Raw genomic sequence first — 115,343 nt, 5'->3', positions numbered from 1 at the left:
CACGATCATCGCTGCAAACTGTGCCCACGCCAAACTTGGCGCAAGACGCTGCCAAGCAATCTGATGACGCATAACACCAATGGTTGGCAATACAACTTGCAAAATTGCCAACACAAAGGCAGCCAGTAAGGCAAAATAACCCAATTCTGTGATTAACATACAATCTAACCCTGTTTACCCTAATACGGTCATAGTTTACTGTGGCGGATTGGGCTCTTATTTATTGAAAAGCACCTATAGTCTACTCATGACAAAATCAAAACAACACAAGCTTTGCCAACCATACCACTGTATGATTAACATGAAGCTTCCTTGTCAAGACAAATTTTGAATGAACTATCTAACTTAGTACTAATTTTCCATATATATTCATTAACCATGGATAATTATAAAATATTTTTATAACAAAATCATTGGTTTACTGCACCGCTGGAAAGAACACTAAAACAAGATGCAACCAACCTGCCAAAAATCCAGTCAAACCACCAAGTACGATCAACGTCATCTCATCTTCACGAAATGCTGGACGTAATAAGTTTTGAAACTCATAAGGCGATAAAGCGCGAATACGATCACGAAACAGACCGAATATTTTGCTCGCGCGACTCTCGTTAAGTTCAGGATCTCGTAGCGGTACCATCGTAGCGGTGATTGATTTATTGATAATGGTATTTTTCAATTGCCCGTACTCACGGCGACCCAGTCCCATACGCAAAGTCGTTCTAACCACTGGCGACTCTAATATCTGGTAAAGGTGCGACTTCATCAGCTCACGCGTTTGCGCCGATCGATCGCCATACATCATCTCATTCATAATATTCTCTAAAGTCACTAAATCGTTGACTACGATTTCAGCAAAAACTTCAGATACTTCTTCTTGGCGCTTCATAAAGCCGCCTTGAAAACGAAACTGCGCGACGTGCGGTAGCCTCAATTTTATAAAAGGAAAACCGTCACAACGCTCAAAAACTTTTATATAAGAGATAAAGCGTGGTTCTACTGGATTAAACACCATCCAGATTGCGATCCAATTGGTCAACAAGCCCCAAATGGCAGCGAAAAATGGCACTGTCCAATGTTGCGGCACCACCAAAAAGATAAACATTTGGATAATACCAAAAATTAATCCAATTAAAGCACTGATATGCCAAATAAAGTTGATCTCGTGTTGACCAACCCTTAAAAACATATTCACCATTAAGCGACGATCACTTTCCATCTTATTGACGATCATTTGACGCATATCGACCAAGTCCTCGACATGGTAGGTCATATCAGTCACCAAAGATTGCATGATGTCTGGCAGCTCTTGATGGGCTTGCGTATAAATACGACGTTTTAGTGCGTATGGCAGACTGCCCCACAATGCACCTGAATGCTCAAGCATAATCTCATCAATCAGTGGTTCAAGGTTTTTATCAACCGTATCAGTGATAAAAGCTGCCATCTGCTCAGGCTCCATCGCCTGAAAAAACTCTTCAAGTGAGCCAAGCTTTGAGAGTGTCTGATCGACAATAACTCCAGAGATTTTCCCCGCTTTACGCGGGACGATACCTTGCCAACCAAGTCCAGGCAGACCAAAAAATGGAAAATTAGGTATACGTAGCCCCCAAAATTTAATGGGGTAAAACAGCATTTTCAATGCCATCCATACATGCAACCAAGTGACAAATGCAGTCACTGGTGGGATGGTCAGCATGGCAAGAAACTCTGGATGCTCAGCAAGCATTTGCCATATTGAGGTTGCGACCATGACTCTTCCTGCCTCTGACGTAACGATTCTCGTTAATCTATAGTCGTTTGTTAGTATTGTTAAAAAACGCTTAATAAAAACAGCACTTTAATGCCAAGTAAACACTACAAAATAAATCGCCCGATTTTAGCATACTTGCTACTCATTAGCACATATACAGCTAAACCAAGTTGCGACTATACATGACAACATCACATGTCTGACTTATATTTGATACTACAAATTGGAGCGATAAAATAGCTTATAAATAGTACTATCAATGACATGTGTGAATTCATCAACAAATAAGCGGACAGGATCAGCGCAGCTTATTACATTCTGTTATAATTTGTCGCACAGCAATAATAGCAATACGCTTTTACGTTCATACTTCAATATTACAGGGTCATTTAATCTATGTGTTTGAAATGTTTGTTTTTATTGTCTGCATTTGCTTAAATACCTTTCACAGCATTCCTTTATCAAAGTAATTTTTGCTTTATCTACTGCGCTCATTGGTACTAACTTTACATGAATAAATCGCTTATCCCAGACACCGAGCAGGTCAACCGCGTTTTTATGCGCCGTATTCTTATTCTTGGTCTATTCATATTTTTGGGTATGAGTGTTTTATTACTGCGTTACGGGTACTTGCAAGTATACGCTCATGATAAATATAAAACTCAGGCTGACAATAACCGTATCAAGCTCATATCTGCACCGCCTAGCCGTGGTTATATTTACGATCGTAATGGCATATTGCTTGCTGATAATCAGCCTGTATTTACCGCCATGCTCAGCCCCGATGAAGTAAAAGATCCAGAACGCACTCTAAGCTTGCTTGCACCTATTTTTGATTTAACAGACACTGATATTACTGACATCTTGGCGAGATTAAGTAAGAGTAAGAACGATCCGGTGACCATTAAAATTGATTTGACAGAAAAGCAGGTCGCACAGTTTAGTGAGCGTAAGCCTTTTTTTAGGGGCGTTACTATCCAGAGTAAATTAACCCGCTCCTACCCCTACGATGAGCTGTTTGCCCATGTTATCGGTTATGTTGGCCGTATCAATGACAAAGAGACCAAGCGTATTGATAAAGATCGTTATGCTGGTACTGACCTCATCGGTAAAATTGGTATTGAAGATTTTTACGAAGATATTTTACTTGGAGAGCCAGGTTATCAGTCGGTGGAGACAGATGTTCATGGCAATATTCTACGGCAGTTAGACACCGAACCGCCCGTTGCTGGCAACGATATTACTTTAAGTTTAGATTATGGCTTACAAACGATTGCTCAACAGCAGCTCGACGGTCGTCGCGGTGCCATTGTGGCGATAGACCCAAAAAATGGTGATGTGTTAGCGTTTGTGAGTAATCCAAGTTACGATCCCAATCCTTTTATCTCAGGCATCTCTTTTAAAGACTACGATGCATTAAGAGAAGATATCGATCAGCCCCTGTATAACCGTGCGCTTCAAGGGATGTATCCACCAGCCTCTACTATCAAACCATTTGAAGGGTTGGGTGGACTACATTACGGTTTGCGAGATTGGGAGACGACTATTTATGACCCAGGTTACTTTAGCTTGCCTGGCGACTCGCATCGTTTTCGTGACTGGAAACGCGGTGGTCACGGCTCAGTGAATCTCAAAAAGTCTATTATGATGTCAGTGGATACGTATTATTATAAACTGGCGTATGAAATGGGGATTCAGCGCTTACATGACTGGATGGTGCGCTTTGGTTTTGGTGAAGATACCGGTATTGATTTGCCGAATGAAAAGTCAGGTATTATGCCTTCTCCAAAATGGAAAAAAGACACTTATGACAAAGGCTGGTTACCAGGCGAGACCATCTCAGTCAGTATCGGTCAAGGATATTTTTTAGCAACGCCACTACAGATTGCCAATGCGACTGCCATGATGGCAAATAAAGGTAATCATATTACCCCGCATCTGCTAAAACGTAGTGATGGCGCTGCAGAAGTGAATGTCATCACCAAATCTGACGGTAAGATTGACTATGATGGCAAACCTTCTGATTGGACACGTATGCATGATGCGATGGAAGACACTGTCAAAGCTGGTACTGCTCGTGGTATCTATACTTCACGCTACCGTATCGCTGGCAAAACAGGTACGGCTCAGGTCAAATCTATCGCTCAAGGCAAAAGTTATAATAAATCAGCAATCGATAAGCGTCATTGGGATCATGCATGGTTTAATGGTTTTGCACCCGTAGAAGACCCACAAATTGCCCTTGCGGTACTGGTTGAAAACGGTGGCGGCGGTAGCGCAGTAGCAGCACCTATTGGACGTGCATTATTTGATTATTGGGTCCTGCAGCGTAAAAGTGACCCTATTACACCTCCCACACCTGATGAGCTAAAAGCTATTAAATACCAAAAAGCATTGGATAAAGCCAAACGTGATGCTATTCGCGATCAAGAACAAGCATTAAAGGAACAGGCAGAAGCCCAAGCAGCAACCACTACAGCGACCGAATAAAGAATAGTCATTATGAAAAGAAACACAAAAACATCGACGTCGCGTGGCCCAAAGCGTGATACAAATCATAAAAAACAAACCACTGCGGGCAAAGTACGTATTATTGGTGGACAATTTAAACGTCGTAGCATCAATTTTATCGATGCTGATGGCTTACGACCGACGCCAGATCGCTTACGAGAAACACTGTTTAACTGGTTGCTTGCCGATATACATGGCGCACGTGTTCTTGATAGCTGTGCAGGCAGCGGTGTATTAGGATTTGAAGCCTTATCTCGGGGAGCTGCACACTGCACCTTTATCGAAACCAATCAATCTCAGTACCAATTGCTATTACAAAGCGCGCAGCAATTAAATGTTGATATTGATAGCTATCAAGTTTTTCATGGCGACGCTGAACAAATCTTATCTCAAAATAGTAATTTCAAACATCCGTTCGATATCGTTTTTATTGATCCACCTTATGCAAAGGATTTATGGCAGCCAATTTTAACGGCTTTAATTAAACAGTCATTAATCACGACAGAAACGCTTATTTATTTGGAAGCTGACAAAGATTTAAATGAGCAATTAAACGAAATGGTTCAGTCTCTAAGCTCAGTCTTTGCAACACAAGGGTTTAGCAGGTTTGAATGCGTCAAACAAACCAAAGTCGGACAAGTTGTGGCTGGACTTTATAGACTAGAATCGTCATAATCATGCAACTTGCATTAATGAATGCTAAAAACCGCTGAAAAACTGGTCCAACGCTGCAGTTTAATGTATATAAGGCGAAAATAAACCCCAATGCAGCTTGCAAGCGTAGGCGCTACTGCTTATAATATGCAGTCTGTTTTTTGAGAGCCCCGTTCCCAGCTAAACTCTCAATGAATTCTAATTTTAAGGTTTTATCATGAAAACACTTAGTGCAAAACCAGCTGAAGTGACCCATGACTGGTATGTCGTAGATGCTGACGGCAAAACCCTTGGTCGCTTAGCCACCCAAATCGCTACTCGCTTACGTGGCAAGCATAAAACTTCTTATACTCCGCACGTAGATACTGGTGACTTTATCGTTGTCATCAACGCAGAAAAAATCGCGGTAACGGGTAAAAAAGCGCAAGATAAAAAGTACTATCGTCATAGTGGCTACCCAGGCGGTATTAAAGAAACCAACTTCACAAAGCTGATTGCACATAAGCCTGAAGATGTTCTACATAAAGCAGTTAAGGGTATGCTTCCAAAAGGTCCTCTTGGCTATGCAATGATTAAGAAGCTAAAGCTATATGCAGGGGAAGAACATCCACATACTGCACAGCAACCTAAAGAACTAGACATCTAAGGAATCACTTATGGAACGCAATTACGGAACTGGTCGCCGCAAGACGTCTACTGCTCGTGTCTTTTTAGCAAAAGGTACTGGTAGTATCGTCGTTAACGGTAAGCCACTTGATGAGTACTTTAGCCGTGAAACTTCACGTATGGTTGTTCGTCAGCCATTAGAACTATTAGATACTCCTAATGACTACGATCTTTATATCACTGTAAAAGGTGGTGGTATTAGTGGTCAAGCAGGTGCTATTCGTCACGGTATCACTCGTGCCCTAATCGAACTTGACGACACCAACAAATCTACGCTAAAAGCCGCTGGTTTTGTTACTCGTGACTCACGTCAAGTTGAACGTAAGAAATTGGGCCTACGTAAAGCACGTAAACGTCCACAATTCTCGAAGCGTTAATAGAAGCTGTTTATCGTTTTACTGTTATGGTTGTCTTTTTCTCAGAGTTATACTAATAGCATCAAGTAAAACGTTAAATTTGCAAAACCTTATAAGCTGGTCACAGCTTATAAGGTTTTTTTATGCTTAAAGCTTAATAGTAGTGATATTAAACGCTAGTGCACTCAATAACCTGACTTTATAAACTGTTAAACACTTTGCTTTTATAGTCAAAACCAACTTGCAAACCAGCTACCGCTACCCCATCATGATAGTAACTTTTCATCATTAGCCTCGACGATATAGCCCAATGCTATAGATGCCACAAACAGTGCTGTAAAAGGACATTATGAAAGCGCCCGAACAATACGATCCAAGTAAAATACCTTCAAAGAACAGTACACCATCGCAGAGCGTACAGCAGTCTGCTAAATCGCCGGCTATTCCTACTGGTACACCAACTATTACGCAGACTCATAAACGCACAGCACAAGCTGATAAAAAGCCTTTTCAGTGGCAATTTTTACTGCCTAGATACTGGGGCATTTGGCTGTTATTTGTGGTATTTTTGCCCATGATTTACCTGCCGTTACGTTGGCAGTTTTGGTTGGGTCGTAAGATTGGTATCTTGATTTATAAAGTTGCAGGCTCACGTAGACAGGATACGCTTATTAACCTTAAGCTGGCTTTTCCTGAAAAGCCAGAAGCTGAGCGAGAACTGATGGCAAAGCAAGTTTTTGTCAATCAAGGTATTGGAGTATTTGAGACGCTTTGTGCTTGGTTTCGCCCTAATGTTTTTACCCGTACGGTTTCTATTTCGGGGCTACAATATCTCATCAATGCCCAAAAAGACAATCGTCCTGTTATCTTATTAGGCGCTCATTACACCATGCTCGATTTGGGCGGGTTATTTTGCGCGCAGTTTTTTGCGTTAGATGCAATGTATCGACCACAAAATAATGCACTTCTTGATTGGTTTATTTATAACGGTCGCACGCGCATCTTTGGAAAGCAAATATCCAGCCGTGATATGCGCAGTTTGGTCAGCTCAATTAAAGCTGGGCATGTAATTTGGTACTCGCCTGATCAAGATTATGGTCTCAAGCAAGGCGTAATGGCACCATTTTTTGGCGTGCCAGCAGCCACTATCACAGCTTCACGGCGCATGGCAAAATTAGGCGACAAGCAACATCCTCCAGCGCTAATGGCTCTGCACACCTATCGGCAAACACCGGATAACCTACCAAGTGGCAAGCGCCCTCATTACCATCTAACCATTACACCAGAGCTGGATAACTATCCTAGTAATGATGAAGTCGCTGACGCCACTCGCATTAATGAAGTCTTAGAAGGACTCATTCGTATTGATCCAACCCAATGGATGTGGTTTCATCGGCGCTTCAAAAACAGCCCAGATGGTCGCACTGAAATCTATAAGTAGGCGTTTATACACAAACAAAGCAGTAGATAAATTTGTTATAATTTGCGCCACTAAATTGAGTCATTGACTTAAGTGTACGATATTAAATTTGCAATAAACTAATAAACCAACTACGGATTTTCCATGAGTAATCAAACTGATGCACCTAAAAAAGAAACCAAACGTATCCTCACAGGCATTAAGCCTACCGGTATTCCGCACTTAGGTAATTACGTTGGTGCTATTCGTCCAGCGATTGAATCTATTCAAAACAGTGACGATGAAGCGTTTTTCTTTTTGGCAGATTATCATGGCATTATTGGTTGTTATGACCCAGCGGTTATTCATGAATCGACTAAAATCATAGCAGCGACTTGGATTGCTTGTGGTCTTGACCCTGAGCGTGTGACCTTCTATCGTCAGTCGGATGTGCCTGAAATTCCCGAGCTTGCTTGGATTTTAAACTGCTCGTGTGCCAAAGGTCTTATGAACCGCGCTCATGCCTATAAAGCAGCCGTCGATATTAATATAGAAAAAGCGGATGTTGATCCAGATCAAGGCATTACTATGGGTCTGTTTGGCTATCCAGTACTCATGGCAGCTGACATTTTGATGTTTAATGCCACTCATGTGCCCGTCGGCCGTGACCAAGTGCAGCATATTGAGATGGCACGTGATATCGCTGGCACTTTCAATCATCGTTACAAGACCCTCTTTACCCTGCCCTCAGCAGTCGTTGATGAAGATATTCCGCTACTGACAGGGCTTGATGGTCGCAAAATGAGTAAGAGCTATAGCAATACTATTCCGCTATTCGGTGATCCTAACCCGCAAGTCAGTCCTGAAAAGCAGATGCATAAAGCTATCATGAAAATTGTGACCAACTCGCAGCTTCCTGACGAGCCAAAAGATCCTGATGATTCTGCTCTCTTTGAAATTTATAAAGCTTTTGCAACGCCTGAAGAAATTACTGATATGCGCGCACGCTATACGTCCGGTATCGGCTGGGGTGATGCCAAACAAGTCCTATTTGACAAAATCAATGATGAAATTGCGCCGTTTCGCGCACGTTATGAAGAGTTGATGGCCAATCCAAAAGAGCTGGAAGCAATCTTACAAATGGGCGCGGACAAAGCCCGTCGTCATAGCCGTAAACAGTTAGATAAAGCTCGCCGTGCTATTGGGATTCGCCCACTTGCTAAGCTTAAGTAATTATTTGGTTTAAATAATCATATGGCTTAAACTACCTTTTTATTATCATAATTTGTCATAATGAAGACGGATATTAAACGTGCAGACTGAGCCAAAAAACAAACGTGTAGCTTTACCAAAACCTGCTTTGTCTGCAATCCCAATTCAAGCCTCTCAAGCTTCTATGTCATCATCTGATAACAACAATTACGATGGCTTAGTCATCAATGACATGTCTTTGCGCATTTATCAAACCCCAATACAGCAGCTACCTGAAGATCTGTACGTACCCCCGCAAGCGTTTGCCATTTGGCTAGAGCAGTTTGCAGGGCCGTTAGATTTTTTATTATATTTGGTTAAAAAAAACAATGTAGATCTGACCAAAATGCCGATATTGCCTATTACGGAGCAGTATTTGGCTTATATTAGTGAGTTAGATACTGAACATTTTGAGCTGGCGGGTGACTATTTACTGATGGCATCGACATTGATTGCGATAAAGACCGAGTTATTGCTACCGATACCTGAGACACTCAATGATGAACGCGACCCAAAGGCTGAGCTGATTGGACGTTTAGAAGAATATGCACAAATCAAAACCGTTAGTCAGCGTTTAGATAGCCTGATTCGTCTTGAGCGCGATGTGTTTTTGGCGATGGTGAGTATGCCTAATCAAGATGTTATGAATGCCGAATTACTCAGCTACTCTCCAAATTTATTAATTGATAGCTTATTTAAAATGCAGCTACAACCTGATTATCAAATGCATACCATTAAGGTCGATGCCGTTCCCCTGTCCGATCGTATTGCCAGTATCAGCCGTCAGCTAAGCACTGATGGCACACGCTCCTTTTGTGAGCTACTAGATAAAGCACAAGGTAAGATAGGTGTCGTGGTCAGCTTTGTCGCAGTACTAGAGCTGATAAAACGGCAACTGGTTGGTATAGTAAGCACTGATTTAGCAGACAGCGCCACGGTTAATAATGAGGTTGCAAAGCACCATCCAATCGAACCATTAACGCTACAATGGCTGGCTTGACAGTCTTAATAGAGAATGTGTAATGACAGATACTAAACATCAGCATCTTGATGAGATAAGTAGACAGATAGAAGTGCTATTACATGCGTCAGAAGCACCTCTTACTGCAAACGCTATCAAGAAACATTTATCTTTATCTGGTAAAGAATTAACGCAGACTTTAGAGTTACTACAGCTGCGCTTAGATACTGGCGTCCTCAGCTTACACGAGACTGCCAGCGGTTATCGCCTACAAATAGCGGATAGCTATAGTGCATTAATACAGCGTGTTTTTCCGCAGCGTCAAGAACGCTTAAGTCAGGCATTACTCGAAACACTAAGTGTCATTGCTTATAAACAACCAGTGACTCGCAGCGACGTAGAGTATGTACGTGGCGTGACGCTATCGAGCAACATACTGCGGCAGCTGTTTGATAAAGGCTGGATCATTGAGGATGGTTATAGAGAAACATTGGGTCGTCCAGCCTTGCTACATACGACGTCGCAGTTCTTAGATGCATTTGGGCTGACCAATTTAGATGAGTTACCACCAATGCCAGATATATCAGCTATTGGTGGAATGTCTTGATTTATAATTTGATTAGTGTGGTAGCTGTTATGGTTGAGATGAGATATTTATCTTATTGAATACCGTATTGATTGCTTCGACCGTTTTATCAATTTCAGCCTCAGTAAGCGTCGGGTGTACTAAAAACATCAAACTTGTCTCCCCAAGCTCTTGTGCAACTGGCATTCTAGTTTCAGGACGCAGTCCTGTGCCATCGAACGCTTTTTCTAGATAGACTTCAGAAGCAGTTCCAGAAAAACAGGGGACATCTAGCTGACTGATTTCTTCAATAATGCGATCACGTGACCAGCCATCAGGTAGATTGTCGGTATTTATATAAACATATAACTTATAATAAGCATGCTTAGAATCGGCAAATTCTGGTGTTTCTTCTAGCTTTGGTGCGTGTACATAGCCTTTATTTTCCCACTGAGTGCATGCTTGCAAGATTGCTTGCGCATTAGCCGTACGCTTGGCCGTCCAATCTGACATTCTCTCAAGCTGAATACGTCCTATCACTGCCTGCATCTCAGTCATGCGCCAGTTAGTACCAAAGCTTTCATGTAACCAACGATAGCCAGGTGGGTGCTCCTTTTCATACACAGCAGCGTAGCTCTTGCCATGGTCTTTATATGACCACATTTTACGCCACAAATCTTCGTCATTAGTAGTGACCATTCCGCCTTCGCCGCCAGTCGTCATAATCTTATCTTGGCAAAAGCTCCATGCGCCAACATGCCCGATACTACCGACACTACGACCTTTATAATGTGCGCCATGTGCCTGTGCACAGTCTTCAATGACATATAGATCATGCTCATCTGCAAGCGCCATTATGCCATCCATATCGCATGGCCAACCTGCTAGATGCACGCACACGATGCCTTTGGTTTTGTCCGTTAGAACGGCAGCAATCGTCTCTGGAGTAATATTACCAGTAGACTCATCAACATCAGCAAACACAGGCGTAGCGCCCGCATTAACCACACTAGAAATACTGGCAATAAAGGTACGTGGCGTAACGATGACTTCATCACCTGCACCGATATCTAACGCCTGCAAAGCCACGTCCAAAGCTAGAGTACCATTGCCCAATGCGATGGCATACTTACTATCTGCCCACTCAGCAAACTCTTGCTCAAATTGACGACATTCTTGTCCTGTCCAATAGTTTACCTTGTTAGACAATAGTACCTTACTGACTGCGTTAGCCTCTTCTTGGGTAAAACTTGGCCACGGTGGAAAAGGAGAATTTAGCATATAGCTTCCTTATTTATTATCGAATTAATGAGTAGTAATACCTCATTTTATTTTAAACTATTTATTTTACGGTTTTATTTCATCGTGCGTTATTTTATATAAGTTATAAAATAATACGAACCAAAACTATTTTTTTAGAAGTTCAGTTATAATGATACGCCTTAGCCATAAAACTTTAGCAGATATAACTATATTCTATTTTATAACATCATCAAGAAAACTTGCTGGATAATCTATACTATTCTTAAGAGATTCAAAAGAAAAACGATCTTCAAGACTACCAACTTCTTTTTCTAATCTTGAGAATTGGACAAACCAATCTTCGAGATAAAAAATATAGTTAAATATTTTTTTACTCATAGACGCATCTAAACTATTATCATTTAATAAAAGGATAAGCTCGTCATATATCTTTTTGTTGGCATGAAAAATATGCAAAGCTTGATGATAAGTCAAACCTTTCTGATAAACTTTATAAGCCGCTTCACAGCGTTTTATATTATTGATAAGTGCATTGTGTATAAGAATCATGACGTTTCCAAGTTTTGATATGTAAATAATTTAATAAAATTTTATATATATTCTATTATCCGAATATAATATAAAAATCTAGTCGTATTCGAATTATATTAAGCAGGTTAATTATATTCTTTATAAATGTATGAGTTAAATTTTGGTAATTATCATCGGTTTACAAAGTAAATCATCAACTTTATAAATCACTTTATTTCAACTATACAAAAAATAAATAACCAATACTATTACATCAAAGCTCTGTCTGAAAATTCCTATGCATTTTCAATACAGTAAAAACCTTTAAAACTACGTGACGCAATCAACCTACTTTATTGTTTTTATACTGTCGATAAGTACGTTGAACAAAGTACGTCAAATGATATAGAGCAGCATAGCTAACACATAGTAAAGTAACTCTTTTTAACAAACTCACTGATACCCCTGCCGCAAACCTGTAGGGACTGCTAGTCAAAGATGGATACCAACTTAAAACTGCCTGCATACCCCATATCAGAGTTAAGGTAACCATTAACGCAATGATTATTGCACTCTGCTTTTTAGAAAAGACCAGCCTGACTATGTTGTCTATTCCTAATCTTTCTTTGACCACGTCTTTGTTGTTAATTTGCCAGTTTTTTGAGCGTGACCAGGCAAACCAAAATAATGCCGCTAAACCTACCATTGAACTTAAATACTGTAATAATCTGGCGATACTCGTTCCTTTAAAAGGATAAAAGTACAGAGGGTATTGTAACCAGTCAATATGACGAGCAATAGAGCCGTCAGCATGAGTAATACCGTCCCAAACTAGATGAGTGGTTGCACCTAAGATCAATCCAAATACTACAGGCAGATAAAAAGACTTTACCTTGTGTATGACTCTTTTTTTAATACCTCTTAAGGACCAATATCTAGCAGCGTAACCAATGATACGTTTTTGTCCTTTATAATAATTATTACCAGGGTTTAAACCTTGCTGATTAAGAGTATTTTCAGTAGAAACCTTTAAAAAGGGTTGAATCAACGCGTAAGTCGCAGGCTTTAATCCCCAATACCATAGTGTAAATATTAAAAAACCCCACGGTAAGTTGTAGGTAAAAATACCTATCCATTCGTGTGACTGACGAGAAAACGATCTGGGTATATTCAGATAATAATGCAAATCTGGCATCATCGTACCGATGAGTAATGCCTCAAAATGCAACCGGCGTTTATCAGGGTAAAATGGCAGAGCTGCAGCCATATGAGCTAATGTAAAAGCCATTTATAAACTACTCTCTTATTTGTATCAAACGACAAGTCAAAAATCTTGTACTTAATCGATTAACATTCTAGCTGAATCCTATACAACTAGAGGTTATACGAACCAAAACTATTACTTTACTTATCGTAATTACTGACCAAAACTTCTGCGTCATAACGTAACATGAGTAAATCACTTTCCCAATCACTAAAATCTGTGACTTCTTTATTCAATAGATATTCTTCAATAACCCATTTTGTATAGTTCGCACCTGACAAATAAGTCAAAGGATAACCACCACCAAATCTTGGATTGATTTCAATACCTTTCATAATATCTTTATTTTTATGTAGAAATACTTGTATAGTTAAACAACCTCTAGCACCTTCTAGTTTAGCAAGCTTCTTTGTAAATTCATTTACAATGATATTTTTCTTGGTAACCCCTTTATTTACCTCGCCAGCTCTCACCAAGATACGCTTACGCGGAACCACACACTTTAAAGTAGAGTTTTTGTCATAATAACAATCTATAGTAAATTCGTCGTATTCTTCGTCGGAAATATATTCCATATACATCAATTTTTTATTATTGGTATGCTCATCTTTGATATCACTCGGTTCAAAAGCTGTAAATATGCCTTCACTTCGACTTCCATCGTATGGTTTTACGAATACAGGAAACTCAAGATTATTTTGATTGAACTGTGTGGGTGTATCTATGCCATACCTTTCAAACAGCTCATTGGTTTTTCTTTTATCACGGCATTTTTTTATGAAAGAGGCATCACTAACCACCACGTGAATACCCTTTTTTTCAAACTCTGAGATATTAGTACTTAAGATATTTAATTCAGTATCTATGGTTGGAATGACTAATTTTATATCATTGTTTAAGCAGCTTTTTATTAAATGACCAATATATTCTTGATCGGTCACTTTTGGTACAGCAAAATATCCATCTGAAATGTGACAAGCTGGTGCTAACATTGGATTAAAATCGGCAGTAAAAACCTTCGCTTTCTTATCAATAGCAGTCAACTCCTTTTGGAAGGATTTAACAAGGGAAACTCTCTGCCCAGCAGAAGTTATCAAAATATTCATCATTACTCTCCAATATTGCCCTTAAATTTGCCCATAATCTTATCACCATCAGCATTAATACCATCTTTTATCAGCACTTTCTTTACTGTTTTGAATAGGATCTTGATATCTAACCATAGCGATTGATTATCGACATACCAGGTATCAAGATTGAATTTCTCATCCCAACCAATTGAGTTGCGGCCATTGACTTGGGCAAATCCAGTGACGCCAGGACGAACTAGGTGGCGACGGGCTTGCTTTTCGTTATAAAGTGGTAAGTATTCCATCAATAGAGGACGGGGGCCAACAAGGCTCATATCACCTTTTACTACATTCCAAAGTTCAGGCAATTCATCCAAACTACTAGCGCGTAGCTTTTTACCGAATGGTGTAAGCCTCTCATTACTAGGTAAAAGGTTACCATCAGTATCTTTAGCATCCTTCATAGAGCGGAATTTAACCATCTCAAAAGGCTCACCATTGATACCAGGACGTATCTGTCGGAACAATACTGGTGAGCCCAGGTTCTTCTTAACTTTATAGGCTGTAACTGCGTATACCGGAGATAAAATCACTAGCGCTGTAGTAGCAGCTGTAATGTCAAAGATTCGTTTAATCATATGTTGTTACTCCAGTTCCATTTCCGAGATCATATGAGCATTTACTTTATGCACATCGTATTTTTCTTCAGCTATTATGCGAGCACGTTGACCCATTTGCGCAATTAATGCCGGCTGTTCAATAAAACGTAGCATCGCTTGTACTAAAGCATCTACATCTTTGACAGGAACTAAGAAACCATTGTCGCCATCTACAACTGTTTCACGGCAACCTGGTGCGTCAGTAGTGATAATTGCACGTCCCATTGCCATCGCTTCTAGTACTGTACGTGGTGTACCTTCACGATAAGATGGCAATACATATACTGAAGATGCTTGAATCGCTGGTCGTACATCTTTTAGACGACCTAAGAAGTTAACAGTACCCGCTTTAATCCATTCATCTAATTCGCCTTGGGTGATACTAGTCGGATTGGCATCAAGACCACCAACTAAATCAAACTGCACTTCAGGATGTAGTTTTTTAACTTGTTGAGCTGCCTGATTGTACTCTCGCACACCCTTATCGCCCAATAATCGAGCAATCAATAAAAAGCGTAATGGCTTTTGTGTATCGAACGGCACAACATCAAACTCCTCCACATCTACGCCTGAGCCGCTGATTACACACGTACGTGTTTTTGAAGACACAATATTCAACTGACGAAACAATGCCTCATCATCATAATTTTGAAAGAATACCACTTGGCAATGACGTAGCGCTGAACGGTATAAACCTTGAGCAACAGCACGTACATGTTTGCGCTTGGTATCATCCTCTGCAGTAAAAGCAAAGCCTAAACCTGTAATTAAAGCAAAACGCTTTGGTACACGAGCAAGCCAAGCAGCAAGCGTTCCGTAAATGACGGGCTTGATAGTGTATCCCATCATATAATCTGGCTCGATTTCTCTCATCAAAGTATAAAGAGAAATTAAAGCTTTTGTATCCGCTATAGGGTTAATGCCTGTACGTTGCATCGAAATACTATGAGGTATAACACCCAATTCCGTTAGCTCTGTAATTACAATTTGGTTATCTAGTAGTTCTGGAGCAGCTACATGAACCTCTAACCCTCTTTCTAATAGCGCAATTATAAGGGGTTTGCGAAAACCAATTAAGGAACTGGCAAAACTAGCTACAAGTAAAAATTTCATAAATAATTCTCGTAAAATATATTAATGTTCAATCGAAAGCTCATTTTCATTACTGTCTTGTACTCTATAACCTAAATAAACCAAAAGAAGAGAATAGATAAACAAATAGTTGAGTACAAAAAAAGTCGAGCTATTTGTAGATAAAGAGAATATTGTTGCGAGTGACATTATTGTAGCAGCTTTAAATCTAGGGATATGTTTGGATGTCATCCATATTAAGGACGAGCAGAATAGAGAAAAAATAAAAGCACCAATAATCCCAAACTTTATTAAAGTTTCTATCAATCCGTTGTGTGTGCCAAGAACATGCCCACTACCACTATCAAATTTAACACCATCAAAACCTAATCCTATTATAGGTTGACTTTCAAACCTTTCGAGCGCCAACTGCATCAAGACATCACGCCCATTATAACCAGTATCTAATAGACGTGAATCAGATGAACTTACCAAACTAGAAAAATTGCCAGATACCCATTCTGCAATTTCTACAGAATAAATAGATATCCCTAATACAGATGCTAACAATACAAATAAGGTAAAAAAATTACTTTTTGGAAATATAGTCACAAAAATGTATGTTAACAAGCCTAGTGAAAATGCCAATACTGAACTTCTAGAAGCAGTAATAGTAGTAATCAAAACTACAATTATTACTGCAAACACTTTATATCTTTTCTGATCCAGCCCTAATAAAATAAAAGGTAATATCATTACAGAAAGATGACTGGTAATATTGGGATTCCTAAACAGCCCAGGCTGTCTGAAATCTGACCAACTATTAAGACTTATAAGAAAAAAAGGTAACAATACAAGTAGAATTTTAGATAGTGTTTTATATTGCTCTTTATGATAAAAGGATTTTCCTTCAGCTAAAGCTATTTGAGAAGTAAAAAATAGAAATAAAACTAAGGCTATTGACTGAACTACTATCAACAAACTACCTTGAAAAATAATATTCTGTATTACAACAAACACTACAAGAAGAGAAATAATAATTAAGCTTTTATTCATTATTAATATTCGATGCTTATACATCACAAGGAAATAAAATAAGGTAAAGTGCACAACTATCAAAGGCGCTCTCAAACTGGCAAAGTTTGAGAAACTTATAATAAAAATTATAAGTATTGAAGTCAGTACGAATGAGTTTAAACTAATAAAACTAGGAACTTTTATATTCATATTATTCACTACAGTATCTTGTATTAACTTTTATTTTTTAATATAAACTGTGGAACTTGTCTATGATTACTTTCATAGAGTATTTAGTAATAATATTATGTTTGTTCTCATTAGCTTTTTTAAGTAATTTATCTTTCGGGTAGGTAAGATATTTTCTTATAGTATGACTAACTCCAATTACATCATTACTTAGAGCAATAGACTCTTCATCTAAAAGGACTTTAACATCTCCTACATTAGTTGCTACACATGTAGTATCTGATAATATAGCTTCTCCTACTACATTTGGAAACCCTTCAGTTTTGGAATGTAAACAGAAAATATCAATAGCTTTTAAACATTTAGGTACATCATTCCTCTGACCCAGCAGTCTGAAATTATCTAAAAGGTTGTACTGTTTGATCCAAGACATTAGCTCTTTGTTTTCTGAGTCATTGTCTCTACCTACTAACATAAACTTCAAACCTGGAAAATCTTTTACTAACGTAGAGGCAACTTCCACAAAAAGCTTTTGGTTTTTGACAGGATTAAACCTACCTACAGATCCAATGACGATATCATCAGGGGACAAGTCAAACTGATTACGGATATTAAGTCCATCTTCTTTTGTAGAAGAAAGCGCCTCCACATCGAAACCATTAGGGATAACAATCATCTTAGATTTGTCGTAACCAATATCTATATGATAGTCTTTTGATACATGAGCTGCGCAAACGATAGAATCGGGAACGTAGTAAGATAATTTTGCACATATCTTACTAAGGTGAACAGTTTGCTTGGAAGCACCTTGCGATACATCCGTAGTACGGATACCCCAAATAATATTATCAACACCCACACTCTTTGCAGCTAAACCACCTAAAAAATCAGCATGATACATCCAAGTCTGCACTACATCAGGTCTAAGCTCCTTGAGTAGTTTCTTAAGTTGCAAGAAAACCTTAGGTACCGATGCTATAGACTTCATGCCGAGACTATATACCTTTACTCCTTGATTCTGTAGATCTGAACCAATAATACCAACATCTGTTAAAGAAATAACACTATGTTGAAACTGACCTGTTTTTTGACTGTGCAGTACTAATCGTTTAAGCATCAACTCAGCACCGCCTACATTTAAGCCAATAATTACGTGTGTTATTTTTTTAGTCATTTTTACATTCCATATAGTGTAAAAAGTTATAAGGAAAATTCTCTTTGCTTAATAATTTTTCTTTATAAATATTGGTCTAAGAATAAGTTAAATCTCGTATACACCCTAGTATTCTCGAAAAAACGGTTAATACTGTAAAAACTTTAACTATTTTTATATTAAAACAATGTTCGAGGCACATTATATGTATCTTCTTCCCACGCTATTATAAAACTTTTAAACTTTCATTTTTAAATTTCATATTTAAAATGTTTTGTAAAGATATTGATTCATTACTTTTTATAAAAAAATTTAAAGCATATGCAAAATTTTCCTCAAGATCTTGATTGTTTTTCTCTTTAACCCATTTTCCATTTATACAAACATATCTATATGGAGCTTTCAATAAAGTGCCCGGCGAAAAATTGGTGCCTTGAAATTCTATTAAATGACAACCATCAGATGACTGAGCAATATCTAACGAAGCGTAAGGATTACTAATTTTGTCAAATATACTCTTTGCATAATCTAAAGTCTCTTTCGGAGGCTTTACATGCTCAAACAATCCACTGCCACTCGCTCTAAAGTCACCTTCTTTGATTTTTCTTTTTAAGCTATAGTACCTGTCGCCAAATATTAGAATTTTAAAATCATTCGCTAAGTTAGGTATAAAATCTTGCTCAACAAATCTATTAAACCCCTTATGCCTGTAGTTATATATTGAGAACTCCTCAGCTTGTAATTTGATTTTTCGTTGAAATTTTATTACTTTTCTCCTACTAGATACATCAAAATATTTTTTCTTAATATCTAATAGATCTTTTTCTTTCTTTACTAAAAATACACCACTACTACCTGCCCCACTCACTGTTTTTAATACCTTTGGTAATGGTAAGTTACAGTCATCGATATCAAAGAAGTAGTTCCCTTTTAAATCACCAAAACCTAATTCAGTTCTATACAACTCCTGAAATCCTTTGTTTTCGTGACTCATAAGTATGTCATAACTTGGTATGATTCTGCATTTTTTATTAATAAAATACATGACATCTCTTAGATACAGTCTAATATTTTCCTCATCGCTAGAAGTGTAAAAAACTATATCCGTTTTATCAAAATCAATGTGCATCAGGTCATTGATAGTTATAATTTCACTATCAAAATTTAAAAGACTTGATACCTTATCGATATTTAAACTCTGCCAGCTTTGACCAGTACTACCGAAAAATCCATTAGGTAGTGTGGCGATATATACCTTCATAATATTAAGCCCCTGCAATTAACATTTCTATTTTTATCTAATAAGAATACCATTTCAATTACAAAAATACATCATTTAATTATATATTGTGAAATTACTGTTACTATTATATAAATTATTTATAAGGATAGACAAAAAAATATACTAAATACCTATATAGAACGATCATAGGTATTCGATATAAAGAATACTTTAAATACAGATTTAATTATAAAAATAGATCATTTCTTAAACTTAACAAAATCACTTATGATTTCGTCAGTATATTTACCTAAGAACGGCTCTCCTGCATTTTGTGGAATTCTTATGGTTTGGCCAAATAAATTTATCTCTATGCATCGCCATTTATCAGTAGAGTCTAAAGCCATATCAAGGCTGATTATACGAGCACCTATAACAGATCTAGCAATACTTTTACTGGCTTCAACCAAGTCTTCATATAGTGGTAAGCTCTCTCCTTCAAACACAAAACCTGAATTGGGATGACTTAAATATTTTTTTTCATCTATATCAGTTGCATACTCATTCAGCATTCCATTCAGTTTTATACTGCAGACAATCCCACCATCAGATACATTATCCAAGCTTCCATCTTTTCCTATACGTATACCAGAATTAAGCATATGCACTACACTATCATTATCTTTATATAAACTTACACGAACAGTATTTATACTATCTTTATTAAAAGCATTTATTAGTTCAGACTGTTCTATTTTTTCTTGAACTACTAGGTTAGGATGTTGTTGTATAATTTCTTTAATATCTTCCTTGCTATCAACAAAGTACACATCCTTACCGCCATAACTGCCTTTATTAGGTTTAATCACAATAGGAAAGTCAGTATTGTCAACTTCATTGTCAATAAACGCTTCAATATTATCTATAGCCTCGAATTCATACGTATAATAGTTATTATCAATTTTATGAAAGAAGTCTTTTGGAAAAACCCCTCTACCAAACCATTTGTTATAGATACTTTTATGTGCTAGAAACTCGACATTTTTTTCATTGTTTAGAAACCTTTCAATATATAAAGCGTAGAACTCTTCAGGAATAATACGCTTATTGAAATATCCCGATAATGATTTTGATATCTCTACTGTCTTGAAGCTAATTATTGGAGATACATCTTTCCAGTAATCACGATATTCTCTCTTCTCATCTTTCGTTAAACTAACTTTTTGAAAATCAGGAGAATTATATATTGATTTATGAAGCTTATTAAACGCAGAATATGACGATAAAAACTTCCAACTTCCAACAACTTTACTTCTTACAAACTTTTTGGTTTTCATATTTCATTTCCTTATTTATCTTTTTGAAGTAGAAGTAGGATCCGAATCCTAAAATTAATTGACTTATAAATATATTGGTAGCTCCTCCTAATAGTCCAAACTTATAGATAAGTGGGAAGGATAATACGAATCCTATTATTGATGCTATAATAGTAATTCTCATTACTAACTTATCGTACCCTCTTGAGATTAGATAATTAGTAGAGTAAACACTGTAGAAGACAATAGCTAAAAACCCTGCTATAAGAATATAAAAGACCTCTGAGTCAAAATTATATTTTATACCAATTATATCAAAAATATACTGATGCACTAATACTAAGAAAAGTGAAATAGCTGATATTAAAATTAAGTAGTACTTACTAAAAACACCGAACTTTTCTTTATACCTAATCAAATATGGAAAAGCCACACCTGATACTACAGAGTTAAAAACCGTTAATATCTGTACAACTTGTCTAGTAGCGCCAAAATAACCCGCAGAAGCCTTACCTAATATCATCCCAACAAGAAAATTGGTTGTATTATTAAAAAGAGTTGGAACGAATTGATTTACAAATAATGGAAAACCAATTTTTAATGTCTTTTTAACTCTTTTAATACCTACAAAAATTAGCTTTAAGTTGAATTTACGCATTATTATATAATGTGAAATAAATGCTACAATAATATAGCTTACCCCTAATAAAAATGGATAGAGCCAATAGTCTTGTGGAGCTTTTATCAATATAAAAACGCCTATAGTAAATGAAAGCTTAACTATAAGATTTAAGGCAGTTATATAACCCATTCTTTCAACACCCCTAAAAAACCACTCAGGGAATAATGTTTGACCTATAAGCATCAAACACATCAATAGATATACGAGTAAATCCTCTCTAAACTGTGGTACAAGCAAAATTATTGGTACTAATACAGCTAAAGAGGACAACAGTAAGTACATTTTAGTAATGATTGTTTTACTGTAAATAAAACTTAGTTGTCTCTTATTGGCTCGATGCCTTGCAATTTCTCGTGTCGCTGACAGATTAAAACCATAGTCTGTCACTGCTTGAAAATAAGCCATCAACGACAGTGCTAATACGATCGCCCCATATTGCTGTATCCCTAATACCTTAATCAAATAAGGCAAAGTAACGAAAGGTAATACAGCATTAACAAGCTTTAAAACTGCCAGTGAAAAAAAGTTTTTTAGCAGTTGGCTAGTATCTTTATTACCTAGCATGGTGCGAACTTTACTAATCATAAAACTCAACTATTAATTTGCTAACGACTTAACGTACCAAGGCATGGCTTTATCGATACCTTGACTAATATCAAACTGAGGCTTATATCCTAATAAGTTTTTTGCTTTAGTCACATCTGCTTGAGAATGTCTTACATCACCCTCCCTAAAGTCTCGATATACAGGCTCTTTATCATACTTCACATCATTTTCTGCTAATGCTGACTTAATGGCGTTAAACAAATCATTTAGCGTCGTTCTATCACCTACTGCTACGTTGTAGACTTGATTCTTGGCATCAGTATTGGTAGATGTTGCTGCTAATATGTTCGCTTGCACGGTATTGTCGATATAACAAAAATCACGGCTGGTTTCGCCGTCACCGTTGATATAGACATCATCATTAGCAATCATCGCTGCTGTCCACTTTGGGATCACCGCAGCATAAGCACCATCTGGATCTTGACGTCTGCCAAATACATTGAAATAGCGCAAACCGACAGACTTAAAACCGTAACTGCGTGCAAACACTTCTGCGTACAACTCGTTGACGTATTTAGTCACAGCGTATGGAGATAATGGCTTACCAATAGCGTCCTCTACTTTAGGTAATGCAGGATGATCGCCATAGGTTGAGCTGCTTGCTGCGTAAGTAAAGCTTGAAACCTCTGCATCACGCGCTGCAACTAACATATTCAAAAACCCTGAGATGTTAGTCTCATTAGTGGCAATAGGGTCTGCCAAAGAGCGAGGAACAGAGCCTAGCGCAGCTTGATGCAATACGTAGTCCGCACCTTCACAAGCCTTATAGCAGTCATCTACTTTTCTGATATCGCCTTCAATAAAGCGAAAACGTTGCCATTGCTCTGCAGATACTAATGACTGTACTTCATCTAAGTTTTTTTGATGGCCTGTCGCAAAATTATCCAAACCTACGACGGTTTGATCCAGCTTTAATAAGGTCTCAAGTAAGTTTGAGCCAATAAAACCTGCTACGCCGGTAATCAACCAGTGCTTTGGATTGTTTGCTAGTTCTTGTGTTGTTTGTTCATATTGCGTCATGGTACTTCCTTATTATCAGTACAACTTGTATTTACAGGCGAATATCAGCTTCATCTTTTGCAAATACGTATTTTAAATCATAAAGTACATGTTTTTCTTTACCCAGCTCTCTGATACTGCTGACGCCCATATCGGTAAACTGTGAGTGAGCAACTGCTAGAATGATACCGTCATAGTTTCCTGCTTGAGGCTCACTGATTGGTGTGATGCCATATTCACGCTGAGCTTCTTCTTTATCTACCCAAGGGTCATAAATATCGACTTCGATGTTATATTCTTTTAACTCATGGACAATATCGATAACTTTGGTATTACGTACGTCAGGACAGTTTTCTTTAAAACTTAGTCCAAGTATGAGCACCTTTGCCCCTTCTACTTGAATACGCTTTTTGATCATATTTTTGATGAGCTGAGTCGTAACATATTCTCCCATACCATCGTTGAGACGACGACCAGCCAAAATGATCTCAGGGTTATAACCGATAGCCTGTGCTTTATGCGTCAAATAGTAAGGGTCGACACCGATACAATGCCCACCAACCAGACCTGGACGGAACGGTAAAAAGTTCCATTTAGTACCTGCTGCAGTAAGTACTGCTTCGGTATCGATATCCATCTTGTTAAAGATAACGGCTAATTCGTTAATCAGAGCAATATTCACGTCTCTTTGAGTGTTTTCAATAACTTTTGCTGCTTCTGCAACCTTGATGCTCGCAGCTTTATGCGTACCAGCAATGATAATTAGGTTATATACATCGTCGACGAAGTCTGCTATTTCAGGCGTGGAGCCTGCAGTGACTTTTAGAATATTGACTACTCTGTGCTCTTTGTCACCTGGGTTAATACGTTCAGGACTGTAACCTGCATAAAAGTCTTGATTGAACACCAATCCAGACACGTCTTCAAGTACAGGGATACATACTTCTTCTGTTGCCCCTGGATAAACGGTAGACTCATAGACAACGATATCGTCTTTTTTGATAATGCCACCTATCGCTGTTGAGGCTTTAATTAAAGGTGTCAAATCAGGCTGCTTAAAATCATCGATCGGTGTCGGTACCGTAACGATAAAAAAGTTGCAGTCTTTGAGTGCTTGAATATCTGAGGTATAACTCAGATGCGTGGCTTGAGATAGCTCTTCGTCACTCACCTCTAGGGTATGATCTGTACCCGTTTGCAAGTCAGCAATACGATTTGCATTTATATCAAAGCCTATAACAGGGACTTTTTTGCCAAATTCAACTGCCAGCGGTAGACCCACATAACCTAGGCCAATAACTGCTATCTTTATATCTTCTATGTTTCTCATAACGTTCCTTACTAGATAAGTTTATAAAATAGTTTTGATCATTTAGCGTAATGGTTGTTTTATTTGAGAAGGTTTACGAAGGCGCTGAACCTTCATGATAGCCTTCTACAAAATATTTGAATTCTTCTTTTAGCCATTCCACATCATGTGGCTGCGATCTACGGGTTAATTGAGACAGCATATTTTCGATATCCATTAGCGGGAAGCTTTGCTCCATCGCCTGTCGAATCAAAGGATGCTGCGTAGGCTCTACGTTGTCATCACCGATGATAAGCTCTTCGTAGAGTTTTTCCCCAGGTCTGAGTCCGCTGACAACAATTTCCATATCTCCATCTGGGTTGTTTTTATCTTTAAGCTTACAACCTGTTAGGTAAATCATACGTTTAGCAAGATCTACGATTTTGACAGGCTCTCCCATATCTAATACGAATACTTCACCACCTGTCGCCATCGCGCCTGCTTGAATTACCAGACTTGCTGCTTCAGGAATGGTCATAAAGTAACGAGTTACATCTGGGTGAGTCACTGTAATCGGACCGCCCTGCTCAATTTGTTTGGTAAATAATGGAATCACCGACCCTGAAGAACCAAGTACATTTCCAAAACGCACCATACTAAAGCAGGTTTTACTATTAACTTGACTCAATCCTTGGCACACAAGCTCAGCCAGGCGTTTAGACGCACCCATAATATTGGTAGGTCTTACCGCTTTATCAGTAGAGATAAGTACAAAAGTCTCAACTTTGGCTTGCAATGCTGCATAAGCGCAGTGGTAAGTCCCTTTAGAATTATTGATGACACCTTCAAAAGGATTGTGCTCAACAATAGGTACGTGTTTATATGCAGCAGCGTGATATACCGTATGAATTTTGTACTTTTTAAACACTCTAATAAGTTTGTCTTCATTGGTCACATTACCAATCATGGCAATGATTTGAATATCACTATAATCAGGGTTGAGCATTTGCTGGTTTTTAAGCTCTTGATGAATACTATATAAAGCATATTCAGACAATTCATAAAGAATGAGACACTGAGGCTTGTTTTTGATTATTTGCCGGCATAGCTCACTGCCAATAGAGCCTCCAGCACCAGTAACCAATATATTTTTACCTGATATATTTTTGCTTAATAAAACAGCGTCAGGCTCAACGGTTTGTCTGTCTAGTACATCCAAGATATCGACAGGACGCATGGTGCTTACGGTCACTTGTCCAGCAGCAATCTCATGTAAGCTTGGCAGCTGTTTAATCTTGACCGATACTTCTGCAAACTCTTCAATGATCTGTCTGCGGCGAGCGCGGCTGATAGATGGCATGGCCAAAAATACTTGTGAGACCTCTAAACTATCTACCAACTTTACGGTTTCAGCAGCGTCATGTATCTTCTTGCCTAATAAGTAACCACCAGCCAGCTGTTGGTTGTCATCGACAAAAGCAACTGTACGGTATTTGTTTGAGCGCTCTAACGCATCGAACAACTCTCTACCTGCTGCACCTGCTCCATATATAATGACGTTCTCTTGAGTTTCTTTATCACTAAGACGGTTATACTGACCACCATTACTACGCTCTAAAAACTCACGTATGCTTAAGCGACTGCCCCACAACCAAACAAAGAATAAGAATAGGTACAAGATAGGTACTGAGCGCGGTATATCAGTCAAGATATCGAAAAAATTCATCACTTCATACGCGATGATCAGTACTATAAATAGCTGTAATACGTTACGCATGACTCTATCAGAGAAGATACGAGCAACGCCCCTATAAAAGCCTATGAAGTAAAGCCCAATAACAGGAGGTAAGGCATATAAAAACAGTGCCAAAGGACTCAAATGGTTAGCAACGTCGCCATACCGTAGGGCCAAGGCAAAAAATAGACAGACCATTGACATCACAATATCTGTGGTCAGAAAGACCCCACGCTTTGCGACACGTGGCATCTCTAACAATCGCTGGGCAGTATTGTATAACCGATTACCAGTGTTGTTGTTTGCAGAATACGTTTTATTAAGCTCTGGCTTCATAGACATAAGACTCAACTGGTTGTGTTAGCGCAATTATTGGGCATTGCCGTAAGTGTAAGTATAATGATAGCTATTCTTACTCAAGATACCTTGCTGCAGATCATTGATGATGATGCCGTCCACCTCAATATTTGCTTTATTCATCTGCTTAACAGCATAGTTCAACTGACCTTCTGATGAATCATTATGACGTGTGACCATGACCACTTGATCAGCGTATTTAGAAAGTAGGACGGCATCCGTGGCTGCAAGCACAGGCGGCGTGTCAATAATGATGTAATCATAATGAGCCGCCAGCTCGTTCATCAAGCCACTAAACTTTTCACTGGCTAACATAGACGATGGATTACGAGCATTGTGACCACGTGAAATAAAATCAAGATTGTCTATATTGGTAGGATGAGTGATACTCACCGCTGTACTTTGCTCTTCTGTGAAGTAGTCCGTAAGACCCGTATCTTGTTCCATATTGAACACGTTATGAAGACTACCAAGACGCATGTCTGCATCTATGACCAAAACCTTTTTATCCAATTGAGCAAAGACTTCTGCCAAATTTGCGACAATGAAGGATTTACCAACGTTTGGACTCTCGCCTGTGACAACAATGATACGGCTGCGCTGATTGGTCTTGGCAACGCTTGGCATACCAAACATTAAATAGGTTCTTAAACTTTTTATGGATTCGTAAGTTGCACTATTGTGATCAGAATAAGACAACAATTTATTGGTCACGCGTTTATTCTTACCCAGACGTTTTAGTGCTTTTGAGCGCGGAACGGTTGCTATCACTGGAACACCAGTATTAGACTCAACCGTTTCAGGATCTCGAACCACATTTCGCATTGCACTTCTTAGTAGCACTATCAAGGCACCTATTAACGCGCCTAACACGGTAGTTAATAAAATTACCAACTTATCTTTTGGTGCGATAGGGTTATAAGTGCTAACAGGTAGGTCAACAATACGTGCATAACCAATTTGACCTGCTTTGACGATTTTTAGTTGCTCATAGTTTGTGAGCATAGTGAGATAAATCTCTCTGTTAATATCGACATCTTCTGATAACTTCAAAAACTCTCTTTGAATTTCAGGCAAGCCTGCAACCGTATTGTTAATCTCTTGCTTTCTGTTGTTTAAGACTCTCAACTGATCGTTAATTTGAACAACTAATGGATGCTCATTGGTGTAATAAGTAGATAACTCTGCTTGTTGAAGCTTTAAATCACTTAATTGACCATCGATGCGAGACTCCTCAGCTAACAATAACTGAGCCTCTTGAGCAACATCGATAGTGCCGTATCTTTTACGAAACTCGTTAAACGCTGCCTCAGACTCTTCAAGCTTTTGCTTTAAGACAGGGATTTGTGTTTCCATAAAATCAAGCGTTTTGGTAGTTTCTTCAGAGCTACGAGCTTTATTTTGATTAACATAAGACATCACGATTTCATTTAAAATCAAGGTCGTTTGTTGCTGGTCCGGACCAGTCATAGACAACTGAATAAGACCAGTCATATTGCCTGTTTCTTCGACTGTCAAATTACCGTTTATGGCATCTGTTGTAATTTTTAGCGACTGCTTAGTAATATCAATAGACTGACCATTGGTCGGTAGATCTTCTACCGTAATATCAATTGAGCCTCTTGTTCCTTTGAATTGATGAGGTTGATTAAGTTGGCCTTTAAAAGTATCAGCGCCTCTACTTAACACAAAACCAGTATCTGATCGGCTCAGAGTGAAACTTTGATCTAGGTATTCTTCTGATACATCAAACTGACTAACTCTTACTTCGCCAGTTTCAGTCTGTAGTGATACTCCTTCTTCAGAGTGGACAGGCGTGTCAATTCGATCTTCTACTATTCTGTCTATCGCGTTAATCTCAGGATTTTTTAGACGAATCTGTAAATGCAATGAATCAACGACTGGTTTTAAGACCATTCGTGACTTTATTAATTCAGCTTCCTCTTGAGACTGACTGCTGCCAGAACCCACCAAGTTAGAGATGTTTTCACCCAATGCTGAGACACCTTGCGGATTGGCATCAATTTGCACCAAGGCATCTGATTGGAACGTCGGATTGACGTAGCGGGTATATATTATTCCTGCTATCAGTCCCAATAAGGTGAAAAAAAGCAAAATTTTCCAACCACGTAACAACGACCCAAGTAGGCTTGAGAGATCGATTTCTTTGTTATCTCGATCATTGCCAGATGTTGATAATTTCTGTGAGTCTGTTTTCATATTCATATCCGCTACTTAAATGATTTTTTCATTCCATTGCTCGAGACTATCAATAATATGGCTCTTAGCAACCTCAAACACTGATGTAGGTAACCCATAAGGGTCTTCAATATCTTTACCAATCCAATGGCCAATTCGAAACGTTTTGCCTCGGCAATGTGGCCACCTATCTTCAATCCACTTGGTTTGACTGATTGACATCGTCAAAATCAAATCTGCCTGTCTTACTAAATCTTCACTAATCTGTTTGGCAATATGTGAGTCAATATTTGTATCGTCAGTGGCCATTACTTCAATCGCTTTAGCGTCAGCAGGATAACCGACCAATGCTGACACGCCAGCTGAATCAATATGCTTTTGCGGATAGCGCTTGGCTAACATCGCAGCTGCCATCGGACTACGGCATATATTGCCTACGCAAACGACTAAAATATTATCAAATGCCATAATCGACGCTTTTATCTAAAAATCTGAAATTAGGCTTGCCGCAGAAGTCGATGGTAATAAGGCACTGATCACACGGTTCCAGCGAGTAAGACCGGTTGGATCGACATAAACGATGTCGTTAGGCTGCATCTCAAAACGATTGGCCAAGGCAAAACTTGTAATGGTCTGCATATCGACATAATAAATATTGGTATATTGCGCTTGTTTATTATCACGAACGATATATATCTTGGCAGCATCGGCAGTACTAGCGTTGAGTCCTCTTGACTCTCCCAATACACTAGATAAGCTCAGGCCTTGCTCAAGAATTGGGATAGGCTCGATTTGTCCAAACTCACCCAAAACAAGCACCCTATTACGGCTTTGGCTGTTGACATGGATAGAGTCACCATCTTGTAAGTATATTTGGTTGGCTGATGAACCCATTTCACGTAATGACTGTAGACCTAGCTCATAGCTCTTACCATTGCGATTCAATATAATATTGTTTGAGTCGCCAGTTTCAGTTGCTCCGCCCGCCATAGATATCGCTCCATAAAGCGTTACCGGCGCATCTTCAATATTAAATTCACCAGGTTGTCTGACTGCACCATCAATAAAGAACTTATTACCACGATAGTTAATAACCTTTACTTGTGGGTCTGCATACTTAAGATACTTTTGTAATCTTGCGCTTAAAATGTTCGTAAATTGCGGTACACTCAAACCACTTGCTTTGATTCGACCTATCATAGGGAACTGGATAAAGCCTTGTTGATCAACAGGAAAACCTGACGCATAAGGATTAGAGCTTCCAGCGGATGATGAAGATGAGATATCTGGATAACCAACAAGCTCGATACTTAAGATATCCCCATCCGCAATACGATAATTCATTGGATTAGAAGATTGAATCAAACGAGTCACATCATCATTGCGTACAGCAACTTGCTTGGGTGGTAGAGTAGCTAGGTTTAACGGCTGAACATTGAATCGAATACCGTTCTCTGCTACAAAAGTACCATTAGGTGGTAAATCTCCAGATTGCAAACCTGCATTGATGGTAGTCGCACAACCAGTAAGAAACACAACAGTCGACAAACATAATGCGTTCAACAACTTTTTTGAGGAATTTTGCGTAGGGATAAAATGCTTATTGACCATGATGTCTACTCAACCTTATATCCTTCAAAACGAGTATATTTGTTACATATATTCGTAAAAACGGATTAAAAAAATACATGTATTCGAAATAGCGAATTAATTAACGATGAATATACACTTAAATCAAATACAACGCAATATTCTATAAACTTTTGTAATGGAAGAATACTCACTTAATGTGGGATTCTCGACATTAAAGGTTTCTTTTCTTACAACTTACATAGTAACAATCGACATAACTTAAGAGAAATAGAAATATCTATTAATAGCATGAACGGTGTTAATAACACTTTTAACGGTTCAAACAACAGAAAATGACCTGTAAAATTTCACCAAGAAAATATGAACGCAACATTTAAGGTATGAATGATTGTTAACATCTAGCGTCTCTTGATAACCTGAGACATACAAAAATGCCTAAAAAATGAGGAATAAAGCAATTTATGCACTAAATATTTTAAAATAGCGTAGAATACACGTTAAAACTCACTCAATGATGTTGATACATTGCGAAATGTAACTTAACCGACTCAAGGACACGATTATGAAAGATGAAAAACTGCAAAAAGCCCTCGCCCGTATGGGACTTGGCTCACGTCGTCAGATGGAAGAAGTCATTAAATCAGGACGAGTAACTGTCAACAGTGGACCAGCAACGATTGGTGATCGCGTTGAGCAAGGTGATGAGATTCGCGTTGATGGTCGTCAAATAAAATACACGGCCGAAAACGAGAAGCGTCGCCGAGTGATCGCTTATTACAAGCCTGAAGGGGAAGTCTGCTCCGCTAAAGATCCAGAAGGTCGTCCAACGGTTTTTGAACGTTTGCCAAAGCTAACTCATGACCGTTGGGTAATGGTTGGTCGTCTCGATATCAATTCTACTGGGTTGTTGCTGTTTACCAATGATGGCGAAATGGCACACCGTTTGATGCATCCCTCTAATGAAATCACTCGCGAATATGCGGTACGTGTACTTGGCGAAGTGACCTCTGAGATTGCGCGTACTCTTACCGCTGGGGTCATGTTAGAAGACGGTATGGCACAATTTGAAGACATTAAAGAAGGTGGCGGTGAGGGTGTCAATAAATGGTATCACGTTAAGCTAAAAGAAGGGCGCAACCGTGAAGTACGTCGTCTGTTTGAGTCGCAAGGTCTCAAGGTCAGTCGTCTACTACGTACCCGCTACGGTACGATCTCATTACCAAAAGAGTTACGTACTGGACGTTTTTTAGAATTGGATAAAAAAGACATTAATACGTTAACGGATCTAGTAAGTTTACGTCCACGTTATGGTACGGGTCTGCATGGCGCGGCCAAAGAAAAGCAAGAACGCATCAAAAACAAACCACTAAAAGCGCGTCGTAGTGATAATCGCAATGACAGTCGCAGTAACAGCACAAAACCTAAGAGTAGTGCTAGTCCTGCGAGTCGTGGAACGCGTAATACTCGAGATCGTAGTAACAACAATAGCAATAAACGTTAATTTAAATATTGTTCGAAGCTTTGTTTAATACAGCTTATATTAATCAGTATTTGATAAATAAAACTTTGAAAATTTAGCGTAAAATAGCAAAAAGCTGCCAATGAATTATAATCATTGGCAGCTTTTTTGTACATCTTCTGCGATAACATTACTAAAGCAAAAGTTAGCTATCATGACTATCGATATAGTTTTTCATAACTTGTAGCTCTTGTAAGTGCTGCGTCTGCATTTGCGCCAACAGCTCGTCTAAGCGCTGTTCAATACTATTCAATACTTGCTGCAATAATTCATCGGCTTCTACGTTTTTTTCATCCTCTATCTGATTGGCAGTTGTATGAATACTCGCTAGGTGATAACGACTGGCCAGCATTTCAGACAAGCGAGTATGCAGCATCTTGTCTACTACAAACTGCTGCTCTGTTACCGCTGATGTTTTATTTTGATCTGATAACGCTTTTTGGTACTCATAGTAGCTATTTACTTTTTCATCGATACGTTGCAACTGACGTAACTGATGATCGGGCAAAACCTGCAAATGTTTTTTATTCAAGTTTAGCTGTCGCCAATTTAACGTAGATAAAGATAGTGGTGCATGACGATCGCGATATTTGAGCACGCCTGGCGTAATGCCGACTGCTTTATGAAACGCTTGCCAGCCTTTTTTACCCAAATAAATAGTAGTAATCGTGGTCACAATGCCAACACCTATCAGCACACTCATATACCCTTACTCTTCTAGCTTTGGTTTTTGTTGATACTAGCGTCGTTATCATCGTCTATTTGTAAGCTCTGAGCATTAGAGACAGCGCCATCAAAACGCTGCTGCAAATAACGATTGGTTGCGAGTAGCTTTTGACCATCTTGATGATACGAAGCATTAAGTAAATCGTCAAACTGTGTATTGATGGTGTTTAGTACTTCAAGCAGCGCCTCTTTACCCGTGACATTAGAGTGCTTGATTTTGGTATTATCAGCGCGACCATCATCCAAGTCATGCAAGCGACGATAGTCCGCTACTGCCTCTGGAATATGCTCGTCCATCAAGTTTTGAATCATGACATAGGTTTCGGTTACCGTATCTGTGTCATCAATTTTGCCATCATTATTGGTATCTCCATAAATAGCACGCAGCTTTTCGCCTTTTTGATTGATTTGGGCAAGTGTCGTCTTGACCTCAATTGGCAAGCTTTTTTCGGGGATATAACCCAGTTGTGGCATGGCTTCATATTCTAGCATTTTAGGAGCGGTTACTTTTTTGATGCCACGATACCCCAAATATAACCCTGCTGCTGGTAGCAACCCATATAAAACAAACATCACTAGCATTGCAGTTACTTGGGTCATTAGGTTGTCCTCGTCATTTGGCAGAATTGTTTGGCAAACTTTTATTATTTTAAATAAACATTAAACAAAAAAATAAGGCTGTACTAAAGCCTTGTTTTGTTATGTATTGAACCCCTTATGTTCAATACTACTCACTTGCCTTATGTTGGTAAGGTCAGCTTTGGGTGCGGCTTTTCACATAACGATGCGTTGAAGCAAGACGATCCATAACCGTTTGATGCAACTCATCCAATAACTCATCAAGCTCGTAATCAATCTCCAAAAACAAATCTGTCAACATATCGCCTGCCGTCATTTTTCCTTGTACCATATTGTTTTTGGTACGGTGCGGGCTAAAACGTTGAAGTTGCTCATAATGATACAATGCCTCTGGGATGCTCTCAGATACCAGTTTATCAATGACAAATTGACGTTCGTTGTGCTGCTGTTGTTGCTGCTCATTGAGCTCACTACTCCACTCACGGTAGCGCTTAAGCTTACCGTTGATTCGGTCTAGTATTGCAACAGCCTCAATGGGCATTGCATTTAGGGTGGCTTCATCGACCACATCAACAAGCTCGGTCATAATCGGACAGCTTCCATGTTTTAGATACCATAACGTATCTGGGTCAAAAGGAGGTCTATTCTCCGGACGCATCTGGGATCGATTGGACAAATAACGATCCGTTAATGGCGTTGGCGTTTGGATGTCATTAACGTGTGCTAGCGCAGCACAGATACGATCTGCACGCTCAGGCGGGGTCAATATAGAGTGCTCACTACTACTTTGATCGCTGGCCTTAGTCGTATCTAACTCAGGGCTGCCCGCTGTCTGTTGAATATTTTGAGCCGCGAGTGTAGGCAAGTCATCTTGAGCTTGACCAAATGATTGTAGCATTCTTGTCAGACTTACGACCATGACGTACTGTGCCCCTCATTCCTTGCAGTCAGATTGTGTTTATCTTGTATTGCATAGATTAAATCAATAGCGTATCTTAACAGCTTTTTAGAGCGCTGCCAGTACGCAAAATGTCAACATTACTACCCTTCAAAAAACGAATCACTATTATATTATGAATGCTCCCGATTACGTCTCTGGCTTCTTACTTGGTCTATCACTTATTATAGCCATCGGCTCACAAAATGCTTTTGTCTTAAAACAAGGTCTTAAACGCGAGCATATATTTTTCGTCTGCCTGTTTTGTGCGCTCAGTGATGCAATCCTGATATCTGCTGGCGTCGGCGGTTTTGGCGCAGTCACAGCACGCTATCCACAAGTGGTCGATATTGCCAAATTCGCTGGTGTCATATTTTTGTTGGGTTACGGGCTCCAAAGCTTGTATGCTAGCATACGTTTATCGCATGCTCTTGATGTCGATGGACAAGTAGTCACCAGTCTAAAAAAGGCGCTACTCCTCTGCTTTGGTTTTACTTGGCTCAATCCACACGTCTATCTAGATACATTGGTGCTAGTTGGGATGGTTTCAACAGGGGCAGACAGTAAAGTTGTGTTTGCAGCTGGAGCAGTCAGTGCCTCGTTCTTCTTCTTTTTTGCGCTAGGCTATGGCGCACGATTACTCAGACCTTTATTTTCCAAACCAAAAGCGTGGAATATACTGGATGCTTTAGTCGGCATCCTCATGTTGTATTTGGCTTGGCATCTATATCAAAGTTAAAACAGTGAGCGAACCTAACTATAAACAAAAGCTGCATAAACGAAAAAACCAAACACATTCATTGAACATGTTTGGTTAACAATGATAACGATTTATAATTTACGGTTTATGATGCCTTTTTACGTTTTTTAGGCTTAACAAAGCTTAAGTTCAAAAAGTGCTCTAGTGAGTCATCAAGAACATCTAACCAAGGCTCTGGCAATTCGGGTGCTAGTGTACCTGTCAAAGTAGAACGATAAGCCTTTTCTCTAAAGGTCATGATGCCGTCTTTTTTGTGCTCTTGCCACTCTTTTAGGATCTCGCCTTGCTTCTCTACTGCAAACTCAGGATAGTCAGTTGCATCGGTTAAGTCGCGAATATATGCGGCTTGAAAATCGATAGAATCATCAACCGTTACCGATTTATCATAAGTGGTCAGCCACTTTTGCTCATCTGCTTCCCGTGTTGCTAAGTCGGGCAATTTGATATCACCCATCATTACATCACGTGCATACCATGCTTGGGCATCAAACATATTGAAAGTAAAGTACTGATCCTGCATTCCCAAATAGATAAGCTTGGGGTTTGGCTGCCAAAAAATGCCTTTGTATAGATTGGCTGGATATAAGCAGTTATGCGTTTGCAAGCGCAGCTCATCAGGCAAGAATGGAAAGTGGAACAAGTAGCCCGTACACATAATGATAGCGTCAAATTGTTGACTGGTACCATCTGCAAAATGCGCCACATCATCTTCAAAATGCGTCACTAAAGGTACTTCTTTGATGCCTTCTGGCCAATCATAACCAAGCGCTTGCGTGCGATAGCTAATAGTGACTGATTTGGTCCCGTACTTATAACACTGCGTGCCGATGTCTTCAGCAGAGTAACTACTACCGATCAATAAGATATTTTCATCTTTAAATTCTAATGCATCGCGAAAGTCATGAGCATGCAAGATACGACCTGGGAAAGTCTCTAAACCTGCAAAATACGGCATATTCGGTGTTGAGAAGTGACCCGTCGCAACCACGACATAATCAAACTCTTCGACTTCTTGCTCATTGGTTTTATGGTTCATCACCGTCACGGTAAACTTTTGCGTGTCATCGTCGAAAGACACCCAACGTACCGGGCATTCAAAACGTATGTACTTTTGAATATCTTGTTTATCAATACGGCCCATGATGTAGTCTTTTAAGACTTCACGCGGAGGATATGAGGGGATAGGCTCACCAAAGTGCTCATCAAAAGAGTAATCCGCAAACTCTAAGCACTCTTTGGGTCCATTTGACCATAGATAGCGATACATACTACCGTGTACAGGTTCACCATTTCTATCCAAGCCTGTACGCCAGCTATAATTCCACATACCGCCAATAGCGTTTTGTTTTTCATAACAAACTATTTCAGGTAAGTCCTTTACGCCTGCTAAACGAGCCGCTTCAAAAGCACGTAGCTGTGCTAAACCGCTCGGTCCTGCACCCAAAATAGCAATTCTGTTCTTACTCAAGATCAACTCCTGCTAAAAATAGTGGACAATTACTATAACACATAATTATTAATGGTGTTTATAAGCACTGCTAGTTGGTTATTAATGAGCAAAACCAGAACTTAAAACGTCCTTAGACAAGACAGAATTTCTACTATTTTTTGTGCAAGAGTATACAAATACGATGGCTTTTGATTAAAAGTGAAAGGTTAGATGATTAGGTGACTAAATGCTCAGACATTCTATATTAGGTCGGGGAATAACGTTCGTAAGCCGCTAACGATAATTTCAATAGAAACTGCTGCCAAGAGCATGCCCATGATTCGGCTCATAATATTAAGTCCAGTATCACCTAACAAACGACTGATACGACCAGCTGCCATCAGTGCCAAATAACAAAACAGACTGATTAATAGTCCTGCGATCAAAACCGCTGAAACACGTAAGATACCTGAGATTTGTGAGGAATAAATAATGACTGTTGAGATACCGCCCGGCCCAATCATCATAGGAATGGCTAAGGGTACTACTGCTGAGGCAGTACTTGGTGCTGCATATTTGTCAAATTCGACATCAAAGTTTTCTTGGTCAGGTTTGACTGGATTACCCTCACCATTCATCATATTAAGAGAAATTAAGAATACCAGTATGCCACCCGCCAACTGAAACGAGCCAATCGAGATACCCAGCAACTTAAGTAACGTCTCGCCTGCTACGGTAAAAAAACTGATAGTGATAAAGATCGTGACACAAGCAATACGGGCGACTTTACGTCGATCAATCATCGAGTAGCCGCGAGTCAAGTCTAAAAATAATGTCAGTGCACTAAAGGGGTTAATCAATACCACAAAGGCTAAGATAATCTTGATAATTTCAGTATTCACTGAGCGCTCGCTTGTTTAACGATAAAAATCAGGCAAAAGATAAGGCCATCGTGCGAGTGCAACGATGACCCAATAATCGGTTAGCAGCAGCATTGTAGCATAGGCAGATAACCTAATTAAATCATTAACTTTGGTTAATATTTACACCTCTTAGTAATGCGCAAATTATTGCTCATTCAGCACTAACTCAGTGCTAAAATCAAGGCCGATATCTAGTGCGGTCGTACTGTGCGTCAAATAGCCCATTGCAATAAAATCAACGCCCGTCTCTGCGACCATTTGCACCGTTTTAGGGGTAATGCCACCTGATGCCTCAGTTTTAGCGCGACCTTTACACATTGCTATGGCTTGCGTCAATATCTTAGGTGACATGTTGTCTAACAAAACTAAAGTTGCACCAGCATCTAGGGCTTGCTGTAGCTGCTCTAACGTATCGACTTCAACTTCAATCGGAATCAGGTGACCGGCGAAATCCTGTGCCTGCTTGATGGCAGTCTTGATATCACCTGCAATGGCAATGTGATTATCTTTAATCAAAATCGCATCGTCCAAACCCAAGCGATGGTTGCGCCCACCGCCACAGCGTACCGCGTATTTTTGTACCGTACGCAGACCTGGAATGGTCTTACGCGTACAGGTAATTTGCGCGGGATACTCTGCCACACTATCGACAATCTGCCGCGTCGCTGTCGCAATACCACTTAGATGCGTCATAAAGTTCAATGCGGTACGCTCGGCTGTCAATAGATGACGCGCGTTGCCGCTGACAGTTGCTAATACTGTATCAGCATCAACCCACTCACCATCAGCAACTTGAGCAGTAAACTCAATTTGCGCATCAACCAAAGCAAACGACAATCGTGCCAAATCCATCCCACATATCACGCCTGCTTGCCGCGCTTTAATCTGTAGTTGTGCTTGCATATCGACTGGGATAGTTGCTTGAGATGTGATATCACCACGTCTACCCAAATCTTCTGTTAGTGCCACTTCAACCAATGGCTTAAGCAATACCTCATCTAACGCTGGTTCTTGTATGACTGTCATCTTTAGTCCTTTTTATGCGCAATGCTTGATATGAATTTTATTTAATTAAACTCAAAATGAGCATAAATATAACTTAAAATGAGTAAGCTCGCAAGATAAGGCGCTAATCTTGTTCGTTCAGTAGTTTTTGTGGGTTAATAAAATTATCCCAGTAGCGTATTATAATTTTTTACTACTTTTATTTAGGACTCGTTATAGTAGTTTGCAATCTATTTACGCTTTGGAAGCTTACTGTCCATAAGCAGACTTTGTAGCTCAATGTCATGACAAAAACGATACAGTTTGGCCGGCCTACCGCGCTGAGTGCTACTGCTCTCTCCTGTCTTTATTACCAAGTTTTGAGAATCAAGCAAACGGCGAAAATTTTGCTTATGTAGCCGTACTCCTGATAATGCCTCAACGCTTTGTTGTAGCTGCGATAAGGTAAAAACATCCGGCATCAAACCAAAAATCAGTGGTCGATATTCAATCTTGGCTCGCAGGCGTGAAATGGCAGTAGCTATCACCCGGCGATGATCGTAATACATGGGTACACCTATTAGCTGCGACCAATTTTCAGGTAAGTGAGCGGTTTTAGCATTGGATAAATAGCTGGCTGGATAGCTTGGCGCTTCAGGTATCAACCCTGCTTCATAAAGCATCTCATAGCGTAGCAGTGCATGCTCTGCTACCCACTCACTACTCTCATTCGCTATATCTGCAATTACCTTAGTATCAGTGTTTTTATTAGTAAGCACTTCACGCGCTAAAAACTCTTCACTTAGCCCCCAACATAAGCGAATACGCTGCCGTCGACGCTGCTGGGTGATTTCATCTTTCGCAGTATTGGCCCATTCTAATAGCGCAGGCACAATAAAACCCATAATGATGTTTGGCACACCATCCAAATGATTTTCCCAAGGAAAATAATCGTACCAGTCGCGCCATATGGCTTGGCTCTGCAGCGCTTGTGTCTGGGTTTCTTGTACCAAACCCAGATAGCTGACATAAACCAACGCATGCCCATTGGCACTACGTCTATTGGTATCGACAAAGGTATATAGCTGCTCTATATACCCAAGTGGCTGCTGTGTTTGTTCTTCGACCCATTGACGTACGCCAGCTTGTAACGAGCGATGCAATGGCATGAGGGGGCCATTAGGTAGTAGCTTGCCTTGATCAACCGTTAAAACACGAGCGGTATGCTCGTTAATCGCCACTAATACAGCGACCACTTCTGTGGTACCACTGCCTTGCTGATGTGCATGTGAGTAAGACAATGTCATGATTTTAATGATTACCTTTAATGTTAAAAAATGCCTAAAGAACGCTATGGTAGTCGGACTCTGATGTAATGTTTATTATAGCGTGAATCAACAACTGTCATAGACTAGGGTTGTAAATAGTGATTATTAAATAGTACGAAACAGCGTAGTCGATAGATTGACTTCTGCATAATGCTTTATAGTTTTATAGATAGATTATAAAAAATACTTGTATTTATACTCAAAATGAGCATAATTATAAAACAGTTTATTTATTTACCTTATTTAATTGCCTTGTTTTTAATGCCAGATGACTAATCTTTAATGTACCAAACCTATTAAAGGCCTGCACTTATGAAAACTTATCCTTATGACGCGCCTATCATGAGTACCGATAATCGTATTGCTACTCAAATGAACATCGAATATGCCAAAGCTAGAATACCAGCAGACCTGTCACGCACCGAACGTCTCGCAGTTGAAGACAACATTAAGCAGCTATTAAAAGAGCACAATGCGGTATTGGTCGCCCACTACTATGTCGACCCTTTTATTCAAGACTTAGCATTAGCAACAGGTGGCTGTGTTGGTGATTCATTGGAGATGGCACGCTTTGGGCAAGCGCATAGTGCGCAAACATTGATCGTCGCTGGCGTACGTTTTATGGGCGAATCGGCAAAAATACTAAGCATGGAAAAAACGGTACTTATGTCAGACTTGGAGGCTGAGTGTTCGCTTGACTTAGGCTGTCCTGCCGATGAGTTTTCAGCATTTTGTGATGCTCATCCTGAGCGTACCGTGGTGGTCTATGCCAACACCAGCGCTGCGGTTAAAGCACGAGCTGATTGGGTCGTGACCTCGTCCGTTGGTATCGACATCGTGCGTCACTTGCATGAGCAAGGCGAGCCTATCATTTGGGGGCCTGACCGTCATTTGGGTAAATACATTGCACAAGAGACTGGCGCAGATATGTTGCTGTGGCAAGGGTCTTGTTTAGTACATAACGAGTTTAAAGCGACTGAGCTTATACAATTAAAAGAAGAACACCCAGACGCTAAGGTGTTGGTACATCCTGAATCACCTGATAGCGTGGTCGCCCTCGCTGATGTGGTTGGCTCGACCAGCAAACTATTAAAATCAACTTATGAGCTGGATGCCGATACCTTTATTGTCGCTACCGACTTGGGTATCTTGCACGAGATGCAAAAGCGCTCGCCAAATAAGCGTTTTCTAGCTGCGCCGACCGCTGGTGAGAGCGCCAGTTGTAAAAGCTGTGCTTTTTGCCCTTGGATGGCAATGAATGGCTTAAAAGGAATTGAGCAATGTCTGTCTCAGCGCAGCGGTGAAATACTAATGACGCCTGAGCTGGCAGCAGGTGCAAAAAAACCACTACAACGCATGCTTGATTTTGCCGAAGCGCAAAAGCAACGCGTGGCAGCAAGCGGTGATATTGTCAAAGACCGTGCACTATTTGCTAACGTTGGAGCTGCCTAATATGAATGAGGCGCGCGTATTGGGTAGAGCAAAAAATAACGCTACTACTGATGTTAATGATGTTAGGCAAACAGACGTACTTATCATTGGTGCGGGCCTAGCGGGACTCAGTACTGCTCTTGCTTTGCCAAAATCGCTGAGCATTATGATACTAAGTAAAGCAGCATTGGGGGTTTGCTCAAGTCATTACGCACAAGGTGGTATCGCAGCCAGCTTGGACAAAAATGATTCAATAGCTGCCCATATCGCGGACACCTTGGTCGCTGGCGCAGGCCTATGTGAGACTGATAATACCACCAATATTCTAAGCGCTGGACAACAAGCGGTACAGTGGCTGTGCGATCAAGGCGTACCGTTTACTAAAATTCCTCAGCAAGAATCAAAAGATCATATAAAATCGGGTTTCGAGCTCTCTCAATTACATCTGACCAAAGAAGGTGGGCATGGTTGCCGACGTGTTGCCCATGCTGATGATGCAACCGGTCGACATATTATGGAAGCTTTGATTTTAAAAGCACAAGCTGCATCCAACATCACTATCCTACCCTACCATGAAGCACTTAACCTTTTAACAAACAGCGCTAATCAAAACAACCAATGCCAAGGTGCGCTGGTTTTTGACCACAACAATAATCGTAAGCTTACCTTTCATAGTCGCGCAGTTGTTATGGCTAGTGGCGGCTTGGGGCAACTATTTAAACGTGCCAGCGCCCCCAATGTCTGTGTCGGCGATGGCGTGATGATGGCATGGAAAGCAGGCTGCCGACTAGCCAATTTAGAATTTATCCAATTTCACCCGACGGGGTTAGCGTTAGATGATAGCAGCTTTTTAATCTCTGAAGCACTGCGCGGCGAAGGTGGACGGTTATATTGTCCGCAAACCGGCAAGCGTTTTATGCTCGGTATCGATAAGCGTGCAGAGTTAGCACCGCGAGATATCGTCGCCCGAGCGATTGCTGAGCAAATTAATGAGAATGAACTTGGCTATGTACATCTTGATGTTAGTCACTTGCCAGCTGCATTTATACAAGCGCATTTCCCGCAGATTTATCAAACACTATTAGACATCGGTATCGATATTACTACCGATCCCATTCCAGTCGCTCCTACCGCTCATTATAGCTGCGGTGGCGTGATGACGTCTGCTAATGGTTTGACCGATGTGCTAGGGCTGTATGCGGCAGGTGAAGTTGCTTATACAGGACTGCATGGAGCCAATCGCTTAGCGAGCAACTCTCTATTAGAATGCGTAGTAGTCGGACGCAATATCGCGGCTGATTTACCACGCTATCTAAAAGCAACTGAAAAGTTAGATACAACGTCAATTTATTCCAGTTTAGACCAATCAATCCATGGCATTTGGACATTGCCAACGCTTGAAGATTATCAGCGTATTACCTTGCCACCGTCTATTGAATGTGAAAGCAACTCTAACGTTAATCACAACGTCAACGTCAATGTCAGCACCAATACGAATGCCGACATCACTGCAATAACCGCAGAATTAAAAGCTTTGATGACGTCTCATATGGGTATTACTCGAGAAGCTAAATCATTAGCACAAGCGCTGGTACAAATTCAAAAGTGGCAACAACAGCTTAACTGTACAAACCCCAATCAAACGGATATCGGTAACAAAGATAACGCCACTATTCTAAATGAGTTACCCTACTTTCAATTAGCAAGACAGTTGCTATTAGCGACCTTGGTTATACAATCTGCTTATCAGCGTCATGAGAGTCGCGGTGGACATTACCGAAAGGATTATCCAAACCTAGCAAGCAAACCTATAGTGAGTGTAATTGCCCCTTTATTAAACAGTTTGCCTAGTCATATTTACGCATCTGATAAATTTGCTGTAGTCGGTCAAGAATATAGCCAACAAGATAAGCTTTCGCAATCAACCGTTAGCACCCTATAAAATAGTGAGAATATGGCAATTTTTGTCTGCTTGTTCCAGCATTTATAGCCTAATATGATACAATCTCCAGCTTCCTAAAAACGCCTTCAAAAGCTGCGAGCCCATCATCATGCAAAGCCTAGTTACCCTTGTTTTGGTATTAATGCCAATGTTTATTGGCTTTGCCATCCCCTCTAATTCCGCCATGACTAAGTTTGCCGATAAAGGCTTGTCTTATTTGGTTTTTATCATCTTAACTTTGATTGGCATTGAGCTGTCGCAAGTAGAAGGGCTGAGTAGTCAAATAGGTGAAATCTCGCTGTATGTCACCATCTTATCGATATTGACTATCGGTACTGGGCTATTTGGCCTGATGATATTTGATCATCTAAAACCTTGGCAAGCCAAAAAACCTGTCGCAAAATCTAAAGAGCACCGCGTCAGTATTCGAGGTAGCTTAGCACAAGTTTTTTGTGTCATGCTAGGTATGATCATTGGCTATTTCTTACCCGCTGATTATATGCCGCCTGAAAACACTATGACTGTCATGCTAATGATATTAATTTTACTGGTCGGTATTGGTCTCAAAGGTTCAGGCATTACTTTGAAAGAGGTGCTGCTTAATAAGCGCGGCGTTGAGATGAGCATCGTCTTTACCTTTGCCGTATTAGCAGGCGGTCTTGTTTTTGCCTTGCTATTTAGTGAAGTGTCGTGGACGAAAGGTTTGGCACTAGCGTCTGGCTTTGGTTGGTATTCGCTATCAGCAATCGTCATGACCGATGCTTATGGCGCAGTTTGGGGCAGTGTCGCCCTATTTAATGACTTGATACGTGAGTTTTTTGCCTTGATATTTATTCCCGTGTTTATGCGTAAATATCCATCAGCTTCAGTAGGTCTTGGAGGCGCGACCAGTTTAGACTTTACGCTGCCAATTATTCAACAGTCAGGCGGTTTAAAGGTCGTGCCACTGGCAATTAGCTTTGGTTTTATTATTAATATCGTCTCGCCAGTGCTGATGGTGCTGTTTTCGTCGTTGGGGTGAGTTGACTATATATTATAACTAAGCTTGTTGTTACTAGATATCGTGACAACCTGGTTGCCAACCATTTGTTTGACGATATTATCAATTGTTTTAGAGTCTTCATCGCGCAGATGACTGTTAAGGTAATTGATTAAACTCGATTTTTTTGCAGGACGTGAGCTGACAGGCCGATCTTTGATAGATGCAATAGCGCATTGATATACAGTACGTTGGTCTATCGTCTTTGAGCTTACATTTTTGACATTGGTTTTTGTTTTATGGACTGATAAATCGTCTAAGGTTGGGTAACAAACACTTTGATTGTTTTGCTTTATCAGTCCTTGATTTTTTAGCCACGTAATAACTAGATTTACTTGCGACTCATCGTTTTCTTGACGGTAGCTGGCAAGTTTTTGTTTGATAACGTTGGTTAATCCAGTCATAGTCTTAGCTTTACTCAGTAATACTTTTTCGGTTACTAAATTTAATATACCCTGACTGTCTGTGTTGTAGCACAGTTTTTCGTTTTTACTATCGAGCTCTATCAGTCCTTTCTTGATAAATTTATCGAAGACTTTTTCAACGATATTGTTTTGTTCGGATTCATCAAATTTAACCAAAGCTTCTGCTAACGCGTATTTCTTCATCGCAGAGAGTAGGTTTGATTTATAGCTTGGCAAAAACATCTTGCGATTTACTATGCTATCGAACACCAAAACATAGCAGTCATGAATGACAGATTGAGGCGTTTGTTCTTCACTGATTAGTACTGCAGCGATCTTTGTCTCTACCAGATCATCGCTGTTAGTATCGTCATAGAACACTTCGTTTTGACTGGTATCAACGATGAGTTGAGTTTGTTCTATATCAGCCTCTATCGTGTTCTCTACCTCATAGGCGAGGCTTAATTGGTTGGCATCTGCTGCGCGTGTGATGGCCATACCGTCATACACAGTGTTGAGATGCTCAACCAAGATATCGTAACCACTGTCTCTTGCCAAAATACACACATCCGCCTGTGCATCGATTTCAGATATTTTGCCAAGATAAAAAGACAAGTAAAAATCTAAAGCGTTTTTACCTGCATGCTGCATCTTAATGATATGTACATTATCGCTGTTGAATTCGAGTAATGCTTCGACCAACCCAAGTGGCAAGCTTTTTTGCTGATGTATGCCCAAAAACAACCAGACATGGCATTCCTTTGTATCCATGCCCTCAAAGCTCTTGGGTTGAATGTTTTCATAATCAATTAAAATATGCTTCATCGAAATATTCTTATTATTTAGTTTTAACGATTGTTCCCTAAACCCCACTTGCCTGCTTCGCAAATAGCCGCATTAATGGCTTAATCTTCCCCACACGGTACATGCCTTCGCTACGTATCTGCTGTACAGGACGCATTTGTGAAAGTGAACCTGCAAATAACCAATTAAGCGCTGAAAAGCTATGCATCATCAAACTATTATGTGGACGACGCAGGCGCTCATAAGTACGTAGGGTTTGATTGGTGCCCCAAAGCGTGCCACCACTACGTGCAAAATCATGGGTTAATTGCTCACTCAACGCCTGCACATCAAGCATACCTAGGTTCAGCCCTTGTCCAGCGAGCGGATGCACACCATGCGCCGCATCTCCTATCAAGACTAAATTATCTGCGACATAACTTTTTGCTTGTTGCGCGGTCAGTGGAAAGCTAGCGATTGATTCAATTTTATGGATAGCGCCCAGCTCGTAATGACAGGCAGCAGCCAGTTTATCAGCGATGTAGCGCGGCTCTTCTTCGAGCAATGCCAATGCTTGATTGCGCGGTAGTGTCCAGACAATCGACTGCCAATGTTGCGGACTGGCTTTATCTTCATCAGTGATATCCGCTAATGGCAACAGAGCCAGCGTGCCGGTCGGTAACATGGCTTGGCGCGCGGTGGCTTGATGGGGTTTGGCAGTTTGAATCGCGCAGCAAATCGCCGTTTGATTATAATCAAGGATGTCAATCTCAATCCCAGCCTGCTTACGCACAAATGAGCCACGACCATCTGCACCAATCAACAGTTGGGCATCGATAGCTGTATCATTATCCAAAGTCACACGGTAGCCTTGCTGTGCTCCTAACCAATCCATTCTCACAACTTTATGTCCAGCGATGACAGTCAGATAGTCACCGACATCTTCCTCAGACAAACGCTGCGATAATGCATGCTCAATAACCGCTGGCTCAACCATACTGCCTAACAGTTCTGGCGTAATGCTCTCACTATCACCAAATAATAGCTCGCCCATACCATTCAGTTGCCATACCTGCATCTGCGAGTAATCCGCCTTGCGTCCAGATAGTGCTATCTTTTGCCAAGCGCCTACGTCTTTTAGCAGCGCAATACTGGCGAGGCTTAGCGCATAAACGCGGGCATCGCGGCGGCGTAGCACTTGCTGCCATGCAGACTTATCTCGGGCAGGACGCGCATCAATTAAGGTCACGGGCATTTTGGCCTGCGCCAGCTTTAGCGCCAGCGTCGCACCGACGATACCGCCGCCGATAATGAGTGTATGGTTGTTTGTCATAAGTTAGCTCTCGATATCAGGACGTGTTAGGGCGTGTCTTCAATTCACTCGATAGTTATCTAAATGGACTAAAAATAGCGCATCACTTTAGTTATGGATATAGTCGTTCTACTATAAAATAAACACAGTGCTACTGGGATGAATTTTATGCAGCCTCTGGAGTGATGAAGTCACACAGCAAGCAAAGAAAACTTATACCAGTAGCACGCTGGCATAGCTGTATTCTTCTTATTTAGGATTAACTATATTACGATTTTAAACCCATCGCATAATTTGCCACCAACGGCTTGATATTGGGCAGCTTATCAAAAGCAATCAAAGCAACATTACGCGCCAGCTTCACTGCTGGATTGGGATGAGTAAAGCCATGAACGACCGCATCGCAGAAGCGAATAACTCGTTTTTGGTCAGTTTGACGTGCTTTTTCATAGCGTTTAAGCAGCGTTGGGTCACCGATATCTGCACCCTTCAGAACTTGCGCACTCATCATTTGCGCCAGTACATGCGCATCACGCATACACAGATTAAATCCTTGGCCGGCCACAGGATGTAAGGTATGAGCAGCATTGCCCATGATGACGCAGCGACCATCTGCCTGCTTATCTGCCAGTACGCGTGTCAGCGGATAGGCACCGCGGCGACCAGCAGCGACGAACTTGCCAGCACGCTCACCAAATGCTTGCTGTAAGGTCGCCAAAAAATGCGCGTCGTCTTCTAGATATTTATCTTCTTCACCTGTTGGACAGACCCAGACCACCGAGCGTCTATAGCCTTGTTGATATTCCTCATTGCCATCACCTGCTGGATCGGTCAATGGCAACACTGCAAGCGGTCCTGCTGGACTAAATCGCTCAATCGCTTTATGCTCATGCGGCTTGTCTGTCTCCACCACACCGACGATAGCGGTTTGCTGATAATCATAGGTCGTCGTATCGATACCTAACAGTTGACGCACGGTAGAGTCCCGCCCATCACAAGCAACCAATACACTCGCTTGCAATTGCTGCTCATGCTCCTCTTCATCGTAATAGCTAAAGCTCAACGTCACACCGTCGCTCTGTTGTTCCACAGCGATGACATTAGCATTATCAATCAGAGTGATAAGCGGTTCTTGCTGGGCAGCCAGTAATAGCTTACGCCCCAGCCAAGCGTTTTCCATCACTTGGCCGAACGACTCTACCTGCTCTTCAGCTTTGTTTAATTGTGCGCGGCCAAAGCTGCCTTGTTCGCTTATCTGTACAGCATCAATACGGCAGGCATGGCTTTGTAGCTCGTCCCACAATCCTATCTCTTGGTAAATCTGTACGGTACGCCGTGACAGGGCGGTGTTGCGACTGTCCAAATAATGACTGCGCGTGCTGTCATCGTTTGGACTAATGGTTGGGTAGCTCATCTTTTCTAGCAAAGTACTGGCGATACCATGATGGGCCAGTAGCAAAGCAAAGGATAACCCTACATGACCGCCGCCTGCGATCAGTACTTGCTGCTCGGTCATGGCCATTTTATTGTTTTTCGTATCGAAAGTCTGATTGCTAATGCTTGATTGCATAGCATTTGTCTGCGCTGAGGTATTTGAATGAGTATCTTGTATCATTATTATTCCTATTGGAACTGATTGGATAGAGCTGTTATACACGTTTACTAAGTATTTTTTACTATTTTATTGACAGTGTTTTAACCGATTTTGAGGCATTTATATAACGACTAGGCCATGTTTTGATAGCTGATAGATTACCACAAATTGCCCAAATCTCTGTGTCCTTTACAGTAAGCTTAAACCGATGTCGTCCATCAACAATTTTTTCATACAACAGAAAACTGATAACCGCTATAGGTGTTGCAATCCCCATACAAAAACTAGGCTATCCGGCCTTAGGTATGGCTTGAAATTTAAAAACTATCAACCATAATAAAGGCAGGATAGTTACTTATCACCCTTTATATATCTAACAATTTTACTGTCATTTTTCTACTACTCAAAATTAATAAGTTTCTACCATTGTTTTATTTATTAAGACCCTAGATTCGCTGATATCTAAGAGCATCATTGGGAACAAATACAAGGATAATCGCTTGACTGATTCTATGAACCGCCGTATAAAGTTTGAATCATTGACGCCAGCGCAGCTCAAAACTGTGCTTGGTGAATATAACAATCACATGAAATACCTACAAGACCGTCTCGATATCAAAATCAGCCAACGTCAAGGCGACTTTTGCCTGAGCGGTGATGTGACTGCTGTTGAGCGCGGTGAACGCATCATCTATAAGCTGGTTGACGAAGCCCAAAACACCAAAGATATCAGTGCAGAAGAGTTGCATCTTATCATTCAGTCTAGTATCTCGCGTGAGCAAGATAGGGAAGATGAACAACAGGAGCAAACTGCTGATAACGAAGACAATATGGATGATTTGGAGTCGGCAAGTGACTTTACCCCCATCAGTCTACGTACTCGTAAAGGCAAAATTATCCCACGCGGTGGCAATCAGCAGCGTTATGTAAAAAACGTGCTCAGCTCGGATGTATCGTTTGGTATTGGCCCTGCCGGTACGGGTAAGACTTATCTTGCGGTAGCCTGCGCTGTCGATATGATAGAGCGTAATGAGATCGAGCGCATTTTGCTGGTCCGTCCAGCGGTAGAAGCTGGGGAGAAGCTAGGCTTTTTACCGGGTGACTTGGCACAAAAGATTGACCCCTACTTGCGCCCTTTGTATGACGCACTATATGAAATGCTTGGCTTTGAAAAAGTTGGCAAAATGATTGAACGTCAAATTATCGAAGTTGCGCCATTGGCTTATATGCGTGGGCGCACGTTAAACAACTCATTTGTGATTTTAGATGAAGCGCAAAACACCACACCTGAGCAAATGAAAATGTTTTTGACACGTTTAGGCTTTGGTTCACGAGCCGTCATTACAGGGGACATCTCGCAGGTCGATCTGCCACGTGGTACTAAATCTGGACTGACGCAAGCGCTAGATATCTTAAGCGGTATTGAAGAGATTCATATCACTAGGTTTGATTCAAAAGATGTGGTGCGCCATCAGTTGGTACAACAAATCGTTGAAGCTTACGATGTGTTTGACAGTGAGCAGTTGATATTGGAAGAAAAACGCAAACAAGAGCGTATTGCTGAGCAAGAGCGCAGACAGGCAATAGCTAACGCAGCATCTAAGCTATAGCAAAGCATCTTTATACAGTGTATGTCTAACTCAAAAGACCGGATTACTAAAAATAGTGATCCGGTCTTTTAATTAACATTAAATAAAATTAGTCTTGATAAGCGTAATATAGTGAGTTCAGTACAAAAACGATACAGTGGGACTGGGATGAATTTTACGCAGCCTCTGTCGGCGCAGGCACAGCACGCAAAGAAAATTTATACCAGTTCCACGTTGACATACAATGTATCTGTTTTATTTAGAATCAACTATACCTCTCCTTAAGGTGAAGCTATGAACCAATCTAACAACGATAATATAAACGTACTAAAGACAAGTGAACTAGACAAGGTTGAGCTTAATGTCAGCGCTATTGATAGTATCGATGAGGGGTTAATCAGTTGTTACTATAGTGAAGATCGTCTATTGCCAATCATGGTTGCAACTTTAAAATATATAGATAAACATATCGAGAACGGACTGACGCTACCCTACTTTACAGATATTAGTCTTGAGACGTGGCAGGATAAAGTCAAAGCGTTAGATATATATATTACTGACAAGATTGAAGGTCGTGAATTGAACCTAGAAGCACGAGGCAAAGATTATGCAACCAACATCCTATCGTACCCAAGTGAGATGCCAGCTAATATTATCGAGCTAATGCCAATGCTGCCACTTGGTGAGCTAATCATATGTCATGACGTCGTGGAGCGCGAAGCGGTAGAGCAACAAAAAACAGTGGAACAGCACATCAGCCATCTACTAATACATGGCTTGCTGCATCTATTGGGTTTTGATCATGAGCTTGGACAGGCCGAACAAGATGAGATGGAAAGGTTTGAGATAGAGATTTTGGCAAGTTTGAACCTACCAAACCCCTATCTACCAAACATTTGATTTTGACGAGGTCAGTTTTTTGACCTAATCAATCTCTTAAAACAATCAGTCCTTGGTCATGGGCAGTTTTTGTGATTGGCCCATCTGGTTAATCATCTGATCCAAGCCTTTAACATGGACACTGCGCTGCGGGAATGGAATCTCGATTTTTTCATCATCCAGCGCATATTTAAACTGCTCAAGCAAATCACACTGCATGGTCCACCAATCTGCATTGGTTGTCCAAACATTTAGCGTCAGATCAACAGAGTTATCACCTAGATTGGTCACTCGTACAATAGGCTCAGGATCAGTAAAGGCCATCGGATTATTTCTGGCCAAGCTTAGCATCACCTCTTTAGCGGTTTTAATGTTGGCATCATAGCCAATACCGACCGTGATATCGACGCGACGATTGGGCAATGCAGTATAATTGATTACAGCTGATGTGGTGATATCGCCATTTGGGATGATGATATCGTGATTGTTTATCGTGGTTAAATGAGTGTTAACCAAAGTAATTTCAGTAACTGTCCCTGTGTAACTGCTAATCTGTACATAGTCACCAGTTACAAACGGCCGAAAAGTCACAATCATAATGCCAGCGGCAAAGTTTGACAACTGATCTTTTAACGACAAACCAATCGCGACCGCAGCACCGCCCAAGATAGCAACGACTGAGGTGGTTTGTACGCCAACTTTGCTCAGTGCGGCTAAGACCACAATGACCAGCAATACGCCGTATATAAGACGACCTAAGAAACTGGCGACAGTATCATCCAAACGACTACGTAGCATGATACGATGAGCAAATGTCACGGCCTTTTTGGCAAGCCAGCGACCTATTACAAATATTAGTATCGCTAAAGCCACTTTAAACATTAAGCTCAATGCATTATTCGTTAATGTTGCAACATCAATAGTAAAACCTAAAAATTCCATACCAACTCTTTATTTTATAGCTTCGTTTGTTTATCAGATTTACGGTCACAATTGGATACCAGTTATCTCTTTAATGACTCTGGTATCTTAACCTGCTTATGCCAATGGTTTGTATTCTGTTTTATCTAACGGTTCTTTAATACCCTATCTGTAAACCCACTGCTCTTCACCTACTTACTCTTAATAGGTAACTTCTACTTTATCACTATAACGATAGGTACGTATTAAACGCAGCTCGACAATATCCTTCATATCTGCGGTAAACTTCCCAAAAGGCGCAGCTTGGCGTACTGATTGCTTGGCGGCTTCATCTAATATCGTTGAGCCTGAACTTTCAAGCAAACGGATGGCTTTGATGTTGCCATCGTTACTAATAATCACCATAAGGCGTACTTCACCTGTGATACCTTGGGCACGCGCCTGAGCCGGATAGTGCAAGTTGCCAACCCGTTCGACATGCTCACGGAAGGTTTCGATATAATCTGCTGCAGCGCCGCGTGTCGTCGAGTTACTATCAATGGTCACCACTTTAGATTTGGTGGCATATATCTGTTGACGCTGAGACAACTGAGCCTCTAAAGTTGCAATCTGCTGCCGTAGTCTCTCTTCTTGCGCCATCATATCATCTTGTGCTTGCTTGCTGTCATTATCTGCTTCTACATCGGCTTTACGCCAACTCAAAGTAGTACGTAGATAGCTTTCTTGATAACGCTGTTGACGTACTTGGCGCTGCAGATTGATAGCATCTTGCGTTTTACTTATCTGCTCTGATGTTAATGGACTCGTTTGAGTGCTTTCTTGTCGCACTTGTTGGCGCACTGAGCCTCCACCTTGCTGTGAAGCATTAGCAATATAATAAGCATCTTCGTTTGGCTGCATATTATCTTTCAAAGCTTTTGCCACATCTTGCATCAACGCAGCAGGATCTTGTCCCATAGAAAAGCTGATACCAAAGATAAGGACAGCATGTGTTAACAACGCAATAACAATAGCAACGGGTAAGCTAAAATCACGCGTCGCAGTTTGCGCAGAAAAATGATAGCTTTGAGAGTCTTTAATATGGGCCACAATCAATCTCAAATTATAAGCGTAAAAATAGCGGTCATCATTTTAGTCTGATTATTCCGCATCATGCAGCTCTCTTATAAGCAATAATTATGCCGACCAATCATGGTATTCGCGCTATCATAACATGGGCAGCAGTTATGTCGCTATACGACACTTTATCATAATCAAAGTGCAAATAAAGCTTGTGACTAAAAGCCTTGCGACCAACTTGTACTTGCCTGACACTCTTCGTTATGTTTTTTAGGTTATTTGCTACAATATAAGGCCTTGCGTTTTTTGGTATGCTATTTTGCTATATACTATTTTCACTCGTCATAGTGCTATCTACGCTATCGATTAGCGTCTGACGATCAATCATCTGGTAAAAACAATCCTACTATAATCATAAGGATAACAAGTTTGAGTAACTTCGATAACTTCGATAATTTCGATGACTTCTCCGATAATCTTGGCTATCAATTCAACGAGTCGTTTAGTGACGGTTGGGAGGGCCTAACCCAAAGTATTAAAAATATTTATAATAAAACTGCTGATAAGCTGGATGATGAACTGGCTTTGCCAGTTGCCCAAAAATACGTCAACGATGCGCTGCAAAAGTTCGTCACGGACAATGTCAAATCTATTTTAGAGTTGAGAGTCGAGTTACACGATGATTGGTTTCGTCTCTACTGTACAGTAAATGCTGCTGGTGTTTATGCTGAAGTGGCTGGTAATTTTAGTTTAGTACATGCCCAACTTGATCGTAATGTGCAGCGTTTTGTGTTTGGCCAGTTGACCTATACAGATGTGCTCAACTTACGCTGTGAATCTTTTTTAAAGCTTCAAGGGGTCAAACTTGCTATCTGGTTTTATCATAGCGTCCTAAAAAAAGACCCTCTAGGCGTAATTTTAACTTATATCAATATCGCCCGTGCTAAAGAAGATATCATTTATCTTGATATAAATCGCTGGCTTAAGAAGAACCAAAAAATCATGAGTACCCTACACAAGGTACAAGTAAATTATGGTGAAGTTGAAGAAGATCAATTGATTCTAAAAGCGCAGATCAATTATCGCGACTTATTGGGCGGAAGTAGTGGCGAAGATATCATTGGTGATGATGATGAACCCGAATTAATGCATGGACCTATCCATCCTGTAGATGACGCAACTGAGCCCAGTACAGAATAACTACGACCTATATTACAGTTTTTATTGAATAATAAAAAACGCTGCCAATCAACAGATCGCAGCGTTTTTTAATGATTTGTTGTTACCTTTAAATGCTGTTGCTTCTCTATTGATTACCAATAGTTTTCTACTGCAATGTTTCCTTCGCCGCGGCGATTCATAACAAAGCCTAATTCTTTCAAGGTCTCTTTGGTATCTTCCACCATTTCTGGATTACCGCACAGCATCACATGGGCGTTATCATTATCTAGCTTTATGCCAGCCCGCTTTTCTAGCTCACCATTTAGTAATAATTGTGGCAAACGTTCGGTAAGCGCGCCTTCCATAGGCTCACGCGTCACAATCGGCACAAAGATTAAGCGGGCAGGATTATCAACTAACGAACCAAAATCAGCTTGTAATTGCTTTATCTGCTCAACGTACGCAAGCTCCTCTTGTGAGCGCGCACTATAGGCTAGGACGATATGCTCGTAGTCTTGCCATGTTTGCAAATCTTGTAGCATCGACAAAAAAGGTGCCAAGCCAGTGCCAGTTGCAAGCAACCATAAATCTTTTGGTAACGGCTGTTGATAGCGAGCCAAAGTTAAAAAGCCAAATGGCATAGTATTGAGGAGTAACTCATCACCCACTTGAAGATGCTGCAACTGTGAGGTAAACGCCCCATCAGGAATCACAATAGAAAAGAACTCCAGCACTTCATCAAATGGCGAAGATACGATAGAGTAAGCGCGGAATATATCCTCGTCCGGTGCGGCGTCAGTTGCTTGGCTTTGCGCCTCACCTTGTTGCTTATAATATTGTAGCTTACTGGGATTGACGCCCAAACGTACAAACTGCCCGGCAGTAAACTTAAAGCTTTCTGGACGCGTTACGGTAAAGCTAAACAGACTGGGTGTCCAAGTGGTCTTACTCAGTACTTTGACGGTTTGGATATTGTCTTCACTCATAATAATTAGTCACTTATATCTTGTTAATTTTTACGTGGTTTATTAAAACGAACAAATAAAAAAGATGCGCCAAGCTTATCATAAACTCAGCACATCTTGGTTTTCTATCAGTAACTGCTACAGCGCAGCTTAAGGTAAGCTTATTAAGCCTCTCTATATAAAGCTTATATTACCAGATACTAGCCATACTCGACCATACAATCATACTATTAGGTAATATACCAAAGAAAATAATCACCGCAGTCACACCGATGACCATGAGTCCACCCATGCGAATGCCCCATTGCCCTGCCACATCAAACTCAATAAACTCTTTTGGACGTTTAAACAGTGTCAGCATGACACGTAAGTAGTAGAACAACCCGATAGCACTACCCAAAATAATCATCGCAGCTAAGAACCAGTTCGTACCCTGAACAGCTGCTAATATGGCAAATAACTTGGTAATAAAGCCAGCCGTCAATGGAATACCAGCCAATGAGAGCATCATAATTGTCATAACAGCTGTCAGTACTGGACGACGCCAAAATAGTCCTTGATAATGTATCAGCTCATCAGCTTCACCAGCCAATCGATAAGGGCTAGACATTAAAGTCACAACACCAAACGCACCGATAGAAGTAAAGGCATAAACGGCCATATACATACTAGTAATACTATCAGCAGCACTACCAATACTAACGATCACAATCAGCACATAACCCATATGAGCAATAGAAGAATACCCTAGTAGACGCTTTAAATTGGTTTGACGTACTGCCAATAAGTTACCGACCAAAATAGACAAGGTTGCCATGACCATAATTAACATCTGTACTGATGGCAATGCCAATAAAGCCGTATCAATCAAAAAGCGGACAGCAAGTGCCATCATAGCCACTTTAGAGACTGAGGCTAGATAAGTCGCTACAGGAGCTGGCGCGCCTTCGTACACATCTGGCGTCCACATATGAAAAGGGGCTGCTGATAGCTTAAAGGCAATACCAAACATCATTAATGCTGTACCCAATATCAGTAATGGCGATTCAAATATATCACCTAATACTAAGCTGATGGGTTTGAAGGCCAGCGAGCCCACTTGAGCATAAATAAAAGCCATCCCCATCAACAAGGTGGCAGAGGCAGTCGCTGACAATACTAAGTACTTAAGCCCCGACTCAAGTGAGCGATTACGTAAAAAAGTATAAGACAGCAGACCATATAGCGGTATCGACAAAAGCTCTAAGCTCATAAAGAATGCAGCCATATGCTGCGCCGATACCATTAAAAGCGCGCCAGTGGTCGACACTAACATTAGCAGATACAGCTCATCTTTATTGTCTTTAAGATTGGCCAAATATGCGTAAGCTAATGTACAACATGCCAGCGCACAGATAAAAATAACGACCATATTAAACTGAGCAAAATTATCGATTACAAATAACTGCTCAGCGTTTGGCAATGCATATCGGCTGTCTATTACCCCGCCTATTTGTGCAAGTAGGATAAACAGACCAACGTTTAGCCCAGTTACAGTAATAGTGCCAGTGATGACATGCGAGCGCTTAATAGTAATCGCGATCATAGCCAATAACGTTGTAACCACTACTGCAATGATTGGTGCATAAGGCATTAGCCCCATCAAATCATTCATCGTAATATCATTCATGACTTAACGTGCCTCCATTGCATCAAGTAACTGTGACGCATCTACTTGAGTGATTTCACTGTAGACATATGCATTATTAATCCACTGCATGGCTTGACTTGATGTATCAAGTATCGGCTGCGGGTACAGGCCAAGCCATACCAATCCAGCCGCCAACATCAGTAGTAATGACAGCTCACGCTTGCCCAAGTCTTTTAATTTACGGGTTGGCAAACCATGTGACTTGGTCTCATGCAACGCCACCTCTTCGATATTATTAATCCCAAACAGTGCGCGGTAAATTAAGATTAATGAATACAAACCAGCCAATACTAAGCTAAAGGTTGCTAGTACCACAAACACTGGATACTGTGCAAATGCACCAAATAAAATCATGAATTCACCGATAAAGTTACCCGTACCAGGAATACCTAGGAGTGCCGCGCAAAAGAACATTAATATCGGAGCATAATAACGAAACTGTCCCCACATACCGCCCATCAAAGTCAGATCGCGAGTATGCAGACGCTCATAAAGCTGCCCTGCCATAATAAATAGCGCAGCCGAGCTAAGCCCGTGCGCAAGCATCTGAATCATTAAGCCTTGCAGACTGAGTAATGTGCCTGCATAAATCGCTAAAACCACAAAGCCCATGTGCGAAATACTGGTATAGGCAAGCAAACGCTTCATATCGGTTTGCATAAAGGCAAGCCATGCCCCGTAAAAGATACCGATCGTACCCAACGTAATCGCAATCGGTGCAAACTCTTGAGACGCTGCAGGAAACAAGGGCAACACAAAACGAATCAGACCATAAGCTGCTGTCTTGATTAGCACCCCTGCCAAATCCACCGAACCTGCTGTTGGTGCCTGCGCGTGAGCATCCGGCAACCAGCCATGAAAAGGAATGATTGGCAACTTGACGGCGAAACCAATAAAGAAGCAAAGCATGATTGGATATTCCCAGCCGCCAAGTGGCGTACCGAGCAAGTCATTATAATTAAAGCTAACCACACCGCGATTGGCATAATTAAAGAGCACTAATAACAAAATACCAATGAGCATGATAAGCCCAGACGCTTGGGTATAAATAAAGAACTTGGTGGCAGCATATTCTTTAGTCTTACCACCAGCGACATCATGACCCCAGATAGCAATCAAGAAATAGATAGGAACCAGCATCATCTCCCAAAAGAAGAAGAAGAGGAACATATCAATCGCTAAGAACACCCCTATAACGCCGCCCAAACTCCATAACAAGTTTAGATGAAAAAACCCAACACGGCGTTGAATCTCATTCCATGAACAAGCAACAGCAGCAACACCAAGCAACCCTGTCAGTGCAATCATCAGGAGCGACATACCGTCCATTGCCAAATGAAAGCTAATACCAAAACTTGGTATCCATGGCACATTATATTCAGCGACCCATGGCACAGCAGATTGCGGCGCTATGACTTGCTTACTCATACCTGAAAAGTCGCCATACTGCCATAATACAAGCGATAACCCAAAGGTCAGCATCATGCCGATCAAAGCAATCCACCGCGGCAGACGCTTGTTTATTCGCTCAACCAACCAGCATAACAACCCTGCAATAAATGGAATTGCAATCAATGCTGGCAGCATCCACGTTTGTTGTAACTCTATCATCTTATACCACCGTCATCATTACCAGCACGAGCAATACAGCCATACCCAAGCCAAAACTTGCCGCATAACCTCGAAGTGACCCTGTTTGCGTTGCAGACATCGCTTTGTTTCCTGCTGATGCCAACATAGGTAATATGTTCCATGTTTTATCAATGGGATCGGCTTTAAATAAGCGACCAATGAATAAAAAGGGTTTTACAAAAATCAAATCGTATAGCGCGTCAAAGCCCATACCGTTATAGCACCAGTAATATAGCGCGCCACCAATACTTGATTGTTTAAAGCGCGTTAACATCCGGCCCTTATCAACCACATATAATAGAGCTGCTAATATCAATCCAGCCAGCATTGCACCCATCGCGATATATTCTGCCGTATGTTTGGCGTGCGCTTGACCTGCAACTTCCAATAAATGCCCTACGCTTTCTGGCAACACACCTTGTAACGGTGGCGTTATGAGTGCGCCCACTGCCGTGGATAGCACTAACAGTACAGTCAGTGGCAACCAATACGACATACCAGATAATTTATGTGCAGGCGTTTTCTCTTCACCAAAAAAGACAATCCAAATCATACGGAAAGTATAGATTGCCGTTAAGAATGCACCAAATACACCCATATAGAATAAGACTTGATGACCAGTAGCATAGCTCTCCCAAAGAATGGCTTCTTTAGAGTAAAAACCTACTGTCACCCAAGGTATGGCCGCAAGCGCACCGCCACCGACGATATAGCACCAAAATACCAATGGTATCTTTTTGCGTAAGCCGCCCATTTTAAAGATATCTTGCTCATGATGGACGGCAAGGATGACTGCACCTGATGATAAGAATAGCAAGGCTTTAAAGAAAGCATGGGTCATCAAATGGAAGATCGCACCTTGCCATGCACCAACGCCTAATGCTAAAAACATATAGCCGATTTGACTCATGGTCGAATACGCTAAGATACGCTTGATATCTGTTTGCACTAATGCGCAGAAACCAGCGACAACCAGAGTCAACGCGCCTACTGCCCCGACCCAATATAAAAGAATACCAGGAGTCAAAATAAATAACGGATGCATACGTGCGATTAGATAAACGCCTGCGGTCACCATGGTCGCCGCGTGAATCAATGCAGATACCGGTGTTGGGCCTGCCATCGCATCGGCAAGCCACGTATGTAGTGGCAACTGCGCAGACTTACCCATCGCACCGCCAACCAACATCATAGTGGTCAACATCATCGTTGGATTATTAAGATCAACCACCTCTGGCGCACGCGTAATAATCTCTTGAATATTGAGCGTACCAAATTCACGAAACAGCAAAAACAGTCCAAATGCTAAAAACACATCACCGACGCGAGTAACGGTAAAAGCTTTCATCGCAGCTCGGCCGTTGGCACGGTCTTCAAAGTAAAAACCAATCAATAGGTATGAGCAAATACCCACACCTTCCCAGCCAAGATAGAGCAGTAATAAATCGTCTGCGAGTACCAGCAATAGCATGCTGGCGACAAATAGGTTCATATAACTAAAAAAACGGGCAAAGCCTTTATCACCTTTCATATACCAAGCGGCAAACAGATGAATCAAAAAGCCAATACCAGTAATAATTCCAGTCATGGTCAATGCTAAACCATCAAAGCTTAGAGCAAAGCTTGGCGCAAAGTCGCCAACTTGAAACCATGTCCATAGCGGTACTTGCACGACTGTACCTGCTGGATTGTCCATTAAAAAAGTATAACTGGCAACCAAGGCACACATTGCGGATAACAGCATGCTCCCAACACCAACGAATGCAGCTGCTTGCTCAGTCAGCTTGTCACGCATAAAGGCCAATATTAAAAAGCCAATGAGCGGAAGTATAAAGGTTAATGGTAATAAACTCATGACATCATCCCTTCATCTCATTAGCGCTATCGACATCGAGATGCCCACGCTTATGGTAAAACTGTAGTAATATTGCCAAACCGATGGCTGCCTCAGCGGCTGCTAATGTCAATACAAAGATAAACATGATCTGTCCGTCTGGATCGACCCAGCGGCTACCTGCCACTACAAATGCTAATGCCGCCGCATTCATCATAATCTCGAGGCTCATTAGCATGAATAAAAAGTTACGACGTACCATGACACCGCATAGTCCAATAGCGAACAATATACCTGCCAAGATGAGTCCATGGCTCATAGGTATCATACCCAGTACACCTTGCGCCTCAGCAGCGGGCTGCACTAAGCCTACTACCTCATGGGCAAACGGGACGGTGGACACATCTTGTGCCACGCTCGCTGCTAATATCATCAGTCGGACTCCTTACGCGTGACTCGCTGTACACCTACATAGTCATATGGATCTACTTCTTTGTATTCGTATGGTTCAGCTATTCTGACAGCTTCATTATCTACATAACTGTCATTACTCTCATGTTCTATGATGTTACCCACACTTGGATGAAAGTTTTGGCGATCGTTACCAGTGATCTCATCATCTACAGACTCTTTGCCCAAATGATAAGCAGCAACTAGGGCTGCCAATAATAGCAGCGCCGCTACCTCAACCAACATGACATACTTAGTAAACAGTGCCGTACCAACCGCTTTGGCAGAAATGGACGTACCGCCAATCATGGCGACCTCATTATGGTTAAGGCCAATCATCGCATACAGCACAACCGCGATAATTACCGTCAATCCAGTTGGTACTGCCCATGTTCCTGCATTGAGCCAACGCTCTTCACGAGCATCATTAGCCATGCCAAGATTGAGCATCATAATCACAAAGACGAAAAGCACCATAATTGCGCCAGCGTATACAACGATCTCAAGCGCCCCAGCAAAGGGCGCACCCAATACAAAAAATATACCGGCTATCGCTAACAATGATACGATCATTGATAAAATAGCATGTACTGGGTTGGCATGAATAACCACACGCAGACTAGCGAAGATAGCGACTGCCGCAAGTGAATAAAAACCTGCTAATTCAGGGTTGTTTAAGATAGTCATCATGGCAACAAGCTCCGAAGATCAATAGGTGCGGCTTCATTTTGTGCAGCCCCTTTTGGCTTATCTGCCACGGCCATACCAGAGACGCGATAGTAGTTATAATCAGGATATTTACCTGGTCCTGAAATAAGTAAATGCTCTTTTTCGTAGACCAAATCCTGACGATTATACTCACCCAACTCAAAATCTGGTGTCATTTGAATTGCAGTCGTTGGACACGCTTCTTCACATAATCCGCAAAAGATGCAACGTGAAAAATTGATTCGAAAGAACTCTGGATACCAGCGCCCATCTTCACGCTCAGCTTTTTGTAGTGAGATACAACCAACCGGACACGCTACTGCACATAAGTTACAAGCAACGCAGCGTTCATCACCATCTGGATCACGAGACAATATAATACGTCCACGAAAACGCGGCGGTACTGGCACAGGCTCTTCAGGATACAGTATGGTATCGCGCGGTCTAATCGCATGGCTATTGACCATCCACATGCTGCGGACAATGGTAAAAATACCAATGACAATCTTTTTTATCGTAGTAAACATGGGATTATTATCCTTATCAGCATTACTTTAAATCTTTACCAAAATTACAATGCCGGAGAAAACATCAATATAACAGCAGCAGTAATCAGCAAATTAATCAAAGTAACTGGCAGACAGACTTTCCAGCCAAAATTCATCACCTGATCATAACGCGGACGCATAAGTGAGCCTCGAGCCAAAACAAATAGGGTCATAAAAAATAGCGTTTTTATCATGAACCAAAAAGCTGGCGGGACAAATGGAATATCTAAATTAAAAGGTGCAAGCCAGCCACCAAAGAACAAACAAGTCATTAGCGCCGAAATGAGTACCACATTGACATATTCACCGATAAAGAACATACCAAACTTCATACCAGAGTATTCGACATGGTAACCTTCGGCGAGCTCTTGCTCGGCTTCTGGCTGATCAAATGGATGTCTATGCGTTACCGCCACTCCAGCGACCACAAAGGTCAAAAAGCCGAAAAACTGTGGAATGATATACCAGCCGTCAATTTGCGATTCGACAATTTCACGTAGGTTAAATGAGCCAGTTAGGGCCACTACGCCCATCAAAGACAAGCCTAAAAACACCTCATAACTGATGGTTTGTGCTGCTGAACGCAGGCCACCAAGCAGTGAGAACTTGTTAGCAGAGGCCCAACCACCGAACATCACCGCGTAGACAGCGATACCTGCCATGGCAAAGAAAAACAAAATGCCAATATCCCAATCAGCAACACCAAGCGTTGGCGAGACCGGGATAATGGCAAATGAGGCCAATGCAGTAAACATAGCGACCGCAGGCGCCAAGGTAAACATAAACTTATCAGTAAATTTTGGTATCCAATCTTCTTTAAAGAAGATTTTGAGCATATCAGCGACCAGCTGCAAAGAGCCAAAAGGCCCGACACGGTTGGGGCCGTAACGATCTTGCCACAGCGCTAACATACGACGCTCGTAGACAATCATAATTGCGGCTACCAAAACGACGACCAAAAAAATCATCAAAGACTGCCCAACCAAAAACAGAGTAGACCAAGTATCAAAGGTCATACTGTCAGCCAAAAAATTTGGTACATCAGGAATAATACGGGTCACTTGCATATTACATCTCCTGTGTAGTGGTCGGAGCTATCGTTGTTTGAGTTGAGCGATTATCATCAAGACCATTACCAGTCTCGCTGTTACGTATCAAAGAATTATCATCAGCCATATTACCTACCATCGTTACTGGCGCATCTACTTTTTGTACCGAAGCTGGCATTGATGGATGGATAATGTTTACTTGTCCGACTGGATAGCCGATACAGCCTTCTGCTAAATAACCAACAAGCTGAACGGGCAAGGTAATTTGTTGCTTATCGATCTCGATAGCTAGGTAATCACCAGTCGCGATATTCCAATCTTTGGCATCGTCAACACTGATACGCCATGCTGCTACAGGTAATTGCTCTGCAACGATTGGACTTCGTGATGCCATCATCGAACTGGCGTAGATATTATAAATAGGTACCAATTTGGCTTGGCCTTGCACTATATCTGTCGTTGTGGTCGAACTTGCTTCTGATGCAATATATTGACGTGTCGGTAGACGCTCTAACATATCAAATAAGCGCACACCTGGATCACCATTTTTGAGATGACCGCCCACTTTATCTTGGTATTTGTTCCATGCTTGCGGAGAATTCCAACCTGGCGCATGAGCAAAAGGAATCATCGAGCTTGGGGTTTGTTTGCCGCTATAACCTTCCATCGAAAAAGTTAAGCTGGTATCCCAGTCTTTTGGCTGCATTGGTTCATGCACAGATATTGGTGCACGCATTGCAGTGCGACCAGAGTAACGACGCGGCTGACGAGCAATCTTAAGACCCGTGATACGATAATCAGCATTAGGTGCTGCGTCCTTAATACCCACAAGCTTAGGATGAGTCGCTACTAGGGCGTTAATTACATCATCTAGCTGTGTCCAGTCAACATCTCGACCTTCCAAGCTGCTATGGACCGCATGCAACCAGCGCCAGCCTTCTTTAATACTGCTCATCGGATGGTAGTAGTTATTATCGTAAACTTGGAAAAAGCGCTGAGCCCGGCCCTCGCTTGACACCAAAGTACCATCCGCTTCAGCAAAGCTTGCCGCTGGCAATACAATATCGACATCTTTATGCCAGTCAAGCAGCTGATGATCTAAAGCAATAACTGTCTTGTCAGCGAGCAACTGTGTTAGTTTGTTGGCATCGATCGCATCAGTCAGCTGATTTTCGGCAACGATAACAACATCAAAATCAGTGGCCAATATTTCTTCTGTAGATTGACCGCCAAGTAGGCAAACACCCATACTATTAGCGTCTGGAACCGCTAAATAAATACCGGCTTGTGCATGATAACTGTCATTTGTCTCTTTTAGCTCAAGACTATTTTCTCTTAGCTCATCGCTGTCAGCAGGCTCACGCTTAATATCATCTTGTGCGTCTTTATCAGTACCAGTATTCGGTTTTTCTGGTTTGGCTTTGAGCTCTTTATCTTCTTCAGGCTGATCGTCCGCTGCCTGTGCCTGAGCGGCGGTAACCTTAGCGTTATGTGCTTCAACTTGTTGTTGCTCGGTTGCTTTGATAGCCACTCGTTTTTGCGTGAGTACCTGAGTAATCTGTGCCGCTGCTTCTATCAGCGCAGTCGATGACAAGCTGCTACCTGAAACGACTAGTGGCTTTTCTGCTTGAATCAAATCATAGGCAATCTGCTGAGCCAGTGCCTGCATACCGTCAGTATCAGCACTGACATCTGTATCTTGTTGCTCAGTCGCTTGTGGATCTTGAATTTGTTTTAAATCATCTGCAAAGTTAGCGATCTCATCGGCAACTTTAAAGCCAAGTTTGATAATATCCTCTGGCGTTGCCACCACACTAACTTTACTGATATCTTCAAGCTTGGTTTGGGTTACATCAATGACATAAACTGGGCTTAGTGCCCCTTGCGCAATACGCTTAACAGGTTCAGCAAGCCAAGCCTGTGTTTTGAGTGCTGCGGCCATCTTTAGACCTTCGTTTTTTGCCGCTTGACGTACTGATAATGCGACGCGCGATGAAGTTTGAGTGATATCCTCACCCAAAACCAATACCGCGTCATGACTTTCAACTTCCGTCAGACTCGGGTTGTAGATACCTTCAGTACTGAGTACTTCGATACATTTATTAATCAGTGCTTGTTGTTGATGATTGAGACCCGTCGAGAAGTTATCGAAACCTACTAAGTTTTTTAGAGCAAAGTTGGTCTCCAAACTGGCACGTGGTGAGCCAATACCAATGACTTTTTTGTCTTTAACGCGCTTGATGGTCTCATCTAAGGCATAGTCAATATTGATTTTGACGTGTTTGTCATTGATACGCTCAAGCGCTTGGGTTGGGCGATCAGAACGGTTGACATAACCATAACCAAAGCGACCGCGATCACATAAGAAGTAACGGTTTACTTCACCGTTATAGCGGTTTTCGATACGGCGTAGCTCGCCATAGCGCTCACCTGGTGAGATATTACAGCCAGCTGAGCAGCCATGACAGATACTTGGCGCATACTGCATGTCCCATTTACGGTTATAGCGCTCAGAATGGGTTTTATCGGTAAATACACCAGTGGGACAAACTTCGGTTAAGTTACCTGAAAACTCACTTTCGAACTGACCATCTTTATCACGGCCAAAGTAAACGCGGTTGTTTGAGCCATAGACGCCCAAATCTTCGCCGCCAGCGTAGTCTTTATAAAAGCGTACACAGCGATAGCACGCGATACAGCGGTTCATTTCATGCGCAATGAACGGCCCAAGCTCTTGGTTATGATGCGTGCGTTTGGTAAAGCGATAGCGACGACTGTTATGACCTGACATATAAGTCATATCTTGCAAATGACAATGCCCGCCTTCCTCACAAGTTGGGCAGTCGTGCGGGTGATTGGTCATGAGTAGCTCAACCATCGACTTACGAAACGCTTTGGCCTCTTCGTCAGTGACTGAAATGTACATATCATCGCATGGCGCAACCATACACGACATCACAAGACGACCTTTACCTGCCTCCATATCTTCTTTATTTTGATACTGTTTGACAGCGCACTGACGACATGAGCCCACTGAACCTAAGGCTGGATGATAACAAAAGTATGGCACATCAATGCCGAGTGACAAGCAGGCTTGTAGCAAGTTGTCGCTGCTATCTACTTCGACAGTGGTCCCATCAATATGTATGACTGCCATGCCGTTCTCCTTATTTCACTACTGGCTGTTGATGAGCTGCTGCTTCAATAACATCTACACCAACCGCCTGTGCGATTTTTTGATCAAACTCAGGTCGGAAATATTTAATCGCACTCATCAGTGGTTCCATCGCACCTGGCGCATGGGCACAGAAAGTTTTACCAATCCATAAGTCACGTGTTAAGCCCTCTAGTTTTTCCACATCGCCCACCTGTCCTTCACCATCGTTGATAGCAGTGAGTAGCTTAACGCCCCATGGCAGACCATCACGACATGGCGTACACCAGCCGCAAGATTCGCGCTGAAAGAAAATCTCAAGGTTACGCAGCAGTGGCACCATATCTTGTGCTTCATCGACCACCATGATCAGTCCAGTACCCATGCGGCTACCGGCTTCTTGAATGGTGTCAAAATCTACTACCACATCTAAGTGATCAGCCGTTAAAAAGTCAGTCGATGCCCCACCTGGCAACCAAGCTTTTAGGGTTTTGCCCTCGATCATACCACCAGCCAAATCTTCGATAATCTCACGAGCGGTATACCCAAATGGTAGCTCCCATAAGCCTGGATCGTTGACCAAGCCTGAGCAGCCAAATATTTTTGTACCAGGGGTTTTACTTTTGCCTTTAATTTCAGACAACGACTGATACCAGTCTACGCCATGGTTTAAAATAGCTGGCATATTACTTAACGTCTCGACGTTATTGACCACTGTTGGTCTACCCCACGCGCCAGAGATTTGCGGAAAAGGCGGCTTGGTACGTGGATTGGCTCGGCGGCCTTCTAAACAATTGATAAGCGCGGTTTCTTCACCGCAGATATAGCGTCCAGCGCCTGTGTGCACATGTAAATGAAAACTAAAATCTGAGCCTAAGATGTTGTCGCCCATCAGGTTATTGGCTAAACACTCTTCAATAGCTGCAACCAAACGCTCAGCTGCCAAAATATACTCACCGCGGATAAAGATATAGCCGTCGGTTGCGCCAATAGCGTGCGCAGTGATAAGCATGCCTTCGATAAGCTGAAATGGCAGACGTTCCATTAACAAGCGGTCTTTGAAGGTACCTGGCTCCATCTCATCAGCATTACAGATAAGATAGCGCGGCAAACCATCTGGCGGTGACATAAATGACCATTTTAGGCCAGCATTAAAACCTGCACCGCCGCGGCCTCTAACATTGGCCGCCTTAATCATATCTTCAACAGCTTTAGGGTCTTTGTCTAAAGCTTGTTTTAGGCCAGTAAAGCCTTCTAAAGACTGATACGTCGTCAAATCTAATACGGCATCGTGATGAGCTAAGCGCCATGTCAGCGGCTTAGTTTTGCTATTGGCTGTGGCTTTGTCACCATAAATTGGCACACGCTGATCATTAAGCTGGCTTGGTGCTTTGCCTTGACGACGGCGAGCGATCTGCTCTGACAGTGTTAATCTCATGCGTATAGCTCCAATAACTGTGCGACCTCGGAGGGCTGAATAGGACCATAAGTGTCTTCATCAATCAGTACAGCTGGCCCTTTATCGCAATTACCCAAACAACAGATTGGTAGTAAAGTAAAACGGCCATCGGGTGTGGTCTGTCCATATTCGATACCAAGCTGTAATCTAAGTTCAGCTGATAGCGCTTCATAGCCAGTTAAGTAGCAGGCAACAGAATCACAAATTAAGATGACATGGCGACCAACAGGCTGACGATAAATACGATTAAAGAAAGTGGCAACCCCATCCATATCTGTCACTGGTATGTCTAGAATATTGGCGATTGCATTTACTTGCGCGTCATCTACCCAACCGTTACGCTTTTGTACGATCTTCAATGCGTCTAGTGAGGCTGCGCGAGCATGTGGGTAATGGTGCATAAATTCATGTATCGCTGCAATCTCCTCGGTAGTGAGAATGCTTGCCACGTCTACTTTTGGCATTTTGTCGGAAACAATTTTCATAGTCTTCTATCTTTCCTTAATCATCACGCTTTACCACACTACAAGGATATTTTACTGCGATTGGCGTTATTTTAAGACGTTACCAAACTTAGCATACCACTTGGCAATAACGCATTGATTAATTTAACTTTCTCAATATTTAGCGATCGCAATCTGCCATTACAATGTCAATTGATGCCAGATACATAATGGCATCAGATACCAGTGAGCCGTTGATCACAGAAGGCATTTGCTGTAAATGGGCAAATGTTGGGGTACGAATACGGGTTCGATAGCTCATTGTTGCTTTGTCAGACGTTATGTAATAACTGTTCAGACCTTTGGTAGCCTCCACTATCGTTGTACACTCACCCGCCGGCATCACAGGACCCCAAGATACCGATATAAAGTGATTAATCAGTGTTTCAATATCATTCAATGTACGGTCTTTTGGCGGTGGTACGGCCAGTGGATGATCAGCTTTATAAGGCCCTTGCGGCATATGATCCATACACTGACGAATAATACGTAACGACTGCCGCATCTCTTCGACTTTGATCATACAACGGTCATAAGCATCGCCGTTGTAACCAATAGGTACTTCAAAATCAAAGTTCTCATAACCCATATAAGGACGCGCTTTTCGTAGGTCAAAGTCTACACCTGTCGCACGGAGACCAGCCCCAGTAACGCCCCAAGCCAATGCTTGCTTGGCGTTATACTGCGCAACGCCTTGCGTTCGACCTTTTAGTACACTGTTTTGTAGGGCTGCTTTGACATATTCGTCCAGACGCTTTGGCATCCAATCTAAAAACTCACGAACCAGACGTTGCCAGCCGCGCGGTAGATCGGCAGCTGTACCTCCGATACGGAACCACGCTGGATGCATACGATAGCCCGTTACTGCTTCGATGACGTCATACGCTTTTTGGCGATCAGTAAACATATAAAACACAGGGGTCATACCGCCTGCATCCTGAATAAAAGTACCGACAAACAGCAGATTATTAGTAATGCGAAAAAACTCACTCATCATCACGCGAATAGTCTGCGCCCGATCTGGTACAGTAATACCCGCAAGCTTTTCAACCGACATAATGTACGGTAACTCATTCATCACCCCACCAAGATAATCAATACGATCGGTGTAAGGGATAAATGAATGCCACGTTTGGCGCTCTGCCATCTTTTCAGCGCCGCGGTGGTGATAACCGATATCAGGAATACAATCGACCACCTCTTCACCATCGAGCTGCAATACAAGTCTGAACGCACCGTGAGCAGAGGGATGATTGGGACCGATATTTAGGAACATAAAGTCTTCATCACGCCCTGAGCGTTTCATGCCCCATTCTTCTGGTACAAAACGCAGGTTTTCTTGTTCATACTGCTGTTTGGCAGTGTTTAAGAAGTACGGCGTAAATTCGGTCGCACGTGCATGGTACTCTTTACGCAGTGGATGGCCTTCCCAGTATTTAGGCAACAAGATACGAGTCAGATGTGGATGACCACTAAAAACAATGCCAAACATATCCCACACTTCGCGCTCATACCAGTTGGCATTCGGCCAAATATTAGTGGCGCTCGGTAAACTTAAATCCTCTTCGCTCAGAGCAACCTTAATACGTATGTCACTATTACGTTCAAGCGACATGAGATGATAAAATACGGTAAAGTCACTATCAGGTAATCCCGCCCGATGCTGACGTAGACGCTCATCTATCGCTGATAAGTCAAATAACATGACATAAGGCTTTGGCAATTTACGTAAGAATAAAAGTACATCAAGCAAATCGGCACGCGCCACCCAAACCGTTGGAATATCATCAACAGTCTGCTGCACGACAAACTTACCTGCATAATTGTGCCCCAGCTCTCTAATAACTGCGGGTACAGGCTTTATCTTAGAATCTTTGTTTTCGACTACCGTGACCATGAATGATACATTCCTTCATTAATCATAACTAAACGATGTTAATCATAATCAAACTATGATAAGCGTATGCGCACTTCGCATTTTTACGAGTTATTTACGACCGACCAAACCAATACATGCTATAAAAGCTGGCTAAATATAAGCAGTACTAAATACTATCTGGACTACGCAAGTTTTTTACAGCGATGCGATCGGCCTGTTTACGGTCGCGTTCAGGGGTCATTTGTGGCTGATAGATACCCTGATCATTAACGTGAACCCCTAGCGGACGCCGCTCATGAGTAATAGACTCTTGCAATAGCATAAGACCTTGTATCAATGCCTCTGGACGCGGCGGGCAACCTGGAACATAAACATCAACAGGGATAATTTTATCGACACCTTGTACTACTGAATAGATATCATACATACCGCCAGAGTTGGCACATGCTCCCATTGAAATAACCCATTTTGGTTCAAGCATCTGCTCGTAGAGACGTTGAATGACGGGTGCCATCTTAATAAAACAAGTACCTGCAACGATCATCACATCTGCTTGTCGAGGCGAGGCACGAATAACCTCTGCGCCGAAGCGTGATAGATCATGAACCGCAGTAAGTGTTGTTGCATATTCGACATAACAGCAAGAAGTACCAAAGTTAAATGGCCATAATGAGTGCTTACGCCCCCAGTTTGCTGTTGAATGAACCAGATCTTCTAGGCGACCCATAAAGACATTTTTATTGACTTCATCTTCGATAGGGTCATTGACCGTTTGGCGAGACTGTGCAGGATAGGTATCTGCATCAGGGTTGGCTTTTGTTAATGTGTATTTCATAACATACAACCTTTATATTAAGCAAAGCTGGCTAATCAACTTACCATCACTATTGCTATAAACAGTTAACGTTTATTTTTCTCTTGCTGAGCAGCTGCTGCAAAATCTACAGACGTAATATTACCTGTAGTATTGATATGGTCTATGCTTTGTAGATGGCGACGATTGGTTTCAATGTTGTTTGAAACATTGACTTGTCCTGAAGATTGCGCAGGTATTTTACCGGTAGGGTCTACCATCAGCTCATGAGTACCATTGAACTTGGTAATATCAGCAAGATTAAAGCCTGCTGGTGCAGCGTAAAGACGCTCTTTTTTACGGCGTCTATCGGCAGGTGCCCAATTCATCGCACCCAAACTCAGCTCGTATACCAAACCGATGATTAAAATACCAATAAACACAGCTGCCGCCGCAAACCCAAGCCAACTGGCTTCACGAACTGAGACCGCATAAGCATACAAATACAATGCCTCTAAATCAAAGATAACAAAGAAGATAGCCACCAAATAGAATTGGGCAGACAAACGAATACGGGCATTGCCAGATCCGACAACGCCCGCTTCAAACACTTCTTCTTTTTGTAAACCCTGAGAGCGACCGCCAAGTAAACGCGGCACGACCAGCATAAAAACGACTAGTCCTATAGCGGCTAGAATAAAGGCGACTGCTGACCAATTAAAAGCAGACATGATAATACGTGCTCCTCACCCAATCTAGTGTCATAAATAACGCAAACCATTGTTCTACAAAGAATAATAGCATAGCATTACCTGACGCAGACGAAAACACAAAGACTGTGCTGGTAACAACCAATTATCAAGATTATTGACGACGGTATAAGACGATACCAACCGTAGATTTATCTAAGTACTAAAAACAGTAAAGCAATCTACCGATCTTCGATGTTGACACTCAGAACAGAGACACTGATAGTCTTTAGTCATGCTATCAGACAAAAACTGTAGCATATCTAGATAAAGGCTGGTCATCAAATCCATCTAGTAAAGACGCAAGATAAATTTATTAAATCAATATCATATTTAGACATTTAATTGATTTAATAACTCATTACGCGTAATCAACAATGGTATGACAACTGGCATAAACTGTTTGCTCACTATACGCATATCACCCATTAAAAGCCAGTTTTTAACAGTATTATATAGTCATTTTATATGCTACAAAATATGTATTTCATAAAACAAAATGTGCTATCCACTACTAAAACTATAACAGGTCAGATCCTTTGGTTGACAGTCCAATATTAGCGATAAAAATACTGAATAATGTAATTAAGTATCAAAAAACACAACTGATATATTTAAATATAATAGCACTATATAGCAGAGTATTTGACATGCGTGGCAAGACTGCGAGTATTGTAAACCAAATATATCCAATTGCAACCTGCCCATAGTGTTACTTTAAATAAACATTGCTATGTGTGGTGTTGCTATAGGGTTTTTAGTCAATAAAAAAGAGGTAGATCCAAATAATGGACTACCTCTTTATCAATGATAAAATGATAAATCAATCAATACTATCGTCTTGCATCAATTGATTATTGGTTGATGACATCTACCCCTTTTGGCGGGGTAAAGTTAAACTGACTGCTGCTGACACTTGGGTTAAGCTTGATGCCATTAAACTTAATCGATGTGGTTTGTCCAAGTGTGTCATTTAATACCATCATAACCGGTTTACCACCACTAAAGCTTACCGATAAATTTTTAAAGCTAGCATCACCGGTTTTAGGATATAACACGTAGTAATTTTTGTTTTCGTACGGTTGGGTCACTTTAAAGTTTTTATCAATTTTACTTGGATCGCCTGACAACAATAATGCTGGCGTATTGCCTACTTGACTATCTACACCTTGCTTGGTTGCTTGCTCCAAGTCTTTATCATAGATCCACATTGAGTTACCATTTGCAACAATCAACTGTTCTGATGGTGACTTGGTTTCCCAGCGAAAGTTATTTGGACGTTGAACACTCATCGAACCTTTAAACGTACCATTGGTTGCGCCTTTAGTCGTTTGAGTAAAGTTGGCAGTCATGCTTTTAGTATTGGTTAACAGCTTGTTTAAGCGTTTGGCTGCGACCAAATTGTCAGCAGGGGCCGCTGTGGCAGACTGAGTCAATGCTACCATTGGGGCTGCAACACCTAACGTAGTCATTAATACACCAGTCAATGCACCGCTCATCATTTTTTGTTTTGCTGTAGTAGATTTTACTTTAGTAGATAAAGTCATGATTTTTCCTCTCGTAATAAAAATAAAATATCAATGAATATAAAAGTTAGATCATCGCGTTTTTGTTGTGTTCATCTATTGCACAAGATCATGTGCAGTGTGAGTTATCGCAATAAGCCTATGAATATCGTAAGTATACAATTATAGCAATATTTGGTAGTGATCTAACCGTCAGTTATCAGCTGCTTGTTTGTTTAATATCGCTTCAACTCTCAACAAAATAGCACTAATAACCAATGAGCACAGTGTGCCAGTTTTTTTATTACACGCCTAGTCTTCAATTGCAATCAATACTACGCCTGCCATACGCGCTTGTAACGGCAGTAGTTACATTACTCTACCTTTTCATTACTTTATTCTGTTAATTAAAAATAAAAATAAGCACAAAAAAGCTCCTATTACCAATCAGTAATAGGAGCTTTTGTATGTAACAAACTGCGTTATTTACAAACAATAAAGTAGCTTGTGTTTAAAAGCGATAGTTACTCGCCTTCAACCATTACATAGCGACGGTTAAATTTACCTTTAGTCGCAAACTTTACCACACCGTCATTTAGTGCAAACAAAGTATGGTCACGACCCATGCCAACGCCTTCGCCTGCGTGGAACTCTGTACCACGTTGACGTACAATGATGTTACCAGCAGTAATAGCTTGGCCACCAAAGATTTTTACGCCGAGCATTTTTGGGTTTGAATCACGACCGTTACGGCTCGAACCGGCAGCTTTTTTATGTGCCATGAGAAAATCTCCTTGTTAATATAGTTTATCGCTATTGCGATACATCTTAAGCAGTTAGTACGCTATTTAGCATCAATAGCTAAACTGATAACTACGCGTTAATCGCTTTGATTTTTAACAAGGTGTACCATTGGCGGTGACCTTGCTCTTTATGATAATGCTTACGACGGTTGTGCTTGATAATACGGATTTTGTCACCGCGACCGTGCTCAACCACTTCAACTTCTACGCTTGCACCATCTACAACAGGCTGACCGATTTTGACGTTATCACCATCTACAACCATCAACACGTCTTCAAACTTAATCGTCTCGCCTTTTTCTGCTTTTAACAACTCAACTCTTAAAAGCTCATCGACGACTACACGATGCTGTTTACCACCACTTTTGATTACTGCGTACATTGTCTGACTCCGTTTAACCCGTGTGCCGTGGCTGATATCATACCAACGCTTCGACGACGAACACGACAGGGAAAAATTAAAGGCAAGATTTTACGGCTTTTTGCTCATAAAAGCAAGTCACCTATCTTGTTTTTGAAAGTTGGTGATATTTACTCAAGGTCTTGATACTGCGTATTTTGACAATGAGCTGACCAATTTATGTAAGTAAAAATTTTACAAAACAAACCGCATTAACAATTATGCCAACGATTAGTTTAAGCTTAAGTATCGTTATTATAACTTATACAATCAGTAACTTACAATGCACTATTAACACCCGCTTTACTTTAACTACCGATTTGATAATGTAGCTATGTTACTATAAGCACGCTGATAGTGTTATAAGAGACGGCTATCAAACGATTTTTTCTATCTTCTATTAATATGACTATTTACTATGACGACCACCTCTTTATCGAACACCTTAACCACCTCTTTATCTGCGCCAAGTTATGCTGATATCCAAAGTATCGTTGCTGATGACTTTGAGATCATGGATAAACAGGTTTTTGGCAGTCTTAATTCAAAAGTACAACTTGTTATGAGCGTCTCCCAGCATGTGATCAATGCAGGTGGCAAACGTATGCGTCCATTAATTACCCTGTTATGTGCGCGTATGCTTAATGATGAGCCATCACGCGAAGCGATGCATTTAGCAGCCATTACTGAGATGCTGCATACGGCAACTTTGGTACATGACGATGTGATTGATGAGTCAGGACAGCGCCGAGGCAAACCGACAGCCAATGCCACATGGGACAATGCGACAGCCGTTTTGGTTGGAGACTATCTCATTGCCCGTGCCTTTAATTTACTAGTAAGTTTTCAGAGTTTACCGTTATTGCAGCTATTTTCAGATGGTACCTGTGATATTGCTGAAGGGGAGGTTTTACAGCTCCAGCATCAACACAACCCTGCTGCTACTGAAGCCGACTACCTTAACATCATAGACGGCAAAACATCACGGCTATTCATGATGGCGACTCAAGGCGCCGCTATTCTGCAAGAGCAAACACAGTATTTATCTGCATTAGCAGACTTTGGACAACACTTTGGTAATGCGTTTCAGATTATTGATGATGTGCTCGACTATAGTGGTGATAGTGAAGTGATGGGCAAAAACCTTGGTGATGATTTGGCAGAAGGTAAGCCAACTCTACCCACAATCAAAGCACTTGAACTACTCAAAGACAGCGATACAGAAGGTTATGAGCAATTGCGTATTGCCGTACAGACAGGCAAAACGCCAAATGCAGAACAGCTCATAGAATTGGTTCGCAGTTCAGGCGCGTTAGACTACTGTAAAAAACGCGCGCTAGAAGAGACAGCCTTAGCGCAGCAGGCACTAAATACGCTACCTGACAACCCTTATCGTCATGGCTTGTATCAACTCACAGAGCTTGCCAGCGCGCGATTGCTATAGTTAGTTCTGTGTCATCTGTACTATCAACTGACAAAGGCAACTCTATTTCTAAGTACTATTTAGTAGTTGAACAGACCAAACTCTATCTAAGTAGCGATTTGGGCGCTATTTAGACAGAGTTTTTTAACGACTATTGCTTTCGAAACTAACAAACTAAAAACTAACCTTCTTAAAAATAATAGGTGAGCGACATCGTTACCTTTCTTTAAGTTTCATAAATATTTGCCGTATTATAATCATGTAAAGATTGTTTTGATAATTTGACGATGCCCAATCAATAACCTTCTATGAATGCTTCGTGCATCTTCTAAGGTTAAAAATCGTTTTATGTGTTGCTAAAATTACATTTTTACTGCCTACATCGTATCTTTTAATCAAAATCTCATATATGTATGTAAAAATAACTTCTATAACAAAAAAGCAACACTATGCCACGCTATCAATAATGTTGTGTTTTAGTAGGCATTATCTCTTGTGATGCTTGTCTCTTCAACGTTTGTACAGCTCATAAGAAGGAATGTGACTTTCCTTTGCAAAAGATCTGTTTTTATTAGCTTGACTATAGGGTATACCCTATAGTTTATAATACGACACTAAATTTACTTACCAACTTTTATTGTTTGGTTGTTCTTAGTGCTAAAACCTCGCCTGCATGCTGTTATGATTTAATTTATAAGATACAAATCATGTAAGACCACATAGAATATAAGTCGGTTCAGCTTTTTATGCGGTAAGGTTTACATTATACATTTACTCTATATTAGTCATTATGATGGCTCAAAGAAACAGTTGCTAGTCGTAGCATCTACATTCATGTGACGTTACGATGCACTATTAAAATTTATCTATATCGTACCTATATTATTGACGAGGACATTGATGAAGCACTCTACTCTAGCGCTTGTAATAGCATCTGTACTATCTGGAGCTGTACTGGTTGGCTGTGACAAAAACGAGGACTCAGCAGATGCCGCCGCACAGCAGCAGATGCCGCCAGCCGTTGTCAACGTCCAGACTGTCACTTTCGACACTGTACCTCAAGTACAGACTTTTTCTGGACGTACCACAGCTTACCAAACCGCCGACGTCCGTCCACAGGTGAATGGTGTCATTGACGAAGTACTATTCCGTGAAGGCGGTAACGTCAAAAAAGGTCAACCGCTTTATCGTATAAACACTGACAACTATGCCTCTTCTGTCACTAGTGGACAAGCAGCGGTGCAGCAAGCACAAGCCAACTATCAGACATCAATGGCCAACAATGCCAATGCCAAAGCTGAACTAGCAAGCCGTCAAGCATCACTTGCTCAGGCTCAAAACGACCTACAACGTTTACAAGGATTGGTCGATATAGATGCTATCTCTAAGCAGCAATATGAGCAAGCACAAACGCAAGTGCGCACAGCACAAGCTGCCGTACAAAGCGCGGCGGCAGCAGTTGGACAGACACAGGCAGGTATTGAGAGCGCCAAAGCTGGCATCCAAACGGCAAAAGCTGGACTAGAAGCCAGCACCTTAGATCTTAATCGTACCATTGTACGTGCGCCATTGACTGGTCGCACGGATCGCTCTAGCGTGACCGCTGGTACGCTGGTCAGTGCAGGACAACAAGATCCATTGGTAACTATCTCACGCTTAGATCCTATCTATGTTGACATCAGTCAATCATCTTCTGAGCTTTTGAAGCTACGTCAACAAATATCTGAAGGCAAAGTACAGCCAGGAATGAACTCAGTTGAGTTGGTACTAGAAGATGGGTCAGTCTATCCAGTACGTGGCAAGCTTGCACTATCTGAAGCAAAAGTTGATGAATCGACAGGTGCAGTTACTTTGCGAGCTATCTTCCCAAATAGCAATAATATCTTACTACCAGGTATGTATGTGACAGCACGTCTAACCCAAAGTGTCATTACTAATGCAGCACTGGTGCCACAAAGTGCGGTCATGCGTACGCCTAAAGGTGATACGCAAGTCTATATCGCTGATAAAGATAACAAAATCCAAGTACGTCCAGTCACTATTAATGGTACTTACGATGGACAATGGGTTGTCACTGACGGTCTAAAAGCGGGTGATAAAGTGGTTGTGATTGGCGGCTCGAAGGTCAAGCCTGAGCAGGAAGTAGTGGTCAAACCATTAGAGAGTGCCAATTCAGCCCCATCAGCTCAAGACACTGCTAACGCTCAAACGCCACAGCAGGCGGCAAAAACGATGGATGAGAAATCATCTGACAATAACACTGCTGATGAAGACTCAACAGAAGCCGCTACTAACTAATTCCATTCAAAGATAGGAAGACTTAGGGATATACTATGTCACGTTTTTTTATTAATCGCCCTATTTTTGCATGGGTGCTGGCTATTTTGGTCATGCTCATCGGGGTGATATCGGTCATCAACCTACCGATTGAACAGTATCCACGTATTGCACCGCCAACTATATCGGTGAGTGCAAGCTATCCTGGTGCGAATGCGCAAACCGTTGAAGATTCAGTCGTACAGATCATTGAGCAACGCATGAAAGGGCTTGACGGCCTGATGTATATGTCGTCATCGAGCTCCTCAAATGGTGGTGCCTCTGTCACGCTGACGTTTGAAAACGGTACAGACCCTGATACCGCTCAGGTACAGGTACAAAACAAACTACAAGCGGCCATGAGCTCATTACCTGAATCGGTACAGCGTCAAGGCGTCAACGTTAACAAATCTTCTAGCAGCTTCTTAATGGTGCAGGGCTTTATCTCTGAAGATGGGGGTATGGATCGTTCGGATATCGCCGACTATATCAACTCAAACGTCGTCGACCAACTAAGCCGTGTCGAAGGGGTTGGTGAAGTACAGGTGTTTGGTTCTGCTTATGCCATGCGTATCTGGCTGGACCCTGCACGACTGCGTAGCTACAACATGGTGCCATCTGATGTGGTCAATGCAGTGCGAGCGCAAAACGCGCAAGTCTCTGCAGGTCAATTAGGTCAAGCACCTGCTGATACTGATCAACAGGTCATCAATGCAACTGTGACTGTACAGAGCTATCTGCAAACCCCCGAAGAATTTAAAGATATTTTGTTAAAAACCGATACTTCAGGCGCACAAGTGCGTTTGGGTGATGTTGCAGATGTTGAAATTGGTAGTGAAGACTATAGTGTTGTCTCACTATATAACGGTCAAGAAGCAGCTGGTTTAGGTATCTCATTAGCGGGTGGTGCTAATGCGTTAGAGACTCGCGAAGCTGTCAGCGCTCGTATGGCAGAGTTAGAGGCCAATTTTCCAGCAGGTCTCACCTCAGTTGTACCTTATGACACCACACCGTTTGTCCGTTTATCTATCGAGCAGGTCGTTCATACGCTTATCGAAGCGATTGTACTAGTATTTATCGTCATGTTTATTTTCTTACAGAACTGGCGTGCTACTATTATTCCTACCCTTGCCGTTCCTGTCGTTCTACTGGGTACCTTTGCAGTATTGTATGTCGCAGGCTTTAGTATCAACGTTCTGACGATGTTTGCAATGGTACTGTCCATTGGTCTTTTGGTCGATGATGCGATCGTCGTCGTGGAGAACGTTGAACGTATTTTGGAAGAAGATCCTGATATTTCTATTAAAGATGCCACCGTTCAATCTATGGGCGAAATCAGTAAGATTGTTATTGGTATTGCCATTATCTTGTCAGCAGTGTTTGTTCCTATGGCCTTCTTTGGCGGTTCAACAGGGGTAATTTATCGACAGTTCTCGATTACCTTGATTACTGCTATGGTATTTTCTGCCCTAGTTGCGCTTATCTTCACTCCAGCGCTATGTGTGACGCTACTAAAGCGTGGTAAAAGTCATGAAAAAGGCAATACTGAAGAGAAAAAAGGCTTTTTTGGTTGGTTTAACCGTGGTTTCTTTAAGCTTAGCCGCAAATATGAAACCTCAGTTGGTAAGAGCTTCCGTTTCAAATGGCTTTACCTAATAGGTTATGCCGCTATCATCGGTATCATGGCTGTTGTATTCTTACGCATTCCAGGCTCTTTCTTACCAGAAGAAGACCAAGGTATTATGTTTACCTTGGTTCAGCTACCAGCTGGTTCGACGCTGGATGAAACGCAAGATGTACTCGATAAAGTCAGTAACTATTATGATTCTCAAGAGGGCGATAATATTGCCTCTGTCTTTACCATCGCAGGCTTTAGTTTTGCTGGTCAAGGACAGAATATGGGACTGGCCTTTGTGCGTTTATCAGACTGGGAGAACCGTTCTGGAGAAGAAAATACCGCACAAGCAGTCGCAGATCGCGCGATGGGGTACTTCTTTACCCAGTTAAATGAAGCACAGGTATTTGCGATCGTACCGCCAGCGATTACCGAACTTGGTAATGCCAGTGGTTTTGATTTGATGATTCAAGATACTGGTAATCTTGGACACGAGGGCTTACTTGAAGCGCGAAACATGCTGCTCGGTATGGCTGCACAGAACGATCAAGTCGCAGGTGTGCGTCCTAACGGTCAAGAAGATGCACCGCAGCTAAAAGTAAATATCAATCAAGAACAAGCAGCTGCCTATGGTTTATCAATGGGTAATATCAACAGCGTTATCTCAACCGCTTGGGGCTCAAGCTACATCAATGACTTCGTCGACCGTGGTCGTATCAAACGCGTCTTTGTTCAAGGTGAGCCTAGCAGCCGTACCAACCCTGACGATATCGGTAAATGGTATGTGCGCAACGACATAGGTGATATGATTTCTTTCGATGCGTTCTCTAGTAGCGAATGGCAGTCCGGCTCACCGCGTCTGACGCGCTACAACAGTTTGCCATCTATGAACATTCAAGGTAGCGCTGCGCCTGGTCTTAGTACCGGTGAAGCGATGAGCTCAATGGAAGCTATGATGGAAAAACTGCCTGACGGTGTCGGTTACGAGTGGACAGGTATGTCACTTGAGGAGCAAAAGTCAGGTGCTCAAGCGCCGATGCTATATGCCCTTTCAATCTTAGTGGTATTCTTATGTTTGGCTGCTTTGTATGAAAGCTGGTCTATCCCCTTCTCTGTACTACTTGTCATTCCTCTTGGGGTGCTTGGGGCGGTGATATTTACGTGGCTACGCGGCTTTAACAACGATATTTACTTACAAGTCGGCTTATTAACCGTGGTTGGTCTATCCGCCAAAAACGCCATCTTGATTATTGAGTTTGCCAAAGAACACCAAGAAGAAGGTTATAGTCTAAGAGAGGCTGTCATGACGGCAGCAAGACAACGTCTGCGTCCGATTATCATGACCTCGCTTGCCTTTGGGTTAGGGGTTGTGCCATTATTCATCGCTACAGGTCCTGGTTCTGGTAGCCAAAACGCCATTGGTACTAGTGTGGTTGGCGGAGTTATTACTGCGACATTCTTAGGTATCTTCTTTATTCCTATGTTCTATATTTGGGTGCGTAGTTTGTTCCCGTATAAATATAAGAATAATGGGCCAAATGACGGCGGCGATGATACACCTGATCTACAAAAACCTACTTCTTCTGAGGAATATCAGCCTGCAAGTCTTGGAGATAATACACAATGAGTGTTCAAAAAACCTTTACCTTAAGATCAGCGGCGTTAGTGAGCTTTGCACAACCGCTGCTGTCGCAAACATGCAAAAATAGCGCTCGTCTCTTAAGCCTAACCGCTTTAGCGGTTAGTATGGCAGCTTGTAATACCATTCCAAAAGCTGATACGCGCCCTGTACTCGCTGAGCCTAACATTCCTGTTGGGCAAAGCTATGGCGCGTTTGATCGTGAAACGGTTAGTAGTACTGAGCAGCCAAGCCTTGCCAGTCAGCGCTGGCAAAACTTTTATAGTGATGAGCGTTTAAAAGGACTCATTGCATTAGGTCTTAACAACAATAAAGACTTTGAAAGTGCTCGTTTGGCCATCGAAAAAGCGCGTGCGCAGTACCGTATTACTGACATCAACGATCTACCAACGATTAATGGTCAGGCGGGTTATTCACGCTCTCGTCAAGGTAGTGAGTTTGGCAATCAAACCAGTGACAGTTACAATGTCGATTTGGGTTTGGCCAGTTATGAGTTGGACTTTTGGGGAAGAATTGATAGTTTAAAAGATCAAGCCTTACAGAACTTCTTAGCAACTGCGGCAGCCAAAGATGCTACCCAAATCAGCTTAGTAAGTAATATTGCTCAAAGCTATGCCAACCTAAGTTATAGTCTGGCTCAATTAAAATTGGCAGAAGCGACGGTAGAGAGCCGTGAGCGATCCTTGTTTATTGCTGATAAACGTTTTGAAGCAGGTATTGACCCCAAACTGCCTTCACTACAATCTTCTGCCGCACTTGAAAATGCCAAGCTTGCAGTATTACGAGCACAAAGCAGCATTTTGACTTCACGTAATGCACTACAGTTCTTAGTTGGTACTCCTATTCCAAGCGAGCTTATTCCATCGCCTGCGATCAGCAACATTACCACTCACGAAATATTTAGTGCAGGTCTACCAAGCGAATTGCTACGCTATCGTCCAGATGTGCTACAAGCAGAATACAACCTAAAAGCTGCTGGTGCTAATATAGCGGTAGCACGGGCCGCTTACTTTCCAACGATCAGTCTCGCTAGTAGCGTCGGGGTGCGTAGTGATGGTTTGAGCGACTTGTTCGATAATAGTGCTTTTGGTTGGTCTTTTGGGCCCAATATTAGCGTGCCTATATTTGACGCAGGGCGCTTAGATGCCAACTACGACGTGGCTAAAATCGAGCGAGAGCAGACACTGGCAAGCTACGAGAGATCTATTCAAACAGCTTTTCGTGAAGTGTCTGATGTGCTTGCCACACGTGCCACTTTAGGTGAGCAATTGGCGGCGCAGTATCGTTTGCAAGATAATTTTGAACAAACCTATCAGATAGCGGATGCCCGCTTTAAAGCAGGTATTTCAAACTATCTAGATGTGCTTGATGCACAGCGTTCACTGTTCTCAACCCAACAAGGTATCTTGGATTTAGAGCTACAAAAAATCGTTAGCCAAATTGAGCTATACCAAGCGCTTGGCGGCGGTGCTAACCTAGATATACCGACGGCCATTCCTGTACCGCAATATACCAACTTGGCTCAAGTCGCTAACTTACCGGCCAATAGTGCAAAAGCCAAAGCGGCTTACGCTGTCAACGCTGCAGGGTCAGCACGCGTGGCATCTCCACAAGAAGCGATAGAAATTAAACAAGCTAAGACGCCAGCGACCTCTACTTTTAAGCCTACCGCTATTGTCGATGTCGATAACGATGGTAAAAAAGAGGCCGCTGTTGGTATCGTGACGCAAGAAACCCCTACCGATCAGGCACCAGTAACACAAATTATTGAACCTTAAACAATCACAACGTATCAAACAAGTAGATACTCTACAATTAGCCCTGCCGCCTTGGTGGGGCTTTTTGCTTTCGCAGACTACTTTTGGTTATAGTAGTGTCATTATATTAAATAGCTTTTTATACAGACCAACTTTATAAATGGTGACACGCTTATGTGTAACTGATATAGATAAAGCCATATCAAATGAAAAAAGGCTGTTGCAACCATAATTACTGAAAAAATAATAAGGAACGATTATGTCTTATACCTTTAACCGCCAATACCCTGAAACTCGTCTACGCCGTCTACGTTACAATGATAATGTACGGGCAATGATTCGAGAAGTAGAGCTACATCCTAAGCACTTTATCGCGCCAGTATTTGTACTAGAAGGTAAAAACCAGCGTGAAACGATTGCGAGTATGCCGGGGGTTGAGCGCTTATCAGTCGACCTACTTATCAACTATGCAAAAGAATTACTAAGCGAGGGCGTCACGACTATCGATATCTTCCCTGTCATTGATAACTCATTAAAAACGCCTGATGGTCAGGCTGCATATGATGAAAATGGTCTTACTGCGCGCGCGGTCAAAGCCCTTAAAGATGCCGTACCCGAAATGGTAGTCATGACGGATGTGGCACTTGACCCTTATACCTCACATGGTCAAGACGGTTTGCTCGATGACAGCGGTTATGTCATCAATGATGCAACCATCGAAGTGTTGGTCAAGCAAGCACTCGTCCACGCACGCGCTGGCGCTGATATCATCTCGCCAAGCGATATGATGGATGGCCGTATCAAAGCCATGCGTGATGCCTTTGAGTCAGAGGGCTTTGTGAATACGGCTATCATGGCCTACTCTGCCAAATATGCTTCTGCTTATTACGGGCCGTTCCGTGATGCCGTCGGTAGTGCAGGCAACTTAAAAGGCGGCCACAAAAAGCAATACCAGATGGATTTTGGCAATCGCGCAGAAGCGCTGCATGAAGTGGCCATGGATATCAATGAAGGCGCTGATATGGTGATGATTAAGCCGGGCCAGCCTTATCTTGATCTGATTCGTGAAGTCAAAAATACCTTTGGCGTACCGACCTTTGCCTATCAAGTCTCTGGCGAATACGCGATGCATATGGCAGCCATTCAAAACGGCTGGCTCAGTGACGCGGTAATATTAGAATCGCTGATTGGCTTTCGCCGAGCGGGTGCCGATGGTATTTTGACTTATTTTGCATTGGAAGCGGCTCGTCAGCTAAATAATGCGTAATCTGCTTATCATTTTTAAAGTTTTTTCGCGTCTACAGCTTTATGTCTGTTGGCGCGATTTTATTACCATGATTGTCGTTTTTTATTATAAGCACGATATGACTATAATCTAAAGATATAAGGCTTTAGCTTCTTAATTATCTTCTGCCCAAAAGTGGCATTTTTACTTTATAATAACCCACCTAATTTTGATGGCGTGTTGACGCTATCCTCTACATTTTATTGCAGTTATTGTGCTCGATGTTTCATCACTTTTGCGATGATCTATCAGCGCCTACCCTCTTTTTTGCTTTTGCCCTACAGGTTACGTTATGAGTCAACTCAATCCTAGACAACAAGAAGCCATGCTCTATGTATCAGGGCCGCTACTGGTATTGGCAGGCGCAGGCTCAGGCAAGACCTCGGTAATCACGCGCAAAATTGCTTACCTTATCGAAGAGTGCAACATGCCAGCTGAGCGTATCACGGCAGTGACCTTTACCAATAAAGCCGCTCGTGAGATGAAAGCGCGGGTCGGTAAACTGTTGCCTAGTGAAAAGACGCGCGGATTGACGGTCTCAACCTTTCACCAATTTGGCTTGCAGTTTTTGCGTTACGAGCTGATTCATACGCCTCTAAAAGGTAACTTCTCCATTATGGATAGCGATGACAGTAAACGCCTCTTAATGGAGCTGATGATGCGCGACAATTTGAGCGGTGCTGAGAGTCGTGAACTGGTCGGAAAGGCGATCAAAATGATTTCTGATTGGAAGAACGATCTGATTGAGCCCGATAAAGCGATGGAGACCTTAGACGATCCAGAGGACATGATATTTGCTACCTTATATGCGCTATACGAGCGTAATTTGCGTGCTTATAACGCCGTTGATTTTGATGACTTAATCGTACTACCGACCAAGATACTACGTGAAAACAGAGAGCTGCGTGATAAATGGCAAAACCGTATTCGCTATTTGCTCGTCGATGAGTATCAAGATACCAATACTGCCCAGTATGAGATGATTAAATATCTGGTTGGACCACAAGGGCGCTTTACCGTCGTGGGTGATGATGACCAATCTATCTACGCATGGCGCGGTGCCAAACCTGAAAACATGGCGCTGCTCAAAGAGGACTTTCCCAAGCTCAAAATCGTTATGCTTGAGCAAAACTATCGCTCAACCACACGTATTTTGACCTCTGCCAACGCTGTCATTACCAACAACGAGCATTTATTTGAAAAAAAGCTATGGTCAGATAAAGGTCATGGTGAAAAAATTCGCATTCTCAATTGTCGCAACGATGACGATGAGTCCGAGCGCGTGGCAAAAGAGATTGTCACGCATAAACTGCGCTTTGGTAATGAGTGGGAGCAATACGCTGTCCTGTATCGCAGTAACTTTCAAGCGCGTATGCTTGAGGCGCAGCTGCGTCAGCTGCAAGTGCCGTATAAACTATCTGGTGGCCAATCTTTCTTTGCGCGTAGTGAAATCAAAGACATCATGGGTTACTTGCGTCTCATCTTAAACCCTGAAGACGACAGTGCCTTCTTGCGTATTATTAATACGCCCAAGCGCGGCATGGGCCCTGCCACGCTTGAGAAGCTCGGTTTATTTGCGCAAGAGCATAGCATCTCCCTACTCGCTTCTTGTACCCATGCAGGTCTTAGCCATGTGCTACCGTCTAAAGCTTATGGCACGATAAAGGAGTTCGGTGAATTTATCGAACACTATACTCGTGAACTGGATCAACATCCTGACCCTGTACCAATCGTGCGCCAAATGATTGATGAGACCGGCTATATTGACTTTGTCCGTAGCGATGCCAAAACCCCGCAACAAGAAAAAAATCGTATCGACAATATTGATATGCTGTATACCAGTATTCAATCTTTGATCAACCGCGCTGAAGAAGATGAAGATCGAACGATTGATACCATCATTCGCAAATTAGTACTACTCGATATGCTCGAGCAGCAGCAAGAAGAAGAGAATACGAACAAAGTAAACTTGATGACCTTGCATGCCGCGAAAGGCTTGGAGTTTGATTTTGTTTATATTATGGGACTAGAAGAAGAGATGCTGCCGCACCGCAACTCTATCTTGAGTGAAACGATCGAAGAAGAGCGACGGTTGATGTACGTGGGAATCACCCGTGCGCGCCGTGAGCTGACACTGACACTTGCAACCCAGCGCCGCGCTGGTGGGCAGATGCGTGTGACTTCAGAATCAAGGTTTTTGGATGAGCTGCCTGAAGACCATATTGACTGGCCTGCCAAAGCGAAAAAGAAAAAAGCCACCAAAGATCCTGAAGCAGTCGCTGATGAGTATTTGGCTAATATTCGTGCGTTACTCGGCAATCGCTAAGGCCCGTTTTTATCGTAGGTTAACTGTTTTATTATAAGTATATCGGTATAAAACCGATACAGTGGGACTGGGATGAATTTTACGCAGCATCGAGCAGCACAGCCACACCACGCCAGAAAAATTTATACCAGTTCCGCGTTGACATATAATGTCGCTGTTTTATTTAGAATCGATTATATTAATTTTTGCTTGATGGTTGTTTATTTTTCATCGTTTATTTTTGTTTTTTGGAATGCCTATGCCTGCCCCCACGCCAAGCTCAGAACAGCCATTCAAACCGCAGTCAGAATATAATTTGATAGAGTATAACGCTGAACATAAGCTACTCTATTTGCAAGGACTGGTGGCTGACAATGCGTATGCAGCAATTACTGATTTTTTAACACAGCAGTCTGAATACGAAATTGCCAATTTATTAGAATCCTTTCCTAATCAAGATCGGCAGATTATCTGGGCACAGGTTCCTGAACACCTGAGGGGCGAAGTGCTTGCCGAGCTAGAAGTTGATACACGTCAACCGTTGATGGAGAATATCTCCTCAAAAGAGATCTCTTTATTTACGCAAGATCTTGACGCCCAAGACATCTCAGAAATCTTAGAGACAGTTACCGATACTGTGCGTACTTCGGTAATGGCAACGTTAGACGAAGATATCCGTCTCCAAGTCAATAAACTTGATACCTATGCAGACTGGGAAGTTGGCAGTTATATGGACCCTGATATCATTCAGGTTCAAGATGATGTGAGCTTGGCACATGTACAAGAATGGCTACGAGAAAACGATGAGCTACTAGATGACCAAAGCCAAGAGCTGTTGGTCGTTGATCAAGGCCAGCAACTATTGGGTCTACTAAGTCTGGTTGATCTAATCAAACACAATCAGAGCTCACTGGTCTCAAGCTTTACTGACAACGCCATTACTATCAATGACCGGTTAGACATCCAAGATGCTGCCGCTATTTTTCGTTCAGAAGACATTCGTTTTGCGCCTATTATTAATAGTCATGGGGAGCTGGTTGGACAATTAAACGGCGAAGATATCATGGAGATTATCCAAGACGATGTCGATAGCACAATGAAAAACTTGGCAGGTGTTAGTCAAGATGAGGAGTTATTTGCGCCTATCTTGACCAGTGCCAAAAGCCGCAGTGTCTGGCTAGGCATCAACTTATGTACTGCGCTATTGGCCGCTATCGTCATTGGTCAATTTGAGGCCGTGCTGGCAAAAGTAGTGGCATTAGCGATACTCATGCCAGTCGTGGCTAGTATGGGCGGTATCGCCGGCTCACAGACGCTGACTGTTGTGATTCGAGGTATGGCCATGGGCCAAATTGGTGGTTCTAACCGTTGGTGGCTTTTTAATAAAGAGTTATGGGTTGGTGCAATTAATGGACTTATTTGGGCATTTATCATGGCGATTATTGCACAAATGTGGTTTCATGATGGTAAGATTAGTGCAGTGATTGGTTTTGCTATCGCCATCAATATGACGGCTGCCAATGTATCTGGCATTAGTATTCCATTGATGCTTAAGCGCATGAACATTGACCCGGCGCTATCTGCCTCAGTTATTTTGACCACAGTGACCGATATCGTCGGCTTTATGTCCTTTTTAGGACTGGCAAGTGTATTGCTATTATAGTGGTTACCTTTTGCAAGGTATGAGCAAAGATTTGGGTCCAAAACTACAACGTGACAAAGAGTAGTTGTTCTTTATAATCGCTATCTATTTACTAATGGTTATAGCCAGTTCGATATAAAATCGTTACGTTATCTAATTTTATAAGTGAGTGTGTTATGCAAGCGGTACAAGTCAAAGTTCTTAATTCCAAAATTGGTACGCATCCTGATTTTCCTATGCCGACCCGTGCCACAGATGGATCAGCAGGTATCGATTTGCGTGCCTGTATTGATGAGGCTATGACAATTAAGGCAGGAGCAACGCATCTAGTAGGTACAGGCTTGGCAGTCTATATTCAAGACCCTAACTATGCCGGAATGATACTACCGCGCTCAGGACTCGGTCATAAGCATGGCATTGTACTTGGCAACTTAGTGGGTCTTATCGATGCCGACTATCAAGGGGAGCTGATGGTCAGTGTTTGGAATCGTAGTAGTGACGACTTTGTACTCAATCCTGCTGAGCGTATGGCACAGTACATTGTGGTACCCGTTGCCCGCCCAGAATTTGAAGTGGTAACAGATTTTAGCGATGAAAGTGTTCGCGGTGCAGGTGGCTTTGGGCATTCAGGCCGTCATTAAATTTAAAACAACTGTGTTAAAACCTAGATCAGAGTAACATATATATAGCCGCGGTGAACTTAGTAAGTAAGTACGCCATTTACTATCAATAGGGATATGAGGAGTTTATAGTCATGCCGACTTTTGCCGCCCAGCTCCCTCTATTTCGTGCTTATGATATTCGCGGAGCACGCCAGTATTTTACTACTGAATTTATCGCGGCGTTGGGTGAAGTTTTTGCACAGCTATATAAAACACAAGCCAGCCACTCAATAAAAAGTCGTTTTCTAAAAAACCGTTATTCAAAAAGACATGACATACAAAAGCACAATTTAAAAAGCCCTAATCTAAAAAACAAACACAATAAAGAAGAGTTTTTAGTTCACCCTCATTCTCGAACTTATCGCTCTGTGCCATCAGCTAATGTGGTGGTCATTGGCTATGATGTACGCTGTGATAGCGATACCATAGCGCATATGCTTGCCAATCGTTTAAGTCAACATGGGTTAACGGTTATCCAGCTGGGGCTTATTACAACGCCGATGATGGCATTTTGGGCGCAGCAATATACGGGGCATGGCATTATAGTTACTGCCAGCCACTCTGAGAAGAACACTTTAGGCGTAAAATGGTTGGTTAATAACAGCTCTCCTAGTGACGCCGACATTCAAGCTATTTATAAAAGCCTTGCTGATTATCCTGCCAATAAACCCAAAGCGCCATTCATCCCATGCCAGCAGCGAGACAGTAAGTCTCAACTTACTTTTTCAAATAATTACTGCACGCAGATACAGACAACCGATCCTGTTAGCCTACCTACCGATACCGTTGTGTCTACTTACATTGACGCTATCGCGCAGGTATTTACTCGTATCGAGACGCAAAACCACTCCCCTGACCGCTCTGATGCTACCAGTAAACTTGATTTAAAAATTGTTATTGACTGTCTAAATGGAGCAACCAGTAAAATTGCACTGCCTTTATTTGAACGCTTTTGTCAGCAAGTCATTGTGCTAAATGATATTCCTGATGGTAACTTTCCGACAGGCAATCCAGATCCTACTGAACCTAATCGTCTAGCCGAGCTTCAGCAAACTGTTATTATTAATGAAGCAGATATGGGTCTGGCTTTTGATGGTGATGGTGATAGACTAATGATCGTTGATAACAGTGGCAAGGTTGTAACGCCGGATCATTTATTGTATTTGCTAGCGCGAGTCGCCATTGTAGAGCGTCCCATATCCAATAAAAAGCCCACTGCACCGCAAGTTTTATTTGATGTAAAGTGCTCTCACCATTTACCACGATTACTCAAAAAACTTGATGCAATACCAGTCATGAGTAAAACGGGTAGCAGTTTACTGCGCCAACAGCTTCAATCACATGACAATCGTGCTATTTTTGCTGGCGAGTTATCAGGACATTTTATCTTTAACGACGATTATTTCATTGTTTATGATGATGCTATGTATGCTGGACTACGTCTGCTGCATTGGCTGGCATCAACCGTTATCAAGTCTGATATTACCGCACTATTAGGTAACGACACTCATTCCAATATTCATACGCTACCGCCAGCTTACGATGCATGGGGGGCGCGTAGAAGAGAGACTCTGCCGTATCGACTAACTGATATTACCTGGTATCTACCTACGCTTGTCAGTACCGCTGACAACTACCTGCCTTTGCCTAAGAGTGCTACTACTACCTGTTCAATTGTGCATCATTTGGCAGTCCTTTGTCATTATTTACAGCATTTGGTTGAGGATGCTCATGACGTCGCGTTGCCACCTTGTCATTGTTTTGATAGCGTGCAACACATAACGCCAGCACAGGCTGAGCAGCTGTTGCCAAAGGGTACGCTTTTGTCTTGTATCGACGGCGTACGTCTAGATTTTGCGCATGGTTTTGGCGTATTGCGTCAATCAAACACCAGTCATAGTCTTACGGTACGTTTTGCAGGAGATGATTTGGCTGCTATGACAGAGGTGCAAACGCGTTTTATCGCCTTATGTCAAGCTTTTGATACGCAGTTGGCCGAGCAAATTGCGGCTATCTCTGCCGAATAGACACAATAGTCACGACATCTCGATTTTTAGGAAATACTATTTAAGTAATAGCATTTAATACAATACTTTTGCCACTACTGGCACAATAATGAGCTAAAAGTGCGTAAACAACGTGCACTTTATTACCGTATTTTAGGAGGGCCTGATGTCGCTTAATTTAGATGATGCCAAAAACACTGCTGAGGTGCTAACCACAGCACTACCTTATATTCAACGCTTTGTCGGTAAGCTTATCGTGGTCAAATACGGTGGTAATGCGATGACTGACCCTGCACTTGAGAGCTCATTTGCACGTGACATTGTCCTTTTAAAAACGGTCGGCCTACATCCAGTAGTCGTTCATGGTGGCGGGCCTCAAGTCGATAATTTACTAAAAGAGCTTGGTCGTCAGTCTGATCGTATCGATGGAATGCGCGTGACCGATAAAGGCACCATGGATATCGTCGAGATGGTGCTTGGCGGCAATGTGAACAAATCTATTGTTAGCCTGATTAATAAACACGGTGGTAGTGCCATAGGCCTGACTGGTAAAGATGCTAACCTCATCCAAGCTAAAAAACTCTTGGTAGAAAAGATGGGTGATGACGGTATAGCTGCGCCAGTAGATTTAGGCTATGTCGGCGATGTGGTCAGCGTTAATAAGGACGTAATTAATATGCTTATTGCCTCCAATTTTATTCCCGTTATTGCGCCGCTTGGGGTCGATGAAGAAGGCAATACGTATAATATCAATGCTGATCTGGTCGCCGGTAAAGTGGCGGAGTTTTTACAAGCAGAGAAGCTGATGCTATTGACGAATATCAAGGGTGTATTAGGCCGTGACGGTGAAGTGGTCACTGGCCTTACACCAAAGAAAGTCGATAGCCTGATCGAAGATGGTACGATTTCAGGCGGCATGATTCCTAAGATTCAATGTGCGCTTGATGCGGTGCGTAGCGGTGTAAAAAGCGCAGTTATCGTCGATGGCCGTGTTCCTCATGCTACGCTATTAGAGATTTTCACCAATGAAGGTGTCGGCACGTTGATTAGTCGCAATTTAGATTCTTCAATGAGCTAACAGGTTGTGACGATCATTCATATAAGAAAGCCCGAACTTATCTATTAAGTTCGGGCTTTCTTATAATCGACTACATCAGCATCGTTTATGAAAAAGTCATTTTAAATGCCTCTTCATTAAAGCCGCAAAGCAATATAGGCTGCGCTTTTTTATCGTCCAGCCCTCCCTCTACGATTGGTCGTTTAATCATGCTGGTATTTTCTATGAGCAAATCAATGGCACTCTCTACATTGGCATCAGCCACCTGTTTTTGCTCATCTGTCAGCTTGCGCCACGTGGTTCCGCGCCTGTTTAGCACTTTATCAATACCAAGCTCATCTACCCAGCGCTGTACGCTTTGCTTATCGATGCCTTGCTTTTTATAATCATGAAAATCATAGCTTACATTTAGCTCATCAAGCTTGGTAAAGGCTTTTTTCATGGTGCTACAAGATTTGATACCGTAAATAGTGATGGTCATCGCCTTTCCTTATTAATTTATGTTTTTTATAATATTTAAATATTGTCGCGGGCTGATAATAGTCAAACTTCAACAATCAAATGTACTATTCAAACAGCAAAACGATTGATTAAAGACAATACCATATCATCGCAATTTTCACCGAATTAGGCTATGCTATGGCATTGGAAAATTTCACCCCATTTATCTGTAATATTCAATTTCGAGCCGACTATGAGCAATACTGTGACATCCGATCAAATACAAAACAATCATTACAATCCACAAGCAATAGAAACGGCGCAGCAAGCCAAATGGGCAACAGACAAACGCTTTGAAGTGGGTAATGAGCCAAGCGACAAGCCTGCTCGCTATATGCTCTCGATGTTCCCGTACCCAAGCGGCAAGCTGCATATGGGTCACGTGCGTAACTATACCATCTCTGATGTCTTAAGCCGTTACTATCGTCTTAAGGGTTTTGATGTCATGCAGCCAATGGGCTGGGATGGTTTTGGCTTGCCAGCAGAAAACGCAGCTATCGCCAACCAAACGCCCCCTGCTGAATGGACGTTTACCAATATTGACAACATGCGTGCACAGCTCAAACTGCTTGGTTTGTCCATTGATTGGTCACGTGAATTTGCCACTTGTAGCCCTGAGTATTATCAGTGGGAGCAGTGGTTGTTTTTACAGTTATACAAAAAAGGCTTGGTCTACAAAAAGCTTGCGACAGTCAACTGGGATCCGGTCGACAATACCGTCCTTGCCAACGAACAAGTCATTGATGGTAAAGGCTGGCGTAGTGGCGCTGCAGTTGAAAAGCGCGACATCCCCATGTATTACTTTAACATCACTGATTATGCCGATGAGCTGCTTGATGATTTAGACCAGTTAGAAGGTCACTGGCCCTCTGAAGTACTGACGATGCAGCGCAATTGGATTGGTCGTAGTGCGGGTATGGAAGTACATTTCCCTTATGAGCTGGCTGGCGAAACCAATACTTTAGACGTGTTCACTACTCGCCCTGATACTTTAATGGGTGTGACTTATGTGGCAGTCGCGGCCGAGCATCCACTGGCTCAATATGCCGCCGAAAAAGATGACGTCATCGCGCAGTTTAATGCGCTATGTAAAAAAGGCTCAGTCGCTGAAGCAGATTTGGCTAAAGCTGAAAAAATTGGTATGGATACTGGCCTTACCGTGACGCATCCATTGACGGGCGAAAAAGTGCCGGTTTGGGTCGCTAACTATGTACTGATGAGCTATGGCTCAGGTGCGGTAATGGCGGTTCCTGCCCATGATGAGCGCGATTACGAGTTTGCCACCAAATACAATCTACCTATCAAACATGTCATCCAGTCTCCTGATGGTTATGCTGAGTCTGTCATCGCTGACGCCAAAGCAGATGGTTCTGAGCCAAACCTTGCTTATACTGAGCGCAACACCTTAGTCAATTCAGATGAATTTGACGGCATGGATTTTGATCAAGCGTTTGAAGCTATGCTTGCCAAGCTTGAACCACAAGAGCTGGCTAAGAAAAAAATCCAATATCGCCTACGTGACTGGGGTGTTTCTCGCCAGCGCTATTGGGGCTGCCCTATCCCAATGGTCAACTGTGAGCATTGCGGCACGGTCCCTGTTGAAGAGCAGGATTTGCCCGTTGTACTGCCAACTGACGTCGTTCCAGACGGCCGCGGTAATCCACTTAAAAACATACCTGAGTTTGTGAATACTACTTGCCCTAAGTGTGGCAATCCTGCTGAGCGTGAAACGGATACGTTTGACACCTTCGTTGAGTCAAGCTGGTACTACGCGCGCTTTGCTAGTCCAAACGATGCGCAAAATATGGTCAACAAATCTGCTGCCAATAAATGGCTGCCTGTCGATCAATATATCGGCGGTGTTGAGCATGCGGTTATGCATCTACTTTATGCGCGCTTTTTCCATAAATTGATGCGCGATGAGTCTCTAGTATCAGGTGATGAGCCATTTGCCAATTTAATGACGCAAGGTATGGTACTTGCTGGTACTTTCTACCGCGTCAATGCTGATGGCAGTACCACATATTATTTCACTGAAGATGTTGAGATTGATTACAACGAACGTGGTCAGCCGATTAAAGCTATTTTAAAAACTGACGGACAGCCAGTCACGATTGGTAAAATCGAAAAGATGTCTAAGTCAAAAAACAATGGTGCCGATCCGCAAATCACTATTGATAAGTATGGCGCTGATACGGTGCGTCTATATACGCTATTTACCGCCCCTGCCGATCAAACGCTAGAATGGTCAGATGACGCACTAAAAGGTCCGTATAACTTTGTTAAAAAGGTTTGGCGTATCGCAACTGAGCATATGCAAGCGTTAGCAGCGGCCAATTTGAGTCTTGATACGCTAAATAATGAAGCGCTGCAAACTGACGGCCTAAGCAAAGAAGCGAAAAACTTACGTCGCAAGACGCATGAGACAATTGCTAAGATTGATAGTGACTTGGGTGATCGTTTGGCCTTGAACACTCCAGTATCAAGCCTTATGGAACTTGCAAACGAGCTTGCAAGCTTTAAAGCAACCAATGAGCAAGACCTACAAGTACAGCATGAGGCTTTGATTGACTTATTAATTATGTTGTCAGTCTATGCCCCGCACGTCGGTGAGCACTTAATTGAGCAGTTGGGACTCGATACGGTCACGCTAAATTATCCAGCCGTTGACGAAAGCGCACTTGTGCAAGACACGATCACGATGGTGGTGCAAGTCAATGGTAAAATGCGCGGTAAGATGGATGTCGCCCCTAACAGCGATCCTGCGCTGCTAAAAGCGCAGGCAAAAGAGATTGAAGGTGTGGCAAAATTCTTAACGGGTGACATCAAAAAAGAAATCGTTGTCCCTAATAAATTGGTCAATATCGTGGTGGTAGGTTAGATCTTTTAGGCTTGGAGGTTTTGATGACCCCAAGCCTTTTTAAAACGTAAGGATAGCGATTATGTCGTATAAGCATCAAGCTGCACAGTCACAACCCAAAAGCGCAAGCGCACAAAAACTAGCGACAGCGTTACTTGCCGCTTTGCCAATGATGACAGTACTTGGTGCCGCGACAGCACTTAGTGGCTGCGGCTTTCAATTACGTGGTTACGATACACCAATGCTATTTGATGTTGCCAAAACAGCAGTGATTGTTGAAGATGATCGCACCTCCTTTCCTTTAAAATTGCCATTAACACGGCGCTTAGAAGCCTTGGGGGTCGATGTCATTGATAACATGACTCTGACCGATGTAGCGAACAACAACCAGAGTACTGATGCTGCACCAATCGCTGCTATTACAGTAAAAAACATACGTTTTAAGCGTTATGAGCTGGTTGGCGTATTAACAGAGATTCGCTTAGTCTTGACAGCAGATGTTAATTATCAAACTGTCGAAAATGGCAAACCTGTGACTTTAACCAATCCAATCCAAGTCGAGCGTAGCTATCAGTATAATGAGGCGTCCGTCAGTACTGATGATCAGCAAGGCGACCAAATCCGCGATTGGCTTTATGATAGCTTGGCACGCCGGATCACAGATCAATATGTGGCCATATCTTTACCTAAGGTTACTCCTAACTCAGCTCCGATGATTGAAAGCTCAGAGACTACCAACATTGTTGCACCCAACCCTTAGATCGGTAGCTCAAGCTATTATTGTTTACTTTTATACCTTAATTTTTCAACCTTAAAAGGTTATGGCTCAATCCTTATGCAAGATACCTTTATACAAGCCTATCCAAAGCTACTACAACCTACCGTTGCAGTGGCTGGCTTGTGGCTTGCACATGGTGATGAGCCGTTACTGAGTCAATGGCTTATCGATGCCATGCGTCCACACTGGCGCGCACAAAACTACGCGATTAAGCGTATTGAGCTGGTATCAGTTAAAAGCTGGCAAGAAGTTTTGTCAGAGCTGGGTAGCCAATCTTTATTCGACGATGCCAGCGCGCTCATCGTGACGGGCAACCATAAACCAGATAAAGCCGTCATCGCTGAGCTAGAACGCTTCGCTCAAGATGCGCAGACAGGTGCGCATAGTCATAGTTTGTTATGGTTAACAACCAAGCAAGACAAGCGCGCTCAGAGCAGTAAATGGTTTGCACCGTTTGCTCAATATGGTCACGTTATTGATTGCAATTTATATAATGAACAACAACGTCAGCAACTATTGCAGATACAAGCACAGCAGTTTGGCTTGAAACTATCGCAAGAAGCGTGGCAACTACTCATGTCCCATACCGAGCATCATATCCTAAGTGCTTATCAAACATTATGGCGATTGTCTTATCTGTTCGCACCGCAATTGATGGCAAATAGCGATGAGACTACAGAAAACAACATCTCTAAGCCTGCTACCAACGTCGCCTTAGACGTCAAAGACTTACAAGCTGCCTTAGTCAATGATGCCCACTTTAGCGTGTTCGATTTATCGGATGCGATGCTTGCAGGTAATAGCGCGCAAGTAGCGAAGATCATGTTTCAGCTCAAAGCGACTGATGAGCCAACGACCTTAGTATTATGGGCGATCAGTAAAGACATGCGCCAAATTATGCAACTGATGGATGGACAAGACCCGCAAGCACTTGGTATTTGGCGTAGCAAACAAGGCTTATATCAGCAGGCGTGCCGCCGCCAAACAAGAGCGCAAATAGCCAAATGGCCTGCCCTCTTGTATCGCTGTGATCAAGCAATAAAAGGTCTTGTTCGTCAGCCAGCTTGGGAGCTACTATTACAAGCAGCATTAGAGCTATCAGGGCGCAGGTTGTTCGCTATGCAATAAGTAACAGAAATATATTTCATCCGCTCTTTATAAGTATTATTGTAAAACCAATTACATCAACAATTACGACCGTCCTCTTTCTTATTTTTCGACTGATCTTTATATAGCCTACTCCAGTTAATCTATCTTCAGCCTCAACTTACCTTCTACACTTTTGTTTTTTTAGAGCAACCTTAACCTTTCGCAAACTAATTATGATTCCATTTTGCCTATCAAGGCTCTATCATACCTACACTTGTGTTCACTGTGATTGGATTGTTTTTTATGCGCAAAATAAGCAAAAAGTCTGCTATCAAATGGAGTGTTATCGCTTTAATTGTCTTAGCACTAGGGGCTTTAGCCTATACCTTTTTCAAACCGAAAGAGACCATACCTAATTATCTGACTGCCACGGCTGACATTGGCGATATTGAAAACAATGTCATGGCCTCTGGCAAAGTTAAAGCGCTGAATACCGTTGACGTCGGTGCACAGGTGTCTGGTGAAGTTAAACGTCTTTATGTTGAGGTCGGCGATGAAGTACAAGAAGGCGATCTCATTGCTCAGATCGATCAAGTCACGCAAAAAAACAACTTAAGTAATGAGCAAGCAAGCCTTGAGCAAAGTGAAGCCGCCATTCAAAGCGCACAAGCAGAATATTTAAGTCGACAAGCCAGCCTTAAAAGCGCATATGCCGATCTTGCCAGCCGTCAATCTGAGCTCAAACAAGCACAGTCTGATTTTGCTCGCTTACAAGATTTGGTTGCCATTGACGCAATATCACAGCAGGAGTATGACACCCAAGCGACGAGTGTTGAGACAGCCAAAGCTGCTGTTGCCAATGCACGTGCAGCTATCGATACAGCTAAGGCCGCTATCGCCACCACAGAAGCAAACATTAATAGTCAGCAAGCAGCACTACGCAAATCCCAAACCAACGTCAGCACCGCTGAGGAAGACTTAAGCTATACCACTATTCGTGCGCCAATGTCAGGCACTGTAGTCTCTGTTACTACCGAACAGGGCACTACAGTCAATGCCAATCAAACCGCACCGACCATCGTTACCTTAGCAGACTTATCGACAGTACGTATCAACGCGCAGATTTCTGAAGCTGATGTAATCAATGTTAAAGCTGGTATGCCAGTCTATTTCAACATCATTGGTAATCCTGATCAAAAGTTTGACTCTATACTCAAAGCCATTGAGCCTGCACCTGAGAACATTAGTGACACCAGTTCAACGGATTCTGCGATTTACTATGTGGGTTATATCGAAGTGCCTAATACAGATCGGCGCTTTCGTATTGACATGACAGCACAGGTTTATATCGTTATCGATCAAGCAACAGACGCCCTGCTAATCCCTGCCGCTGCCCTACAACCAGTTGGCAAAACGGACAAAGTTGCTACTAAAAACGATGATCCAAACGTAAAAACGGGTAAGGTTCGCGTCCTCAAACCAGACGGTGAAGTGGCCGAGCAGATAGTAAAAACTGGCATCAACAATCGTGTTGATGTACAAATTTTGAGCGGCTTGAATAAAGGTGATGAAGTGATTTTAAGCGAAGAAGATTCAGCCAACGGTCAAAGCAGCAGAGGTGGTAGACCGTTCTAACCATCAAGGTTTATAAGATGAGCTTTAATCTTAATTGCTCGGTGTTTGCAATTTTTTACGTCAGCAATTTTTTAGTAGTATGCATATAGGTAGCATCGCAAATGAGTCATAAAACCTCTGATCTTAAAACCGCAGCAGACGCTCCATTAATGCAGGTCAAAGGACTGATAAGAGAGTTCAAAGCTGGCGAGCAAACCATTCGCGTGCTCCACGATATTGATTTGACCATTAATCAAGGTGAGATGGTGGCCATTATCGGTCAGTCAGGCTCTGGCAAGTCAACTTTGATGAATATTTTGGGCTGCTTAGATCAAGCGACAGCTGGCGAATATAAGATATATGGACAATCTGTTAATCGCTTGGACGCTGATGAATTGGCTAAGCTACGCCGTGAGCATTTTGGTTTTATTTTTCAACGCTATCATTTGCTTGGCGATATTAGCGCACGAGACAATGTCTCTGTACCAGCGGTATACGCTGGCATGGATGGACAAGCGCGCAGTGAACGAGCCGAGAAGCTATTAGCGGATTTGGGCTTAGCAGATAAAGTGAATAACCGTCCAAACCAGCTATCTGGTGGGCAACAGCAACGTGTGTCTATTGCCCGCGCTCTTATGAACGGCGGTGATATCATCTTAGCAGATGAGCCAACTGGCGCGCTAGATAGTAAGTCGGGCGAAGATGTCATGCAGATTTTGCATGATTTAAATGCTCAAGGCCATACCATTATTATGGTTACTCACGATCCCAATCTAGCTGCGCAAGCCGAACGTGTCATTGAACTCAAAGATGGCTATGTTATTGCTGACTATAAAAATGATAATTATCAACAAATACAAGCGCAGCCTGAACCGATATTAGACAATCATCGCAAAAGCGCTTTTAGTAGCTTTATTGATCGCTTATTTGAAGCCTTTAAGATGTCATTACTAGCGATGCGCGCCCATAAGATGCGCACCTTACTTACGATGCTTGGGATTATTATCGGTATCGCCTCAGTGGTATCCGTGGTTGGACTCGGTAAAGGCTCACAAGCGCAGATTTTAACCAACATCAGCTCCCTTGGTACCAATACTATTACGGTCAGTGATGGCTACCCCTATGGCGATCCACGGCGTCAGTACAATGATGACAATTTGACCCCGCAGGATGCTCAAGCTGTTGCAGATCAGCCCTATGTCATTAGTGTTAGCCCTCAACTCGATAGCAATATGAATGTACGCTATCGTAGCGTACAAGAAGCCGCTAGTGTCAGTGGTGTCGGAGAGGACTATCTTAGTGTCAGTGGTGAGTCGCTGATTCAAGGGCAAGGTTTTGACGAGCAAAGTATCTTGCGGCGTACGCAAGATATTATTATTGACGACAATGCCAAAAACACCTTTTTTCCAGATATTGCCAACCCCATTGGTGAGGTGCTATTAATAGGCAGTGTACCAGGACGTGTGATTGGTGTCCTCGCCCCTAACAATAGTGGCTTTAGCCGTAGTGTCGACTCACCAACGCTGTATATGCCGTATACGACAATGATGTCTCGTATCAAAGGTGGCGCATACATTGAGAGCTTTGTAGCATTAATTGATGACAATATCTCTTCTTCGGCTGCTGAGTCCGCTATCTCCCAATTAATGATAAGTCGTCATGGCACTGATGATTTTCGTATACGTAATTCAGATTCTATTCGCCAAACCATTGAATCTACTACCACGGCAATGACTTTATTAATTTCATCCATTGCTATTATCTCGTTAGTGGTCGGTGGAATCGGTGTGATGAATATCATGCTGGTATCAGTCACTGAGCGTACCAACGAGATTGGTGTACGGATGGCAGTCGGTGCACGTCAAAGTGACATTATGCAGCAGTTTTTGATCGAAGCTGTACTGGTCTGTATTTTGGGCGGGCTGCTGGGTATCGGACTGGCATTTGCTATCGGTGAAATCATTAATAATTTTGCTGGTGATAGCTTTAAAGTGATTTACTCACCAACTTCTATCATTGCCGCCTTCGTTTGTTCAACGCTTATCGGAGTAGTTTTTGGCTTTTTACCTGCTCGCAATGCAGCTAAACTGGATCCTGTTGAAGCACTTTCTAGAGATTAGCAGCAGATGATCGATATCATATGCCAAAATATACGCTACGTAAAATAGAGAGAATGAAAAAACGTTAAAAAAATAGAAGAATTTACACAAGATTTGGACTTTTTTTATAAAGCGGGGTTGTAATTGCCACAATAATATATATAATGTGCTCTCACGTTTAGGGATACAAAATTTCTGAACGAGAAGCCAAGCTTAATGCCTCTTTTAATATTGACAACTTGATATATAAAGAAGTTAAGCTTTTAGAATTTCCCTTTAAGGAAAATTCTCTTGCATACAGTCAGATACATTGATTATATGCATAAGTATTAGAAAATCCTATTTAAAGGATTTTCTCTTGCGAAGCTAAAAAAGCAGTGCTTTTTTATACGCTTCTCAGGGCCGATAGCTCAGTTGGTAGAGCAGTTGACTTTTAATCAATTGGTCCCGCGTTCGAGTCGCGGTCGGCCCACCATATTTAGTTTGATGCTTATTTATCGTTCTACCCTACCCGGTAGTTGGTTTATAAGTAAAAAGATACCTCGAAGGTATCAAGTTTTATGTAGTTTCCCTCTAAGGAAATTATTCTTGCAGACAGTCAGATACATTGATTATATGCATAAGTATTAGAAAATCCTATTTAAAGGACTTTCTCTTGCGAAGCTAAAAAAGCAGTGCTTTTTTTATACGCTTCTCAGGGCCGATAGCTCAGTTGGTAGAGCAGTTGACTTTTAATCAATTGGTCCCGCGTTCGAGTCGCGGTCGGCCCACCATATTTGAAAAGCCCTGTCACTATATCGTATAGTGATAGGGCTTTTTTTCGTTTGTTATTTTTTAACGTTTATTCATTCTTTAACGCTTAGTATAGCGATTGCGCTTAAAGAGATTAAAACCAGCATTTCTTCGCCATAGCAGTTTATGTTTAATCGTATCTTTCACTGTACGCGGCTCCTTAGGAGCTTGAGCAATCAACATATCGAAAGTTGCTTCATCTATAGGCAGCTGACGCCCATGTGCCATCATGACTATTGAAGGCTTTAGATCCTTTATCCGTTGCAAAGATTGAATGTAGATTTTAGGATCATAAATAGGAAAAGGTGCGACAAACTTGTGGCGCAGTTTGATAATTAAGTCTGCTGTATATACTTGCCGGCTTGGCATATGAAATAGTGATAAATCTCTATCTGTATGCCCTGGCGTCTCAATGACCTGCCATTCCTCGAAACCCGGTATATGGTCTTTACCCTTGACGGTGATATCGGGTTTAAGATGAGCTGGATAATACAAATTCTTAGGTGGACGTCCTTGTCGTTTAGCGACGTATTGAGCAAGGCTCATATCCACAACATGCATGGTACGGCCAGCGATACCTTTATACCATTGATTATCTTTGTCCGCAGATACGATTATACAGCCTGTCGCTTCTCTGAATTTATGCGCGCCACCAGCATGATCTGGATGCATATGAGTGACCACAACAACTTTTAGATCCTTTATCGGTCGCTGCAACGTCGTCTTAATATAGTCAAGTACCAGCACCACATCAGGTCGACACCCTCCATCTAATAACATAATCTTGTCCGGATATACCGCAAGATACATACTTTGAATATATCCTTCTAAACGCACGATTTCACATAAGCTCATTTGGATTCCCTGCCTCATTATTCATTCTTATCACAAGGCTTCCTTTCAACGTCGATAAAGTCTTTAGTATAGCGTTCATCAACTTAAAATAAACGACTTTGAGTGAACGCTTGTGACTATAGATAACCTTGCAGCAGGCTTAAACCAAAAACTTATATATTTATCAATAAAAAAACAAAAACTCAGCACCGAGGCTGAGTTTAAGATAAAGATTAATAATTATACAGTATTAGCCAACTATGCAAGATCACGAACCTTTGGTTCACGCTCCCATAAGCGTGATTTGGCATTTTCGATGAAAGCATCCAAATCAGCAAGTGGCGTGACAAAACTGTCTTTTTCTACTGGTAGCTTACTTAAGATGAATTCTTCAGTCGCTCCGCAATACGCAATTGCTTTACAATGCACATAAGCATCAGTAAACCAATCTAAGGTCGAGCTGTCTTTTGCTAGTTTCTTGGCTTGGTCTGGCATGATGATACTTACTATTGCATCAAAGAATACCGAAGGTGCGCCTGCTACACGCTCATCTGCTTGTATACGTGTACCGTCGTCTAATTCGACCTCTTTACTCGGTGCAACGATTTTTACCATACCGCCTTGGGCATTGATAGCATCTTCAAACTTCTTGATTTCGCTATGTTTTGAACCCTTAGCAACTAAGATACCAACCAAACGTCCTTTTAAAGATTTGGGCGTACGGCCAATTGTCTGCAACGGCTCAGAAGTTGCCATATCCTGTACGGGCGCTGCAGCATCAGCAGGTTCAGGTAGTTCCATACCCAATGCAGTTGCTACGCGATTTGCCAAGTCTTCATCGATATGTAGCAGATGACCAAGCATACGGGTACGTACATGAGGGGTATCTACTTTACCAAGCTCAAATACGTAAGCAGTCGCAATATGCGCTTGCTCGGCTGGTGTTTGGCTACGATAGAACATACGCGGCTGACTATAGTGGTCTGCAAAACTTTCTGCACGAATGCGTCCTTTAACGCCATCATCTAGCTTTTCATGGAACGACTCAAAGCCCTTTTTGACGCTTTCACGTGGACGATCTAAATCCAAACTTTGTGGCTCATAAAGTACGCGGGTCTTCGGCACTTGCATCTGCATATGTCCATCTTGCTGGTTATTGGCAAATGGGCATTTTGGCGCATTGATTGGAATTTGAGCAAAGTTTGGTGAACCCAGACGCTTAAGCTGCGTATCCAAATAGCTAAACAAACGTCCCTGTAATAACGGATCGTTACTGAAATCGATACCAGGTGGCAAGTGCGATGGACAAAATGCTACTTGCTCTGTTTCAGCAAAGAAATTATCTGGGTTGCGGTTTAAGACCATTTTACCAATAATTTTGACGGGTACCATCTCTTCTGGAATCAGTTTCGTCGCATCTAGATGGTCAAATGGAAACTCATTGGCTTCTTCTTCAGTAAATAACTGAACACCAAACTCCCACTCAAAGTATTTGCCATTATCAATCGCTTCATACATATCACGGCGATTGTAATCAGGGTCAGCGCCAGAAATTTTAACTGCTTCATCCCAAATAAGTGACTGCACACCTGCTACTGGCTTCCAATGAAAACGTACAAAGGTGCTCTTACCATCTTTATCTAAAAGACGATAGCTATGAATGCCAAAGCCTTCCATCATGCTAAAGCTGCGCGGTAAGGCACGATCACTCATCAACCAAATAAGATTATGCATAGTTTCAGGGCTTAATGAAACAAAGTCCCAAAAAGTGTCATGCGCAGAAGCTGCTTGCGGGAAGCCGCGATCTGGTTCTGGTTTTACTGCATGTATTAAATCTGGAAACTTGATAGCATCTTGAATAAAAAAGATTGGCATATTGTTACCAACGATATCCCAGTTACCTTCTTCGGTATAGATTTTTACTGAAAAACCACGCACATCACGCGGCGTATCTTTTGAACCCTTATTACCAGCAACAGTTGAGAAACGAGTAAATAAAGGTGTCTGCTTACCAGTTTCTGTCAAGATTTTCGCTGTCGTATACTCTTCTAATGACTCTGTCAGCTCAAAATAGCCATGAGCAGCACTACCACGAGCATGGACGATACGTTCAGGAATGCGTTCATGATCAAAATGGTTGATCTTCTCACGCATGACGAAATCTTCTAACAAAGTAGGACCGCGCGCGCCAGCTTTTAACGAATTTTGATTATCAGAAATAGCAACGCCTTGTTGCGTTGTCAAAACTTTACCATCCTCGTCTGCACGTTGATGGGTTTCACCGCCATTTCCACGTGCTGGGTTCATATCTTTTGCGGGGTCAGTATGATCGATATTCTTCTTCATAATATATCCTAGCTAATAAATAGGCCTCTTAGGACCATAAGTAAAGTGCTTACACAGTTTTTATATCCTTGGAGATAATGATGACTTCATATGTCGTTCAATTGTCTGTGTTGATAGCACTACCAACTATTGTTAAAACGAAAGTAAATAATAAGTTTCCAAACTATCTTACCCAAAAAATAAGTTGCTTATATGGTGAACCTTGTTGATATTTAGTTAAATTTTATGCATTTAAACTAGAAAGACCTTTATTTTTTTAGCTTACGTCTCTTAAAAAACGATTCTTGTAATGTAGATCTTCTTTAAGGTATTATTTTATGAAGCAATAAACGCCGATGATAAATAACTGGACGCCATCGTTAGCCACCTATTTATCTCTCTTTTATTAAATTATGAGGCTATCTACTATGTCACCGTTACTAACATCATTAACCACATCTGACACTTCTTCTAAGAGCCTTTATCGCTCATTAATACTGGGAACTTCATTAGGTTTAATTGCTCTCACCTTTAGCCAAACAGCTGCAGCTATTACCTCTACAGACATTACCTATAAAGTCGACGACCAGCCTTATCAAGGCTATTACGCCAAAGCTGACCAACCCAATGCGCCTTTTATCTTATTGATTCATGACTGGGATGGATTGACGGACTACGAACGTAAACGTGCTGATATGCTGGCAGAACAAGGTTACAACGTGTTGGCCGCCGATATGTTTGGCACAGGTATTCGCCCCACTGAATTGGAAGATAAAAAACGTTTGACCGCAGCGCTATACGACGATCGCAGTAAAATGCGCCGTATTCTAGCGGCCGCTTTAAACACTGGACAGGCTCAAGGTAATAATGTCCGCGAAGGCGTGACGATGGGTTACTGTTTTGGTGGTACCGTTGCTTTAGAGCTTGCACGATCAGGATTCCCGCAAAAAGCGTTTGTACCCTTTCACGGTGGACTCGAAACTCCAAAGGGTCAAAATTATGATAAAACGAGTGGCGAGATTTTAGTTTTTCATGGATCAGCTGACAAAGCGGTTCCGTTAGAAGACTTCACTGCTTTGGGTAAAACTTTAGAAGCAAGCAAAGTACCTCATGAGATGACTACGTATAGCGGTGCAGTTCATGCCTTTACTGACTTTAATAACCCTGATAGATACAATGCTCGCGCAGACGAGCGCTCTTGGCAGCGTTATTTGGGTTTTTTAGCTGAAGAATATCAATAGCGTTAAGCTATATTATCAGTTAGATTATAAGAGCAGCACGGTTTTGCTGGGTATATTCCCTATTTGTCGTTAATAAGGATAGCTATGTTGTTGGATAATGAGGTATTGCGTGCGCGCACTAGACTATTAGGATCGTTTTTGGGTGAGGCCATTTCTCGCCAATCTGGGCAACAGACGTTAGATACCATTGAGACCTTACGCCAAGGTTTTATTCAAGAGCGCCGCGAGCACAATGAAGAACAAAAGCAACAACTTATCGAGCTCATCGCCTCACTAGACAATAAGACATTAAAAAACGTTATCCGAGCGTTTTCTATTTACTTTTTTTTGGCAAACTTAACCGAAGAAAACTTTTTGCGAGAGCAGCGCCGCACGATGCGTGCAGAGTCGAACCAAAGCTGGGAAGGCTCCTTTCGTCGCACTTTATCAGAGTGCCGCGAGCGTCAGATTGAACCTGCACAAATTAAAGAGCTGATTGATCAATTAAAATTTATGCCCGTTTTTACCGCGCACCCTACCGAAGCGCGCCGCCGTACGACGATGAATATTTTGCAAACGTTATACGAGCACACAGATGCTATGAGTACTTACCCTGAGGGTAGCCTCGCCTATGAGCAGGCCAAACAAAAAACGGCCGAAACCATTGACCTACTGTGGTCGTCAGACGAAGTCCGTACTCGTAAACCCTTGGTCTATGACGAAATAAATAATGGCTTGCATTACTTTGATGCCAGTCTTTTTACCGCTATTCCTAAAGTCTATCGCAATATCAAAGATGCGATCGTAGAGATTTATCCAGAGCTTAGTGATTATGCGCTACCTGCTTTTGTCAATTTTGGCTCTTGGATTGGTGGCGATAGAGACGGCAATCCCTTTGTCACTCATGAGACCACAGAAATGACCGTGTTGATGCATGCCAATACCGTGCTGCGCCATTACCAAGTATTGATCCGAAAGCTGCGCCGCGAGCTGATTCATAGCGATAGTATCGTTACCATCGCGCCCGAGATTTATGAGCGCATCCAAAATTACAGTGAGCTGGATCAGCAGGTGTTTTGTTATAACCCTGATGACTACAATCATGAGCCATACCGTAGATTGTTGTCGCTTATTCTTGCCAAAGTAAAATCCACCAACCAGCATATCCAAAGCCAAGGCACAGACGAGAAGGCAGCACAAAATGCTTATCTGTCACCGACTGCGCTATTGGATGATTTACGTCTTATCCGCAAAAGCGTCAACACACATGATAGCGCCCATGCCGAAGGAATGCTGCTAGATACCATTCGCTTGGTCAAAACCTGTGGCTTTCATCTGGCCGCGCTCGATATTCGCCAAGACTCAGGCTATCATGGTGAGGTCATTGCCAATATTTTTGCCAGCGCCCCTAATTTGCCGGACTACAACACCCTAAATGAGACAGAGCGACAAGAATGGCTGACCCGTCTGCTACAAAAACCAGGCACGCCGCTGATTTATACCGATAGTTTAAACGAGCAAACCCGTGAGCAGCTAGCGTTGATGCAATCGGTGGCTAAGCTACGTAAACTGGTCGGCGACGATACCTTTGGCAGCTATGTCATCTCGATGACCAATAACGCCAGTCAGCTGCTAGAAGTACTGCTGCTGATGCGTTTTGCGGGTTTATCTGGTATCGATGATGACGGACACTTATTTGCCGCCTTGCCAGTAGCGCCATTGTTTGAAACCATCGAAGACCTCAAAAACATCGATAAGATCATGCCAACGGTACTGGACAACCCACTGTATCGCGAGCTGCTTGAGCACTCAGGCAATATTCAAGAGATTATGCTGGGCTACTCGGACTCTTCAAAAGATGGCGGCATTATCACCTCGGCTTGGCAGCTGTATAGCGCCCAGCAAACCATCACTCGTATTGCCAACCATTACGGCATCAGCACCCGTCTATTCCATGGCCGCGGCGGCTCTGTCAGTCGCGGCGGTGGCTCAACCCATCAGGCTATCGCCGCTCAGCCTGCTGGTACGTTAAACGGACAAATCAAGTTTACCGAGCAAGGCGAAGTACTCTATGCCAAGTACGCCAATCCAGATACGGCGGTGTTTGAGCTGACCATGGGTATCACAGGCGCACTAAAAGCCAGCTCGTCACGTTTTGTAGAGCAGCCTACCCATCTTGATAGCTATGAAGCGCTGTTTACTGATCTGGCTGATGCAGGCGAGCAGCAATATCGAACATTGACGGATAATACAGAAGGGTTTTACCAGTTTTACTCCGAAGCCACGCCCGTACAAGAGATCTCTTTACTAAATATCGGCTCACGCCCTGCCCATCGCAAAAAAGGCTTGCCAAGCAAATCAACGATTCGGGCGATACCTTGGGTATTTGGCTGGTCGTTGGCACGCTTTACTCTGCCAGCATGGTATGGGGTCGGCACTGCTTTAGACAGTGTCAAACAAAATGAAGACTTAATGAAAGAGATGCATAAGAACTGGCCATTTTTTAGTGCTTTTATCAGCAATATTGAAATGGCTTTCACCAAATCGGAGATGAATATCGCCTATGCTTATAGTCAGCTGTGTAAAGACGAGCACTTACGCACACAAGTCATGCAGGCCGTCGAGCAAGAGCACGAACTGACCCATTCTGGTCTGAACTCCCTGCTTGAGCAAACCTCATTATTGTCCACACAGCAAGAGCTGGCGTCCTCTTTACGATGGCGTAATGCTTACTTGGACCCGATCAACTATATTCAGATCGAGCTGCTAAAGCGTATGCGACAATCCGATAATAATAATGCTAAAAGTACCGACAAACTGGCCGTAGAAGATCCCCTGATTCGCAGTATCAATGCCCTCGCAGCAGGACTGCGTAATACTGGTTAGAACTTGATACTGATATTAAAATACAATAACCGCTGACTTAGTTAGCGGTTACTTTTTGAAAAACTAAGATTTGATTGTTCGCTGGCATTTGATATTGAGTTATTAATGTTAAATGGTGCGCGTTGGCTAAAGCAATGATATCTTCTTTATGCCGGATACCACTACCAGCATCACGCTGGCGCAAACTGATATCAAACTGCCGGTTACTCGCACTGGTATAGCGTCCATTTTCGTTAAATGGCCCATATACAATCAGCTTACCGTTTATAGGTAAGCTATCGCCAACCAAAATAAAAAGTTGCTGTACCAATGACCACGATATGATATGCAATGTATTGGCCGTAAACACGGCATCATAAGGCTTGCCCATCGTTGAGCTCGGTATCGAATCTGTCGTCAAATCAAACGCGACAGGCGCATGCAAATTCGGCGCAGGATAACGATTTTGCCACGCTTGAATGATAGGGTGATTGTTAGCGACATCGCTGGTTTGCCATTGTAGATGCGGCAATCTTGGTGCAAAGTAAACACTATGCTGACCAGTACCTGAGCCGACTTCTAAGACATAAGTATGCTCTTGTAGCTCTTTTTGCAGTACATCTAAGATAGGTGCTTTATTGTTTTCACACGCTTGCGAAAATGGCATTCCGTCTGGAGCAATGGATTGCGTATTATCTGAATTATTATTAAACACTACGAACATCCTTATAATGCTGTTTTAATAAGGCACTGTTACCAATGATGGATATAGGCAACAACAACCTACCCCATTGACCTAATAGATACCCGCCTCTACACCCGCGGCCAATGTCATTGCCAGCTCTTCTACTTGCTCGCTAAACGTCTCTTGCCAATCGCCTCGTAAAATAAGTGCTTCTTGAATCCACTCCCAACGTAGCCCCGTCGTAATCGTTTGTAGCGCACGTTTGGTCCCTGTGCCATCTTGTCCTGCCCGAATATATAAAGCGAATGGCATCCCCTGCTTTTCTTCGAGCACCGAATAGTAGCAGCGATCAAAAAAATCTTTGGTCAAACCTGCCATATAAGCCAAGTTCTCTGTCGTCCCTAATAATAATGCATCAGCAGCCAATACATCCTCAGGCTGCGTATCTTGGGGCGACTTTAGAATGACATCCATGTCTATATCGGGGTGATTGGCACCACCGTAAGCCGCTTGTGCCAACTTCTCTGTATTCGGTGATGGCGCATGCGCAACAATAAGTAAGGTTTTGGTAGCCATATTAATCACCTTTATAACAGCTAATAGTCATCTTTTGAATAATATCACAACAGATAATTTTGGGAAAAGACACTCAATATCATTCTTATGGAATACTTTTTGCACAATAATTCTCAAAGGTTGCTCAAGTTGTTATGCCTGTTAGTGATAGTGGTTATATAGAATGATCTCATTACACTATTTTACATAGGTATAAGACTTATGCAAATGGACACAGTTTCAAAAACTCGATTACTACAATTTTTCTGTTGCTACAGGTTTTATAGAAATAAAGCTAGTCTATACTCACAATCGCGATACCAAAGTTAAAATTAAACGTTAACTTCTCAACATATGTAAAACGAAACCATATTGTAGTCCTAAAAATTTGAGTAATTGAGTCAATTTGAGTTAAACAAATGGAGTATTTATGAGTATTAGCCAGAATCGATCTGCTAATGGTAATTTATTAAATTTGAATACAGTTTCAGAAGGCAAAATGGTTAGAAGCGACGGTATCGTTGTTAATAATCGTGGTTGTGATATATCTGACTTTATTAAAGTAGAGCCAAATGCTAAATATAACATCTCTAGCGAACAACGCAGAGGTCGTGACACTTTTATTTATATTGCTTACTACAATAGCAATAGAGATTTTATCAAACGGGTATCTGCAAGAGACAGATATTCTAAAAGTATAACCGTTACTGCCCCTACAGATGCTCATTATGCGCGTCTCAATATGAATGGTGGCCGTGCCTACCAACACAAACGTATGTTTATAAAGGATGGCGAAGTACTGCCTCCTCAGGATTTTGAGGGCGTATATCCTGATCCTAATCAGGATACCATCTATTTTAAAAATAATTATAATACGCCTGAAGAAGCGCTTGAAGATGCAGCTAGGCGTGGAGGCGCCAACATTATATTCCCAGATGGTAAGTATGAAGTAGCCCTAAAACCTAGAGTACCTAATATTCGGCTGTTTGGCACGGGTGCAACTTACTTTTATGCTAAATCCAGATCAGCAGTGCTTGAAGTTCGTGAAAGAGGGAATGGCTTTCAAGCGACAGGCATTCATTTTAGAGGTCAAACTATAAAGCATGCTGACACTAACAGCCCATTGGCCACCTCTATCTATTGTATGTGGATATGGGGCAAAGATTGTAAGTTTAGCAACTTTACGTCAGAAGGCGCGATATACGATAGCTTATACATACGTGGCGATGGCCAAATGAACTTTGAAGCCAGTGATTTTAAGATAGGTCCATCTAACAGAAACTGTCTTACTATCGCATCAGGCTTAGGTATAAAGCTTAAAAGTGGCGTCGTTCGGTTTAAAAAACATACATATGTCTATTCTACAAACCCTAGCCGAAACGACCGTGAACCAACCTATGGCGGTTTATACCTTGCCGATATTGAACCACCTACCTCTTCTCTTCAATGGGGCAATGTATTATACGAAAACATCGAGTTTATCAATGCTAGCAACTCGTCTGGAGGTCGACGAATCATAGTACAAGATAACAATCGTAATAATCGCAATTACCTCGATATTACCATCCGTAACTGTCTTATGATCAAAGAAGGTAATCATGATGGACATGCCCCATACATCAGCCTTTCATCAAAATCTAAACAAAAAACATTTAGAGGTATTACTGTTGAAGGTGGTACATATAACAACCGCATTATTATGACATCAAAGTATGAAAAGTTACTTGAAGACTGTACGTTTCAGAATATTAAACTAGATAATACGATATCTTTTGGCTGGCTAATTATCCTTGGTGAAGATTGTATTGCCAGAAATATTAATACTAAAACTAACATTAAAGTTGCAAGCTTTAAAGTTGATCCTTCAACCAATGTCATTGTCCAAAATGTCACAGGTAATAAAAATTATAGTTAATGGTATTTTTATTAGTAGTAACGCAGTTCAATGGTTTAGTACCCAATAAAGTAATAAAGATTATAGGAAAGTTATTGTGAATGAGTTATCAAGAAGAGCCTTTTTACAGCGTTTAAGTTATTTAGCAGGTGCTGGTGTTGTTGCACCTATGGCTATGGGCTTATCAGCTAACAAAGCGAGAGCAGCAACAGCAGGCTCAGACTATAAAGCCTTGGTCTGTGTCCTATTAGACGGAGGTAATGATCAAGCCAATACTTTGATACCTATCGACACATCCAGTTATGCAACTTATCATAAGATACGTCAAGACATTGCATTAGATCGATCAAATGTACTACCTTTAATACCTACAACTCAGCTAGCTGGCGGTTTGAAATGGGGTTTTAACCCTAATCTTAAGCGTCTAAATAGCTTGTTTCACCTAAAAAAACTGGCAGTTTTACAAAACGTAGGATCTTTAGTGCAACCTACCTCAATGGATCAGTATAAGAATCGATCAGTAGCGTTACCCAGAGGCTTATTTGCTCACTATAATCAAAAACAAAACTGGCAAAGCACTGCGTCGGATTCTTTTAGAGAAGGCTGGGGCGGAAGAATTGGTGATGCAATCATAAAACAAAACTCCCATGGAGCGTTTTCTTGTATCAGTACTGATGATGATAATGTATTTCTAACAGGCGAAAAGACCAACCCGTTGAAAGTTACCTCTGATGGTCTCAAAATTACTGGAGGTATTGAAGAAGGGTCATCAGTATCTGGTACGACGAACTTTTCAGAAGCACTAAGAAGTTTATTTACTTCGTCCGATGACAGTACAGTTGCAAATTCCACCAACGAATCAATGATGTTATCTGCTATCCAAGACGCAAAAAATATTTCAACTGAATTTTCAGCCGAAAATACATTAGCGCAACAGTTAAAAACAGTAGCATCACTTATCAAAGCACGAGATAAGCTGGGTGCCAAACGCCAAATATTCTTTGTGAAACTTAAAGGGTTCGACACACATAATGATCTACTTGGGCGACATGATACGTTGATGCGTCTACTTGATGATGCATTAGGAAGTTTTTATGAAGCTACTGAAGAGTTAGGTGTTTCTCAAAATGTTACCACTTTCACCATGTCAGAGTTCGGTCGAACTTTGAATAGTTATGGTAACGGATCAGAGCACGGCTGGGGAAGTCACCATTTCATTATGGGCGGCGCTGTAAAAGGTAGAGATTTTTATGGTCAAGCTCCAGAGATAGGTCTAAATACAGCCATTGATGTCGGTGAAGGTGCATGGTTACCTACGACATCTATCGATCAGTATTCAGCGACTTTGGCTAAATGGTTTGGCGTCTCAGATAACAATCTGACTATGGTAGCGCCGAATTTGCATAAATTCAATAATCAAGATTTAGGCTTTATGTCTAGCTAATTAGTTTTTAAAAAAGCATTTTATGAAAGGTGTTTGAACGTTATAACAGTAATAAAGCTTGCCAGAATTCAATTTTGGCAAGCTTTATCGTTTTAGGTTCATTGTATTACCTTTATAATAAACAGTAGTAGTGCATACCGCCCTCTGCAGCCTATTTGCAGATTATGTTATTCTACGAAAAGTAAACTCTCCTAGTTTTAGTAGAAATTTTAGCTACTTCTAATCAAACAATTAACCTAGAACCTCATATTTCAAATAGGCATCGAACATGTTTATAAAAGAACGTTTTTTCTATTTATCCTTTTTTACTACCATGCTTATGTTCTGTAGTAGTGCGCAAGCTAAAACTCCTGAAGATGAGATCAAAGTAAAAGTATTTATCGCCGCGATGTTTGAAATTGGTGAAAACAGTGGCGATAAAGCCGGCGAATTTCAGCATTGGTATAATCAATATTTTGCAGATAGTAAGCCCATAAAAGTAAAAGGTGCTCATAGCCCAGTCTACTGTAACTCCGAAGGCGTCTGTGGGTCAGTATTAGGCATGGGTAAAGTAGGATCTTCAGCATCTATGCAAGCAATAACACTCTCACCTAAATTTGACTTTACAAAGAGTTATTTCATTCTAAGCGGCGTAGCAGGCACACCGCCTAATAAAGGCACAATAGGAGATGTCAGCTGGGCATCATGGCTGGTGGATTATGATTTAGGTCACCGCTGGAAAGCAGAAGAAGGTGAAAAAGGCGCGCCTACTTTTACGCCGCGCAAAGGCTATGAGGATATTCGTCGCTATCAACTTAACCCTGAACTCCTAAACTGGAATCTACATTTGAGTGAGTCAGTTTCTTTAAAAGATTCAAAAGAAGCCAATGACTATCGAATGAGATACCCCAATGCTGAAGCAAGACGTAGTCCAGCTATAACGGTAGGCACTCATATGACAGGAGATACGTTTTTTCATGGTCCAGGCTTGTCAAAACAAGCTCAATATATCACTGAGCTGTATAACGCAGATGATTACGTGATCACTGAAATGGAAGCCGCTGCCATAGCGCAAGTACTAGATAGAACTACTGGAACTGAACGCATAATGAGCTTACGTGGTGCGGTGAACTTTGATCAAGGTCATCCAAATGAGACTACCCTTCAACATCTAGATCCTGCTCCAGGAGAAACCGCTGGTGGCTTTGCAGAAACCGTGGAGAATATAGTATTGGTAGGATCAGAAACTGTCGATCATATCGTTAATAATTGGGATGTTTGGGAAGATGGTGTGCCAAAACTTGAGCAAAAATAAGAACCAAGATTTAGGTTTTATATATAGCTGATTCATTTCCAAAAAAGCACTTCATGAACGTTATAACAGTAGTAAAGCTTGCCAGAATTCGGTTTTGGCAAGCTTTATCATTTTAGGCTCGTTGTATTACCCCTATACAATTAAACCTAAAATTATCCGAAAAAGTAAAATAGAACTAAGCAAGACAGCCGGTTCGTAACGTTTATCTCAAGCGTCACAAGCTAACTCAATAATGGTCATATGCACTTTACTGCCTCTTCTCACTTCACCTACTATATCCTCAGCCATAGGCTACAACATTAGTTATTGTATCGACAGCTTTGACACCACATTAGTACCGAGATATACACAATCAACATCATCGAAAATCACTTATGTTAGTTTCTAGAATTAATATTCTTTAGAATTAATAGTCACCTTTTGAATAATATCAGGATGGATACTTTTCGCAACCGGGCACATGAGCGCAGTGTTATAAAATATCTTTTGCGTTTTTTCATCAAGCTGTTGATTAAAGGTAATAGCAACATGAACTTCACTGACTCGTCTGGGGTCAGCTGCCATGATTTTGGTCACTTCAGCGGTAGTACCTGCAATATCAACTTCCATATCTTGCGCTTTGATACCAATAATCGTCAGCATACAACTGGCTAAGCTGGTCGCTAGCAAATCAGTCGGTGAAAATGCTTCGCCCTTACCCTGATTATCAGTCGGAGCATCGGTAATGATTTCATTGTTTGATTGCAAATGTATGGCAATAGTACGTAGGTCGCCTTGGTAGGTTACTTTTGATGTTGTCATACTCTATCCTTTCTAAAGAAGTTAACTTAAATATAGAAATAGTGTAATAGAATGCAGCAGCTATGACCAGTAGCTATTCCTTAGAGCCCTACCCAATTCTAGACAAAAAAAGCCCCCTTCTACTCACGTAGAAGGGGGCTTTTGGAATAGAGCGCTGACGATGACCTACTCTCACATGGTCGGAGCCACACTACCATTGGCGCGACGATGTTTCACTTCTGAGTTCGGGAAGGGATCAGGTGGTGCCATCGTGCTAT

90 protein-coding genes, 2 tRNA genes and 1 rRNA gene (1 of these 93 running past the window's edge) are annotated in these 115,343 nt (G+C 41.9%); 38 read left to right on the top strand and 55 right to left on the bottom strand.

Going from position 1 to position 115,343, the window contains the following annotated elements; translation table 11 throughout:
* A protein-coding gene (locus Q0890_RS07645; protein ID WP_299219195.1) for a heme lyase CcmF/NrfE family subunit crosses the window boundary here: on the bottom strand, positions 1–159 show its 5' end (the start). Its footprint begins 1,857 nt before the window's first position; 159 of the gene's 2,016 nt are visible here — the first part of the coding sequence; it begins with the start codon at positions 157–159; the stop codon falls past the left edge of the window.
* A 259-nt stretch (positions 160–418) separates the two neighbouring features.
* Positions 419–1,753: a hypothetical protein gene (locus Q0890_RS07640; protein WP_299219194.1), complete on the bottom strand. Its 1,335-nt coding sequence runs from the start codon at positions 1,751–1,753 to the stop codon at positions 419–421.
* Between the two features lie 510 nt (positions 1,754–2,263).
* Between Q0890_RS07640 and mrdA the strand changes: the two genes are divergently transcribed.
* The 8 genes from mrdA to scpB all read left to right on the top strand — a co-directional run bounded on the left by mrdA (position 2,264) and on the right by scpB (position 10,158).
* Positions 2,264–4,243, top strand: coding sequence for a penicillin-binding protein 2 (gene mrdA / locus Q0890_RS07635; RefSeq protein ID WP_299219192.1), 1,980 nt, complete (start codon positions 2,264–2,266; stop codon positions 4,241–4,243).
* A gap of 12 nt (positions 4,244–4,255) precedes the next feature.
* Entirely contained in the window at positions 4,256–4,939 is a 684-nt protein-coding gene (rsmD, locus tag Q0890_RS07630) for a 16S rRNA (guanine(966)-N(2))-methyltransferase RsmD (protein WP_299219190.1), read from the top strand.
* Positions 4,940–5,135: 196 nt separating this feature from the next.
* Positions 5,136–5,564 (top strand): 50S ribosomal protein L13, encoded by a 429-nt coding sequence (gene rplM, locus Q0890_RS07625; RefSeq protein ID WP_299219188.1) that lies wholly within the window; start codon positions 5,136–5,138, stop codon positions 5,562–5,564.
* A gap of 10 nt (positions 5,565–5,574) precedes the next feature.
* Positions 5,575–5,961 carry a 30S ribosomal protein S9 gene (gene rpsI, locus Q0890_RS07620; RefSeq protein ID WP_299188314.1) on the top strand — a complete coding sequence of 129 codons (387 nt, stop codon included), beginning with the start codon at positions 5,575–5,577 and terminating at the stop codon, positions 5,959–5,961.
* 328 nt (positions 5,962–6,289) lie between these two features.
* Positions 6,290–7,381 carry a lysophospholipid acyltransferase family protein gene (locus Q0890_RS07615; protein ID WP_299219186.1) on the top strand — a complete coding sequence of 364 codons (1,092 nt, stop codon included), beginning with the start codon at positions 6,290–6,292 and terminating at the stop codon, positions 7,379–7,381.
* 123 nt (positions 7,382–7,504) lie between these two features.
* Positions 7,505–8,572 (top strand): tryptophan--tRNA ligase, encoded by a 1,068-nt coding sequence (gene trpS / locus Q0890_RS07610; protein ID WP_299219184.1) that lies wholly within the window; start codon positions 7,505–7,507, stop codon positions 8,570–8,572.
* Between the two features lie 163 nt (positions 8,573–8,735).
* Positions 8,736–9,590 (top strand): segregation/condensation protein A, encoded by an 855-nt coding sequence (locus Q0890_RS07605; protein WP_299219851.1) that lies wholly within the window; start codon positions 8,736–8,738, stop codon positions 9,588–9,590.
* 22 nt (positions 9,591–9,612) lie between these two features.
* Positions 9,613–10,158, top strand: a complete 546-nt coding sequence (gene scpB / locus Q0890_RS07600; RefSeq protein WP_299219182.1) for an SMC-Scp complex subunit ScpB — start codon at positions 9,613–9,615, stop codon at positions 10,156–10,158.
* Between the two features lie 27 nt (positions 10,159–10,185).
* Here scpB and Q0890_RS07595 read toward each other — a convergent pair whose 3' ends face one another.
* The 17 genes from Q0890_RS07595 to Q0890_RS07515 form a co-directional block, all read right to left on the bottom strand.
* Positions 10,186–11,397, bottom strand: a complete 1,212-nt coding sequence (locus Q0890_RS07595) for a DegT/DnrJ/EryC1/StrS aminotransferase family protein (protein WP_299219180.1) — start codon at positions 11,395–11,397, stop codon at positions 10,186–10,188.
* Between the two features lie 195 nt (positions 11,398–11,592).
* Positions 11,593–11,928, bottom strand: a complete 336-nt coding sequence (locus Q0890_RS07590) for a hypothetical protein (protein ID WP_299219178.1) — start codon at positions 11,926–11,928, stop codon at positions 11,593–11,595.
* A gap of 304 nt (positions 11,929–12,232) precedes the next feature.
* Positions 12,233–13,177: a DUF4184 family protein gene (locus tag Q0890_RS07585; RefSeq protein ID WP_299219176.1), complete on the bottom strand. Its 945-nt coding sequence runs from the start codon at positions 13,175–13,177 to the stop codon at positions 12,233–12,235.
* Between the two features lie 116 nt (positions 13,178–13,293).
* Positions 13,294–14,262 (bottom strand): ATP-grasp domain-containing protein, encoded by a 969-nt coding sequence (locus tag Q0890_RS07580; protein ID WP_299219174.1) that lies wholly within the window; start codon positions 14,260–14,262, stop codon positions 13,294–13,296.
* On the bottom strand, positions 14,262–14,861 hold the full coding sequence (locus Q0890_RS07575) for a sugar transferase (RefSeq protein WP_299219172.1): 600 nt from the start codon (positions 14,859–14,861) through the stop codon (positions 14,262–14,264). The genes Q0890_RS07580 and Q0890_RS07575 overlap by 1 nt, the downstream gene beginning before the upstream one ends.
* 6 nt (positions 14,862–14,867) lie before the next feature.
* A complete protein-coding gene (locus Q0890_RS07570; protein WP_299219170.1) occupies positions 14,868–15,995 on the bottom strand; it encodes a glycosyltransferase family 4 protein in 1,128 nt (375 codons plus the stop codon).
* Between the two features lie 21 nt (positions 15,996–16,016).
* Positions 16,017–17,009 (bottom strand): O-antigen ligase, encoded by a 993-nt coding sequence (locus Q0890_RS07565; RefSeq protein ID WP_299219168.1) that lies wholly within the window; start codon positions 17,007–17,009, stop codon positions 16,017–16,019.
* Positions 17,010–17,217: 208 nt separating this feature from the next.
* Complete coding sequence (locus tag Q0890_RS07560; RefSeq protein ID WP_299219166.1) at positions 17,218–18,333, bottom strand: glycosyltransferase; 1,116 nt, start codon at positions 18,331–18,333, stop codon at positions 17,218–17,220.
* A 205-nt stretch (positions 18,334–18,538) separates the two neighbouring features.
* A complete protein-coding gene (locus tag Q0890_RS07555) occupies positions 18,539–19,573 on the bottom strand; it encodes a hypothetical protein (RefSeq protein ID WP_299219164.1) in 1,035 nt (344 codons plus the stop codon).
* 221 nt (positions 19,574–19,794) lie between these two features.
* The gene (locus Q0890_RS07550) at positions 19,795–20,871 is read right to left on the bottom strand and encodes a sugar-transfer associated ATP-grasp domain-containing protein (RefSeq protein WP_299219162.1); all 1,077 of its coding nucleotides are present in this window, start codon (positions 20,869–20,871) and stop codon (positions 19,795–19,797) included.
* Positions 20,843–22,117, bottom strand: coding sequence for a flippase (locus tag Q0890_RS07545; RefSeq protein ID WP_299219160.1), 1,275 nt, complete (start codon positions 22,115–22,117; stop codon positions 20,843–20,845). Before Q0890_RS07545 ends, Q0890_RS07550 begins: the two co-directional genes overlap by 29 nt.
* A 12-nt stretch (positions 22,118–22,129) precedes the next feature.
* Positions 22,130–23,158, bottom strand: a complete 1,029-nt coding sequence (locus tag Q0890_RS07540; RefSeq protein ID WP_299219158.1) for an NAD-dependent epimerase/dehydratase family protein — start codon at positions 23,156–23,158, stop codon at positions 22,130–22,132.
* A gap of 31 nt (positions 23,159–23,189) precedes the next feature.
* Positions 23,190–24,467: a Vi polysaccharide biosynthesis UDP-N-acetylglucosamine C-6 dehydrogenase TviB gene (gene tviB / locus Q0890_RS07535; RefSeq protein ID WP_299219156.1), complete on the bottom strand. Its 1,278-nt coding sequence runs from the start codon at positions 24,465–24,467 to the stop codon at positions 23,190–23,192.
* 73 nt (positions 24,468–24,540) lie between these two features.
* Positions 24,541–26,502, bottom strand: coding sequence for a nucleoside-diphosphate sugar epimerase/dehydratase (locus tag Q0890_RS07530; protein ID WP_299219154.1), 1,962 nt, complete (start codon positions 26,500–26,502; stop codon positions 24,541–24,543).
* A 27-nt stretch (positions 26,503–26,529) separates the two neighbouring features.
* Positions 26,530–28,743: a polysaccharide biosynthesis tyrosine autokinase gene (locus Q0890_RS07525; RefSeq protein WP_299219152.1), complete on the bottom strand. Its 2,214-nt coding sequence runs from the start codon at positions 28,741–28,743 to the stop codon at positions 26,530–26,532.
* Positions 28,744–28,752: 9 nt separating this feature from the next.
* Positions 28,753–29,184 (bottom strand): low molecular weight protein-tyrosine-phosphatase, encoded by a 432-nt coding sequence (locus Q0890_RS07520; RefSeq protein ID WP_299219150.1) that lies wholly within the window; start codon positions 29,182–29,184, stop codon positions 28,753–28,755.
* A 15-nt stretch (positions 29,185–29,199) separates the two neighbouring features.
* Entirely contained in the window at positions 29,200–30,327 is a 1,128-nt protein-coding gene (locus Q0890_RS07515) for a polysaccharide biosynthesis/export family protein (protein WP_299219148.1), read from the bottom strand.
* 544 nt (positions 30,328–30,871) lie between these two features.
* Here Q0890_RS07515 and rluB point away from each other — a divergent pair.
* The gene (gene rluB / locus Q0890_RS07510; RefSeq protein WP_299219146.1) at positions 30,872–31,810 is read left to right on the top strand and encodes a 23S rRNA pseudouridine(2605) synthase RluB; all 939 of its coding nucleotides are present in this window, start codon (positions 30,872–30,874) and stop codon (positions 31,808–31,810) included.
* Between the two features lie 163 nt (positions 31,811–31,973).
* Here rluB and Q0890_RS07505 read toward each other — a convergent pair whose 3' ends face one another.
* From Q0890_RS07505 to Q0890_RS07495, 3 genes are all read right to left on the bottom strand, one after another.
* Positions 31,974–32,531 (bottom strand): hypothetical protein, encoded by a 558-nt coding sequence (locus Q0890_RS07505; RefSeq protein ID WP_299219144.1) that lies wholly within the window; start codon positions 32,529–32,531, stop codon positions 31,974–31,976.
* Between the two features lie 14 nt (positions 32,532–32,545).
* The gene (locus tag Q0890_RS07500) at positions 32,546–33,154 is read right to left on the bottom strand and encodes a hypothetical protein (protein ID WP_299219143.1); all 609 of its coding nucleotides are present in this window, start codon (positions 33,152–33,154) and stop codon (positions 32,546–32,548) included.
* A 154-nt stretch (positions 33,155–33,308) separates the two neighbouring features.
* Positions 33,309–34,031, bottom strand: a complete 723-nt coding sequence (locus Q0890_RS07495; protein WP_299219141.1) for a hypothetical protein — start codon at positions 34,029–34,031, stop codon at positions 33,309–33,311.
* A gap of 175 nt (positions 34,032–34,206) precedes the next feature.
* On the opposite strand from Q0890_RS07495, the gene Q0890_RS07490 reads away from it, so the two are divergent.
* Positions 34,207–34,809: a LysE/ArgO family amino acid transporter gene (locus tag Q0890_RS07490; protein ID WP_299219139.1), complete on the top strand. Its 603-nt coding sequence runs from the start codon at positions 34,207–34,209 to the stop codon at positions 34,807–34,809.
* Between the two features lie 106 nt (positions 34,810–34,915).
* On the opposite strand, the gene Q0890_RS07485 is transcribed toward Q0890_RS07490, so the two are convergent.
* The 4 genes from Q0890_RS07485 to Q0890_RS07470 all read right to left on the bottom strand — a co-directional run bounded on the left by Q0890_RS07485 (position 34,916) and on the right by Q0890_RS07470 (position 39,473).
* Complete coding sequence (locus Q0890_RS07485; protein ID WP_299219137.1) at positions 34,916–36,298, bottom strand: NAD(P)-binding domain-containing protein; 1,383 nt, start codon at positions 36,296–36,298, stop codon at positions 34,916–34,918.
* 221 nt (positions 36,299–36,519) lie between these two features.
* The gene (locus Q0890_RS07480) at positions 36,520–37,161 is read right to left on the bottom strand and encodes a MarC family protein (RefSeq protein ID WP_299219135.1); all 642 of its coding nucleotides are present in this window, start codon (positions 37,159–37,161) and stop codon (positions 36,520–36,522) included.
* Positions 37,162–37,326: 165 nt separating this feature from the next.
* The gene (gene nadC, locus Q0890_RS07475; protein ID WP_299219132.1) at positions 37,327–38,208 is read right to left on the bottom strand and encodes a carboxylating nicotinate-nucleotide diphosphorylase; all 882 of its coding nucleotides are present in this window, start codon (positions 38,206–38,208) and stop codon (positions 37,327–37,329) included.
* A gap of 209 nt (positions 38,209–38,417) precedes the next feature.
* On the bottom strand, positions 38,418–39,473 hold the full coding sequence (locus Q0890_RS07470; protein ID WP_299219130.1) for a hypothetical protein: 1,056 nt from the start codon (positions 39,471–39,473) through the stop codon (positions 38,418–38,420).
* Between the two features lie 333 nt (positions 39,474–39,806).
* Between Q0890_RS07470 and nadA the strand changes: the two genes are divergently transcribed.
* The 3 genes from nadA to Q0890_RS07455 all read left to right on the top strand — a co-directional run bounded on the left by nadA (position 39,807) and on the right by Q0890_RS07455 (position 43,888).
* Positions 39,807–40,946 (top strand): quinolinate synthase NadA, encoded by a 1,140-nt coding sequence (nadA, locus tag Q0890_RS07465; protein WP_299219129.1) that lies wholly within the window; start codon positions 39,807–39,809, stop codon positions 40,944–40,946.
* A complete protein-coding gene (nadB, locus tag Q0890_RS07460; RefSeq protein WP_299219127.1) occupies positions 40,861–42,867 on the top strand; it encodes an L-aspartate oxidase in 2,007 nt (668 codons plus the stop codon). Before nadA ends, nadB begins: the two co-directional genes overlap by 86 nt.
* Before the next feature lie 109 nt (positions 42,868–42,976).
* A complete protein-coding gene (locus Q0890_RS07455) occupies positions 42,977–43,888 on the top strand; it encodes a lysine exporter LysO family protein (RefSeq protein ID WP_299219125.1) in 912 nt (303 codons plus the stop codon).
* A gap of 5 nt (positions 43,889–43,893) precedes the next feature.
* On the opposite strand, the gene Q0890_RS07450 is transcribed toward Q0890_RS07455, so the two are convergent.
* The 3 genes from Q0890_RS07450 to Q0890_RS07440 form a co-directional block, all read right to left on the bottom strand.
* Positions 43,894–45,135 carry a PIN domain-containing protein gene (locus Q0890_RS07450; RefSeq protein ID WP_299219123.1) on the bottom strand — a complete coding sequence of 414 codons (1,242 nt, stop codon included), beginning with the start codon at positions 45,133–45,135 and terminating at the stop codon, positions 43,894–43,896.
* Between the two features lie 37 nt (positions 45,136–45,172).
* Positions 45,173–46,426, bottom strand: coding sequence for an FAD-dependent oxidoreductase (locus Q0890_RS07445; RefSeq protein ID WP_299219121.1), 1,254 nt, complete (start codon positions 46,424–46,426; stop codon positions 45,173–45,175).
* A gap of 247 nt (positions 46,427–46,673) precedes the next feature.
* The gene (locus Q0890_RS07440; RefSeq protein ID WP_299219849.1) at positions 46,674–47,927 is read right to left on the bottom strand and encodes a UbiH/UbiF/VisC/COQ6 family ubiquinone biosynthesis hydroxylase; all 1,254 of its coding nucleotides are present in this window, start codon (positions 47,925–47,927) and stop codon (positions 46,674–46,676) included.
* Positions 47,928–48,511: 584 nt separating this feature from the next.
* Here Q0890_RS07440 and Q0890_RS07435 point away from each other — a divergent pair.
* Both Q0890_RS07435 and ybeY read left to right on the top strand, forming a co-directional pair.
* Positions 48,512–49,609, top strand: coding sequence for a PhoH family protein (locus Q0890_RS07435; protein ID WP_299219846.1), 1,098 nt, complete (start codon positions 48,512–48,514; stop codon positions 49,607–49,609).
* A gap of 273 nt (positions 49,610–49,882) precedes the next feature.
* Positions 49,883–50,488 carry an rRNA maturation RNase YbeY gene (ybeY, locus tag Q0890_RS07430; RefSeq protein ID WP_299219119.1) on the top strand — a complete coding sequence of 202 codons (606 nt, stop codon included), beginning with the start codon at positions 49,883–49,885 and terminating at the stop codon, positions 50,486–50,488.
* A 45-nt stretch (positions 50,489–50,533) separates the two neighbouring features.
* Here ybeY and Q0890_RS07425 read toward each other — a convergent pair whose 3' ends face one another.
* Together Q0890_RS07425 and Q0890_RS07420 are read right to left on the bottom strand one after the other, a co-directional pair.
* On the bottom strand, positions 50,534–51,409 hold the full coding sequence (locus Q0890_RS07425) for a mechanosensitive ion channel domain-containing protein (RefSeq protein ID WP_299219117.1): 876 nt from the start codon (positions 51,407–51,409) through the stop codon (positions 50,534–50,536).
* Between the two features lie 180 nt (positions 51,410–51,589).
* A complete protein-coding gene (locus Q0890_RS07420; protein ID WP_299219115.1) occupies positions 51,590–52,477 on the bottom strand; it encodes an energy transducer TonB in 888 nt (295 codons plus the stop codon).
* Positions 52,478–52,876: 399 nt separating this feature from the next.
* Here Q0890_RS07420 and Q0890_RS07415 point away from each other — a divergent pair, with 399 nt between their 5' ends.
* Positions 52,877–53,647, top strand: a complete 771-nt coding sequence (locus Q0890_RS07415; protein ID WP_299219113.1) for a hypothetical protein — start codon at positions 52,877–52,879, stop codon at positions 53,645–53,647.
* Positions 53,648–53,760: 113 nt separating this feature from the next.
* On the opposite strand, the gene Q0890_RS07410 is transcribed toward Q0890_RS07415, so the two are convergent.
* The 17 genes from Q0890_RS07410 to rplU form a co-directional block, all read right to left on the bottom strand.
* Positions 53,761–54,594 (bottom strand): ferredoxin--NADP reductase, encoded by an 834-nt coding sequence (locus Q0890_RS07410; RefSeq protein WP_299219112.1) that lies wholly within the window; start codon positions 54,592–54,594, stop codon positions 53,761–53,763.
* Between the two features lie 169 nt (positions 54,595–54,763).
* The gene (locus Q0890_RS07405; RefSeq protein WP_299219110.1) at positions 54,764–56,242 is read right to left on the bottom strand and encodes an NADH-quinone oxidoreductase subunit N; all 1,479 of its coding nucleotides are present in this window, start codon (positions 56,240–56,242) and stop codon (positions 54,764–54,766) included.
* 3 nt (positions 56,243–56,245) lie between these two features.
* Positions 56,246–57,874 (bottom strand): NADH-quinone oxidoreductase subunit M, encoded by a 1,629-nt coding sequence (gene nuoM, locus Q0890_RS07400; protein WP_299219108.1) that lies wholly within the window; start codon positions 57,872–57,874, stop codon positions 56,246–56,248.
* Between the two features lies 1 nt (position 57,875).
* Positions 57,876–59,750, bottom strand: coding sequence for an NADH-quinone oxidoreductase subunit L (nuoL, locus tag Q0890_RS07395; protein WP_299219106.1), 1,875 nt, complete (start codon positions 59,748–59,750; stop codon positions 57,876–57,878).
* 4 nt (positions 59,751–59,754) lie between these two features.
* Positions 59,755–60,063 carry an NADH-quinone oxidoreductase subunit NuoK gene (nuoK, locus tag Q0890_RS07390; protein ID WP_299219844.1) on the bottom strand — a complete coding sequence of 103 codons (309 nt, stop codon included), beginning with the start codon at positions 60,061–60,063 and terminating at the stop codon, positions 59,755–59,757.
* A 98-nt stretch (positions 60,064–60,161) separates the two neighbouring features.
* The gene (nuoJ, locus tag Q0890_RS07385) at positions 60,162–60,869 is read right to left on the bottom strand and encodes an NADH-quinone oxidoreductase subunit J (protein WP_299219104.1); all 708 of its coding nucleotides are present in this window, start codon (positions 60,867–60,869) and stop codon (positions 60,162–60,164) included.
* Positions 60,866–61,414 (bottom strand): NADH-quinone oxidoreductase subunit NuoI, encoded by a 549-nt coding sequence (nuoI, locus tag Q0890_RS07380; protein WP_299219102.1) that lies wholly within the window; start codon positions 61,412–61,414, stop codon positions 60,866–60,868. Before nuoI ends, nuoJ begins: the two co-directional genes overlap by 4 nt.
* A gap of 44 nt (positions 61,415–61,458) precedes the next feature.
* Positions 61,459–62,451: an NADH-quinone oxidoreductase subunit NuoH gene (gene nuoH, locus Q0890_RS07375; RefSeq protein WP_299219841.1), complete on the bottom strand. Its 993-nt coding sequence runs from the start codon at positions 62,449–62,451 to the stop codon at positions 61,459–61,461.
* Between the two features lie 52 nt (positions 62,452–62,503).
* On the bottom strand, positions 62,504–65,641 hold the full coding sequence (gene nuoG / locus Q0890_RS07370) for an NADH-quinone oxidoreductase subunit NuoG (RefSeq protein ID WP_299219100.1): 3,138 nt from the start codon (positions 65,639–65,641) through the stop codon (positions 62,504–62,506).
* 10 nt (positions 65,642–65,651) lie between these two features.
* On the bottom strand, positions 65,652–67,076 hold the full coding sequence (nuoF, locus tag Q0890_RS07365; protein WP_299219098.1) for an NADH-quinone oxidoreductase subunit NuoF: 1,425 nt from the start codon (positions 67,074–67,076) through the stop codon (positions 65,652–65,654).
* Positions 67,073–67,582 carry an NADH-quinone oxidoreductase subunit NuoE gene (nuoE, locus tag Q0890_RS07360; RefSeq protein WP_299219096.1) on the bottom strand — a complete coding sequence of 170 codons (510 nt, stop codon included), beginning with the start codon at positions 67,580–67,582 and terminating at the stop codon, positions 67,073–67,075. Before nuoE ends, nuoF begins: the two co-directional genes overlap by 4 nt.
* Positions 67,583–67,721: 139 nt before the next feature.
* A complete protein-coding gene (gene nuoC / locus Q0890_RS07355; protein ID WP_299219094.1) occupies positions 67,722–69,497 on the bottom strand; it encodes an NADH-quinone oxidoreductase subunit C/D in 1,776 nt (591 codons plus the stop codon).
* 148 nt (positions 69,498–69,645) lie between these two features.
* The gene (locus tag Q0890_RS07350; protein ID WP_299219093.1) at positions 69,646–70,314 is read right to left on the bottom strand and encodes an NADH-quinone oxidoreductase subunit B family protein; all 669 of its coding nucleotides are present in this window, start codon (positions 70,312–70,314) and stop codon (positions 69,646–69,648) included.
* A 65-nt stretch (positions 70,315–70,379) separates the two neighbouring features.
* Positions 70,380–71,003, bottom strand: coding sequence for an NADH-quinone oxidoreductase subunit A (gene ndhC / locus Q0890_RS07345; RefSeq protein ID WP_299219091.1), 624 nt, complete (start codon positions 71,001–71,003; stop codon positions 70,380–70,382).
* A gap of 872 nt (positions 71,004–71,875) precedes the next feature.
* Complete coding sequence (gene lolA / locus Q0890_RS07340; protein ID WP_299219089.1) at positions 71,876–72,568, bottom strand: outer membrane lipoprotein chaperone LolA; 693 nt, start codon at positions 72,566–72,568, stop codon at positions 71,876–71,878.
* 482 nt (positions 72,569–73,050) lie between these two features.
* Complete coding sequence (rpmA, locus tag Q0890_RS07335; RefSeq protein WP_068034744.1) at positions 73,051–73,308, bottom strand: 50S ribosomal protein L27; 258 nt, start codon at positions 73,306–73,308, stop codon at positions 73,051–73,053.
* Positions 73,309–73,399: 91 nt separating this feature from the next.
* Entirely contained in the window at positions 73,400–73,711 is a 312-nt protein-coding gene (gene rplU, locus Q0890_RS07330) for a 50S ribosomal protein L21 (protein ID WP_299219086.1), read from the bottom strand.
* 436 nt (positions 73,712–74,147) lie between these two features.
* Here rplU and Q0890_RS07325 point away from each other — a divergent pair, with 436 nt between their 5' ends.
* The 10 genes from Q0890_RS07325 to argB all read left to right on the top strand — a co-directional run bounded on the left by Q0890_RS07325 (position 74,148) and on the right by argB (position 91,457).
* Positions 74,148–75,173: a polyprenyl synthetase family protein gene (locus Q0890_RS07325; protein WP_299219084.1), complete on the top strand. Its 1,026-nt coding sequence runs from the start codon at positions 74,148–74,150 to the stop codon at positions 75,171–75,173.
* An 879-nt stretch (positions 75,174–76,052) separates the two neighbouring features.
* The gene (locus Q0890_RS07320; protein WP_299219082.1) at positions 76,053–77,450 is read left to right on the top strand and encodes an efflux RND transporter periplasmic adaptor subunit; all 1,398 of its coding nucleotides are present in this window, start codon (positions 76,053–76,055) and stop codon (positions 77,448–77,450) included.
* A gap of 35 nt (positions 77,451–77,485) precedes the next feature.
* On the top strand, positions 77,486–80,710 hold the full coding sequence (locus Q0890_RS07315; protein ID WP_299219080.1) for an efflux RND transporter permease subunit: 3,225 nt from the start codon (positions 77,486–77,488) through the stop codon (positions 80,708–80,710).
* Positions 80,707–82,500 carry an efflux transporter outer membrane subunit gene (locus tag Q0890_RS07310; protein WP_299219078.1) on the top strand — a complete coding sequence of 598 codons (1,794 nt, stop codon included), beginning with the start codon at positions 80,707–80,709 and terminating at the stop codon, positions 82,498–82,500. Before Q0890_RS07315 ends, Q0890_RS07310 begins: the two co-directional genes overlap by 4 nt.
* A 238-nt stretch (positions 82,501–82,738) precedes the next feature.
* Positions 82,739–83,746 (top strand): porphobilinogen synthase, encoded by a 1,008-nt coding sequence (gene hemB, locus Q0890_RS07305; protein ID WP_299219076.1) that lies wholly within the window; start codon positions 82,739–82,741, stop codon positions 83,744–83,746.
* Between the two features lie 310 nt (positions 83,747–84,056).
* On the top strand, positions 84,057–86,090 hold the full coding sequence (locus Q0890_RS07300; protein WP_299219074.1) for a UvrD-helicase domain-containing protein: 2,034 nt from the start codon (positions 84,057–84,059) through the stop codon (positions 86,088–86,090).
* 238 nt (positions 86,091–86,328) lie between these two features.
* The gene (locus tag Q0890_RS07295; protein ID WP_299219072.1) at positions 86,329–87,732 is read left to right on the top strand and encodes a magnesium transporter; all 1,404 of its coding nucleotides are present in this window, start codon (positions 86,329–86,331) and stop codon (positions 87,730–87,732) included.
* Positions 87,733–87,887: 155 nt separating this feature from the next.
* On the top strand, positions 87,888–88,352 hold the full coding sequence (dut, locus tag Q0890_RS07290; protein WP_299219070.1) for a dUTP diphosphatase: 465 nt from the start codon (positions 87,888–87,890) through the stop codon (positions 88,350–88,352).
* A 113-nt stretch (positions 88,353–88,465) separates the two neighbouring features.
* On the top strand, positions 88,466–90,400 hold the full coding sequence (locus tag Q0890_RS07285; protein ID WP_299219068.1) for a phosphomannomutase: 1,935 nt from the start codon (positions 88,466–88,468) through the stop codon (positions 90,398–90,400).
* Positions 90,401–90,545: 145 nt separating this feature from the next.
* On the top strand, positions 90,546–91,457 hold the full coding sequence (gene argB / locus Q0890_RS07280; RefSeq protein WP_299219066.1) for an acetylglutamate kinase: 912 nt from the start codon (positions 90,546–90,548) through the stop codon (positions 91,455–91,457).
* Positions 91,458–91,542: 85 nt separating this feature from the next.
* On the opposite strand, the gene Q0890_RS07275 is transcribed toward argB, so the two are convergent.
* Positions 91,543–91,917 carry an arsenate reductase gene (locus Q0890_RS07275; RefSeq protein WP_299219064.1) on the bottom strand — a complete coding sequence of 125 codons (375 nt, stop codon included), beginning with the start codon at positions 91,915–91,917 and terminating at the stop codon, positions 91,543–91,545.
* Between the two features lie 213 nt (positions 91,918–92,130).
* On the opposite strand from Q0890_RS07275, the gene leuS reads away from it, so the two are divergent.
* The 7 genes from leuS to Q0890_RS07240 all read left to right on the top strand — a co-directional run bounded on the left by leuS (position 92,131) and on the right by Q0890_RS07240 (position 101,150).
* Positions 92,131–94,818 (top strand): leucine--tRNA ligase, encoded by a 2,688-nt coding sequence (gene leuS, locus Q0890_RS07270; RefSeq protein WP_299219062.1) that lies wholly within the window; start codon positions 92,131–92,133, stop codon positions 94,816–94,818.
* Positions 94,819–94,879: 61 nt separating this feature from the next.
* Positions 94,880–95,557 (top strand): hypothetical protein, encoded by a 678-nt coding sequence (locus Q0890_RS07265; protein WP_299219060.1) that lies wholly within the window; start codon positions 94,880–94,882, stop codon positions 95,555–95,557.
* A gap of 75 nt (positions 95,558–95,632) precedes the next feature.
* Entirely contained in the window at positions 95,633–96,703 is a 1,071-nt protein-coding gene (gene holA, locus Q0890_RS07260) for a DNA polymerase III subunit delta (protein WP_299219057.1), read from the top strand.
* A 264-nt stretch (positions 96,704–96,967) separates the two neighbouring features.
* Entirely contained in the window at positions 96,968–98,299 is a 1,332-nt protein-coding gene (locus Q0890_RS07255; RefSeq protein ID WP_299219055.1) for an efflux RND transporter periplasmic adaptor subunit, read from the top strand.
* Between the two features lie 101 nt (positions 98,300–98,400).
* The gene (locus tag Q0890_RS07250; RefSeq protein WP_299219053.1) at positions 98,401–100,398 is read left to right on the top strand and encodes a MacB family efflux pump subunit; all 1,998 of its coding nucleotides are present in this window, start codon (positions 98,401–98,403) and stop codon (positions 100,396–100,398) included.
* A 378-nt stretch (positions 100,399–100,776) separates the two neighbouring features.
* Positions 100,777–100,852: transfer RNA gene (locus tag Q0890_RS07245), tRNA-Lys, on the top strand.
* Between the two features lie 222 nt (positions 100,853–101,074).
* Positions 101,075–101,150, top strand: a tRNA-Lys gene (locus Q0890_RS07240).
* A gap of 79 nt (positions 101,151–101,229) precedes the next feature.
* Here the strand turns inward: Q0890_RS07240 and Q0890_RS07235 are convergent.
* Together Q0890_RS07235 and Q0890_RS07230 are read right to left on the bottom strand one after the other, a co-directional pair.
* A complete protein-coding gene (locus tag Q0890_RS07235) occupies positions 101,230–102,024 on the bottom strand; it encodes an MBL fold metallo-hydrolase (protein WP_299219051.1) in 795 nt (264 codons plus the stop codon).
* A gap of 237 nt (positions 102,025–102,261) precedes the next feature.
* On the bottom strand, positions 102,262–104,349 hold the full coding sequence (locus tag Q0890_RS07230; protein ID WP_299219049.1) for a catalase: 2,088 nt from the start codon (positions 104,347–104,349) through the stop codon (positions 102,262–102,264).
* Between the two features lie 407 nt (positions 104,350–104,756).
* Between Q0890_RS07230 and Q0890_RS07225 the strand changes: the two genes are divergently transcribed.
* Both Q0890_RS07225 and ppc read left to right on the top strand, forming a co-directional pair.
* Positions 104,757–105,569, top strand: coding sequence for a dienelactone hydrolase family protein (locus Q0890_RS07225; RefSeq protein WP_299219047.1), 813 nt, complete (start codon positions 104,757–104,759; stop codon positions 105,567–105,569).
* A gap of 84 nt (positions 105,570–105,653) precedes the next feature.
* Entirely contained in the window at positions 105,654–108,434 is a 2,781-nt protein-coding gene (ppc, locus tag Q0890_RS07220) for a phosphoenolpyruvate carboxylase (RefSeq protein ID WP_299219045.1), read from the top strand.
* 37 nt (positions 108,435–108,471) lie between these two features.
* Here the strand turns inward: ppc and Q0890_RS07215 are convergent, their stop codons facing one another.
* A complete protein-coding gene (locus tag Q0890_RS07215; RefSeq protein WP_299219839.1) occupies positions 108,472–109,080 on the bottom strand; it encodes a DUF938 domain-containing protein in 609 nt (202 codons plus the stop codon).
* 129 nt (positions 109,081–109,209) lie between these two features.
* Entirely contained in the window at positions 109,210–109,674 is a 465-nt protein-coding gene (locus tag Q0890_RS07210) for a flavodoxin family protein (protein WP_299219044.1), read from the bottom strand.
* A gap of 409 nt (positions 109,675–110,083) precedes the next feature.
* Here Q0890_RS07210 and Q0890_RS07205 point away from each other — a divergent pair, with 409 nt between their 5' ends.
* The 3 genes from Q0890_RS07205 (at position 110,084) to Q0890_RS07195 (ending at position 114,285) form a co-directional block, all read left to right on the top strand.
* Positions 110,084–111,568 (top strand): hypothetical protein, encoded by a 1,485-nt coding sequence (locus tag Q0890_RS07205; RefSeq protein ID WP_299219042.1) that lies wholly within the window; start codon positions 110,084–110,086, stop codon positions 111,566–111,568.
* 76 nt (positions 111,569–111,644) lie between these two features.
* Positions 111,645–112,991, top strand: a complete 1,347-nt coding sequence (locus Q0890_RS07200) for a DUF1501 domain-containing protein (RefSeq protein ID WP_299219040.1) — start codon at positions 111,645–111,647, stop codon at positions 112,989–112,991.
* A gap of 268 nt (positions 112,992–113,259) precedes the next feature.
* Positions 113,260–114,285: a purine nucleoside permease gene (locus tag Q0890_RS07195; RefSeq protein ID WP_299219038.1), complete on the top strand. Its 1,026-nt coding sequence runs from the start codon at positions 113,260–113,262 to the stop codon at positions 114,283–114,285.
* 390 nt (positions 114,286–114,675) lie between these two features.
* Here the strand turns inward: Q0890_RS07195 and Q0890_RS07190 are convergent, their stop codons facing one another.
* Together Q0890_RS07190 and rrf are read right to left on the bottom strand one after the other, a co-directional pair.
* Positions 114,676–115,086: an OsmC family protein gene (locus tag Q0890_RS07190; protein ID WP_299219036.1), complete on the bottom strand. Its 411-nt coding sequence runs from the start codon at positions 115,084–115,086 to the stop codon at positions 114,676–114,678.
* Between the two features lie 152 nt (positions 115,087–115,238).
* A 5S ribosomal RNA gene (gene rrf / locus Q0890_RS07185) occupies positions 115,239–115,343 on the bottom strand; the annotation flags it as partial.

The organism is uncultured Psychrobacter sp. (genome assembly GCF_947488565.1).
Taxonomy (GTDB): Bacteria; Pseudomonadota; Gammaproteobacteria; order Pseudomonadales; family Moraxellaceae; genus Psychrobacter; species Psychrobacter saeujeotis.
Note: the sequence above shows the minus strand (reverse complement) of the source record. Positions and strands in the feature narration are given on the sequence as shown.

Bases quoted from the DNA above. Each gene is read 5' to 3' on its own strand.
- Q0890_RS07640 (WP_299219194.1), bottom strand. From the start codon at position 1,753: ATGGTCGCAACCTCAATATGGCAAATGCTTGCTGAGCATCCAGAGTTT.
- mrdA (WP_299219192.1), top strand. From the start codon at position 2,264: ATGAATAAATCGCTTATCCCAGACACCGAGCAGGTCAACCGCGTTTTT.
- rsmD (WP_299219190.1), top strand. From the start codon at position 4,256: ATGAAAAGAAACACAAAAACATCGACGTCGCGTGGCCCAAAGCGTGAT.
- rplM (WP_299219188.1), top strand. From the start codon at position 5,136: ATGAAAACACTTAGTGCAAAACCAGCTGAAGTGACCCATGACTGGTAT.
- rpsI (WP_299188314.1), top strand. From the start codon at position 5,575: ATGGAACGCAATTACGGAACTGGTCGCCGCAAGACGTCTACTGCTCGT.
- Q0890_RS07615 (WP_299219186.1), top strand. From the start codon at position 6,290: ATGAAAGCGCCCGAACAATACGATCCAAGTAAAATACCTTCAAAGAAC.
- trpS (WP_299219184.1), top strand. From the start codon at position 7,505: ATGAGTAATCAAACTGATGCACCTAAAAAAGAAACCAAACGTATCCTC.
- Q0890_RS07605 (WP_299219851.1), top strand. From the start codon at position 8,736: ATGTCATCATCTGATAACAACAATTACGATGGCTTAGTCATCAATGAC.
- scpB (WP_299219182.1), top strand. From the start codon at position 9,613: ATGACAGATACTAAACATCAGCATCTTGATGAGATAAGTAGACAGATA.
- Q0890_RS07595 (WP_299219180.1), bottom strand. From the start codon at position 11,397: ATGCTAAATTCTCCTTTTCCACCGTGGCCAAGTTTTACCCAAGAAGAG.
- Q0890_RS07590 (WP_299219178.1), bottom strand. From the start codon at position 11,928: ATGATTCTTATACACAATGCACTTATCAATAATATAAAACGCTGTGAA.
- Q0890_RS07585 (WP_299219176.1), bottom strand. From the start codon at position 13,177: ATGGCTTTTACATTAGCTCATATGGCTGCAGCTCTGCCATTTTACCCT.
- Q0890_RS07580 (WP_299219174.1), bottom strand. From the start codon at position 14,262: ATGATGAATATTTTGATAACTTCTGCTGGGCAGAGAGTTTCCCTTGTT.
- Q0890_RS07575 (WP_299219172.1), bottom strand. From the start codon at position 14,861: ATGATTAAACGAATCTTTGACATTACAGCTGCTACTACAGCGCTAGTG.
- Q0890_RS07570 (WP_299219170.1), bottom strand. From the start codon at position 15,995: ATGAAATTTTTACTTGTAGCTAGTTTTGCCAGTTCCTTAATTGGTTTT.
- Q0890_RS07565 (WP_299219168.1), bottom strand. From the start codon at position 17,009: ATGAATAAAAGCTTAATTATTATTTCTCTTCTTGTAGTGTTTGTTGTA.
- Q0890_RS07560 (WP_299219166.1), bottom strand. From the start codon at position 18,333: ATGACTAAAAAAATAACACACGTAATTATTGGCTTAAATGTAGGCGGT.
- Q0890_RS07555 (WP_299219164.1), bottom strand. From the start codon at position 19,573: ATGAAGGTATATATCGCCACACTACCTAATGGATTTTTCGGTAGTACT.
- Q0890_RS07550 (WP_299219162.1), bottom strand. From the start codon at position 20,871: ATGAAAACCAAAAAGTTTGTAAGAAGTAAAGTTGTTGGAAGTTGGAAG.
- Q0890_RS07545 (WP_299219160.1), bottom strand. From the start codon at position 22,117: ATGATTAGTAAAGTTCGCACCATGCTAGGTAATAAAGATACTAGCCAA.
- Q0890_RS07540 (WP_299219158.1), bottom strand. From the start codon at position 23,158: ATGACGCAATATGAACAAACAACACAAGAACTAGCAAACAATCCAAAG.
- tviB (WP_299219156.1), bottom strand. From the start codon at position 24,467: ATGAGAAACATAGAAGATATAAAGATAGCAGTTATTGGCCTAGGTTAT.
- Q0890_RS07530 (WP_299219154.1), bottom strand. From the start codon at position 26,502: ATGTCTATGAAGCCAGAGCTTAATAAAACGTATTCTGCAAACAACAAC.
- Q0890_RS07525 (WP_299219152.1), bottom strand. From the start codon at position 28,743: ATGAATATGAAAACAGACTCACAGAAATTATCAACATCTGGCAATGAT.
- Q0890_RS07520 (WP_299219150.1), bottom strand. From the start codon at position 29,184: ATGGCATTTGATAATATTTTAGTCGTTTGCGTAGGCAATATATGCCGT.
- Q0890_RS07515 (WP_299219148.1), bottom strand. From the start codon at position 30,327: ATGGTCAATAAGCATTTTATCCCTACGCAAAATTCCTCAAAAAAGTTG.
- rluB (WP_299219146.1), top strand. From the start codon at position 30,872: ATGAAAGATGAAAAACTGCAAAAAGCCCTCGCCCGTATGGGACTTGGC.
- Q0890_RS07505 (WP_299219144.1), bottom strand. From the start codon at position 32,531: ATGAGTGTGCTGATAGGTGTTGGCATTGTGACCACGATTACTACTATT.
- Q0890_RS07500 (WP_299219143.1), bottom strand. From the start codon at position 33,154: ATGACCCAAGTAACTGCAATGCTAGTGATGTTTGTTTTATATGGGTTG.
- Q0890_RS07495 (WP_299219141.1), bottom strand. From the start codon at position 34,031: ATGCTACAATCATTTGGTCAAGCTCAAGATGACTTGCCTACACTCGCG.
- Q0890_RS07490 (WP_299219139.1), top strand. From the start codon at position 34,207: ATGAATGCTCCCGATTACGTCTCTGGCTTCTTACTTGGTCTATCACTT.
- nadC (WP_299219132.1), bottom strand. From the start codon at position 38,208: ATGACAGTCATACAAGAACCAGCGTTAGATGAGGTATTGCTTAAGCCA.
- Q0890_RS07470 (WP_299219130.1), bottom strand. From the start codon at position 39,473: ATGACATTGTCTTACTCACATGCACATCAGCAAGGCAGTGGTACCACA.
- nadA (WP_299219129.1), top strand. From the start codon at position 39,807: ATGAAAACTTATCCTTATGACGCGCCTATCATGAGTACCGATAATCGT.
- Q0890_RS07455 (WP_299219125.1), top strand. From the start codon at position 42,977: ATGCAAAGCCTAGTTACCCTTGTTTTGGTATTAATGCCAATGTTTATT.
- Q0890_RS07450 (WP_299219123.1), bottom strand. From the start codon at position 45,135: ATGAAGCATATTTTAATTGATTATGAAAACATTCAACCCAAGAGCTTT.
- Q0890_RS07445 (WP_299219121.1), bottom strand. From the start codon at position 46,426: ATGACAAACAACCATACACTCATTATCGGCGGCGGTATCGTCGGTGCG.
- Q0890_RS07440 (WP_299219849.1), bottom strand. From the start codon at position 47,927: ATGGCCATGACCGAGCAGCAAGTACTGATCGCAGGCGGCGGTCATGTA.
- Q0890_RS07435 (WP_299219846.1), top strand. From the start codon at position 48,512: ATGAACCGCCGTATAAAGTTTGAATCATTGACGCCAGCGCAGCTCAAA.
- ybeY (WP_299219119.1), top strand. From the start codon at position 49,883: ATGAACCAATCTAACAACGATAATATAAACGTACTAAAGACAAGTGAA.
- Q0890_RS07425 (WP_299219117.1), bottom strand. From the start codon at position 51,409: ATGGAATTTTTAGGTTTTACTATTGATGTTGCAACATTAACGAATAAT.
- Q0890_RS07410 (WP_299219112.1), bottom strand. From the start codon at position 54,594: ATGAGTGAAGACAATATCCAAACCGTCAAAGTACTGAGTAAGACCACT.
- Q0890_RS07405 (WP_299219110.1), bottom strand. From the start codon at position 56,242: ATGAATGATATTACGATGAATGATTTGATGGGGCTAATGCCTTATGCA.
- nuoM (WP_299219108.1), bottom strand. From the start codon at position 57,874: ATGATAGAGTTACAACAAACGTGGATGCTGCCAGCATTGATTGCAATT.
- nuoL (WP_299219106.1), bottom strand. From the start codon at position 59,750: ATGAGTTTATTACCATTAACCTTTATACTTCCGCTCATTGGCTTTTTA.
- nuoJ (WP_299219104.1), bottom strand. From the start codon at position 60,869: ATGATGACTATCTTAAACAACCCTGAATTAGCAGGTTTTTATTCACTT.
- nuoI (WP_299219102.1), bottom strand. From the start codon at position 61,414: ATGTTTACTACGATAAAAAAGATTGTCATTGGTATTTTTACCATTGTC.
- nuoH (WP_299219841.1), bottom strand. From the start codon at position 62,451: ATGACCTTTGATACTTGGTCTACTCTGTTTTTGGTTGGGCAGTCTTTG.
- nuoG (WP_299219100.1), bottom strand. From the start codon at position 65,641: ATGGCAGTCATACATATTGATGGGACCACTGTCGAAGTAGATAGCAGC.
- nuoF (WP_299219098.1), bottom strand. From the start codon at position 67,076: ATGAGATTAACACTGTCAGAGCAGATCGCTCGCCGTCGTCAAGGCAAA.
- nuoE (WP_299219096.1), bottom strand. From the start codon at position 67,582: ATGAAAATTGTTTCCGACAAAATGCCAAAAGTAGACGTGGCAAGCATT.
- nuoC (WP_299219094.1), bottom strand. From the start codon at position 69,497: ATGGTCACGGTAGTCGAAAACAAAGATTCTAAGATAAAGCCTGTACCC.
- Q0890_RS07350 (WP_299219093.1), bottom strand. From the start codon at position 70,314: ATGAAATACACATTAACAAAAGCCAACCCTGATGCAGATACCTATCCT.
- ndhC (WP_299219091.1), bottom strand. From the start codon at position 71,003: ATGTCTGCTTTTAATTGGTCAGCAGTCGCCTTTATTCTAGCCGCTATA.
- lolA (WP_299219089.1), bottom strand. From the start codon at position 72,568: ATGACTTTATCTACTAAAGTAAAATCTACTACAGCAAAACAAAAAATG.
- rpmA (WP_068034744.1), bottom strand. From the start codon at position 73,308: ATGGCACATAAAAAAGCTGCCGGTTCGAGCCGTAACGGTCGTGATTCA.
- rplU (WP_299219086.1), bottom strand. From the start codon at position 73,711: ATGTACGCAGTAATCAAAAGTGGTGGTAAACAGCATCGTGTAGTCGTC.
- Q0890_RS07325 (WP_299219084.1), top strand. From the start codon at position 74,148: ATGACGACCACCTCTTTATCGAACACCTTAACCACCTCTTTATCTGCG.
- Q0890_RS07320 (WP_299219082.1), top strand. From the start codon at position 76,053: ATGAAGCACTCTACTCTAGCGCTTGTAATAGCATCTGTACTATCTGGA.
- Q0890_RS07315 (WP_299219080.1), top strand. From the start codon at position 77,486: ATGTCACGTTTTTTTATTAATCGCCCTATTTTTGCATGGGTGCTGGCT.
- Q0890_RS07310 (WP_299219078.1), top strand. From the start codon at position 80,707: ATGAGTGTTCAAAAAACCTTTACCTTAAGATCAGCGGCGTTAGTGAGC.
- hemB (WP_299219076.1), top strand. From the start codon at position 82,739: ATGTCTTATACCTTTAACCGCCAATACCCTGAAACTCGTCTACGCCGT.
- Q0890_RS07300 (WP_299219074.1), top strand. From the start codon at position 84,057: ATGAGTCAACTCAATCCTAGACAACAAGAAGCCATGCTCTATGTATCA.
- Q0890_RS07295 (WP_299219072.1), top strand. From the start codon at position 86,329: ATGCCTGCCCCCACGCCAAGCTCAGAACAGCCATTCAAACCGCAGTCA.
- dut (WP_299219070.1), top strand. From the start codon at position 87,888: ATGCAAGCGGTACAAGTCAAAGTTCTTAATTCCAAAATTGGTACGCAT.
- Q0890_RS07285 (WP_299219068.1), top strand. From the start codon at position 88,466: ATGCCGACTTTTGCCGCCCAGCTCCCTCTATTTCGTGCTTATGATATT.
- argB (WP_299219066.1), top strand. From the start codon at position 90,546: ATGTCGCTTAATTTAGATGATGCCAAAAACACTGCTGAGGTGCTAACC.
- Q0890_RS07275 (WP_299219064.1), bottom strand. From the start codon at position 91,917: ATGACCATCACTATTTACGGTATCAAATCTTGTAGCACCATGAAAAAA.
- leuS (WP_299219062.1), top strand. From the start codon at position 92,131: ATGAGCAATACTGTGACATCCGATCAAATACAAAACAATCATTACAAT.
- Q0890_RS07265 (WP_299219060.1), top strand. From the start codon at position 94,880: ATGTCGTATAAGCATCAAGCTGCACAGTCACAACCCAAAAGCGCAAGC.
- holA (WP_299219057.1), top strand. From the start codon at position 95,633: ATGCAAGATACCTTTATACAAGCCTATCCAAAGCTACTACAACCTACC.
- Q0890_RS07255 (WP_299219055.1), top strand. From the start codon at position 96,968: ATGCGCAAAATAAGCAAAAAGTCTGCTATCAAATGGAGTGTTATCGCT.
- Q0890_RS07250 (WP_299219053.1), top strand. From the start codon at position 98,401: ATGAGTCATAAAACCTCTGATCTTAAAACCGCAGCAGACGCTCCATTA.
- Q0890_RS07235 (WP_299219051.1), bottom strand. From the start codon at position 102,024: ATGAGCTTATGTGAAATCGTGCGTTTAGAAGGATATATTCAAAGTATG.
- Q0890_RS07230 (WP_299219049.1), bottom strand. From the start codon at position 104,349: ATGAAGAAGAATATCGATCATACTGACCCCGCAAAAGATATGAACCCA.
- Q0890_RS07225 (WP_299219047.1), top strand. From the start codon at position 104,757: ATGTCACCGTTACTAACATCATTAACCACATCTGACACTTCTTCTAAG.
- ppc (WP_299219045.1), top strand. From the start codon at position 105,654: ATGTTGTTGGATAATGAGGTATTGCGTGCGCGCACTAGACTATTAGGA.
- Q0890_RS07215 (WP_299219839.1), bottom strand. From the start codon at position 109,080: ATGCCATTTTCGCAAGCGTGTGAAAACAATAAAGCACCTATCTTAGAT.
- Q0890_RS07210 (WP_299219044.1), bottom strand. From the start codon at position 109,674: ATGGCTACCAAAACCTTACTTATTGTTGCGCATGCGCCATCACCGAAT.
- Q0890_RS07205 (WP_299219042.1), top strand. From the start codon at position 110,084: ATGAGTATTAGCCAGAATCGATCTGCTAATGGTAATTTATTAAATTTG.
- Q0890_RS07195 (WP_299219038.1), top strand. From the start codon at position 113,260: ATGTTTATAAAAGAACGTTTTTTCTATTTATCCTTTTTTACTACCATG.
- Q0890_RS07190 (WP_299219036.1), bottom strand. From the start codon at position 115,086: ATGACAACATCAAAAGTAACCTACCAAGGCGACCTACGTACTATTGCC.